Source organism: Arthrobacter terrae (assembly GCF_015708085.1).
GTDB classification, from domain to species: Bacteria; Actinomycetota; Actinomycetes; order Actinomycetales; family Micrococcaceae; genus Arthrobacter_M; species Arthrobacter_M terrae.
Genome location: NZ_JADNYM010000013.1, coordinates 1 through 114529 on the forward strand (window position 1 = coordinate 1; position 114529 = coordinate 114529).

Annotated in this window: 110 protein-coding genes, 1 tRNA gene and 4 pseudogenes (1 of these 115 cut by a window edge); 84 read left to right on the forward strand and 31 right to left on the reverse strand. The window is 62.2% G+C overall.

Features of this window, described 5'->3' with window-relative positions; genetic code table 11:
* From IV500_RS21475 to IV500_RS11150, 7 genes are all read left to right on the forward strand, one after another.
* Positions 1 to 240 (forward strand): hypothetical protein (locus IV500_RS21475; RefSeq protein ID WP_230854838.1); only part of this gene is annotated, 240 nt, incomplete at its 5' end.
* Between the two features lie 49 nt (positions 241 to 289).
* Positions 290 to 418 (forward strand): hypothetical protein, encoded by a 129-nt coding sequence (locus IV500_RS21935; protein ID WP_281064028.1) that lies wholly within the window; start codon positions 290 to 292, stop codon positions 416 to 418.
* Positions 419 to 580: 162 nt separating this feature from the next.
* Positions 581 to 2185, forward strand: a complete 1605-nt coding sequence (locus IV500_RS11130; protein ID WP_196396892.1) for a Na+/H+ antiporter — start codon at positions 581 to 583, stop codon at positions 2183 to 2185.
* 203 nt (positions 2186 to 2388) lie between these two features.
* Positions 2389 to 3825, forward strand: coding sequence for an MDR family MFS transporter (locus IV500_RS11135; protein WP_230854839.1), 1437 nt, complete (start codon positions 2389 to 2391; stop codon positions 3823 to 3825).
* Positions 3826 to 3858: 33 nt separating this feature from the next.
* Positions 3859 to 4731, forward strand: a complete 873-nt coding sequence (locus tag IV500_RS11140) for an HpcH/HpaI aldolase/citrate lyase family protein (protein ID WP_196396893.1) — start codon at positions 3859 to 3861, stop codon at positions 4729 to 4731.
* A 22-nt stretch (positions 4732 to 4753) separates the two neighbouring features.
* Positions 4754 to 5728: a DUF2797 domain-containing protein gene (locus tag IV500_RS11145; protein ID WP_196396894.1), complete on the forward strand. Its 975-nt coding sequence runs from the start codon at positions 4754 to 4756 to the stop codon at positions 5726 to 5728.
* 81 nt (positions 5729 to 5809) lie between these two features.
* Positions 5810 to 6037, forward strand: a complete 228-nt coding sequence (locus IV500_RS11150) for a DUF3188 domain-containing protein (RefSeq protein WP_196396895.1) — start codon at positions 5810 to 5812, stop codon at positions 6035 to 6037.
* Between the two features lie 94 nt (positions 6038 to 6131).
* Here the strand turns inward: IV500_RS11150 and IV500_RS11155 are convergent, their stop codons facing one another.
* Complete coding sequence (locus IV500_RS11155; protein WP_196396896.1) at positions 6132 to 7685, reverse strand: MFS transporter; 1554 nt, start codon at positions 7683 to 7685, stop codon at positions 6132 to 6134.
* A 113-nt stretch (positions 7686 to 7798) separates the two neighbouring features.
* On the opposite strand from IV500_RS11155, the gene IV500_RS11160 reads away from it, so the two are divergent.
* Positions 7799 to 8368 (forward strand): TetR/AcrR family transcriptional regulator, encoded by a 570-nt coding sequence (locus IV500_RS11160; RefSeq protein WP_196396897.1) that lies wholly within the window; start codon positions 7799 to 7801, stop codon positions 8366 to 8368.
* A gap of 72 nt (positions 8369 to 8440) precedes the next feature.
* Here IV500_RS11160 and IV500_RS11165 read toward each other — a convergent pair whose 3' ends face one another.
* Positions 8441 to 9196 (reverse strand): GAF and ANTAR domain-containing protein, encoded by a 756-nt coding sequence (locus tag IV500_RS11165; protein ID WP_312875906.1) that lies wholly within the window; start codon positions 9194 to 9196, stop codon positions 8441 to 8443.
* Positions 9197 to 9445: 249 nt separating this feature from the next.
* Between IV500_RS11165 and IV500_RS11170 the strand changes: the two genes are divergently transcribed.
* Both IV500_RS11170 and IV500_RS11175 read left to right on the forward strand, forming a co-directional pair.
* Positions 9446 to 10303, forward strand: a complete 858-nt coding sequence (locus IV500_RS11170; protein ID WP_196396899.1) for an alpha/beta fold hydrolase — start codon at positions 9446 to 9448, stop codon at positions 10301 to 10303.
* A 10-nt stretch (positions 10304 to 10313) separates the two neighbouring features.
* Positions 10314 to 11066: an esterase/lipase family protein gene (locus IV500_RS11175; protein ID WP_196396900.1), complete on the forward strand. Its 753-nt coding sequence runs from the start codon at positions 10314 to 10316 to the stop codon at positions 11064 to 11066.
* Here the strand turns inward: IV500_RS11175 and IV500_RS11180 are convergent.
* Genes IV500_RS11180 through ku form a run of 5 tightly spaced genes read right to left on the reverse strand, consistent with a single transcriptional unit; the run spans position 11025 to position 15964 of the window.
* The gene (locus tag IV500_RS11180) at positions 11025 to 11636 is read right to left on the reverse strand and encodes a DUF2510 domain-containing protein (RefSeq protein ID WP_196396901.1); all 612 of its coding nucleotides are present in this window, start codon (positions 11634 to 11636) and stop codon (positions 11025 to 11027) included. The two genes, IV500_RS11175 and IV500_RS11180, sit on opposite strands and share 42 nt — an antisense overlap.
* 10 nt (positions 11637 to 11646) lie before the next feature.
* Positions 11647 to 12393, reverse strand: a complete 747-nt coding sequence (locus IV500_RS11185) for a glycosyltransferase family 2 protein (protein WP_196396902.1) — start codon at positions 12391 to 12393, stop codon at positions 11647 to 11649.
* The gene (locus IV500_RS11190) at positions 12393 to 13802 is read right to left on the reverse strand and encodes a bifunctional PIG-L family deacetylase/class I SAM-dependent methyltransferase (protein WP_196396903.1); all 1410 of its coding nucleotides are present in this window, start codon (positions 13800 to 13802) and stop codon (positions 12393 to 12395) included. The genes IV500_RS11185 and IV500_RS11190 overlap by 1 nt, the downstream gene beginning before the upstream one ends.
* Positions 13796 to 14974: an acyl-CoA dehydrogenase family protein gene (locus IV500_RS11195; protein WP_196396904.1), complete on the reverse strand. Its 1179-nt coding sequence runs from the start codon at positions 14972 to 14974 to the stop codon at positions 13796 to 13798. Before IV500_RS11195 ends, IV500_RS11190 begins: the two co-directional genes overlap by 7 nt.
* 54 nt (positions 14975 to 15028) lie before the next feature.
* Positions 15029 to 15964: a non-homologous end joining protein Ku gene (ku, locus tag IV500_RS11200; protein ID WP_196396905.1), complete on the reverse strand. Its 936-nt coding sequence runs from the start codon at positions 15962 to 15964 to the stop codon at positions 15029 to 15031.
* Between the two features lie 70 nt (positions 15965 to 16034).
* On the opposite strand from ku, the gene IV500_RS11205 reads away from it, so the two are divergent.
* The 7 genes from IV500_RS11205 to IV500_RS11235 all read left to right on the forward strand — a co-directional run bounded on the left by IV500_RS11205 (position 16035) and on the right by IV500_RS11235 (position 24783).
* On the forward strand, positions 16035 to 18752 hold the full coding sequence (locus tag IV500_RS11205; protein ID WP_196396906.1) for an ATP-dependent DNA ligase: 2718 nt from the start codon (positions 16035 to 16037) through the stop codon (positions 18750 to 18752).
* Positions 18753 to 18856: 104 nt separating this feature from the next.
* A complete protein-coding gene (locus IV500_RS11210) occupies positions 18857 to 19306 on the forward strand; it encodes a MaoC family dehydratase N-terminal domain-containing protein (protein ID WP_196396907.1) in 450 nt (149 codons plus the stop codon).
* Positions 19306 to 19725: a MaoC family dehydratase gene (locus IV500_RS11215; protein ID WP_196396908.1), complete on the forward strand. Its 420-nt coding sequence runs from the start codon at positions 19306 to 19308 to the stop codon at positions 19723 to 19725. Before IV500_RS11210 ends, IV500_RS11215 begins: the two co-directional genes overlap by 1 nt.
* Complete coding sequence (locus IV500_RS11220; RefSeq protein ID WP_196396909.1) at positions 19722 to 21098, forward strand: MFS transporter; 1377 nt, start codon at positions 19722 to 19724, stop codon at positions 21096 to 21098. The genes IV500_RS11215 and IV500_RS11220 overlap by 4 nt, the downstream gene beginning before the upstream one ends.
* 9 nt (positions 21099 to 21107) lie before the next feature.
* Positions 21108 to 22187, forward strand: coding sequence for a UDP-N-acetylmuramate dehydrogenase (locus IV500_RS11225; protein ID WP_376770206.1), 1080 nt, complete (start codon positions 21108 to 21110; stop codon positions 22185 to 22187).
* A 132-nt stretch (positions 22188 to 22319) separates the two neighbouring features.
* Positions 22320 to 23423 (forward strand): fatty acid desaturase family protein, encoded by a 1104-nt coding sequence (locus IV500_RS11230; protein ID WP_196396910.1) that lies wholly within the window; start codon positions 22320 to 22322, stop codon positions 23421 to 23423.
* 127 nt (positions 23424 to 23550) lie between these two features.
* Positions 23551 to 24783, forward strand: coding sequence for a winged helix DNA-binding domain-containing protein (locus IV500_RS11235; protein ID WP_196396911.1), 1233 nt, complete (start codon positions 23551 to 23553; stop codon positions 24781 to 24783).
* 13 nt (positions 24784 to 24796) lie between these two features.
* On the opposite strand, the gene asd is transcribed toward IV500_RS11235, so the two are convergent.
* The 12 genes and pseudogenes from asd to IV500_RS11290 form a co-directional block, all read right to left on the reverse strand.
* The gene (asd, locus tag IV500_RS11240; protein WP_196396912.1) at positions 24797 to 25918 is read right to left on the reverse strand and encodes an aspartate-semialdehyde dehydrogenase; all 1122 of its coding nucleotides are present in this window, start codon (positions 25916 to 25918) and stop codon (positions 24797 to 24799) included.
* 46 nt (positions 25919 to 25964) lie between these two features.
* Positions 25965 to 27293 carry an MFS transporter gene (locus IV500_RS11245; RefSeq protein WP_196396913.1) on the reverse strand — a complete coding sequence of 443 codons (1329 nt, stop codon included), beginning with the start codon at positions 27291 to 27293 and terminating at the stop codon, positions 25965 to 25967.
* A 162-nt stretch (positions 27294 to 27455) separates the two neighbouring features.
* Complete coding sequence (locus tag IV500_RS11250; protein ID WP_230854853.1) at positions 27456 to 27989, reverse strand: dihydrofolate reductase; 534 nt, start codon at positions 27987 to 27989, stop codon at positions 27456 to 27458.
* A gap of 134 nt (positions 27990 to 28123) precedes the next feature.
* Positions 28124 to 28954: a thymidylate synthase gene (locus IV500_RS11255; RefSeq protein WP_196396914.1), complete on the reverse strand. Its 831-nt coding sequence runs from the start codon at positions 28952 to 28954 to the stop codon at positions 28124 to 28126.
* A gap of 10 nt (positions 28955 to 28964) precedes the next feature.
* A complete protein-coding gene (locus IV500_RS11260; protein ID WP_230854840.1) occupies positions 28965 to 29606 on the reverse strand; it encodes a DUF5808 domain-containing protein in 642 nt (213 codons plus the stop codon).
* Between the two features lie 13 nt (positions 29607 to 29619).
* A pseudogene (locus IV500_RS22275) lies at positions 29620 to 29748 on the reverse strand (hypothetical protein); the annotation flags it as partial.
* A gap of 47 nt (positions 29749 to 29795) precedes the next feature.
* Positions 29796 to 30848, reverse strand: coding sequence for an NUDIX hydrolase (locus IV500_RS11265; protein ID WP_196396916.1), 1053 nt, complete (start codon positions 30846 to 30848; stop codon positions 29796 to 29798).
* Positions 30849 to 30852: 4 nt separating this feature from the next.
* Positions 30853 to 33096: an RNA degradosome polyphosphate kinase gene (locus tag IV500_RS11270; RefSeq protein WP_196397003.1), complete on the reverse strand. Its 2244-nt coding sequence runs from the start codon at positions 33094 to 33096 to the stop codon at positions 30853 to 30855.
* Positions 33097 to 33141: 45 nt separating this feature from the next.
* Positions 33142 to 34134 (reverse strand): mycothiol synthase, encoded by a 993-nt coding sequence (gene mshD / locus IV500_RS11275; RefSeq protein WP_196396917.1) that lies wholly within the window; start codon positions 34132 to 34134, stop codon positions 33142 to 33144.
* Positions 34135 to 34407: 273 nt separating this feature from the next.
* A complete protein-coding gene (locus IV500_RS11280) occupies positions 34408 to 35463 on the reverse strand; it encodes a TAXI family TRAP transporter solute-binding subunit (protein WP_196396918.1) in 1056 nt (351 codons plus the stop codon).
* The gene (locus IV500_RS11285; RefSeq protein ID WP_196396919.1) at positions 35460 to 36893 is read right to left on the reverse strand and encodes a sensor histidine kinase; all 1434 of its coding nucleotides are present in this window, start codon (positions 36891 to 36893) and stop codon (positions 35460 to 35462) included. Before IV500_RS11285 ends, IV500_RS11280 begins: the two co-directional genes overlap by 4 nt.
* Positions 36890 to 37559 (reverse strand): annotated as a pseudogene (locus IV500_RS11290) (response regulator transcription factor). Before IV500_RS11290 ends, IV500_RS11285 begins: the two are co-directional and overlap by 4 nt.
* A gap of 255 nt (positions 37560 to 37814) precedes the next feature.
* Between IV500_RS11290 and IV500_RS11295 the strand changes: the two are divergent.
* Positions 37815 to 39212, forward strand: coding sequence for an MFS transporter (locus IV500_RS11295; RefSeq protein WP_196396920.1), 1398 nt, complete (start codon positions 37815 to 37817; stop codon positions 39210 to 39212).
* Between the two features lie 61 nt (positions 39213 to 39273).
* Here IV500_RS11295 and IV500_RS11300 read toward each other — a convergent pair whose 3' ends face one another.
* On the reverse strand, positions 39274 to 39972 hold the full coding sequence (locus IV500_RS11300) for a winged helix-turn-helix transcriptional regulator (protein WP_196396921.1): 699 nt from the start codon (positions 39970 to 39972) through the stop codon (positions 39274 to 39276).
* Between the two features lie 232 nt (positions 39973 to 40204).
* Between IV500_RS11300 and IV500_RS11305 the strand changes: the two genes are divergently transcribed.
* The 7 genes and pseudogenes from IV500_RS11305 (at position 40205) to IV500_RS11335 (ending at position 46047) form a co-directional block, all read left to right on the forward strand.
* Entirely contained in the window at positions 40205 to 40939 is a 735-nt protein-coding gene (locus IV500_RS11305) for a permease (RefSeq protein WP_196396922.1), read from the forward strand.
* A gap of 155 nt (positions 40940 to 41094) precedes the next feature.
* Complete coding sequence (locus IV500_RS11310) at positions 41095 to 41694, forward strand: nitrobindin family protein (protein WP_196396923.1); 600 nt, start codon at positions 41095 to 41097, stop codon at positions 41692 to 41694.
* 69 nt (positions 41695 to 41763) lie between these two features.
* Positions 41764 to 42873, forward strand: coding sequence for a CAF17-like 4Fe-4S cluster assembly/insertion protein YgfZ (gene ygfZ / locus IV500_RS11315; RefSeq protein WP_196396924.1), 1110 nt, complete (start codon positions 41764 to 41766; stop codon positions 42871 to 42873).
* Positions 42874 to 42989: 116 nt separating this feature from the next.
* Positions 42990 to 43553, forward strand: a complete 564-nt coding sequence (locus IV500_RS11320) for a PadR family transcriptional regulator (protein ID WP_196396925.1) — start codon at positions 42990 to 42992, stop codon at positions 43551 to 43553.
* Positions 43547 to 44011: pseudogene (locus IV500_RS11325) on the forward strand (MFS transporter); the annotation flags it as partial. The gene IV500_RS11320 and the pseudogene IV500_RS11325, both read left to right, overlap by 7 nt.
* Complete coding sequence (gene ligM / locus IV500_RS11330; protein WP_312875907.1) at positions 43999 to 45357, forward strand: vanillate/3-O-methylgallate O-demethylase; 1359 nt, start codon at positions 43999 to 44001, stop codon at positions 45355 to 45357. The pseudogene IV500_RS11325 and the gene ligM, both read left to right, overlap by 13 nt.
* A gap of 69 nt (positions 45358 to 45426) precedes the next feature.
* Positions 45427 to 46047: a PadR family transcriptional regulator gene (locus IV500_RS11335; RefSeq protein ID WP_196396926.1), complete on the forward strand. Its 621-nt coding sequence runs from the start codon at positions 45427 to 45429 to the stop codon at positions 46045 to 46047.
* A 174-nt stretch (positions 46048 to 46221) separates the two neighbouring features.
* On the opposite strand, the gene IV500_RS11340 is transcribed toward IV500_RS11335, so the two are convergent.
* From IV500_RS11340 to IV500_RS11350, 3 genes are all read right to left on the reverse strand, one after another.
* On the reverse strand, positions 46222 to 46953 hold the full coding sequence (locus IV500_RS11340) for a GNAT family N-acetyltransferase (RefSeq protein ID WP_196396927.1): 732 nt from the start codon (positions 46951 to 46953) through the stop codon (positions 46222 to 46224).
* Between the two features lie 47 nt (positions 46954 to 47000).
* Positions 47001 to 48026: a 6-phosphofructokinase gene (locus IV500_RS11345; RefSeq protein ID WP_196396928.1), complete on the reverse strand. Its 1026-nt coding sequence runs from the start codon at positions 48024 to 48026 to the stop codon at positions 47001 to 47003.
* Positions 48027 to 48307: 281 nt separating this feature from the next.
* Positions 48308 to 49543, reverse strand: a complete 1236-nt coding sequence (locus IV500_RS11350) for a pyridoxal phosphate-dependent aminotransferase (RefSeq protein ID WP_196396929.1) — start codon at positions 49541 to 49543, stop codon at positions 48308 to 48310.
* A gap of 351 nt (positions 49544 to 49894) precedes the next feature.
* Here IV500_RS11350 and IV500_RS11355 point away from each other — a divergent pair.
* From IV500_RS11355 to rplL, 8 genes are all read left to right on the forward strand, one after another.
* Positions 49895 to 49967: transfer RNA gene (locus IV500_RS11355), tRNA-Trp, on the forward strand.
* Between the two features lie 124 nt (positions 49968 to 50091).
* Entirely contained in the window at positions 50092 to 50370 is a 279-nt protein-coding gene (gene secE, locus IV500_RS11360) for a preprotein translocase subunit SecE (RefSeq protein ID WP_196396930.1), read from the forward strand.
* A gap of 96 nt (positions 50371 to 50466) precedes the next feature.
* The gene (gene nusG / locus IV500_RS11365) at positions 50467 to 51393 is read left to right on the forward strand and encodes a transcription termination/antitermination protein NusG (protein ID WP_196396931.1); all 927 of its coding nucleotides are present in this window, start codon (positions 50467 to 50469) and stop codon (positions 51391 to 51393) included.
* 154 nt (positions 51394 to 51547) lie between these two features.
* Positions 51548 to 51979 carry a 50S ribosomal protein L11 gene (gene rplK, locus IV500_RS11370; RefSeq protein WP_196396932.1) on the forward strand — a complete coding sequence of 144 codons (432 nt, stop codon included), beginning with the start codon at positions 51548 to 51550 and terminating at the stop codon, positions 51977 to 51979.
* A gap of 197 nt (positions 51980 to 52176) precedes the next feature.
* Positions 52177 to 52884, forward strand: coding sequence for a 50S ribosomal protein L1 (rplA, locus tag IV500_RS11375; RefSeq protein ID WP_196396933.1), 708 nt, complete (start codon positions 52177 to 52179; stop codon positions 52882 to 52884).
* Positions 52885 to 53174: 290 nt separating this feature from the next.
* Positions 53175 to 54293, forward strand: a complete 1119-nt coding sequence (locus IV500_RS11380; protein ID WP_230854842.1) for a GNAT family N-acetyltransferase — start codon at positions 53175 to 53177, stop codon at positions 54291 to 54293.
* Between the two features lie 328 nt (positions 54294 to 54621).
* Entirely contained in the window at positions 54622 to 55224 is a 603-nt protein-coding gene (gene rplJ / locus IV500_RS11385; RefSeq protein ID WP_196396934.1) for a 50S ribosomal protein L10, read from the forward strand.
* Positions 55225 to 55323: 99 nt separating this feature from the next.
* The gene (gene rplL, locus IV500_RS11390) at positions 55324 to 55698 is read left to right on the forward strand and encodes a 50S ribosomal protein L7/L12 (RefSeq protein WP_196396935.1); all 375 of its coding nucleotides are present in this window, start codon (positions 55324 to 55326) and stop codon (positions 55696 to 55698) included.
* Between the two features lie 162 nt (positions 55699 to 55860).
* Here rplL and IV500_RS11395 read toward each other — a convergent pair whose 3' ends face one another.
* Complete coding sequence (locus IV500_RS11395; protein WP_196396936.1) at positions 55861 to 57069, reverse strand: acetyl-CoA C-acetyltransferase; 1209 nt, start codon at positions 57067 to 57069, stop codon at positions 55861 to 55863.
* Between the two features lie 376 nt (positions 57070 to 57445).
* On the opposite strand from IV500_RS11395, the gene rpoB reads away from it, so the two are divergent.
* The 29 genes and pseudogenes from rpoB to map all read left to right on the forward strand — a co-directional run bounded on the left by rpoB (position 57446) and on the right by map (position 83541).
* A complete protein-coding gene (gene rpoB, locus IV500_RS11400; protein ID WP_196396937.1) occupies positions 57446 to 60979 on the forward strand; it encodes a DNA-directed RNA polymerase subunit beta in 3534 nt (1177 codons plus the stop codon).
* A 248-nt stretch (positions 60980 to 61227) separates the two neighbouring features.
* Positions 61228 to 65130, forward strand: coding sequence for a DNA-directed RNA polymerase subunit beta' (locus tag IV500_RS11405; protein ID WP_196396938.1), 3903 nt, complete (start codon positions 61228 to 61230; stop codon positions 65128 to 65130).
* Positions 65131 to 65447: 317 nt separating this feature from the next.
* Positions 65448 to 65822, forward strand: a complete 375-nt coding sequence (gene rpsL / locus IV500_RS11410) for a 30S ribosomal protein S12 (protein ID WP_196396939.1) — start codon at positions 65448 to 65450, stop codon at positions 65820 to 65822.
* 1 nt (position 65823) lies between these two features.
* On the forward strand, positions 65824 to 66294 hold the full coding sequence (rpsG, locus tag IV500_RS11415) for a 30S ribosomal protein S7 (protein WP_196396940.1): 471 nt from the start codon (positions 65824 to 65826) through the stop codon (positions 66292 to 66294).
* Positions 66295 to 66370: 76 nt separating this feature from the next.
* Positions 66371 to 68473 (forward strand): elongation factor G, encoded by a 2103-nt coding sequence (fusA, locus tag IV500_RS11420; RefSeq protein WP_196397006.1) that lies wholly within the window; start codon positions 66371 to 66373, stop codon positions 68471 to 68473.
* A 188-nt stretch (positions 68474 to 68661) separates the two neighbouring features.
* Complete coding sequence (gene tuf, locus IV500_RS11425) at positions 68662 to 69852, forward strand: elongation factor Tu (RefSeq protein ID WP_196396941.1); 1191 nt, start codon at positions 68662 to 68664, stop codon at positions 69850 to 69852.
* A 532-nt stretch (positions 69853 to 70384) separates the two neighbouring features.
* Positions 70385 to 70693, forward strand: a complete 309-nt coding sequence (gene rpsJ, locus IV500_RS11430) for a 30S ribosomal protein S10 (RefSeq protein ID WP_003803825.1) — start codon at positions 70385 to 70387, stop codon at positions 70691 to 70693.
* Between the two features lie 17 nt (positions 70694 to 70710).
* Positions 70711 to 71361: a 50S ribosomal protein L3 gene (gene rplC, locus IV500_RS11435; protein ID WP_196396942.1), complete on the forward strand. Its 651-nt coding sequence runs from the start codon at positions 70711 to 70713 to the stop codon at positions 71359 to 71361.
* Between the two features lie 5 nt (positions 71362 to 71366).
* Positions 71367 to 71963: pseudogene (gene rplD, locus IV500_RS11440) on the forward strand (50S ribosomal protein L4); the annotation flags it as partial.
* A 236-nt stretch (positions 71964 to 72199) separates the two neighbouring features.
* Positions 72200 to 72505, forward strand: a complete 306-nt coding sequence (rplW, locus tag IV500_RS11445) for a 50S ribosomal protein L23 (protein ID WP_196396943.1) — start codon at positions 72200 to 72202, stop codon at positions 72503 to 72505.
* 30 nt (positions 72506 to 72535) lie between these two features.
* Positions 72536 to 73375: a 50S ribosomal protein L2 gene (gene rplB / locus IV500_RS11450; RefSeq protein ID WP_196396944.1), complete on the forward strand. Its 840-nt coding sequence runs from the start codon at positions 72536 to 72538 to the stop codon at positions 73373 to 73375.
* A gap of 13 nt (positions 73376 to 73388) precedes the next feature.
* On the forward strand, positions 73389 to 73670 hold the full coding sequence (rpsS, locus tag IV500_RS11455; protein ID WP_196396945.1) for a 30S ribosomal protein S19: 282 nt from the start codon (positions 73389 to 73391) through the stop codon (positions 73668 to 73670).
* Between the two features lie 38 nt (positions 73671 to 73708).
* On the forward strand, positions 73709 to 74074 hold the full coding sequence (rplV, locus tag IV500_RS11460) for a 50S ribosomal protein L22 (protein ID WP_196396946.1): 366 nt from the start codon (positions 73709 to 73711) through the stop codon (positions 74072 to 74074).
* Positions 74075 to 74929: a 30S ribosomal protein S3 gene (gene rpsC, locus IV500_RS11465; protein ID WP_196396947.1), complete on the forward strand. Its 855-nt coding sequence runs from the start codon at positions 74075 to 74077 to the stop codon at positions 74927 to 74929.
* Positions 74930 to 75346 (forward strand): 50S ribosomal protein L16, encoded by a 417-nt coding sequence (rplP, locus tag IV500_RS11470; protein ID WP_196396948.1) that lies wholly within the window; start codon positions 74930 to 74932, stop codon positions 75344 to 75346.
* Between the two features lie 2 nt (positions 75347 to 75348).
* Positions 75349 to 75696, forward strand: a complete 348-nt coding sequence (rpmC, locus tag IV500_RS11475; protein ID WP_196396949.1) for a 50S ribosomal protein L29 — start codon at positions 75349 to 75351, stop codon at positions 75694 to 75696.
* Between the two features lie 23 nt (positions 75697 to 75719).
* A complete protein-coding gene (rpsQ, locus tag IV500_RS11480; RefSeq protein ID WP_312875908.1) occupies positions 75720 to 76013 on the forward strand; it encodes a 30S ribosomal protein S17 in 294 nt (97 codons plus the stop codon).
* A gap of 227 nt (positions 76014 to 76240) precedes the next feature.
* Positions 76241 to 76609: a 50S ribosomal protein L14 gene (gene rplN / locus IV500_RS11485; protein ID WP_196396951.1), complete on the forward strand. Its 369-nt coding sequence runs from the start codon at positions 76241 to 76243 to the stop codon at positions 76607 to 76609.
* Positions 76610 to 76612: 3 nt separating this feature from the next.
* The gene (gene rplX / locus IV500_RS11490) at positions 76613 to 76993 is read left to right on the forward strand and encodes a 50S ribosomal protein L24 (RefSeq protein ID WP_230854844.1); all 381 of its coding nucleotides are present in this window, start codon (positions 76613 to 76615) and stop codon (positions 76991 to 76993) included.
* Positions 76990 to 77589, forward strand: coding sequence for a 50S ribosomal protein L5 (gene rplE / locus IV500_RS11495; RefSeq protein WP_196396952.1), 600 nt, complete (start codon positions 76990 to 76992; stop codon positions 77587 to 77589). The genes rplX and rplE overlap by 4 nt, the downstream gene beginning before the upstream one ends.
* Before the next feature lie 108 nt (positions 77590 to 77697).
* Positions 77698 to 78096 (forward strand): 30S ribosomal protein S8, encoded by a 399-nt coding sequence (gene rpsH, locus IV500_RS11500; RefSeq protein ID WP_196396953.1) that lies wholly within the window; start codon positions 77698 to 77700, stop codon positions 78094 to 78096.
* A gap of 18 nt (positions 78097 to 78114) precedes the next feature.
* Positions 78115 to 78651 carry a 50S ribosomal protein L6 gene (gene rplF, locus IV500_RS11505; RefSeq protein WP_196396954.1) on the forward strand — a complete coding sequence of 179 codons (537 nt, stop codon included), beginning with the start codon at positions 78115 to 78117 and terminating at the stop codon, positions 78649 to 78651.
* Positions 78652 to 78653: 2 nt separating this feature from the next.
* On the forward strand, positions 78654 to 79025 hold the full coding sequence (gene rplR, locus IV500_RS11510) for a 50S ribosomal protein L18 (RefSeq protein WP_196396955.1): 372 nt from the start codon (positions 78654 to 78656) through the stop codon (positions 79023 to 79025).
* A gap of 26 nt (positions 79026 to 79051) precedes the next feature.
* Positions 79052 to 79771, forward strand: a complete 720-nt coding sequence (gene rpsE / locus IV500_RS11515) for a 30S ribosomal protein S5 (protein WP_196396956.1) — start codon at positions 79052 to 79054, stop codon at positions 79769 to 79771.
* Positions 79771 to 79983, forward strand: a complete 213-nt coding sequence (gene rpmD, locus IV500_RS11520; protein WP_196396957.1) for a 50S ribosomal protein L30 — start codon at positions 79771 to 79773, stop codon at positions 79981 to 79983. The genes rpsE and rpmD overlap by 1 nt, the downstream gene beginning before the upstream one ends.
* A 26-nt stretch (positions 79984 to 80009) precedes the next feature.
* Entirely contained in the window at positions 80010 to 80498 is a 489-nt protein-coding gene (gene rplO, locus IV500_RS11525) for a 50S ribosomal protein L15 (RefSeq protein WP_196397008.1), read from the forward strand.
* A 214-nt stretch (positions 80499 to 80712) separates the two neighbouring features.
* Positions 80713 to 82038 carry a preprotein translocase subunit SecY gene (gene secY / locus IV500_RS11530; protein WP_196396958.1) on the forward strand — a complete coding sequence of 442 codons (1326 nt, stop codon included), beginning with the start codon at positions 80713 to 80715 and terminating at the stop codon, positions 82036 to 82038.
* Positions 82035 to 82613 carry an adenylate kinase gene (locus IV500_RS11535; RefSeq protein ID WP_230854845.1) on the forward strand — a complete coding sequence of 193 codons (579 nt, stop codon included), beginning with the start codon at positions 82035 to 82037 and terminating at the stop codon, positions 82611 to 82613. Before secY ends, IV500_RS11535 begins: the two co-directional genes overlap by 4 nt.
* An 85-nt stretch (positions 82614 to 82698) precedes the next feature.
* Positions 82699 to 83541 (forward strand): type I methionyl aminopeptidase, encoded by an 843-nt coding sequence (gene map / locus IV500_RS11540; RefSeq protein WP_196396959.1) that lies wholly within the window; start codon positions 82699 to 82701, stop codon positions 83539 to 83541.
* Positions 83542 to 83711: 170 nt separating this feature from the next.
* Here the strand turns inward: map and IV500_RS11545 are convergent, their stop codons facing one another.
* The 3 genes from IV500_RS11545 to IV500_RS11555 all read right to left on the reverse strand — a co-directional run bounded on the left by IV500_RS11545 (position 83712) and on the right by IV500_RS11555 (position 86962).
* Complete coding sequence (locus IV500_RS11545) at positions 83712 to 85076, reverse strand: ABC transporter substrate-binding protein (protein WP_196396960.1); 1365 nt, start codon at positions 85074 to 85076, stop codon at positions 83712 to 83714.
* 63 nt (positions 85077 to 85139) lie between these two features.
* Complete coding sequence (locus tag IV500_RS11550) at positions 85140 to 86024, reverse strand: carbohydrate ABC transporter permease (protein ID WP_196396961.1); 885 nt, start codon at positions 86022 to 86024, stop codon at positions 85140 to 85142.
* The gene (locus tag IV500_RS11555) at positions 86021 to 86962 is read right to left on the reverse strand and encodes a carbohydrate ABC transporter permease (RefSeq protein ID WP_196397010.1); all 942 of its coding nucleotides are present in this window, start codon (positions 86960 to 86962) and stop codon (positions 86021 to 86023) included. Before IV500_RS11555 ends, IV500_RS11550 begins: the two co-directional genes overlap by 4 nt.
* 529 nt (positions 86963 to 87491) lie before the next feature.
* Between IV500_RS11555 and infA the strand changes: the two genes are divergently transcribed.
* The 10 genes from infA (at position 87492) to glmM (ending at position 94556) form a co-directional block, all read left to right on the forward strand.
* Entirely contained in the window at positions 87492 to 87713 is a 222-nt protein-coding gene (infA, locus tag IV500_RS11560) for a translation initiation factor IF-1 (RefSeq protein WP_009358723.1), read from the forward strand.
* Positions 87714 to 87743: 30 nt separating this feature from the next.
* Positions 87744 to 87857: a 50S ribosomal protein L36 gene (gene rpmJ, locus IV500_RS11565; protein WP_009358722.1), complete on the forward strand. Its 114-nt coding sequence runs from the start codon at positions 87744 to 87746 to the stop codon at positions 87855 to 87857.
* Positions 87858 to 88033: 176 nt separating this feature from the next.
* Positions 88034 to 88411, forward strand: a complete 378-nt coding sequence (gene rpsM / locus IV500_RS11570; RefSeq protein WP_196396962.1) for a 30S ribosomal protein S13 — start codon at positions 88034 to 88036, stop codon at positions 88409 to 88411.
* A 51-nt stretch (positions 88412 to 88462) separates the two neighbouring features.
* Positions 88463 to 88864 carry a 30S ribosomal protein S11 gene (gene rpsK / locus IV500_RS11575; protein ID WP_018773682.1) on the forward strand — a complete coding sequence of 134 codons (402 nt, stop codon included), beginning with the start codon at positions 88463 to 88465 and terminating at the stop codon, positions 88862 to 88864.
* Positions 88865 to 89016: 152 nt separating this feature from the next.
* Entirely contained in the window at positions 89017 to 90027 is a 1011-nt protein-coding gene (locus IV500_RS11580; RefSeq protein ID WP_196396963.1) for a DNA-directed RNA polymerase subunit alpha, read from the forward strand.
* Positions 90028 to 90109: 82 nt separating this feature from the next.
* Positions 90110 to 90706, forward strand: a complete 597-nt coding sequence (rplQ, locus tag IV500_RS11585) for a 50S ribosomal protein L17 (protein WP_196396964.1) — start codon at positions 90110 to 90112, stop codon at positions 90704 to 90706.
* Between the two features lie 50 nt (positions 90707 to 90756).
* Positions 90757 to 91647, forward strand: coding sequence for a tRNA pseudouridine synthase A (locus tag IV500_RS11590; protein ID WP_196396965.1), 891 nt, complete (start codon positions 90757 to 90759; stop codon positions 91645 to 91647).
* 316 nt (positions 91648 to 91963) lie between these two features.
* Complete coding sequence (gene rplM / locus IV500_RS11595; protein ID WP_196396966.1) at positions 91964 to 92407, forward strand: 50S ribosomal protein L13; 444 nt, start codon at positions 91964 to 91966, stop codon at positions 92405 to 92407.
* Between the two features lie 38 nt (positions 92408 to 92445).
* Entirely contained in the window at positions 92446 to 92961 is a 516-nt protein-coding gene (gene rpsI / locus IV500_RS11600; protein WP_196396967.1) for a 30S ribosomal protein S9, read from the forward strand.
* Between the two features lie 242 nt (positions 92962 to 93203).
* Positions 93204 to 94556, forward strand: coding sequence for a phosphoglucosamine mutase (gene glmM, locus IV500_RS11605; RefSeq protein WP_196396968.1), 1353 nt, complete (start codon positions 93204 to 93206; stop codon positions 94554 to 94556).
* Positions 94557 to 94627: 71 nt separating this feature from the next.
* Here the strand turns inward: glmM and mscL are convergent, their stop codons facing one another.
* The 3 genes from mscL to coaA are packed head-to-tail and all read right to left on the reverse strand — an operon-like array spanning position 94628 to position 96923.
* Complete coding sequence (gene mscL / locus IV500_RS11610) at positions 94628 to 95011, reverse strand: large conductance mechanosensitive channel protein MscL (protein ID WP_196396969.1); 384 nt, start codon at positions 95009 to 95011, stop codon at positions 94628 to 94630.
* Between the two features lie 25 nt (positions 95012 to 95036).
* Positions 95037 to 95951, reverse strand: coding sequence for a M15 family metallopeptidase (locus IV500_RS11615; protein ID WP_196396970.1), 915 nt, complete (start codon positions 95949 to 95951; stop codon positions 95037 to 95039).
* Between the two features lie 3 nt (positions 95952 to 95954).
* On the reverse strand, positions 95955 to 96923 hold the full coding sequence (gene coaA / locus IV500_RS11620) for a type I pantothenate kinase (protein ID WP_196396971.1): 969 nt from the start codon (positions 96921 to 96923) through the stop codon (positions 95955 to 95957).
* A 99-nt stretch (positions 96924 to 97022) separates the two neighbouring features.
* On the opposite strand from coaA, the gene glmS reads away from it, so the two are divergent.
* The 8 genes from glmS (at position 97023) to IV500_RS11660 (ending at position 110024) form a co-directional block, all read left to right on the forward strand.
* Entirely contained in the window at positions 97023 to 98927 is a 1905-nt protein-coding gene (gene glmS, locus IV500_RS11625) for a glutamine--fructose-6-phosphate transaminase (isomerizing) (protein ID WP_196396972.1), read from the forward strand.
* 81 nt (positions 98928 to 99008) lie between these two features.
* Positions 99009 to 99356 carry a holo-ACP synthase gene (locus tag IV500_RS11630; RefSeq protein ID WP_196396973.1) on the forward strand — a complete coding sequence of 116 codons (348 nt, stop codon included), beginning with the start codon at positions 99009 to 99011 and terminating at the stop codon, positions 99354 to 99356.
* Between the two features lies 1 nt (position 99357).
* Positions 99358 to 101034 carry an NAD(P)H-hydrate dehydratase gene (locus IV500_RS11635; RefSeq protein ID WP_196396974.1) on the forward strand — a complete coding sequence of 559 codons (1677 nt, stop codon included), beginning with the start codon at positions 99358 to 99360 and terminating at the stop codon, positions 101032 to 101034.
* Positions 101035 to 101110: 76 nt separating this feature from the next.
* Positions 101111 to 103303, forward strand: a complete 2193-nt coding sequence (gene glgX, locus IV500_RS11640; protein ID WP_196396975.1) for a glycogen debranching protein GlgX — start codon at positions 101111 to 101113, stop codon at positions 103301 to 103303.
* A 78-nt stretch (positions 103304 to 103381) separates the two neighbouring features.
* Positions 103382 to 105832 (forward strand): malto-oligosyltrehalose synthase, encoded by a 2451-nt coding sequence (gene treY / locus IV500_RS11645; protein ID WP_196396976.1) that lies wholly within the window; start codon positions 103382 to 103384, stop codon positions 105830 to 105832.
* 38 nt (positions 105833 to 105870) lie between these two features.
* Entirely contained in the window at positions 105871 to 107667 is a 1797-nt protein-coding gene (treZ, locus tag IV500_RS11650) for a malto-oligosyltrehalose trehalohydrolase (protein WP_196396977.1), read from the forward strand.
* Positions 107668 to 107674: 7 nt separating this feature from the next.
* Entirely contained in the window at positions 107675 to 108712 is a 1038-nt protein-coding gene (gene mgrA / locus IV500_RS11655; RefSeq protein WP_196396978.1) for an L-glyceraldehyde 3-phosphate reductase, read from the forward strand.
* Between the two features lie 226 nt (positions 108713 to 108938).
* Positions 108939 to 110024, forward strand: a complete 1086-nt coding sequence (locus IV500_RS11660; protein ID WP_196396979.1) for an inositol-3-phosphate synthase — start codon at positions 108939 to 108941, stop codon at positions 110022 to 110024.
* Between the two features lie 66 nt (positions 110025 to 110090).
* Here IV500_RS11660 and mshA read toward each other — a convergent pair whose 3' ends face one another.
* The gene (gene mshA, locus IV500_RS11665) at positions 110091 to 111341 is read right to left on the reverse strand and encodes a D-inositol-3-phosphate glycosyltransferase (protein ID WP_376770207.1); all 1251 of its coding nucleotides are present in this window, start codon (positions 111339 to 111341) and stop codon (positions 110091 to 110093) included.
* Positions 111342 to 111499: 158 nt separating this feature from the next.
* Between mshA and alr the strand changes: the two genes are divergently transcribed.
* The 4 genes from alr to rimI all read left to right on the forward strand — a co-directional run.
* Complete coding sequence (alr, locus tag IV500_RS11670; protein WP_196396981.1) at positions 111500 to 112669, forward strand: alanine racemase; 1170 nt, start codon at positions 111500 to 111502, stop codon at positions 112667 to 112669.
* A 142-nt stretch (positions 112670 to 112811) separates the two neighbouring features.
* Complete coding sequence (gene tsaE, locus IV500_RS11675; RefSeq protein WP_196396982.1) at positions 112812 to 113390, forward strand: tRNA (adenosine(37)-N6)-threonylcarbamoyltransferase complex ATPase subunit type 1 TsaE; 579 nt, start codon at positions 112812 to 112814, stop codon at positions 113388 to 113390.
* Positions 113391 to 113399: 9 nt separating this feature from the next.
* Complete coding sequence (gene tsaB, locus IV500_RS11680) at positions 113400 to 114155, forward strand: tRNA (adenosine(37)-N6)-threonylcarbamoyltransferase complex dimerization subunit type 1 TsaB (protein WP_196396983.1); 756 nt, start codon at positions 113400 to 113402, stop codon at positions 114153 to 114155.
* 20 nt (positions 114156 to 114175) lie between these two features.
* Positions 114176 to 114529 carry the 5' portion of a ribosomal protein S18-alanine N-acetyltransferase gene (gene rimI, locus IV500_RS11685; protein ID WP_196397011.1) on the forward strand. The gene runs 93 nt beyond the window's last position, so 354 of the gene's 447 nt are visible here — the first part of the coding sequence; the start codon lies at positions 114176 to 114178; the stop codon falls past the right edge of the window.

The window sequence follows — 114529 nt, forward strand, 5'->3', positions numbered from 1 at the left end:
CCGGCCCGGACCACGGCTGCGGGGCTGGACCCCGTCCATGACCGGTACCGGGCAAACAGCCTGGACCTCACCGGCCGGGACGTACTACCCGCCACCACCACCAGACCACCACCCACCACAGCTTCCAACACGCCTTCCAGTAATGCGGCCAGCAATGCGTCCAGCAGGGCTCACCGATCCGGGAGCCACCACAACGGCAAGGACAGGCACAGCAAAGACAGCCAAAGTAACGACAGGTAAAGCAAGGACAGGTAAAGCAAGGACAGCAGGCACGATCCCGGCAGGAGCGATGCCTACAGGAGCGATCCTGCGTCGAACAACCTCGCCACCGGATCCCTGCCAAGACGCCACCTACCGCGCCCTGTACCTGATCGACTCACAAATACCCCACGAACCCGAGCGCTCGGAGGACCTGTAGTCAGGTGATCCGGAACGCTACCGACCTGTTGCGCCAGCGGGTTCCTGCGGGAGGCTAGTACCACGGACGCGGTAAATTTGGAGAGGTCGTTGGACTTCGCCTGAGAAAGCGTCCAATCGATCTGACCCGTCCGGTCCAACTTATTCTTGGAAAGGTGGCCAGGTGGAACAGCTGGCACTCATTGTCGGTCTGCTCTTTGCGACAGTAGTTGCCGTCGGATTTGGTGATCGGATGCGATTGCCATATCCGGTGCTGGTGCTGATCCTTTCCGCAGCGCTTACCTTTATCCCCGGCTTTCCAGATCTGCAGATTGCGCCGGAACTGATCCTGCCGATCTTCCTCCCGCCGCTGCTTTTCGCGACGGCGCAGAAGAGCTCGTGGGTGGTCTTCCGGATCCGCTGGCGGACACTCCTGCTGATGGCCATTGGCCTGGTGGTGGTAACGACCGCTGTCACGGCCGGTGCAGGTTGGCTGTTGATCCCAGGGATCGGAATTCCGGGGGCCATCGCGCTCGGAGCCGTCGTGGCCCCGCCGGATCCGGTAGCTGTGGAATCAGTGTCCGCCCGGGTACGCATGCCACGCCGGCTCACGACCATTCTGCAGAGTGAGGGGCTGTTCAACGATGCCGCGGCCATTGTCATTTTCCAGGCCGCGACCGCTGCCACAGTCTCAGGTTCCGGGATCGGGCCGGAAATCGCCCTCAGTTTCATACTCGGAGCCGCCATCGCTGTGGCGGTGGGCATGGCCATGGGGTGGATCACGGTTCTGGCGTCCCGCCTGATTCAGTCAACGGTTGCGCGTAGCGCGGTTACGCTGGTGGTTCCCTTTGCCGCCTACATTCTCGCGGAGGAGTTGCACGCGTCCGGCGTGATCGCCGTCGTCGTCACGGCACTGGAAATGAAGCGGCACGCGCGGGCCGAAGATGCCGCGGAGCGGCTCACCGGCGCTGCATTCTGGGATGTGGTGGAGCTTCTGGCCACTGGCCTTGCTTTCGGACTGGTGGGTCTTGCCATCAAGCGCGTGATTGACGAGGAAGGCAGCGCGATTTTCGCAATGCTGCCGGCTGCCGTCGTGATCTGTTTGCTGGTTATTGTGGTCCGCGTGCTTTGGATCTGGCTGGTTGCCGGGATGATCAAAAAGCGCGGTACGGAGCTGTCCCGGCTCTCGTTCAAGGACGTGATTGTGTTGTCCTGGTGTGGTATGCGCGGCCTGGCTACGCTGGCCTTAGCCCTGGCCCTGCCGCTCACGCTGGACAGCGGCGCCGGCTTCCCCGCCCGGCACGAGATCATTGTGATTGCCTGTGCGGTGCTGCTGGCCACGCTAGTGCTGCCGGGACTGACCTTGCCGTGGCTGATGCGTGTTCTGAAGGCCTCCGAGGACCCGTCGGTGGAGCGTGATGCGGCCCGGGTCCTGGCCCGGCGGGCACAATCTGCCGCGCAGGCGGCACTGAAGAACAATCCGTTGATCAAGGAGCTGCCGCCGGAGAAGCTAAAGATACTCCGGTCCCGGATGACGCGGTTATACGCGGAGTTGACGGACAACACGGGGTTGCCGGGGACTACGGCCGGTGGCGGTAAGCTCGACGAGGCCGCGGCGGGGGAACTACGGGCGCGGGGCAGGGAGCTGGTGGTGGCAGTGCAGACCATCGCGCTGGACGCCGCCCGGCAGGAAATCATTGCGGCCCGCAATGAACCCGGCACCGACCCGGAGGCGGCAGATCATGTGCTGCAACAGCTGGATCTGCGGACCATGATCATGCCGGAGTAGGTTGGCGATGCCACTGCTTATGATTCGTCCTCTTTCTTCCCGCTTCTTCCCGGTGCAATCCGTAGCGCGCCCGGTGCGGAGCTTGTGCGAGGTGTTTGGGCGCGGAGCAAACCAGCGGTGGGGACCGTCGTCGAAAGATTCCCATTAGCAGCGCAACGCAGCTAAAATAACAGTTTCGGCAACCATCGTTCCCAGGAATACTCATGTCTTCTAAGACCAGCGCGGAAATCAGCGCGAGCGCTGCATCGACAAAGATGCCGAAGGAATCCGTCGCTGTGATCGCCACGCTTTTGGTGGCGACATTTGTGGTGATCCTCAATGAAACCATCATGAACGTGGCGCTGCCGCGGCTGATGTTGGATCTGCATGTCTCCGCATCCACGATCCAGTGGCTCTCCACCGGGTTTATGTTGACCATGGCCGTTGTCATCCCGACCACCGGCTTTGTTCTGCAGCGGCTGACTACGCGGACAGTGTTTCTGCTCGCCATGGGTGCGTTTTGCGCAGGCACGGCGCTGGCGGTGGTGGCGCCTGGTTTTGAAGTACTGCTGCTGGCACGGGTGATCCAGGCGGTGGGAACGGCCACCATGCTACCGCTGCTGATTACCACCATCCTCACCCTGGTGCCGCTGGAACGGCGCGGCTCGGTAATGGGAAATGTGACGATCGCGATTTCTGTGGCGCCGGCGCTTGGTCCGACGGTTTCGGGACTGATTTTGCAGGCGCTGTCCTGGCGGTTCATGTTCGTTTTTGTGCTGCCCATTGCCTTGCTGGCCTTGGCCATCGGCGCCAAGTACCTCACGAACATCGGCGAGAAGGACGTCTCCAAGCTTGATGTTCCCTCGGTGATTCTCACGGTCCCCGCGTTTGGCGGCGTGGTTTATGGCCTGAGCGGGATCGGCGGCCAGGGCGACGACGGCTCAACCGTTTTGGCGATAGCGGCCTTGGGTATCGGCGTGGTCAGCCTTGCGGCCTTTGTGCTCCGACAGGTTCGGCTGCAGACGGGAGGCGCCCCGCTGCTTGACCTGCGCGCGTTCAGATTCCGCATGTTCACTGTCTCGACCATGCTGCTGGTCGTGGCGATGATGGCGCTGTTTGGCAGCGTGATCCTGCTGCCGATTTACCTGCAGCAGGTCCACCACTTGGACAGCGTCACCACCGGGCTCGTGCTTCTGCCCGGCGGCCTGGCTATGGGACTGCTGGGCCCGGTGGTAGGCCGGCTCTATGACAGGATCGGCCCACTACCACTAACAGTCACCGGTTCCGTGCTGATGGTGTTGTGTCTTTGGCAATTCTCCCTTTTGACGGCTCTGACGCCGGTGTGGTGGATTGTTACTGTGTATATGGGCCTCAGCGCGGGGCTGGCACTGCTTTTTACCCCGGCCTTCACCTCGGGGCTGAACCCGCTCCCGCCGCATCTGTATTCGCATGGTTCGGCGATTATGAGCACGCTGCAGCAGGTTGCGGGGGCGGCGGGAACGGCCTTGTTGGTGTCTATCTTCGCCGTCGCGACAGCGATGTCGGGGGAGGAAGCGGGAATCCGTACGGCGTTTCTGGTAGCCGCGGTCATAGCTGTGGCCGCCGTCGGGCTGTCTGCCTTGATGCGCAAGGCGCAGGCGCCGCCGGTGCCGGCAGAATAGTCGCGACGGCACCGGCGGATATACGGTAGGTCTATGTCTTCCACGCCCGGCACAGCCGTCCCCGCTAAAACAGCCCGTATCCGTAACATTCCCGCGGACATCGCCCGGTCCTGGCTTCTGGTGCCGGCCACTAAGCCCGAGCTTTTCGACGACGCCGCGGCTTCCCGTGCGGACGCTATTGTGCTCGACATCGAGGATGCCGTTGACCCGGTGAATAAGTCCTCAGCCCGGAGCGCCGTGATCGATTGGCTACGCAATGGGGGGCAGGCCTGGGTGCGGATCAATGATGTCCACTCGGAATTCTGGGCCGACGATGTTGCGGCGCTGCGTAATGTTCCCGGTTTGCTGGGAGTCATGCTGGCTAAGACGGAAAGCGCCGAGCAGGTCAAGGAGACGTTCCACCGGCTCGACGGCAACAGCCGCGTGCTGGCCTTGGTGGAATCCGCTTATGGCATCGAGGAAGCGAACAATATTGCCCGTGCGGAGGGCGCGTACCGGCTGGCCTTCGGTTCCGGGGACTTCCGCCGCGATACGGGGATGAGCGCGGACCGCGAAGCCATGGCCTACCCTCGGGCCAAGCTCGTGGTGGCGAGCCGGGTGGGCAATCTGCCCGGCCCCATTGACGGTCCCACAGTGGGCACGAACCACCCGATTCTGCGCGAGCAGTCCGCTATTACGGTGTCCATGGGAATGACCGGAAAGCTCTGCCTTGCCACGGATCAGACAACGATCATCAACGAGGTCATCAGCCCCACTCCGACAGATGTTGCCTGGGCCTCGGACTTCATGGCGGATTTCGATGCCCGCGGCGGTGTGATCCGGGATGGCTCGGACCTTCCGCGGCTGGGACGCGCCGAGAAGATCATCAAGCTGGCCGTGGCGTTCGGCGTCCAGCCAGCCGCCTGACGGACGCGGCGCCGCTGTTTAGATGTTGATCCGCGGAGTCAGCTGGGATGAAACCGGTCCCTCCCTGTCCTTCAGCGCGGAGCCAGGAAATACGGGTGACGGCGGCACGCGTACGCCGTCGTCGTCCCTGCCGTCGTCGTCGTCCCTGCCGCCGTCGTCGTCCCTGCCGCTGTCCGCTGGCCGGTGGCTTAGGTTCACCGTGCATATGGGCCCACGATACTGCGTCGGTTCTTCCGCCGTCTTCGGGCCCACGGAATCGGTGCACAGCCCGTGCCCGCAGCTGTCCGCGGCCAAGCGGGGCTACCAGTGCGGGCCGTGTTTTGCCCGGGATGACTTCCGCTTCATGCACGATTTCCACCGCAGCGGCATTGCCCCGTCCGGTCTGCGTGCCTACCTCAACCAGCCGCATTGGCTCTATATTGCGACTTTCGCGGACGGGGCCACGAAAGTAGGCACAGCCTCGCAGCGCAGCAAGTGGAGCAGACTGGCGGAGCAGGGTGCGGTGGTGGCACAGTATGTGGCGCTTGCCGATGACGGGCGCATCATCCGCCGGCTCGAAGACCTGGTCACTGGCCATTTAGGGCTGACCCAGCAGATCAGGTCGGCTGCGAAATCCGCAGCGCTGCTAAATCCCCTCCCGGCGCCTGGCCTCGCCGCCGTAAATGCCGGTCACGCCCGAGCTGTCCGCGGACTCTTGCGGGATGTCGGGCTGGCGGGCTTCCGAAGCGTGAATGAAGTCTGGGAACGACCGGAGCATGCACACGGCCTGGTTGAACCGGCTGAGGGGGCGGCCGCCCAGCGGCATCCGTACCCGTCGGCCCTGGACGAGGGTGGGCACGGTCTGCTGATCAAGGCGGCCCTGGGCGGCTGTGTCTTGGCTGCAATCGATGAAACCCAGACGGACTTCGTGGTAAATCTGGGCCTGTTGAAAGGGAGGCGGGTTACTCTCGGCAATTACCGTTCCGTGCCTCCCGCCGTCCAGAATCCCCTTTTCTAACACCCGCGGCGCCCGCGTTGGGGCCATGGTGCCGAACCGGCCCCAACGCGGGCCCATCAGATACAAGGCTAAGCTGGGGGCGTGCTCAACGAATTCTGGGAAACCTCCGGTCGGCTCTACAAGATTCTGGTCTTCAGCGCCATGGGTGCAATTGCAGTGGGGCTGGTGCTGACCGTCGTTGGAGCCAATGCACATGACTCCACCAAAACTTATGTGGGACTGCCGTTCATCGGCCTGGGCCTGATTCTGCACATTGTCTCACTGGTGATCCGCGGGCAGCATGTCCGTAAAAACCTGCGCAGGAAATAGCGCCCGACGTCCGCCGGGATAAATATGCGCAGCCGGCCGGGCCGGGAAAGCGCAGGCGTTGATGGCCGACGGCGGCAGATGCGTGCCGTCGTCGTCAGCTTGTCTTGACGCTGCGCAGCGTCAAGATCGACATCGCAGCCGCAGCGATCATCAGAACCAGGCCCACTGCTGCGACCAGACCGGCACCGGAATCGAAGGCGTGCCGGGCCGAGGTGAGAAGTTCGCCGGCCGGTCCGGCAGGCAACGTGGCCGCGGCGTTTATGGCCCCGCCTAGAGTCTGGCCGGCCTCCTGCTGAGCTGACGCCGGCAGCAAACCCGGCACTATGACGTGGAGGCGGTAGGCCGCAGCCAGAATGCTGCCCAGCACGGCGGTCCCCAGCACCGCGCCCACCTCGTACGCCGTTTCGGAAATGGCCGACGCAGCCCCTGCCTTGTCGGCCGGGGCCGCGGCAAGAATCAGGTCATTGGAGATTGTTTCCGACATGCCGACCCCTGCGCCGAGCAGTCCGAACGCGAGTAACAGCCCACTTCCGGAACCCGAGCTGTTCAGCAACACGCTCAGATACCCCGCGGCGTTCAGGAGCAGACCGGCTGCCACCAGGTAGGCCGGCCGGACCCGACGAGCCAACCTGACCACGAGCAGGCCGGTGACGATGGAGATGATAAGTCCCGGCAGCAGGGTCAGCCCGGCACGGGTAGGGGACTGTCCGACCACCAGCTGCAGATGCTGAGAGACGAAGTACAGGAAGCCCACCAGCGAAAAAATGCTCAGTAGGTTTGCGGCAACGGCTCCGCTGAAAACGGGGTTGCGGAACAGCCGTACGTCCAGCATGGGGTCCCGTTGGCGCAATTGCCGGCGGACAAAGAGCAGACCCAGGGCCGAGCCGGCCAGCACGGGCACGATGGAGCCGAACCCCAGACCCTCCGCCGCCAGGGCCTTGATTCCGTAAATAAGCGGAACCATGGTCCCAAAGGACAGCACAATGCTCAGCGGATCGATCTTACCCGGCGAGGGATCCCGTGATTCCGGAACGCACAGCGGGGCAAGGATGAGCAGCGGAATGAGCATCGGGATACACAGCAGGAAGATCGATCCCCACCAGAAGTGGTCCAGCAGCACCCCGCCCAGGAGCGGCCCCATCGCGGCGCCGCCGGAGAATCCTGCCGCCCAGACAGCGATGGCGATTCGACGCTGCCCTGGATCGGTGAAAATGTTGCGGATTAGCGACAATGTGGAAGGCATCAGCATGGCACCGAAGAGACCCAGCAGCGCGCGGCAGCTGATTAGGCTTCCGGCGGTAGGGGCGAAGGCGGCGACGACCGAAACGGCGGCGAAGCCGAGGCTGCCGATCATCAGCATTCTACGGCGTCCGAACCGGTCCGCCAGGCTGCCCATCGGGACCAGTAGGCCGGCAAGGATCAGCGGGTAGATATCGATGATCCAGAGTAGGTCTGCTGCCGCCGGGTTCAAGGCCAGCGAAATTGCAGGGACCGCGAAGCTGAGCACCGTGTTGTCGACGGAGACCAGCAGCACGGGAAGCATGAGGACCGCCAGAGCGAGCCATCCGCGGCGACCGGCTTTTACCGGCAGACGGGCGAGGTCTGCTGCTGGAACCGCCACTGTGGGACGGTCGGTACTCAATGACATGGCGCGCAATTCCTTAGGGGTCGAAAGATCTTTCCAATTTTATACCGTCTGGACTGTTTAGTAAACCGTCCGGACGGTTTAGTCGAGGAGTGCATGCCGGTAGAATGTAGCGCATGTCTAATCAGCCCTCGGCCCGTGATCGAATACTGCTTGCCTTTGAGTCACTTTTGATCGACGAGGGCGGACGAGCGGCGACGCTGGACGCCGTAGCCGCTGCCGCCGGCGTGTCCAAGGGCGGCTTGCTGTACCACTTCAAGAGCCGCGACGCCCTGACCACCGGTCTGATTCAGAAGCTCAGCGAGTTGGCCGAGATTGACTTCACCAAGATGCGTGAAGCACCGGAGGGGCCGGCCGAATATTACATCCGGACCTCCGTATTCGCGGGAACTTCTTTTGACCGGACACTTGTGGCGGCAACCCGGCTGGCACAAGGCCAGGATCCTCAGGTCAGCGAGGCGTTCACCGCCATGCAGAGCAGATGGATGGAATTGATCGCCGAAGAAGTCCACGATGCCGGCATTGCACGGGCGATCCTGCTGATTGGCGATGGTCTGTACTACAACGCCGCGCTATTCGGCGCACCGCACGGGGAGCAGGGACACGGGGAAACTGCAGCCACCGGGAGTCTGCTGCACGTGGTCGGGCTGCTCAAAGGACAGTCGGCCGCCGTCGACAATCGATAAAACGTCCCGGGGAGACGAGCCGGGCTGCCACCGAAGAGAAGAGCGGTAGGGCGACGATGCTGCACGGCCGGGTCAATGCTGGGTCTGCGAAGGGATTTCACCGCTGGTGACTAAACGGATAGCCACATCCCGCAGCTTCAGATTGCTGTTCTGGCTGGCGTGGGTGAGGATGGCGAAGGCCTGCTGGTCGGTGATTTTGTGCCTTTCCATCAGGATTCCCTTGGCCTGGCCAATCAGATCCCGCGTGGTGAGTGCCTCCTGAAGCTGTTCCGTCTTTTGCGCTTCGGCGAAGGCAACGGCCGCGTGCGCTGCGACGAGAAGCCCCACATGCTCTGATTCATCGGTGAAGGCACCGGCCTCTTTTGCATACAGGTTTAATGCGCCAAGGTTGCCGCCTTCGACGTAAAGCTGGAAGGAGAGCATACTTCCCGCCCCGGCTGCATAGGCCCGTTCGGCAAAGCGGGGCCAGCGCTTTTCGGTGGACATATCCGCCACCCGAACCGTTTTTTGTTCGTAGACCGCATCCAGGCACGGTCCCTCGTTCACCTCCATCTGGATGGCATCGATGCGTTTCGGCAGGTCACTTGACGCGGCACGGGAACCAACTTCCTTCCGGCCGACCACCACACTTATAGAGCCTTCCTCCACGCCTGGAATCAGCTCGATAGCGGCCTGGACCATGCCAGCAAGAATTGCATCCGTATCGACTTCATTTTGTAAGGAGCGGGCCAAGTCGCCCAGGCGCACGGCGAGGGCGTCCTGGCCGGCGGCGGTACCGGTGTTCTGTTTGGATGGCTGGCCGCTAGCGGCTGCGCTGACGTTCTCCACCTTCAGTTCCCTTCTTCGAAACGTACGGTCCCGTAGATGAGGGTGTGAAGACATTCTGCCACGTCATTGGGCGACAACCATTGGCTCTACCCATGAGCTTCGTTGAAATTTATCAGGACAAAGACCTGTCGACCTGCCGGCATCTGCGCATTGAGGTCCAGGCTTTGCGTTGGCTCACGGGCGGGTCACTTGCTGGCGGCGGCAGCGTAGGGAAGAGTTGCTGGTATGCCGAAAAAGGGGCGCCCCCGGATGGACCATGCCAGACAGCACGCCAAAGCGGATGCCAGAGCGGATGCCGGACCGCTCGCCGGACAGCACGCCAAAGCGGATGCCAGAGCGGATGCCGGACCGCTCGCCAAAGCGGACAACAAACGGCAGTCCAGGACGTTCGACGTTGACGGCGTCACCGGGGTGACGCATAGCCGCGGATCAGGTCCGGATACTTACGTCCTGATCCACGGTATTGGCATGTCTTCGCGGTATTTTGAGCCGCTTGCCCGGGAACTGTCCAAGCTGGCCACTGTTCACTCGGTGGATCTCCCCGGCTTCGGTAAAGCTCCTAAGCCGTCGCGGCCGTTATCCATGGAGGACTTAGCGCGGTGGGTCTGGGGCTGCCTGGACCAGTTGAACGTTTCCCAGCCGATTCTGATTGGACATTCGATGGGCTGCCAAGTGACGGTGGAAATGCTGCGGCAGCGCGCGTCGGCCCCGGCGGCGGTGCTGATGGGACCGTGCGTTAACCGGCAGGAACGCACCGCCTGGCAGCAGGGTCTGCGGTTGCTTCAGGACACCTTCCGTGAACCGATGGCTGCGAATGCGGTGGTTTTTTCCGATTACGCGTTCCGTTGCCGGCCGCCCTGGTACCTGGTAACGCTGCCCTTTATGCTCAGCTATGCTCTCGAAGAAGCTATCGCTGAGGTGGATGTTCCGGTGCTGATTATGCGCGGCGCCCGGGACCCGATTGCGCCGCGCGCCTGGCTCGCTGAGCTGGCCGCCCGCTGCCCGGTAGCCGAAGCCATGGAGATAGCAGCCGAGGGCCATATTCTGATGTACCGCTCGCCATCGGTAGTTGCCGGCCACGTCCGATCACTCCGGGCCCGGGTATGAGGCTGGGACGATGAGGCTGGGGACGATGGCGATGACGATGACGAAAGCCTGGGCCTGGGTCCTGGACTATCTTTACGTGTCGTTCTGGCAGGTCCGCGGTTTGCTCATCCGGGATTCGGCACAGGAGCTGCTGCAGGATGTGCGTGCGGATGCCGTTCCGGTGCTGCTGATCCCCGGGATCTATGAAAATTGGCGTTTCCTGCGTCCAGTGGCGAATCGGCTGCACGCCGCGGGCCACCCGGTGCATGTGGTGGCACGCCTGGGCTACAACCGCGGCACCATCCCGGCGATGGCTGAGCTGGTGGAGAACTATCTGCTGGAGCAGAACCTGAGGAACGTCGTCGTCGTCGCGCACAGCAAGGGCGGACTCATTGGCAAATGCCTGATGACCGGCACATCGGCAGCAGACCGGGTGAGCGCGATGGTTGCCGTCAATACACCCTTTTCCGGCTCCGTATACGCCAAGTACGCACCGGCACGAACCATCCGTGCCTTTTCGCCCAACGATCCACTGCTGCTGCGGTTGGCGTCCAATCTGGAAGTAAACAGCAGGATCACGGCGATCTACAGCAGCTTTGATCCGCATATTCCTGGTGACGGCCAGCTGGCAGGCGGCACGAACATACGGCTTGCCGCGATGGGGCATTTTCGCGTCCTCGGTGATCCGGCCCTGCTGCAGGCGGTCGGGGAGGCTGTCGCCCGCAGGCCGGACGCAGCACCGTCAGCCCGCGATGCGGGCGCCGATGCTGGCGAAGATCATTGAGACTTTAATGCCGATGGCGATGAAGCTGAGCACGACGACGGCAATCAGCACCCAGATCGTGGCAAGTCCGCGCCCCGGAGCGACCTTGTGGACAATTACAGTCCGGCCAATTATGTACACCGTCGCGCTCAGAAAAGTCCACGCCCAATGGAATGGACGGACCACGCCGTCCCGGCTGAGGGTTCGCCAGTCAAAATAGGCTAATAGAACGGACACTGCGTAGATGATGAACCCTGTTGCCAGCAACAGGAAGTATCCGGGCGTATAGAGGGAGGCCGGATCGAGCGTCCTCAGCTGCCCACGGCCGATGTACTGGTAGCGGAAAACAGGGTTCCAGGCGAGCTGAAGCCCCACCGTCAACAGCGGCAGCAGCACGATCAGCCAGATGAAAGGGTTATACACCCGGGTCTGCGCGCTGATTTCCGGACGGTCCATGGGCGGATTGGGAATGGGCGAACCGCCGAAGTGCTCCGTCCACGCGGTTCCGTCCCACCATTGCAGCCATCCCGGATTTGACGGGCTCGGGTACCACCCGGGCTGGACCGTTGCTTCGTTCGCTGGGCTGGTCATAGTGCTCCTTCTAGGCCTGGGTGTCGGCTGTGACTTTGCCCGTTGCCTGGGAGTCCAGGGCCGGCGCTACAACCTCGCGTGCAAGATAGTCCGCGAAACCGCCGTGCACGCGGCTGTGCGTGCGGGCAGAAGTCCTGACCCGGCCGGCGTCGGTACTGCGGATCCGCAGGCCGGCCGCAGCGGCGGCGAGGACAAAGTTGCGGTCCTCGTGCAGCGTTACATCGTCAAAACCGCCCAGCCGCAGGTAAGCGTCCGCGCGGAATCCCAGATTTGCCCCGTGGATGTGCCCGTGGCCTTCCCTCAGATTATGGCTGCCAAACCATCGGACCGACTGCTCCTGCGTCAGCTCCGAAGTGTCCGGCTGAACGGTCCCGGCCAGCACGTCCCAGCCCCGTGCCGCCGCTTCGGCCTGGACCAGCAGCCAGTTCCGCGGAACCATGCTGTCCGCGTCGGTATTGGCAATCCATATCACCGCCGGCGCACCGCGGCGAAGCACATTCCGGATACCGGCATTGCGTGCAGCTCCGACTTTTCCGGCCTCGCTGTGCAGTGCAGAGGCCAGCGGGTAACGGCGGACGACGGCGGCAGATCCGTCGGTTGTGCGGTCCAGCACCACCGTGACACTGACGGCGATCGATGGGCGCTGGCTGTGCAAGTGGGCGGCGGCTTCCCCAAGAGCTGCAAGACAGTCCGGCAGCAGCCGCTCTTCGTTGCGCGCCGGAACGACGACGGCCAGCCGCTCAAGCGGGCGGCGCATTACGGACCGTCCTGCACAACGGTAAAGACCTCTAAAATAAAGTCCTCCTCGGTGTAGATACCACGTGTTTTTAGGCGTCCGTCGCTGCGCAGGAAATCGTGGACTGCGTCTCCGTCCAGCGGCCACCCGGTGATCTGGTGCCGCCAGTGGCATGCCACCAATGTCCCCGCGGGGGCGAGCGAGCCGAGCATCAGGTCCAGCGTTTTCAGCAGCGTGCCGCGGTCCAGGTAGTAGCCGACCTCGGAAAGGGCGATCAGGTCGAAGGAATCGGTTGGCCATTGTCCGGGAACCGCGAGCTGCATCGTCTTCACCCCGGGCAGGTCTGCGTTGCGCCGGGCGGCGGTTTTGACCGCCTCCTCGCTCAGATCCACAGCCAATATGCGCCGGCAGCGCTGCGCCAGATCCCGGGTCAGCACTCCGGTGGAGCAGCCGATCTCCAGTGCGGAAGCGTACTCCCGTGCGGGCAGGGCTGCGATGGTGAGCAGCCGTTTGCGTTCCTCATACCACGCTTCGGGGGCGGCCCAGGGTTCGGCCAGATCCTGATGAACCGCATCAAACTGTGCCTGTGCCCACTTAACCCGTTCGTCGCCGTCGGGCATCATAGAGCCGGCCGCGTCGATGAAAATCTCATATGGGCGGCGGAAGTGGCTGATCATTTCGGGTGAAAGCAGGGTTTCGTCCCCCGGCAGGTCCGACAGCGGCGAATTCTGGCTGAAGTGGCAGGTGATGGCCCGTTCCTTTCCGGCGATATCCGTTGCCGCCAGGGTCAACCGGCGCATCGACGACCATGGAACCCGGGAGGAATCCGGCGTGCCCCAATGCCAGAGCCATACGGGGTATTCCAGGAACGTGCTGCCGCTTTCCGCCGCCGCTGCGGCCGCAGCCTCGCCGGCGGCGTCATGATCGGTGTGGCCATCCGCGCGCCAGGGAGCCACGATCAGCGTCTGCCCCTGCTCCGCTTCAGCCGCCGCTGCGCCGGCCCCCGCCGGATCGGGGGCGTCCGCGCATTCGGCCAAAATAGCCTGCTTCAGCAGCTCTCTGGAGTCCGCAACCCTGCCGTCCGGGAGCCCTAACCGGCGGATTTTCGCCGCCGGCGCGAGCGTGCCCATCGCATGATCGAGCTCCGAGCCCCTGATGGCGGCCAATTGCGCGGGTGTGTGCGTGCTGGAATCCGGATGCGACGCCTCACCATCGGTGGCAACGAGCAACCGGACCTCCAAACCGTGCCGGGAGGCACGCTGCAGCAGCCCGGCAGCGGCCAGCGTTTCGTCGTCGGGATGGGCAGAGACGAGCACCAGCTTGGTAAAGCGCGGCAGCCTAAGATTGAGCTCCGGCGTGGCGCCGAGCCGTTCGGAGCCGCGCCAGACGCCTTCGGCCGTGCCGTCGTCGAGGTGGTTGAACGTCACCATGGCAGCCGCCCCGGTGCCAGCAGCTGCTGGCCGATCGACGCAATCGACCGTTCGGCGTGATCTTGGCGAAGATAGACGGTAAGGTCTGCGACCCGGGCTGCATGGTCGGCGTCGAAAGCCAGTGGTTCCGGGCCCATGGCGTGGCCGGCAAGTTCAAGAATTGATTCAGAAGCACGGACGACGGCGGCACGGGCGCGGGCCGCGGGCAGGGAAGCACCGGCAGTGTGACGGTCGCTGTCAGCCTGCCGCGCCGCCAGGGCGAGTGCATTGCGCGCTGCCGTCAGATGGCCGTCGACCAGCCCCAACTGCAGCAGTGCGATCTGATCCGGCTCGCGGCCGGCGCAGTGGGCGTAGACGCGACGGGCGACCGCAGTAGCGGCGCCGAACCACAGCGCCGCTACGCCCGCCCCACCCCAGGCAAAGCCGGGCCTGGCGAAATACCAGCCGGGGGCGCCGACCGGAACGGCGGGCACATGCTCAAAGGAGATCGGTCCACTGCTGACTTCGGGCAGACCCAGCGCCACCCACCCGGTCGCGATGACGCTCACGCCCGGATCCTTCAGATTCACCGCAAAGGCCCGCCGTCCGTCGTCCGTGCGGGCGGTGACAATCGCATGGCTGAGGCGTCCGGCGAGGGAGCACCACGGTTTGGTCCCGGTGAGCATCCAGCCGTTTCCCTGCCGGTGTGCCCGCAAGTGCTGGTCCTTGCCCTCAGCGGCGAAGACCCCCCAGCAACTGTTCCCGGCTGTGGCGAGCTGCTCAAGCTCCTCGGACCCGGATTGTTGCCGGGCCTGGTGAAGGATACTGACGGCATCCAAATGCGGCTCAATGCTTCTGCCGACAGAAAGATTGCAGGCGCCGACGGTGGCAAGTGATTCCCACAGCTGCAGGGTCCGGCCCTCCATAGGATAGGGAAGTTCCTGGCCCAGCCGGATCGCGAGAGCCAAGGCCGGCTCTATCCCGCCCGCACAATCGAGCGCCCGTGCGGCGATGGTGCGCAATTCCGGCAGCCATTGCGCAGAGGAATCGGATTCCGGTGCCAAGCGGACCGGCGGTAGTGATGGCTGTCCGGTGCTCGGCTGTCCGGTGCTCGGCTGTCCGGTGCTCGGCTGCCCGGGGCTTGGCTGCCCGGGGCTCTGGCGTACGGTGCTTTGGCGCTCGGAGCCGGTCATCGGACATCCCCTAATCCGGGGCAGCCGCCGCTATGGGCCCCCAGGGGGAGGGAACTAGGCACCCTTACGCTTCGCCGGCTTGTTTTGGGTTTCCTTTGCTGCAGGCTCTTTTCGGGCCGTTCCTTTTCCTGCAGGTCCTTTTCGGGCAGCGGGCTTCCCCGCAGCAGCGGAGTCTCCGGTCGACTTTCGGTCACCAGCTGGTTTGGGCTTGCGGTTGCGTTCCACACTGCGTTTCAAAGCCTCCATGAGATCAAGGACCTGGCCTGGTTCGGTCTCTTCACTTTCCCCGAAGGTGGCGTCGGTGTCCAGCGCATCACCCTTGGCCAGCTTGGCGTCGATCAGAGCGTGCAGCTGTTCCTGGTACTCGTCGGTGTATTCTTCCGGGGCAAAACTGCCGGAGAACGAATCAACCAGCGCCGCGGACATTTCCTTCTCTTTGGCTGAGATCCGGACGCTTTCCTTCAGCGCCGGGAAGTCGGCCTCCCTAACCTCGTCCTCCCACAACAGTGATTGCAGCAGCAGGACGTCCCCACGCACCCGAAGTGCGCCCAACCGGGTTTTCTGCCGCAGGGCGAACTTCACAATCGCAGTCTGTTCCGTGTCTTCGAGCGTCCGGCGCAACAGCACATACGCTTTGGCGGATTTGGAGTCGGGCTCCAGGTAATAGCTCCGATCAAACATGATCGGGTCCAGTGCGTCGCTGGGGACGAACTGGACCACCTCGATCTCGCGGCTACGCTCTTCGGGCAGGGACGCGAGGTCCTCGTCGGTGAGCACAACCGTGCGGTCGCCGTCGTCGTACGCCTTATCTATGTGGTCGTAATCCACCACTTTTCCGCAGACCTCGCAACGGCGCTGGTAGCGGATCCGGCCGCCGTCATTATCGTGGACCTGATGCAGGCTTATGTCGTGGTCCTGCGTCGCGCTGTAGACCTTCACCGGAACATTAACCAGGCCGAACGCAACCGCGCCTTTCCAGATAGACCTCATCTGACCAGTGAACACTACGCCTACTGAGCAAAGCTAGCTTTCCCCCTTTTTTCGCGTAAAACTTGAGGGCATGACACCTCCCCAGGACTCGGCGCGGGACAAGAATCCGAATAGGCAGGTGGTGAACGTCGCCGGCCGCAGGCTCACCCTGACGAACCTGGATAAGGTGTTGTATCCGCAGACCGGGACCACCAAGGGCGACGTGATCGCGTATTACTCCGCGGTGGCACCGTTGCTGATTGCGTCGGCGAAGGGCAGACCTGCCACGCGCAAACGCTGGGTCCACGGGGTGGGTACGGCAGAACATCCGGGCCAGGTGTTCTTCCAGAAGAATCTCGAGGAATCCGCCCCGGCTTGGATCCCGTGCGGCAGCATCGAGCACAAGGAGCACACGAACGGCTATCCATTGGTCAACGATGCCGCAACCCTGACCTGGCTGGCGCAGATCGCGGCACTGGAAATCCACGTGCCGCAGTGGCGTTTCGGGCCCGACGGCGAGGCGCAGAACCCGGATCGGCTGGTGCTGGATCTGGATCCGGGGGAGGGGACAGGGCTGGCCGAATGCGTGCAGGTGGCAAAGCTGGCCCGGGCGATCCTGACGGATATGGGATTGGTTCCGGTGCCAGTGACCAGCGGCAGCAAGGGTATTCACCTTTATGCCGGGCTGGACGGCACGCGGACGTCGGAGGAAATTTCTGCGTTTGCACACGAGCTGGCGCGGGCGCTTGAGGCCGATCATCCGGACGTGGTGGTCAGTGACATGAAGAAATCACTGCGCCGGGGCAAGGTGCTGGTGGATTGGAGCCAAAACAACGCGGCGAAGACCACCATTGCGCCATACTCCTTGCGCGGCAGGTTTGAGCCCATGGTCGCGTACCCGCGTACCTGGCGGGAGCTGGCGTCTGAATCACTGGCCCAGTTGGATTACAAGGAAGTGTTGCGGCGGATCAAAAAGCGCTCCGATCCGATGGCCGCGCTGGCGGAGGAGCCGGGATCCGTTGTTGACACGAAGCCGGAGCCGGAGCCGGAGCCGAAGCCGAAGCCGGAGCCGAAGCCGAAGCCGGAGCCGGAGCCGGAGTCGGAGCCGGACGACGACGGCAGGCAAGGAGGCGTGGACAGCGGACAGGGCGCGGCAGCGGACCGGCTGGCTAAATACCGCAGTATGCGTGATCCCGGCCGGACGCCTGAACCGGTCCCGGCAGAAAGGGCCGTTGCCGCCGAAGGGCGGAGCTTTGTTATTCAGGAGCACCATGCCAGCCGGTTGCATTGGGATTTCCGGCTGGAGCGTAATGGGGTGCTGGTCTCGTGGGCGCTGCCCAAGGGCGTGCCGGAATCGACCGGGAAGAACCATTTGGCCGTCCAGACCGAAGATCATCCGCTCGAATACGGCTCGTTCGCGGGGACTATTCCCAAGGGCCAATACGGCGGCGGTGAGGTGACCATTTGGGATGCGGGCAGTTATCAGGAGGAAAAATGGCGGGACGGCAAGGAGGTCATTGCCACTCTCACCGGTCGGCCGGACGGCGGGTTGGGCGGCGTGCGGAAATATGCCCTGATCCATACCGGCGGGAACGGCAGGGCGGAAAATAACTGGCTGATCCACTTGATGAAAGACCAACCAGCAGACTCCGCGCAAGAAGCACCCAAGCTCACTGCCTCAGCCGGTGGCGCTGCATCACCCGGTGGCGCTGCATCACCCGGTGGCGCTGCATCAGACCAGAAGGGCGCGGCTGCAGACCAGAAGGGCGCGGCTGCAGACCAGAAGGGCGCGGCAACCAGGAAACCCGCAACAAAGAGGACCGTCGTCCCGTCGATCGCACCGATGCTCGCCACGGCAGGGTCCCTGCAGACCCTGGACCCGGACGAGGACTGGCTGCTGGAGATGAAGTGGGACGGAGTTCGGGCAATAGCTTCGGTGCAGGCGGGAAAAGTCACGTTTACCAGCCGCAATGGCAAGGACATGAGCGCTGTTTATCCGGAGTTGGCTGAGCTCGGGGGCCTCGTGGACGCCGGCGATGCCGTGCTGGACGGGGAAATCGTGGCACTCAACGCATCCGGTCGGCCGGACTTTGGGCTGCTGCAGGGCAGGATGAAACTCACGCGACCGGCCGACATTGCCAGGGCACAACGTGAGATCCCGGTGCACCTGATGGTTTTTGACCTGCTTTTCGCTGACGGCGAGCGGCTGACGCGAAAGGATCTCTCGGAGCGCCGCCGCCGGCTGGAGAGTGTGCTGCCTGCGGGCAGCGAAGGCCGCATCCAGCTCCCGCCGCTGCTGGATCTCTCCCCAGCCCAGGCCCTGGTGAGCAGCTCGGAGCTGGGCCTTGAAGGGATCCTGGCCAAGAAGTCCGGCAGCAGGTATGAGCCAGGCACCCGCAGTCCCGGCTGGATCAAAATCAAGCACCAACGAACCCAGGAAGTGGTGGTCGGCGGCTGGCGGCCAGGGAAAGGGCGGCGTGAAGGCGCGGTGGGTTCGCTGCTGCTCGGGATCCCACACGGCCGGTCCCTGAAGTACGCCGGCAGGGTAGGCAGCGGCTTCAGCGATAGCGAGCTGGCGGAATTGACCGTAGAAATGTCGCGCCTGCACCGCAAAACTACCCCATTCGACGACGTCCCGCGGGCTGACGCCGCAGACGCAATCTGGGTGACTCCGAAGCTGGTCGGTGAGGTGGAATATACGGAATTCACCGGCACCGGCCGATTGCGTCATCCGGTGTGGCGTGGCTGGCGGCTGGATAAAGACCCAAAGGACGTGGAACGCCAGCCGACTGACGCAGCTCCCAACTAGGTAGCAGCACCTGCACTCAAAACGTGAAATGAGTGCCGCAAGTGCGACCCAGTTGCCAGCCTATCCCTCGCGAACTAACCGGGAATGCCCGCTAGTGTTGGACCATGAGTATTAATCCGGACCTTCAGGGCCGCAGCTACCCGGCGGGTCCGGTGTACGAGGTGGGACGCGAAAAAATCCGTGAGTTCGCACTCGCGGTCAAGGCGACTAATCCGGCACATTTTGACGTTGCGGCGGCCCAGGAACTCGGCCATGCCGATCTGCTGGCACCTCCCACCTTCGCCATCATTGTGGCGCAGCGTGCCGACGCACGGTTGATCGAGGATTCCACCTCGGGCATCGACTTTTCCCGCGTGGTGCATGCCGAACAGCGTTTCACCCATCACCGGCCGATCGTGGCCGGGGACAAACTGGTGGCGGCCCTGCACGTTGACGCCGTCCGCGCGATGGGCGGCGGAGCCATGATCAGCACTCGGGCGGAAATCACCAGCAGCGACGGAGATCCGGTGGCTACAACGAGATCGGCCATCCTGGTCCGGGGAGAGGGGCAGTAATGGATTTTTCCTCCCTGGCCATCGGTCAGGAAATTGGCTCCTGCACCATCAACGTCAGCAGAGCCGATCTGGTCCGCTACGCCGGCGCCTCCGGGGATTTCAACCCCATTCACTTTAATGAGCGCATTGCCCGGGATGTCGAGCTGCCCGGCGTGATCGCGCACGGCATGTTTACTATGGGCGCCGCCGTCCAGCTGGTGAGCGACTGGGCAGGGGACCCGGGCGCCGTGCTGGACTACCAGACCCGGTTCACCCGGCCCGTTCCGGTACCGGACACGGACGCCGGAGCCCAAATCGCCGTCGTCGGCGTTATCGGTGCCCTTGACGCGGAGCAGTCGACCGCCCGGGTTGACCTTACAGTGACCAGCGGCGGCCAGAAAGTCCTTGTTAAGGCACAGGCAGTGGTCAAGGTGGCGTGAGCGGCGTTTCACCGCACGATTCCCAACGCCACGTCCCGCCGCGGGAGGTTGTGCACTGGCGCAATGGCGTGGTGGTGGCCTACACCGCATCCGGTCTGGCCTTTGCGTCCTGGGTGGCGCGTATCCCTGCCATCAGGGACAGTCTCCACCTGACTCCTGGCAGCGTGGGACTGCTGCTGCTGTGCATGACGGTCGGATCCTTCGCATCGGTAACCGTTTCCGGGCTGGTGGTATTGCGGCTAGGGTCCCGGCGGACCATTAAGGCCGGCAGTGCAGTGCTCGGAGCCGGATTGCTGCTGGCCGGCTTTGGAGCCACGGTTCTCGGTAGCGTTGCTGCGGTAGGCGTGGGCCTGGCGGTGATCGGGTTGGGCACCGCGTCGTGGAATACGGCCTCCAATGTCGAAGGCGCGGCGGTGGAACGGGCGCTCAAACGGCATATTATGCCGAGGCTGCACGGATCGTTCAGCGCCGGGACAGTGGCTGGGGCCGGGCTCAGCGCGCTCGCCGCAGGCCTGCAGGTGCCGGTCCTATGGCACTTTCTGGCCACCGCCGTCGTCGTCGTGGCGTCCGTGTGGGCCGGCTCCCGGTTCTTTCGCGCAGACGCATGGAGTCCGCCTGTTAGCTACGCGGAACCGGCGTCCGTCCCTTCGGGCGGTATCCCGGGCAGCCAATCGGACATTAACATCGACCCGGCCACCGGGCCAATCAGACTCGTGCCGGCGGGAACCCCGACGGACAGCCCTGCGGCCGGCAACTCAAAGGTGCTGGACGGCCGACAGCGCGTCGCCGCAGCATGGCGCGAACGCCGAACCCTGCTGATCGGGCTGCTGGTCCTCGGACTGACCCTGGCCGAAGGGTCGGCAGGGGACTGGGTCGCACTGGCTCTTGCCGACGGCTACGGGGCAACGAACGCGACCGGCGCGTTGGGCTACGGCATATTTGTCACCGCCATGATGCTGGGCCGGTTCGCCGGGACAATTGTGCTGGACCGGTGGGGCCGGGTCGCCGTATTGCGCGTCTGCGCCGCGCTCGCCTTTGCCGGTCTTGCCCTTTTCGTGTTTGCACCTTCGCAGCAGCTGGCCATGCTTGCGCTGGTGGCTTGGGGGCTCGGCGCCTCGCTGGGCTTTCCGGTGGGAATGTCCGCGGCCGCCGATGACCCCGAGAAGGCTGCCGCCCGGGTATCTGTTGTTTCCACCATCGGCTATGGTGCGTTCCTTTGCGGTCCACCGCTGCTGGGGCTGTTGGCCGAGCATGTGGGCGTCCTTCATTCGCTGCTGGCCGTGCTGGTGCTGCTGGCCGTAAGTTTCTTCCTCACTCCCGTCGTGCGCAGGCCCGAACAGGCTCCGGCATCCTCAGCCGTCCGGGGCGGATAGGCTGAACGCGTGACTTCTTTGACTGAGCACAAACTTCTGAGCTCGCTGACAACACTTGGTACCGGTGGTGCCGCCGGGGCGCTGACCGAGGCCTTTTCGGAACAGGAAATTATCGACGCGGTCCGCAAAGCCGACGACGCCGGCGAGGCGCTGCTGATCATCGGCGGCGGGTCCAATCTGGTAATCGCTGATGACGGTTTCCCCGGGACAGTGCTGCGCATTGCCAGCAGCGGGTACACGGTGGAGTCCGAGGACAGCTGCGGCGGCGTTTCCGTCGTTGTCCAGGCAGGGCACAATTTCGACGAGCTGGTCCACACCGCCGTTCTGCACGCGTGGAGCGGGATCGAGGCTCTTTCCGGGATTCCGGGACTCACCGGTGCCACCCCGGTGCAGAACGTGGGTGCGTATGGGACAGACGTGTCAGCGACCATCGCATCCGTTCGGGTCTGGGACCGGCTGCGGAACGCGGTCCAGACGTTCGCGCACGCGGACCTGAAGTTCGGCTACCGGGATTCGATTCTTAAACAGAGTACGACGGCGGGATCCCCGCGTTACGTCGTTTTGACCGTGGAGTTTCAGCTGGCCTTGGGCCGGATGAGTGCTCCCATCAGGTATACCGAACTGGCCCGGGTACTCGGTGTCGAGGTCGGCAAACGGGCGTACTCACTGGACGTCCGGCGTGAAGTGCTGGCACTGCGGACAGGCAAAGGAATGGTCCTGGATGCCGGTGACCGCGATACCTGGTCCACGGGCTCGTTTTTCACCAATCCCCTGGTCACAGCGGACGTCGCCCGGCTGCTGCCGGCTGATGCACCGAAATATCCTGCACCGGATTCCGGTTTGATCAAGCTCAGTGCCGCCTGGCTGATTGACCGGGCCGGGTTTGCCAAAGGTTTCGGTCTGGAACCCGGCAGTGTTTCCAGCGGGCGTGCTGCCCTGTCCACCAAACACACCTTGGCCATCACCAACCGCGGGACTGCCCGCACGCAGGATGTGTTGGCCGTAGCCCGGGCTGTCCGGGCGGGCGTGGCGGCGAAGTTCGGCATAACGCTGGAACCGGAGCCGTTGTTGATTGGCTGCTCGCTCTAAAAACCCGGCTGCTGCAGCCCGACCCGTACCCCCGTAGGGGCCCAAGACGGTTCTGACGGGTGATGTGCGCCCCGGTACCGGCTCCGTAGTGTGAAGGAAGATCAGGAACTACATCTTCGAAGGGTCATTCACATGTCATCTGCCACCATTGAGAGTCCGGCACGGTCCCCGCGGGCCGCGCGGCCGTCACGGGACCGCCATGTCACTGACTTTATTGCCTTGGCCGAGGAGGTCCGGGCCGCTGGCCTGATGAAGCGTGACATCTCCTGGTACACCTGGCGCATGATCCGTCTTGGCCTGGGTTTTACCGCGACTGGCGTGATGTTTGTGCTGCTGGGCCATAGCTGGTGGCAGCTGCTGACCGCCGTCATCTTCTCCTTCCTGCTGGGCCAAGCGGGCTTTCTGGCACACGATGCCGCCCACCGGCAGATTTTCGCTTCCGCCAAAAAGAACGAATGGACCGGAAGGATCGTCGGGAATCTTTTTGTCGGCCTCAGCTATGGCTGGTGGATGAACAAGCACGGCAAGCACCACGCCAACCCGAACAAGATCGGCAAGGATGATGACATCGCCACCGGGGCCGTCATCTTCAATCCGGAAGATGCGGGCCAGCGCAAGGGCTTCGGTAAATGGTTTGCGGCCCATCAGGGCTCGTTCTTCTTCCCGCTGCTGACGCTGGTGGCCCTGGACCTGCACATGTCGGCCATCCGCCGGGTCTTGAATAAAAACGAAATAGTGCCCGCCCGCAAGGCTGAAATCGGGCTGCTGGCTGTCCGGCTGATTGGCGTGCCGGTCGCCGCGTTCTTCGTGATGGGACCGTGGATCGCCCTGGCCTTCATGGTGGTGCACTTGGCCACTTTCGGTGTCTATTTCGGCGGCTCCTTTGCGCCGAACCACAAGGGAATGCCGCTGGTTCCCAAGGACGTCAAGATCGACTTCATGCGCCGCCAGACGCTGATGAGCCGTAATATTTCCGGCGGCTGGTGGGTGGACAAGGGCATGGGCGGCCTGAACTATCAGATTGAGCACCACCTTTTCCCCACCATGTCCTCCAAGAACCTGAAGCTGGTGCAGCCGATGGTCCGGCAGTACTGCGCCGAGCGCAACATCAAATACACAGAAACCACGCTGGGGCAGTCCTACATGATCGTGATGAAGTACCTGAACCGGGTCGGCCTGGGCCAGCGCGATCCGTTCGAGTGCCCGATCACCGCCAATATGCGCTCCGCACGCTAGCAAAGCACCGCCCAAAGCGCTCCTCTTTTTACCTCTGAGCTGCCCGCGATGGGGCCGTTTCCCCCAAACGGTCCCATCGCCGGCAGCTCAGCTTGGTGTTTAAGCGGCCCGGACTATGATGCAACAGATGATGCAAGGTCCAACGGGTCGCGTTCCGCCGGCCATGCTCGGCAGGCTCAGGCTCTCCAGCCAGCGCCTGCTGGGCAGTTCCTTTGATACACCGCTTGAGGCGGTGCGGTGGATGACGGCCATGCAGGGGCAGGATCTCCCCGGAGCCCTGTGGTCCGTGGGGCTGCGGGTCCCCGGTTCGACCGTGACGGATGTCCGGAACGCGCTGGACTCTGGTGATATTGTCCGATCCTGGCCGTTGCGTGGGACACTGCATCTGTGTGCTGCGGAGGACCTCGGCTGGTTTTTGTCCTTGACGTCAGAGCGGTTGATTGCCGGGATGGCCGGGCGGCACCGTCAATTGGAAATTACGACGACGGATGTCGAGACCGCACGCAACGCCGCGGTTGCGCTCTTCGCGGCCAACCAAGCATCGCCAGGCTTCGTGTCGGCGGTCACCGGTACACCTCCCGCCTCCGCTTCCCGCAACGAAATCCTCGCAGCGTTCCGGCGCGCAGGCCAACCGACGGATAACCAGCGCGGCATCCACCTTCTGTGGCTGCTGAGCCTGACCGGCACATTAGTGCAAGGTTCAAGTTTCGGTAACGGGCAGAAATTCGTGCTGCTGGAAAGCTGGATACGTCATCCGCGTGTGCTGGAGCGGGACGAAGGGTTGGCCGAATTGGTATTGCGGTATTTTAACAGCCACGGTCCCGCCACCATTCAGGACTTCTGCTGGTGGACGAAGCTACCGCTCAAAGATGCCAGAGCCGGCCTTGACCTGGTGAAGAATCAGCTCCGGTCCATGGACGTCGCTGGTTCTCCCTACTGGATGTCACGGGAAGCGGCGGAGCTGATCACCGGAAGGGACCTGCAGCCGGGCCGCAGCCTTCCAGGAACTGGTTCATTGCTCCTCTTGCCGGGGTTCGACGAGTTCCTGCTCGGATATAGGGACCGCAGCGCGGCTCTGGGTGCGGAGCATGCCCCTTTGATCGTGCCGGGCAATAACGGGATGTTCAAGCCCACCGTTGTCGCCGGCGGCATAGTGGCGGGAACCTGGCGCGGGGTCCGGCGCCCGGGCGGGCGCTTAGGCTCGCCCTGTGTCGTAGAGACTTCCCTGTTCCATGCCCTCTCGACGGGTCAGCAGCGGGCCTATACCAAAGCCACCGCCGGCTACGCCCGATTTCTCGCCCCCGCGGGCAGGACGGCTGCGGCGGAAGACCCCGCCAGCGCAACGCTGGGCGGCGGCTAAAGCTTTCCGGCGGCTAAAGCCTTCCGGTGGCGATGTTCAGCATGCGGCGCAGCGGTTCGGCAGCACCCCAGAGCAGCTGGTCACCTACGGTGAACGCACTGATGTACTTCGGGCCCATCTCCAACTTGCGGATGCGCCCCACCCGAATGTCCAGTGTCCCGGAAGCAGCCACCGGTGTGAGGCCGTGCATGGATGCTTCCTTGGTGTTGGGAATGACCTTGACCCACTGATTGTCGGCGCCGATGAGGGACTCAATCTCGGACACCGGGAGGTCCTCGCGCAGCTTCAGCGTCAGGGCCTGGGAATGTGAGCGCATGGCGCCAATTCTGATGCACAGTCCGTCCATCAGGATCCGGTCCGCGCCGGTAGTACCCAGGATTTTGTTCGTTTCGGCGCCGTTCTTCCATTCCTCTTTGGACTGTCCATTGCCCATGTCCGCATCAATCCAAGGGATCAGCGACCCCGCCAGCGGGACCCCGAACTGGGAAGAATCGAGCTGCGGGTTTTGCTGCTCGGCCAGCACCGCCCGGTCAATGTCCAATATCGCCGACGAGGAGTTCTGCAGCTCGGATGACACAGCCCCCTGCAGCGCACCGAACTGGTTCAGCAGTTCGCGCATATGGCGGGCCCCCCCACCGGAAGCGGCCTGATAGGTCATCGAGGTGCCCCACTGAACTAAACCGTTCCGGAAAAGGCCGCCGAGGCCCATCAGCATGCAGGAAACGGTGCAGTTCCCGCCGATGAAGTCGCGGACGCCGCCGGCCAGCCCGGTATCGATGGCTTCCCGGTTCACCGGGTCAAGCACAACGATCGAATCGTCCTCCATCCGCAGCGTCGAGGCTGCGTCGATCCACAGCCCATCCCAGCCGGCCGCGCGCAGCCGGGAGTGGACGTCTGAGGTATAGCCGCCGCCCTGCGCCGTGACAATGATCGGTAATTTGGCCAGTGTCCGGGTATCGTACGCGTCCGCCAGCGGCCCGGCGCCGTCGGCGAACGCCGGAGCGGGGCCTCCCGCATTGGAAGTGGAGAAGAACACGGGATCAAGGCCGGCGAAATCGCCCTCGTCCTGCATGCGCTGCATCAGCACGGACCCAACCATGCCGCGCCAGCCCACGAAACCTACACTTTGCGTCATAACCTAAGTTTAGACGAGCCATCAGCGGGCCGACGTCTTCATTACGTCACGCCGCAGCGCTGCCGGTTGCCGTCGTCGTAAATGCCCTGCCGCGCGTCTCCTTGGTGAAGGACATCAACACCACGATGATAATTGCCACCGCGCCCGCCACCACGGCCATGGCCAGGCCGTAATTGCCTCCCGTGGCGGACGCGATCAGCGCTTGGATGGTCGCGTTGCCGGCGGCAATGACATTGCCCAATTGGTAGACGAACCCCGGCAGCACGGCCCGCGTTCCCTCCGGGACCAGCTCATTAAGATAAGCCGGGATGACGCCCCACGCACCCTGGACCATGAACTGGATGAGGAACGCGCCCACGCCGAGCCAAATCGAACCGGAGGCAAAGGCCCACAGCGGGATGCACGGCAGGGACAGGGCCGCAAAAATGATGATAATCCGTTTGCGGCCATACCGCTCGGAGAGCGTTCCCGCCAGCAGGCCGCCAAAGATGGCGGCAATGTTGTAGCAAATGGCAATGATGCTTACCGTGCCGGAGTCAAAGCCGTGTTGGATCTTCAGGAAAGTCGGGTAAAGATCCTGCGTCCCGTGGCTGAAGAAGTTGAAGGCCGCCATCAGCACCACGGCGAACAGCAGAATCTTCCAGTTCCCCCGCACAGCGCCCCAGAAGCTGAATTCGGATTTAGCCCTTGTATTCCCGCGGGTTGCCAGCCAGACCGGGGATTCATCGACCTTAAAGAAGATGTACACCGCCAGCAGCAGCGGCGCCGCGCCGAGGGCAAACATCCCGCGCCAACCAATCACATTGATGAAAAGGCCGTAAATGACGGCAGCGATCAGGTATCCCAGCGGATAACCGGCCTGAAAAAGACCGGAAATGAAACCGCGGGCGTGCCGTGGGATGCTCTCCATGGTCAGGGCCGAGGCGACGCCCCATATGCCGCCCATGGCGAGCCCGTAGACAATCCGGAGCACAAAGAAGGTGCCGAAGTCCGGAGCCAGTGCACTGGCTATTTCGATCAGCGAAAAGATGACGATGTTGATCATCAGTACCGGTTTCCGGCCGAACTTCTCCGCCAGCGGACCGAAAATCAGTGCGCCAATCGGCCGGACGACCAGGGTGACGGTGATCGCCAGGGTGGCCGCGACGATGGTGATGCCAAACTCTTTGGCCATGTTCGTGAGCACAAAAACCAGGACAAAGTAGTCGAAGGCGTCCAGCGTCCAACTGCCCACCCCGGCGAAAACGGTGTTTCGCTGGGTGGAGGTCCAGGCTTCCTTCGGAGTCCTGGCCGTCGACGTACCCTTGGACGCATTCGGCGCAGATTCATTAGGTACGGGGTCATGAGGTACGGGGTCATGCGGTTCCGGAGACATCTGCCATCATCTTCCCAGCGACGTGCCGACCTGCTCACAAATACGTGATCCAGCAGCCGGCATCGGCTGGGGTGCGCCAATCGCGGCAGCTGGGGTATCTGTTGGCCCCACCTGGAACTTTTCCAGCCGAGGCCGGGGGTGTCAAGACCTACCGGAGAGCACTTAGACGTCCTCGGAGGTGAATTCCGAGCTGCCCCTTGCCCACAATGTGTAGCGGTACCGTGTCCCGTTTTTCCCGGTATGCCAGCCCTCCACCGGCGCACCGCCGCGAAAGGTCCATTCCGGTCCCAGCTGGGGTGCGCCGGTATCACCTGCAGTATCGGAATCGATCACGGTAATCGCCGCGACATTGGCATGCACGAGCGCCTGCGCGTAAACCTGGCCGCCGCCGATGATCCAGATCTCATTCCCACCGGGGCTGAACTGTGCCTCCACCAGAGCGTCTTCAAGGGTATGGACGACGACGGCGCCCGCGGCTTCCGGCGTGTCTGCCCAGTCCTGCTGCCCGGTGATCACAATATTCGTCCGCTCCGGCAGCGGGCGGAACTTTGCCGGAAAGGATTCCCAGGTGCGCCGCCCCATGACTACGGGGTGACCGGTGGTGACGCGTTTAAAGTGGGCCATGTCTTCCGGCACGCGCCATGGCATGCCGCCGTCCTTGCCGATGACACCCTGTTGGGTCTGGGCCCAGATCATGCCGATAATCGGCTCGGTGAAGCGATAGAGCCCGAGAGCCTCAGCCTCGAAGCCGATACTGCCGGTGTTGCCTGCCCCGGCGTCTGCGGTTTTTTCGTCCGGGATGGGTCCACCGGTGCGGAAACGGCCCGGATTCATACCGCTATCGGAGCCTTGATAGCGGCATGGTGCCGGTAATTGATCAGCTCAAAATCCTCAAGGTCGTAATCGAAAATTGTCTTCGGATGGCGTGTGATCCGCAGCTGCGGATAAGGGTACGGCTCGCGGCCCGACTGCTCGGCGACCTGATCGACGTGGTCATTATAAATATGCACATCGCCGCCGGTCCAGATGAACTCGCCAGGTTCCAGGCCCGTCTGCTGGGCAACCATTAGGGTCAGCAGTGCATAGGAGGCAATGTTGAACGGAACCCCTAAAAAGGTGTCGGCGCTGCGCTGATACAGCTGGCAGCTGAGCTTTCCCGGTCCGGCCTCGAGGCCCTCCGGGTGCGGCTGGACATAAAACTGAAAGAAGGCGTGGCAGGGGGGAAGTGCCATATTCTTCAGCTCGGCGACATTCCAGGCGCTGACGATGTGCCGGCGGGAATCAGGATTGCTTTTCAAGCCCTCGATCAGCTCGGCGATCTGGTCGATGTGGCCGCCGTCCGGGGTTGGCCAGGAGCGCCACTGAACGCCGTACACCGGCCCCAGCTCGCCGTCGTCGTCCGCCCATTCATTCCAGATCTTAACGCCGCGCTCCTGCAGCCACTTGACGTTGGAATCGCCGCGCAGGAACCACAGCAGCTCCAAAACAACTGACTTGAAGTGCACGCGCTTAGTGGTGATCAGCGGGAAGCCTTCACTTAGATCGAAGCGCAGTTGGCGGCCGAAAACGCTGCGCGTGCCGGTTCCGGTGCGGTCCGGTTTGGCCGCGCCGTTGGCCATCACATCACGCAACAGGTCTTCATACGGGGAAGGAATTCTCACCTGCGTTAGTCTAGCCGGATGTGCTGCCGACGACGACGGCGGTGACCACCCCGGTAAGGACGAGCAGGAGCATCGCCAGCGTAATGGCCTTGCCGGCGGGACGGCCCCAATTGATGGTCCAGCCGATGCCAGCACGTTTGGGCACCAGCAGCCAGGGATCCTCGGGGTTGTTGTAGATCAGCCCGGCGATCCACTGGGAATCATCGTCCGGATGCTGCGGGCGGGTTGATCTGGCGCCGGTGTGCTGGTCTGCTTGCCCGCTCGCGGTCCGCGCGAACGCGGCATCTTCGCTCCGGTAGCTGCGCCAGCAATACCATCCGCCCAGAAGCAGCGGGACGAAAAACACGATCAGCGGCAGGTAGCCTGGAATGTAGAACGGGGAGCCGACGCCGGAGGACCACGTCATTACGGCCGTCACCGCGAAGGTTGCGCTCAAGCTGCAGGCGATGATGCCCAGCAGAAGCTGGCTGGCGTTTTGCTGGGCCACGCCCTGCCGGCGGGCCTGCTCGGGGGTAACGCCGTAGCGGCTTTTGACCGGCGTCCTGGAAATACCCCAGCCCGTAGCCAGCAGAACGGCCAGCATGCCCACGCCGAAGAAGACGGCGAAAAACCGAGCCGACGGATTTGTCCATGTAACCGTTCGGCGTGCCATCCCCGCCCCAATGGGTGGCGAAACGGACCGGGATATCGGGATAGCTGACTATGCCGTAGATCAGCACGGCCAGCAGAATTCCGAGGCCGGCAAAATACCAGCGTAACGCCGGCCCGCGCCTGGCGATTTCGCTTTGCTGCACAACTTCCCCTTGCTACCCATCACGACCGGCCCAGCGGAGGCAAACGCCTAGTCTTCGAAGGGCTTGTACCGCTCCACGGAAACAATTTGTGGCTGTTCTCTGCCGCTGACCTGACAGATGATGACCTCCGCGGGGGACAAAAACGGGTCCGAAGCCGGCAGGGCAGCGGCCAGACCGGGGGGCATGCGGGCGGCCAGCTGTGCGAGGACGGTGGGCAGGGCCGGTCGGTGGGTGCAGAGCGCCACCGGACGCGCCTTGTCAAAGAGACGGTCGACGACGGCGGCCGTCTTCTCCGGTTGGCGCGCATGTTTGGCTTCGGTCAGGGACGCAAAGACCTTGACCTTGGCGTTGGTCGCCTTGACGTAGGGGGACATCGTAGCCACGCACCGCAGCCACGGGCTGGTCGCCACGCGGGTCGGCCGCCAAGCCACGAGCAGTCGGCTCAAGGCCAGCGCCTGCCGTACTCCCGTCGCGGTCAATGGACGGTCCCCTTCGGCGAGTGTCCAGGCTGAGCGGGGTCTGGCCTTGGCATGGCGCACCACCAGCAACGGCCAGGTTTCCAGCTCGGCCCGGTTATGTGCGCTGACCAAGGCTTCGAGAGGGGCTACGTCAGTGGGGTTGGTCAGCAGTTCCCTGGCGCGCTGCGGCGAACACCAGAGGAAGCTGTCCACTTCGTTGCCGTCCGGAACGGGGTCCGCGTCCGGAACGTGACTGGCCCAGTACCGCACTTCCTTGAGACCGGAATTGACCTGGTAAACGGCGGTCGGCAGTGGTATACCCAGCCGGATCCGCAGGCCGACCTCCTCGCAGACTTCGCGCACAGCACATTCGGGTATAGTTTCGCCGTCGTCGAGCTTTCCCTTCGGCCACGACCAGTCGTCGTAGCGGGGCCGGTGAATCAGCAGCACTTCGAGGTCACGCTTTTGCAGTCGCCAGCAGATGGCGCCTGCCGCCCGGACCGCAAACTCCTGGTTGCCGCCCGTTGCAGCGCCGCCGCCCGCGGTAGTGCCGCCTGCTCCGCCTGCGGTGCTGCCGCCTGCGGTGCTGCCGCCTGCTCCGCCTGCGGTGCTGCCGCCTGCGTTCGAATTTTGTTTCTTCATCGCGTCAGCGCCGGTTGGCGGATCGCTGGCGCGATCTGCTGGACAACAGCCAGGACTGCACGTCGGAGAGCGGCTGGCCGGTATCGTCCAGATGGAAACGGGTCCAGAGTCCCTCGTTGTCCAGGTGCCAACTGGACGTTTCGGGATCCACGTAGCGCTCCAGCAGCGTGAGCACGTAATTAATGTCTTCGGGGTTGCGCAGCTGGACAAGTGCCTCCACCCGGCGGTCCAGATTGCGGTGCATCATGTCTGCCGAGCCGATGTAGACCACGGGGTCCCCGGCGTTGGCGAAGGTGAACACCCGGGAATGCTCCAGGAACCGGCCCAGGATGGAGCGAACGGTGATGTTCTCACTCAGGCCCGGAACCCCTGGGCGCAGCGAACAAATGCCGCGGACAATCACGTCCACCTGGACACCGGCCTGTGAGGCCCGGTACAGCGAATCGATGATGGCCTCGTCCACCATTGAGTTCACTTTGATCTGCACCTTGGCGGGCAGCCCGGCCTTTTTGTTGGCAATTTCCCGTTCTATCCTGTCGATCAGGCCCGACCGCACGGAACGTGGTGCCACCAGCAGACGCTTGAACGTGGATTTCGGCGCATAGCCGGAGAGCTGGTTGAAGAGCTTTGTCAGATCTTCGCCCACTTGGTTGTCAGCCGTCAGCAGACCCAGGTCCTCATAGTAGCGGGCGGTGCGCGGGTGGTAGTTGCCGGTGCCAATATGGCAGTACCGCCGCAGTCCGTCGAGCTCCTGGCGCACCACCAGAGACAGCTTGCAGTGGGTTTTCAGGCCCACGATTCCATACACCACATGGACGCCGGCCTGTTCGAGTTTGCGCGCCCAGGAAATGTTGGCCTGCTCGTCAAAGCGCGCCTTAATCTCCACCAGTGCCAGGACCTGCTTTCCGGCCTCCGCTGCGTCCACCAGGGCATCGACAATGGGGGAGTCCCCGGAGGTGCGGTACAGGGTCTGCTTGATGGCCTGGACCTTGGGATCTGCGGCGGCCTGCTCCAAAAATGCCTGCACGGAGGTAGAGAAGGAATCGTAGGGATGATGCAGCAGAATGTCACGCCGGCGCATGGCAGCGAAGACGTTCGCCGCCTTGGCCGTTTCGGATTCATTAAGGTAGCGGGAAGTGTGCGCCACGTTTTTGGGGTAGCGAAGATCAGAGCGGTCAATACCGCCGATCACGGAGAGTCCACGCAGATCCAGCGGAGCCGGAAGTGCATAGACCTCCGATTCCTCAACGTCGAGCTCGCGCACCAGCAGCGCCTGGACATTGGGATTAATATCCGTGGCGACTTCCAGTCGGACCGGCGGTCCGAAGCGGCGGCGCAGCAGTTCCTTCTCCAGCGCCTGCAGCAGGTTTTCCGCGTCGTCCTCTTCAACCTCAAGGTCTTCGTTGCGGGTGACCCGGAAGGTGTGGTGCTCGAGCACCTCCATGCCCGGGAAGAGTTGGTCAAGATGTTCGGAAATGACCTCTTCGAGCGGAATGAACCGCGCCACTCGCCCCGGGACCGTCCCGGCCCGTGGTCCATCCACGGAAATGAGCCGCGGGAGCTGGTCAGGCACCTTGAGCCGTGCAAAAAGCTCCTTGTCACTGACCGGATTACGTACCACCAAAGCCAGATTCAACGACAGGCCCGAGATATAGGGGAACGGATGTGCCGGATCCACTGCCAGCGGCGTCAGGATGGGGAAGACCTTTTCCGCGAACATGGTGCTCAAACGGGCCTTGGCGCCGTCGTCAAGCTCGGTCCAATGCACCAAATGGATGCTTTCGGCAGCCAGGGCGGGCCGGATCTGATCGGCAAAGACATGCGCATGACGGACGTGGAGCTCATGCGCGGCGTCGCTGATCTGTTCCAGAACTTCGATCGGGCTCAGGCCCGCCGGCGAGGGGACGGCCAGTCCGGCCGCAATCCGCCGCTTAAGCCCGGCGACCCGCACCATGAAGAATTCGTCCAAATTGGAAGCAAAGATGGACAGGAAATTGACGCGCTCCAGCAGCTGCAGGTCCGGATCCTCCGCAAGCTCCAGGACGCGGGCGTTGAAGGCCAGCCAGCTTAACTCGCGGTCCAGGAACCGTTCCGGAGTGACGTCGCCGTCGGGGATCAGACTCGGGGCGAATTCGGGGATGTCAATCCGGTCCTCCGTTGCCCGGGCCGTCTGCACCTCGGAAGAACCAAAGCGCTCGGGGAGCAGAATGGCCGCCGTATTCGGCGCTCCAGCCGTATCCGGTTTCATCATTTCTCCCCTAAAGCTTGATTCTTTCTCCTGCACCACTATAAGTTAATCGCTGTTTTCGACGGCGTCGGGTTGGGGACCGTACATGACATCGGCGTCCCACCGCGTGAATCCCAGGCTTTGATAAAGCCCCACGGCGGCCTGGTTATCCGCATCCACGTAAAGCATGATCGCGTTGAGTCCGCGGCTCCGCAGGTGCAGGATACCGGCCAGCGTCAGCGCCCGGCCCAAGCCGGAACCTTGGGCTTCCGGGGTGACGCCGACGACGTAGACCTCACCGATGGCCGGGCGCTGGCCGGACTGCGGATGCACTTTGGTCCAATGGAAGCCAACGATGTCTCCTGCCGCGTTGGTGGCCAGCAGGAAGCCAGCCGGGTCAAACCATTGTTCGGCCATCCGCGCGCGCAGATCGGCGAGCGTCATGTCCCCCTGCTCGGGATGGTGGGCAAACGCTGCCGCATTCGCCTTCAGCCAGGGAACCTCGTCCTGGTTGGGGATGAAAGACCGCAGTGAGATGCCCGCAGGCAGGGCGGGTTGTGGGATCGACTGCTGCTCGGCCGGCGCGCCGGTCAGGCGCATCCGCCACAGTTCCCGCATCGCGGCCCACCCGTACCGGGCAGCCAGACCCGCGGCTGCCTCATGATCCCCGTGCGACCAGGCCTTGAGCCCGGACAGCCCTCGACCGGCTTTAAGCGTGTCCACCAAGAGGGCACCGACGCCTTGATTGCGGTAGCTCGGATGAACCACAATCTCCAGGACTCCGGTGGGGCCGTCCAGCACCACCACGGCCACGCCGGCCAGATCGTTGCCGGTGGCAGGATCCGACTTTCCCTCCGGCGCGTAGGTCAACAGCAGCAGCAGGGAATCGACGTCCGCATCCGGCGATGTAAGGTCCACCAGGGTTTGCTCGGACAGGGGAGGGTTGGCATCGGAATCGAAGGCCGCGGCCACCAAAGTCCTGATATCCCGCAGTGCTTCTGGCTCCGGGCGGCCACTGATGGTCCGGACCGGCCAGCTATCCCTCGTTCTCTCGCTCATGGACAAAGCCTAATGCCCGCATTACCGACGGGCTGCCTGGTATCGATGAAGTCGGCGTTTGTGAATTGCGGCGGAACTGATTTAGAGTAAAAACCTCAGCTTGTGCGTGCCGATTCATCGGACGCACCGAGCCGAGGGGGATGCACCACCGGGGTGCCCGCGATACGTTCAACCCGTATGTCCTCCACTGTTGTGAAGAGCAGCGTTGTGAAGAGCAGCGTTGTGAAGAGCAGGGCTGCCTGAACCTTGGGGCCCGATCCTATGCCGTATGCCTCAGCCGTGCAGGGCTTTGTAGGCTGCTTGCGCGGCGGGGTGCAGCGGCAGTCCCGCCGTATTGACGAGCGATTCAGGACTGAGGAACTGGACCCCCAGGCTGGATCGCGGGATGAGTTCCTGGGCGTGTTCCACCAGCAGGTCTACAGTCCTCTTCACAGTGCGGTCATCCAGGCTGCTTCTGCACAGGAGCAGGTTTGCCACGCCCACCGTCCACACCGGCGGAGTGCCTTTGTAGCTACTGCCAGGGATCAGCACCCGATCGTAGAAGGCGCCGTAACGCGTCCGCATTGCCGGAATCATTGCCGAGAGGTCAAGAAATCCGAGCTCGATTTCCTCATTGGCGGCCGCGATGGCGGCCGTGGGCACGCCGCCGGACCAGAACAACGCGTCCACTGACCCGCGCTGCAGTGCGGCAAGTCCGTCGTTAAGCCCGAGGTTCAGCACGCCTATCGTCTTCTGTGTATCTGCCGTGTCCGTATCTGAAGTGTCCGTATTCGTCGTGGCGGTGACGCTGCCGGGAGAGGAGGCGCTGAGCCCGGCAGCTTCGATGAGGCGCGCGGTGGTCAATGACGTGCCCGAACCGGGCTCGCCGATAGCCACCTTCCTGCCCGCAAGTTCGGTGAAGTCCCGTATGCCGCTGTTTTTCCGAACGACGCAGTGGACGTAGTTTTCGTACACCTTTCCCAGGGCAGCTATTTCAACACCGAAGGCGTTGGTTACTGCGAGTCGTTGAGCGGCTGCGTCTGCCAACGCGACGGCAAAGGTGGCCCTGCCCGCTAAAAGATACTCCAGATTGTCCAGGCTGCCACCGGTTTTCAGCGCCGAGGCCTTGCCGGCCACGCCATGACGCTGTAAAGACTGGGCAAGCAGCGTCGAAAACTCAAGGTAGAAGCCTCCCGGCTCGCCGCCTGCCACGGTGACCGCGCCGGGCCGGTCAGCCGCAGTGCAGGCAGTGAGGACCGGCAGAAGGACGCCGCCCAGCCCCGCGGCCAACGCGGCTTTGAGTGCGGTCCTTCGCGGGAGAAGGGCCCGGGCTGCAGCCACATCAGTCATGCGTCGGACTCCTGATGCGCAGGGATTGCGGGACGGGGAAACTCGATCCGGGCGCGCAGACCGTGCGGTGACACGCCGGTCAGCAGGAGGCGGGCGCCGTTGGCCCCGGCAAGCTTATCTACGATGGTCATGCCCAGGCCGTTGCCTCGAATCTGTCGGTGTTGTGGGGAACGCCAGAACCTGGTTGTGGCGGCGGCCCTTTCGAGCGATGAAAGTCCGGGACCGTCGTCCTCGATCGTCAGGTTCACTGCACCAGCGGCGCAGTGAATGCCCACCGCGATGTGGGCGCGGGGGGCATATTTGATGGCGTTGGTGACAAGCTCGCCGACCATTTGGGCAAGTTCACTGCTGCTGCACGCCAGTTGCAGTGGTGGATCAGGCTTCCTTCCCAGCACGATCGAAGCTCCGGCCCGCAAGGCGGCAGGTCGGGCCCGCTCGATTTCCTCCTGCAGTACAGGAAAAGGGTCGATCAGGACCTCACTCGCACGGGAATCGGCGGCAGGTTCGCCCCGGGCCGAATCCTCGAAGGCCCGGTGCTCGGCTGCCGCCAGCTTTAGCACGCCGTCCAGGATCTCTTCCACACGTTCAAGTTCGGTCAGTACCTGCGCAGCGGCGGCTTGTTCCCCGGTGGTTTGCAGGGACAGCTGAAGTAAATCGATCCTCAACCGCAGCGCGCCCACCGGATTGCGTAACTGGTGGGACGTATCTGCGATCAGCTGGCGTTGGGAATCAATGCTTTTGCTGACCGTCTGCGCCATGGCGCTGAAGGAACGGCTCAACTCCCGCAGCTCCGGTGGCCCGTCGGCCGGCAGCTGACCGGTCCTGCCCTTCGTCTCGAATTCGGTCACCGCCGAATTGAGGCGCTGAACGGGGCGCAGCACCCATCTGGTGACGCGTTCGGCGCTCAGCAGCAGCACAGCGCCGAGTACGAGCGCTGCAAGACCGACAACAAACCATCGTTCCCGCAGTTTCTGCCGGGCTGCGTCTAAGTTGACTTCCAGGACGGCCTCGCCTAGGACTTGGTTGGCGCTTCCGAAGGACCGGGAGACAACCACCGTGCCGGCTCCAAACGGTCTAAGCGGTGCCAGCGTGGTGTCACTGAGATTTAGGTTCGCTCTGTTTACTGCGTCCCGGACGTCGGCCCGTTCCTCGTTCAGGCCGCCCGAACGAAAGGTAGCGTGCTGGAGGCGGATCAGAACTCCTTCCGCGTAGAGCGCGGAATACCGATCCATTTCGCGCTGAAGCTGGCCGGAATCGCCGTCCAGGGCAGTGTCGTAGGCCAGCTGAGCGAACCGGTTGAGGGCTGCAACGCGGTTGATTTGGAGCTCCTGAGTGAGCTCCCGGCTGACGGACGTCAGGATCGCGTTGGAGACCATGACGACCGTTAGGACGCACAGCAGACTCAGGACGCCCAGGACGCGCAGTTTCACGAAGGGTCCGTCTCCAGCCGGTAGCCGACGCCTCGAACATTGACGATGAAGCCGGGTAACTGAAGCTTTGCCCGGAGCCCCGTCAAGTGCACGTCCAGGGACCGGGACGACGCGACGAAGGCATCACCCCACAACGCGTCCAGGATTCGTTCCCGGGTTACTACTGAACCGGCCTGCCCGGCCAGGAGCGCCAGCAGATCGAACTCCGTGGCGGTAAGGGCCAAAGTCCGGGAACCGAGGGCCGCTACGCGTCGGTCCAGATCGACCTCGAGATCCCCCAGCAGCATGCGTCGTGGCCTATTGTCATGGGGACGGCCTGCGCGCCGGGTGACAGCTTCGATACGGGCAAGTAATTCGATCAGTTTTACCGGCTTGACGAGGTAGTCATCGGCCCCCGGACCGCAGCCCAAGGACCACACTGCGCTCATCGTCACGGGCCGTGAGGATGAGAATGGGGCACTGTGTGACTTGGCGGAGTTTGCGCAGTACGTCAAGACCATCGAGATCCGGTAGGCCCAGGTCCAGCAAAATTACCTCGAACTTCCGGTGGGCCAGCAGCGCGTCAGCTCCCCGGGACACCCTGGTTGCCCTATGTCCGGCAGAGATGACAGCGGCGCAAAGCGCGGACGCCATGGCGTCGTCGTCCTCGACGATGAGCACTTCCATTCTCAGGTCCCTTTTCGTTGACTGGGCGCCTGCATCCGCGCCCGCATTGGAGATTACCCCGTTGCCTGCCCTTTCGCCGCACGCCGAGGACCAGAGCGAGCCGATGGCTGGAATGGTAGCGATGTGAAACCTAAGGAAGTGTTAGGAAATCCTCTGCGGCGTTGGTTGTACCTTGGATCACGAATAGCTTGGGTGATGTCCCCGGCTTTTCCAGGAACGGTTATATGTGGCAGCGCCACCAAGAAAGGCTCACTGATGAGCAGCCAGCACGCCACGCCGCTTAGCGAGGCAGCCCAGACCCGCAAGGCCGTGGGCAACATCCTCAAGGGCTCAGCCGGCAACCTCGTGGAGTGGTACGACCTCTATACCTACACGGTGTTCGCAGCGTATTTCCAATCCCACTTCTTCAACTCCACGGACGATCTCCAGGCGGGCCTTGAAGCGATGGCCGTTTTTTCGACGTCGTTTCTGATGCGTCCGATCGGAGCCTGGTTCTTCGGCCGTTATGCTGACCGAAAGGGCCGTAAAGCCGCCCTCACGCTCAGCGTCACGCTGATGTCCGCCGGCTCCTTCGCCACCGCTGTCCTGCCGACGCAGGATGTGATCGGCATCTGGGCATTGATCCTGCTGGTCGCCATCCGAGTGCTGCAGGGCTTCTCCGTCGGCGGCGAATACGGCACCAGCGCCACCTATATGTCCGAGGCTGCGACCTCCAAACGCCGCGGCTTCTTCTCCAGTTTCCAGTACGTGACGCTCATTGGCGGACAGATGTTGGCCCTGCTGGTCCTGGTTATCCTGCAGAACGCTATCCCCAAGGGGGACCTGACTGAGTGGGGTTGGCGCATCCCGTTCGCGATCGGCGGCGTCGCCGCGCTGGTGGTCCTGTGGCTGCGGCGCTCGATGGAAGAAACGGTATCCGTGGAGCAGGTCCAGGCTGCCAAGGCACCCGTAGTGGCCGGAGCGGCCCGACCGGGCACCATGAAGCTGCTGCTCACCGGGCACTGGAAGCCGTTGTTGATCTGCATCGGTGTCACGCTCGGTGGAACGGTGGCGTTTTACACCTACACGAACTTCATCCTGAAGTTCATGAACGATACGTCAGGCATCGCCAAGACCGACACCTCGGTCATCAACTTCTGGGCGCTGTTTATCTTTATGCTGCTCCAGCCGGTCTACGGAATGATCTCCGACAAGGTGGGGCGCAAGCCGCTGCTGTTGTGGTTCGGTATCACCGGTGTCCTCTTCACCTGGCCGCTGCTCTCGGCACTGGCCGGTACGAAGGATCCTTTGATGGCATTTCTGCTCATGATGGGTGGCCTGTTGATCGTCGGCGGATATACCTCCATTAACGCCCTCGTCAAGGCCGAATTGTTCCCCGCCTCCATCCGCGCCCTCGGTGTCGGGCTCGGTTACGCGATCGCCAACTCGCTCTTTGGCGGCACGGTTCCGCTGATTGGTGCAGCGCTGCAGAAAGTAGGCCAGGTGGACCTGTTCTTTACCTACGTGACCGTGGCCATCGGGATCTCGTTGCTGGTCTATATCTTCGCCCTGCGCAACAAAAAGGTTACGCACCTGGACCGCGAACAGGGCGACGCCTGGTCGCAGGAGCGCAAGGCCGATGATGAGAAGGACAAGGACCTCCTCAATGCCTAGCGGTCCGCCCAGGTGCGGGCAATAAGAAGTACGACGGCGGGCGGCCGGCTCGGCGGCGACCTCAGGCTCCGGCGAGTTCGTCCTCCCGCGTTCGATTCACAGTGAGCCGATAGCCGACATTGCGCACCGTGCCGATCAGGCTCTCATGGTCAGAGCCAAGTTTCGCCCGCAGCCGGCGGACATGCACATCGACGGTCCGCGTGCCGCCGTAATAGTCATATCCCCACACCTCATTGAGCAGCTGCGAGCGGGTGAAAACGCGGCCCGGATGTTGAGCCAGGTACTTGAGCAGCTCAAACTCCTTGTAGGTGAGATTTAGTACTTCGCCATTGACCCGGGCGGTGTAACTGCTTTCATCGATGACCACGCCGGCGGCACGGATTTCGGCGGGGACGCCTTGATCTGCCGCTGTAGTCCCTGCCATGGCCAGCCGAAGCCGCGCCTCGACTTCGGCTGGGCCCGCGGAATCGAGTACAATATCGTCCGCGGCCCAGGCCGCGGAAATTGCGGCCATTCCGCCTTCGGTGAGAATAAGGATCAGCGGCGCCCCGAGACCAGTAGCCTGCAGCAGGGCAGTCAGGGACCGTGAGCCGGACAGGTCCATACGCGCGTCGAGCATGATCACGTCGCAGGGTTCGGCAGCCAGCAGAGCTGTGGGGAGGGCAGGCAGGATATGCACCCGATGGCTGAGCATTTCAAGGGCGGGGAGAATGTCCACCGACGAGCCGTTGCTGTTGGTCAGTAACAGAATCTGCGACATGCTTCCTCCACTGGCATTGTGCGCGTCATCGGGCATTTTCCGCACCGGACAGGCGAGGAGTGCGGCACAAGCTGATTTACATTGTAGGGCCAGCCCATGCGCGGGGAGCCAGCTGCGCAGAAAATGACCCGGATCGCACGAAGGACTCCCGCATAGGGCAGGATTGGATTGTGAATAGGAACGGCGTGACGGGCAATGGCACGAATGGGAAAAGCATCAACGGGACAAGCCGGTGAGGTCCTGGACTGCGGGCATCGCCGGCATAGTGGCCCTTGCCGTCATTATCGCCGCTTCGTACGCAACGCTGAGCATCTCTCTTTCGGCCGGAATCGTCCTCTCCGCCGTTCTGGGCATGGGCTGGCCGCATTATCTGGGAGTCCCTGCCAAGAAGACGCTCGGAAGCGTGATCGCACTCACCGGTGCCTGCGCATCCGTGACCGCTGCGTTGACCCCGGGCCCCGGTTACCTCAGCTGGCTTCCGGTCTTTCTGGCGGTCGGTGTGGGAGCCGTGTTTGTGGTCCAGCTGGTCCGCGGCACCGGACAGAGCCACCGGTTGGAGTCAACCCTTGGGGCCAGCGCCGGGGTGCTGCTGGCAGGTCTCGGCTCAGGCTGGATCGCGTCCCATCGGTTCACGGGCGAAACGGCCATGACCCTCATTGCCGGGGTGAGCGCGCTCGTTGCGTTGCTGATCGGGATGATCCGCTGGCCCGATCGGGTGATCGCACCGCTGGCCATAATACTGGCAGCGCTTGCCGGCCCGCTGGCAGCGCTGCTGTTTTCAGAGGTTCATATTATTCAGGCCGCGATCATAGGTGCGGTGATCGCCGCAGTGCTGATGAGCTTCCGCCGGCTGGGTACTGCCGCCGGCCGGCCGCGCAACGTTCAGGGGGCCATTGCAATGGGAATTGCGCCGCTGGGCGCCCTGGGCGCCTTGGTGTATTTCATTGACAAGTTGCTGATAACGTAGCGCGCAAAACTTCGCGATAGGATGGCGTCATGTCAATACTGGGATTGGAAATCTTCTATATCTGTCTGCTGGTGGTTGCCGGTGTGTCCATGGCGTGGTTCGCGTTCCTGGTGATCTGGCGGCTCTTTAAGGGCCAGCAGTAGGGTAAACGCATAATGCCGATCGAAATTCCTACCGACCTTACCCCGGAGCTGGTGCCGCTTTCCTGGCTCTTGGGGCAATGGCGGGGCAGCGGACGGCTCGGTACCGGGGAGGCAGACTCGGCGCACTTTTCCCAAGTGGTGACGTTTGAAACCAACGGCCTGCCCTATCTGCAGTACACCGCCCGCAGCTGGCTCACTGACGAAGACGGCATGGAGCTGCGGCCGCTGTCGGTCGAGACAGGTTTTTGGTCCCTGGACCGCAAGCTCAATGACGCCGACGGCGGTCCGGGCCTGATTCCAGCGGATATCGTCCCCGCACTGACGACGGCGGACGACGTCGAGAAGCTGCGCAACGCTGACGATGGCTTTGACATCGTGGTGAACATGATTCATCCCGGCGGCATCGCCGAACTCTACTACGGCCAAATCAAAGGACCGCAGATTCATTTGGCCACTGATGCCGTTCTGCGCGGTGCCGGTTCCAAGGACTACACGGCGGCCAGCAGAATGTTCGGACTGGTCAACGGAGAACTGTTCTGGCGCTGGGACGTGGCGGCGCAGGGCAAAGCCATGGCGGCGCACGCGTCGGCAATTCTGCAGCGGGTGGCTTAACCCCACGCTGCAGCAGTCACACGGCGGCACCGGCAGGAATACCAACCTGCGAAAAGGCGTTGCGCCAGCATGACGTATAACAGCACACTCTTGCGGCGCCCAGGTGCCGTTGCGGCCGGTGGCTTGGATGCCGGGGTCGCCGCCCACTACGGTGACCCCTTCCGGGAACAACGCCTACTGGCCGGCACCAGTGGCGCCGTGCAGGGACAGGGCCTGGCCGCCGTCGTCGACCTGTCGCACCGCGGGGTCGTCACGGTTTCCGGCGCCGACCGGCTGAGTTGGCTGACCACGTTATCCTCGCAACAGCTGACGGGTCTGGTGCCTGGGACCAGTACAGAGCTGTTGCTGCTGAGCATCCACGGCAGAATCGAGTATGACGCGCGGGTGCTCGATGACGGAGAGAGCACCTGGCTCATCGTGGAAGCGGCCGAAGCGGCACCGCTGGCTGCCTGGCTGACAGGTATGAAATTCATGCTGCGCGTGGAAGTGGCGGATGTATCGGAGAATTGGGCCGTGCTGGGGTCCGTCCACCCGGTGCCGGAATTGCGCGGCCGGCTCTGCTGGCAGGATCCCTGGCCGCAGATCGCTCCGGGGGGCTTCGCCTACACCGCGGTGCCGGAGGAGTCCCATCCAGGCCTTGACCGCAGCTGGTTTGAATATCTTATTCCGCTGGCAGAACTCGATACTGCCGTGGGCGAGCGGCCGCTGGCAGGGGCTTGGGCCGCCGAAGCTCTGCGGATCGCCGCCTGGCGTCCCCGGCTCGGTGCCGAGACGGACGAGAAGACCATCCCGCACGAATTGGATTTGCTGCGTACGGCCGTCCATCTGGCCAAGGGTTGTTACAAGGGCCAGGAAACTGTGGCCCGCGTCCACAACCTTGGGCATCCGCCACGCCGATTGGTTTTTTTGCAGCTGGACGGTTCCCAACACACCCTCCCCGCGGCGGGCAGCCCCGTGCTGTCGGGTGACCGGCAGGTTGGCACGGTGACGTCGGTGGGCCAACACTATGAAATGGGGCCGATTGCCCTTGCTGTGATCAAGCGCAACGTCGACCCTGCTGCGGAACTGACGGTCTGTGACGCGGACGAAAAATATGTGGCGCTGCAGGAGATCATTGTGGCACCGGACGCCGGGCAGGTTATCGGCCGACAGAGCGGATTCCTTCGGGCGCCCCGCTAATCCGGGCGCGGCTTTGGGCTGGGCCATTCCCGCAGAAGAGAAAGCGCCTCCGTTGCAGGTCACGATCAGTAGATATATTTCTAAGTGGAATATTCCGGTAAGAGAATCTTTAAGCCATGCCCCGTTCGTCCGCGCTTAGCCCGCTCAGCGTCGCAGCATTGGCGCTGTTGGCAGAGCATCCGATGCATCCCTACGAGATGTATCAATCGTTGACCGCGCGTAGCCAGGACCGCCTGCTCAAGGTTCGCCCCGGAACGCTTTACCACGGCGTGGGACGGCTCGCGGAGCAGGGGCTGGTGAACGTTGTGGGAACGGACCGGGAGGGCAATAGGCCTGAGCGCACCACCTATGAAATTTCAGCGAATGGACGGCGCGCGCTATCTGAACGGCTGCGGGAGCTGCTGGCGGTACCGGTGGATGAATATCCAACCTTTGCGCTGGCCGTAGCGGAGGCGCACAACCTCCCGGGTGCCGACGTCGTCGTGCTGCTCAATGAACGCCTCGTGGTATTGCTGGACCAACTCGAAGAGCTGGAAGCGGGCGAGCGGACGATGACGCAAAAGGACATAGCGAAGAAGTACTGGATTGAACTGTCCTACCAAAAAACCATGCTGCGGGCGGAAATTGACTGGATCCGTGGCCTACAAGAAGACATTACGACCGGCAGCCTGGGCTGGTAGGTCCCTTCTCAAGGAGCACAGCAGAAAACGTTAAACGGCCGTGGCCAGCCCTATGGTCGCTGGTTATTCGTTACTTCGTGATTCTGATCGACACAACCATCGTTTCGGTGGCCAATCCGGCCATCATGGAAGGCCTGCACGCAGACATTAATTCGGTCATTTGGGTGACGAGTGCGTACCTCTTGGCGTACGCCGTGCCGTTGCTGATTACTGGCCGGCTGGGGGACCGGTTCGGTCCCAAGAACCTTTACCTGTCCGGGCTGGTGATCTTCACCCTTGCTTCGTTGTGGTGCGGGCTTTCCGGGGATATCACCATGTTGATCACGGCTCGGGCTGTCCAAGGGCTCGGTGCCGCTCTGATGACTCCGCAGACCATGGCCGTGATCACACGGATTTTCCCGCCGGACAGGCGTGGTCAGGCGATGGGGCTTTGGGGCGCCACCGCGTGCTCCGCAACTCGCAGATCGGCTCATACATCTACCCCGTCGTCCCGGCAGACTTCCAGAACTGGATCAAGGAGCAGAAGGCCTGGCGCGAGACGGCCGTGCTGTACGACCAGTCACACCACATGGACAACCTGTTCTTGAAGGGCTCTGACGCGATTAAGCTGATCTCCGCGACGGCGATTAACTCCACGGCGGTGTTCCCCGTGGACCGCGCAAAGCAGTACGTGCCAACGACGGAATCCGGGCACGTGATCGGCGACGGCATCCTCTTCCGCGAGGCCGAGGACGAGTACGTCTACGTTGGACGCGCCCCCGCCGCGAACTGGCTGCTCTACCACGGCGAGACCGGCGGCTATGGAAACCTCGACATCACGGTGGACCGGCGCTCGCCCTCACGGCCCTACGGCCACGCGGTATCGCGCCAGTACTACCGCTTCCAGATCCAGGGCCCCAACGCGTGGCAGGTGATAGAGAAGCTCAATGGCGGTTCGCTCGAGCAGCTCAAGTTCTTCAACATGTCGACCATGACGATCGACGGCACCGTAGTGCGCACCCTGCGCCATGGCATGGCCGGCGCGCCAGGCCTGGAGGTCTGGGGCCCGTACGCAGACCACGATCGCATTGGCAATGCGATCGTCGAGGCGGGCGCCGAGTTCGGCCTGGTGCCTGTTGGCTCACGCGCCTACCCGTCGAACACCCTCGAGTCCGGCTGGATCCCCTCGCCGTTGCCGGCCATTTACACCGGCGAGGCCGAACGCGGCTACCGCGAATGGCTGCCCGCCGACGGGTACGAGGCGACCGGGACCCTCGCGGGCTCGTTCGTATCCAAGGACATCGAGGACTACTACCTCACTCCGTGGGAGCTCGGCTACGGCTCGTTCGTGAAGTTGGACCACGACTTCATCGGACGCGACGCCCTGGAGAAGATGGACCCTGCCAGCCAGCGCAAGAAGGTCACCCTCGCCTGGAACGGCGAGGACGTCACGTCCATCTTCGCTTCGCTGTTCGACGTCGACGGACCCAGCTACAAATACTTCGACCTACCACTCGCGAACTACGGTTCGGCGAACTATGACTCCGTCGTCGACGCTGACGGCACCGTCGTCGGGCTTTCGATGTTCACGGGGTACAGCGCCAACGAGCGGCGGGCCCTGTCACTCGCAACGGTTGACGCCAACGTGCCGGAGGGCACCGAGCTCAAGGTCGTGTGGGGAGAGCCGAACGGCGGGAGCACGAAGGCCGCCGTCGAACGCCATGTCCAGAAGGAAGTACGCGCCGTCGTCAGTCCCGCGCCCTACTCCGCCGTCGTGCGGTCCGCCTACCACGGTGGGTGGCGCACCAACTATCAGCCAGCCTAAGGTTGGGAGAGTCGGTTCGAGGGGGCCACGGCCTCCTCGAACCGAATCTGATGCCTGAAGGAGTCCCATATGAGCCTGCGTTATGCGCTGCTCGCGCTGCTGCGCGTCGGGCCGCTCTCGGGCTACGACCTGCAAAAGCAGTTCTCCCTGTCGGTCGGCCACGTCTGGCACGCGCCCGACTCGCAGATCTACCCCGAGTTGCGCAAAATGGAGACCGAGGGCCTCATCGAGGGCGAAGAGCAGCCGAGGGGCCAGCGCGCGACGAGACGGGTTTACCACGTGACCGAGACGGGGGACCTGGCTTTCCTCGAATGGTTGCAGACACCGCTGGCATACGCCCGCGTCCGCGACCCGGCCCACCTGAGAGCCGCGTACCTGGAGGCGGCGACTCCCAAGGTGGCGCGCGCGTTCCTCCAGGCGCACATCGGGCAGTGGGAGGGCGAACTCGCGCAGTGGGAGGGTGAACTGGTGCGCATCGCAGTGGTCGATAATCCGATGCTTGTGCGACGCCTCGCCGGTACCCGTCCCGGGGACCGCGACCGCACGATCGCCTTCAAACGGTTCACCTACGAGGGCCTGGTTGACCGTGCCCGTGGCGAGATCGCTTGGGCGCGGCGCGGGCTTGAGCTCGTCGACGGACTCGAAGGCTCGGGCGGCGCGTGGGCCGCCCTACCGGCTGCCCGAGCCTAACGGACGGCCGCTCGCGATTGACCAGGGTAGCAACACCGAAGTCATGGTGTCGTCGCCGACGGTCCGGCTGCAGGCGAGCGCTCCGAGCGGCCGGGTGATCCGATGCGGCATGAGGGGCAGATGCGCTCTGGTTCGTCAGTCCACTGGCGGTGCGCCCAGCCCGCGAGGAGCTCGTCAGTTCAGCCGGACGGATGTCTGGGTCCCAGCCCAGTCCAGACCCAGCGAGCGGGCCAGGGCATTGGACGCGAAGTTACTCACGTCGGCTCGCCATTGCAGGATCAGTCCAGAGGCCAGAGCCTCATGCGCGGCGACCGACGCGGCCAATAGACCCCAGCCCTGGCGCCGTTGGCCCGGAGCGACCAGAACTCCGAGTCGGGCCAGCAGGCCTTGCCATTCGGTGTAGGCGGCGCAGGCGACCGGAGCGTCGTCGTGCATCAAAGTGAACTTATGTTCCAGAGTGCTTAGCCCTACTTCATTCGCGTCATCGGGAGGGCACTGTGATTCGAGGCGGACGGCCTCCGGGGTGCCCGCCGAGACAGTCAGTTCGGAGGCTGGCTGGAGCAAGGGGAGGTCGTCGGCGAAATACAACGATGCCGTCCCCAGGCCATGTCCGCCGTGCGTGCGCGTTAGTCCGAGCAGGGTCGCGTGATCGCTGAGTTCCATGTCGGTGCAACCGGTAGCAGCATCGACGGCCCAGCCGGGGCCGACGAGAACGGACCTGCCCCAGAGCCGGATAAAGCTTAGGGTAACGGCGTCGTCGTCTCGTTTGACCAGCCTGTCCGTGCCGGTGCCCGGCTCAGCAGTTGGTTCCGTTTCAACGGCACGGCCAATGGCGCCGTCGGCCAATCCAAGCCGGCGTTCCCACGCCAGCTGCACAATGGGAATGCTGCCCTCGTCAAAGCTCATGTCCACAACGCTACCGCCATCGGCCATCCGTTTGACCTCGGCCGGAATCAGCCGAAGAGGATTGCCGCTTCGTCGTAACGATGCTGCGGAACCGTCTTCAAGTTGCCCAGCGCCTTGTCAAACGGGACGTGGTCAATTTCGGTGCCGGTGAGGGACACCATGGTCCCCCACATGCCTTCCACCACCGAATCAATCGCCGCCATGCCCAATCGGGTGGCCAGGACACGGTCAAAGGCCGACGGTACCCCGCCGCGTTGAATGTGCCCGAGGATGGTGGCCCTGGTTTCAATTCCGGTCCGTTCCTCGATCGCGGGGACCAGTTGATCGGCGATTCCACCCAGCCGGGGCCGGCCGAAGGTATCCATGCCCCGTTCCGAATGTGGTGCCTCCATGTCCGCGGTGACGAAGCCTTCCGCCACGACAACCAATGGTGCCCTGCCGCGTTCGTGGGCTTCACCGACCCAGTCGGTGATCTGTTCAATGCTGATGGGCTGTTCCGGGATGAGTATTGCGTGGGCGCCGGAAGCCATGCCGGCGTGCAGCGCAATCCAGCCCACGTGGCGGCCCATCACCTCGGCAATCATGCAGCGATGATGGGACTCTCCCGTGGTGCGTAGCCTATCGATTGCCTCCGTCGCGATTTGGACAGCGGTGTCGAAACCGAAGGTGTAGTCCGTGGCGTCCAGGTCATTGTCAACCGTTTTGGGTACACCGACGATCTTTAGCCCGGCGTCGGTGAGCCGCTTGGCTGCGGCCAGCGTGCCCTCGCCGCCGATCGCGATAATGGCGTCGATGCCCAGCCTCTCCAAATGTGCCTTGATGACATCGGGGCCACCGTTGCCCTCGAATGGATTGGTCCGCGAGGTGCCCAGAATGGTGCCGCCCTGTTTGGAAATACCACGCACGCTTTGCCGCGGCAGATCCATAATGTCGCCCTCGACGACGCCTCGCCAGCCGTCGCGGAATCCCACGAACTCCTGCCCATGGATCTTGATGCCCTTGAGCACCGCCCCCCGGATGACCGCGTTCAGGCCGGGGCAGTCGCCGCCGCTGGTGAGAATTCCGATTTTCATGTGTGGCTGGAGTCCTTTGGGAGGAGTGGTCCGGGGTGCGGAGCACTCCGTTGAGCTCTTGCCACGAGTCTAGACGGTCCCCTGACGCGGGCAACTTGCACGCCCAGGAGATTCTTCCGTCAGGCCTTCGCGGCGCTACGCTGCGTCAGCGCCGCCGTCGTCCATCATCTGGGGGCCTGAAAACAACCAGAGGTTCGACGGCGTCGAACCAGGTCGATCCCTTCGAATCCAGTGTTCCCGACAAAAACCGGTGCCGTCGAGTGTAAATTGCCGCCCAAGGGCTAAGATGCGGCGCCGAGGAAATCCTGCAGCCGGCGGACGCCTTCGGCCAGATCATCGTCGCCAAGCGCGTAGGAGAACCGGAGGAAACCACTGGGGCCGAACGCCTCCCCGGGCACAACAGCCACCTCCACTTTGTCCAGAATGAGAGCGGCCAGCTCCGCCGAGGTGGCACACCGCACGCCGCCCAGATTGCGGCCGAGCAACCCGCGGACGTCCGCATAAACGTAGAAGGCGCCGTGCGGCGTGGGGCAAACGACGCCGTCGATCGCGTTCAGCCCAGCAACGATGGCCTTGCGGCGGCGATCGAAGGCCACCTTCATCTCCTCCACCGCAGTCAACGGACCCGAGACGGCGGCCAGGGCTGCCAGCTGAGTGATATTGGCGACGTTGGAGGTCGCGTGCGACTGCAGATTCGTGGCTCCCTGCACGACATCCTTGGGGCCGATCAGCCAACCAACCCGCCAGCCGGTCATGGCGTACGTCTTGGCGACGCCGTTGACAATGACCACCCGATCGCCCAGCTCCGGCGCCGCAGTGGCGATCGAAGTGAAGGGGACATCGTCGTAGGTCAGGTGCTCGTAGATTTCGTCGGTGACTACCCACAGGCCCTTCGCCGCAGCCCATTGGCCAATCTCCCGTGTCTGCTCCGGCGAATACACTGCGCCGGTGGGGTTCGACGGGGAAACGAACAGCAGTATCTTTGTCCGCGGTGTCAGTGCCGCCTCCAGCTGGTCAACCGTGACCAGGTAGCCCTGCTCCGGCCCGGCGAACACCTCCACGGGAACACCACCGGCAAGCCTGATGGCTTCCGGGTATGTTGTCCAGAACGGCGCAGGCAGCAATACTTCGTCGCCTGGATCAAGCAAGGTGGCAAAGCTTTCGTAGACGGCCTGCTTGCCGCCGTTGGTCACCACCACCTGGGAAGGATCTACCGCATAGCCCGAATCCCGCAGTGTTTTGGCAGCGATAGCCGATTTTAGCTCGGGCAGCCCGGCGGCGGGGGAGTACCGGTGATTCTTCGGTTGGCGGGCAGCGTCAATGGCCGCCTCAACGATGTAGGCGGGAGTGGCGAAATCCGGCTCACCGGCGCCAAAGCCAATGACCGGACGTCCCGCAGCCTTGAGCGCCTTTGCCTTGGCATCCACCGCCAACGTCGCCGATTCGGCAATCGCAGCGATTCGCGCAGATACCCGCGGGAAGCTGGCGGCAGGAACAGTGCTCGGTGCGGCAGACATGAGGACTCTTTCTCTAGTGAGGTTCGATCATGGCGGGCAGGGCCCGAGTCTAGTTTAGGCGCCCGGGCTGAGGTTGGTGGCCCCGCCGGGCAGGCTTTCCGTCAGGGGGTCCGGCGGCCGGCGGACAGAGGATGCATCACCCGGTTCGACGTGGCGCCGCTGATTGCGTAGACTAGTTTCCCGGTGTTGAAATCGCCATGCTAAACCGTGCCTTCCGGCCGCATCCCTGCAAAGGGGGTACAAACGGAAAGCCGCGAGGCAGCGATGGATCCACGGAACCTGTGAAGGTTTGACGGTACGTAGTTACAGCGGAGAATTTTATTCGGATGCCTTCCACAAAGTTTTCCTCAAAGGGTAGTGGCGCAATTGGTAGCGCAGCGGTCTCCAAAACCGCAGGTTGCAGGTTCGAGTCCTGTCTGCCCTGCACATCGGTGAATTAACACTGAAGCACCAGCATTACTGAAGCACCAGCATTACTGAAGGATCAGCAAGAGAGAACCGTTCAGCGTGAACTGGGGAACCGACTGACAAGGACGAGTGAGGCATTGGTGACCGAAACAGCTGCCGGCAGCTCCCGTGGCCGCCCCGCCAAGAAGGGGACGAAGCCAGGTAAGCCGGGTTTCTTCGCCCGCATCGCGCTCTTTTTCCGCCAAGTCGTGGGAGAGCTGCGGAAGGTGGTGGCCCCTACCCGGCAGGAACTGGTGAACTATACACTGGTTGTTTTGGTATTTGTGGCCATCATGATGGCGATCGTCACGGGGTTCGATCTTGCCTTCGGCAAGGCCGTGTTATGGATTTTCGGCGGAAGCGGAACCGTAGAGCAGTAGGAATGCTGGCCTGCGGCGGCCCATTTTGGGTTTGTGCAGGTCATAATACGGGGCGTTTTGTGCCACTTAAGTTCGGAAAAGGAAAGCGGGAAATACGTGTCTGAGCAGGAACTCGAAGCAACGCAGAGTGTGCTGGACGAGGGTGCGGCTGCGAATACCGCAGACGGTAATTCGGATTCCGCTGTACCCGAAACCGGAAATGAATCTTCCACCCAGGTGGCTGGCGGGACAGACGACGAGACGCTTGACGAAGCCGCAGCCGACGACGGCGATGTAACTGACGGCGAAAGCGCAGTAACTGACGGCGAAAGCGCAGTCAGCGCCGACGAAACTGACGACGACGCCGACGTGACTGACGGGGAAAGCGCTGCCGGTGCCGATGACAGCGAAGATGCGTTGGCGTTGGCCGCTGCGGAGGCCGCAGTTGACCCGGCTGACGAGTTCAAGGCCAAACTGCGCCGCCAGGAGGGCGACTGGTTTGTCATCCACTCCTACGCCGGCTACGAAAACCGCGTCAAGGCGAACCTCGAAACCCGCATCACGTCCCTGAACATGGAAGATTACATCTTCGAAATTCAGGTGCCGATGGAAGAGGTTGTGGAGATCAAGAACGCGCAGCGCAAGATTGTGAACCGCGTCCGCATCCCCGGTTACGTCCTGGTCCGGATGGAGCTCACCGATGCATCGTGGGGCGCCGTACGGCACACTCCCGGAGTCACCGGCTTCGTGGGGAACGCGCACAATCCGGTTCCGCTGCGGCTCGACGAGGTATTCTCGATGCTGGCACCGATCTTTGAGGAGGAGCAGGCGGAGGCCGGCCAGCCGGTCAGGCATAATCCTGCTGATGCGATTGTTGACTTTGAGGTCGGCGAGTCCGTTATCGTCAAGGACGGCCCGTTCGAGACCCTGCCGGCAACGATTTCCGAAATCAAGCCGGAGTCGCAGACTTTGGTTGTTTTGGTTTCCATTTTCGAACGCGAAACTCCGGTGACGCTTTCGTTCAATCAGGTTTCGAAGATGTAGCCAGCGGCACAGTAGAAGCCGCACAAGAAATTAGTCTTCGCCCCGGACCGGCCTGCTTAGCCGGAACGGAGCGGTGACCATCACGCCATGATGGTCAAAGAACCTGGGGCGCGCACCGTCTCCCCAGGAATGTCATTGAAAGAAGGACCCGAAATTGGCCCCCAAGAAAAAGGTCACCGGCCTCATCAAGCTGCAGATCCAGGCAGGCGCCGCTAACCCGGCACCTCCCATCGGACCAGCCCTTGGTCAGCATGGTGTCAACATCATGGAGTTCTGCAAGGCGTACAACGCTGCCACCGAATCCCAGCGCGGAAACGTTATCCCGGTGGAAATCACCGTCTACGAAGACCGTTCATTCACCTTCATCACCAAGACGCCGCCGGCCGCAGAGCTGATCAAAAAGGCCGCCGGTGTTGCCAAGGGTTCAGGAACGCCGCATACCGTCAAGGTTGCCAACCTGACCAAGGCTCAGGTGACCGAGATTGCGACGCAGAAAATGGTGGATCTGAACGCGACGGACATCGAAGGCGCCATGAAGATCATCGCCGGCACCGCCCGTTCCATGGGTATCACCGTCGAAGCCTGAGAATGAACGTTGAGGCGTAGTCCTCACTCACGCAGTCCCGGTGATCGACCAAGGGCTTCCACACCTGCAGGGAGATTGCCGAATACCAAGACAAAAACAGAAGACGACGGCGGATAGCGCACCTAGGTGCGAACCGACGCCGGTGGCAGGGCCCAGCGCGGTCCGCAGACCACAACTGCACAAGGAGAAACAGCAGCATGGCAAAGCGCAGCAAAGCATATGAGGCAGCGGCCGCCAAGATCGACGCGGAGAATCTTTACGCGCCGCTTGAGGCCCTTAACCTCGCCAAGGACACAAACCCGTCCACGTTCGATGCGACCGTGGAGGTTGCCTTCCGGTTGGGCGTAGATCCTCGTAAGGCGGACCAGATGGTGCGCGGCACCGTCATCTTGCCGCACGGAACAGGCAAGACGGCCCGCGTTCTGGTTTTTGCGACGGGTGACCGTGCAGAGGCCGCCATCGCAGCTGGAGCCGATTTCGTTGGTTCCGACGACCTGATCGAAAAGATCCAGGGTGGCTGGACAGATTTCGATTCCGCCGTGGCAACCCCGGATCTGATGGGTAAGGTCGGTCGCCTGGGCAAGATTCTGGGCCCGCGTAACCTGATGCCGAACCCCAAGACCGGTACCGTCACCAACGATGTTGCCAAGGCCGTTCAGGACATCAAGGGCGGAAAGATCGACTTCCGTGTCGACAAGCACTCCAACCTTCACTTCATCGTCGGCAAGGTTTCTTTCGATGCCATCTCGCTGGCGCAGAATTATGCGGCAGCGCTGGAAGAGGTACTTCGCCTGAAGCCGTCCGCTTCGAAGGGCCGTTACCTGCAGAAGGCAACCGTCAGCACCACGTTCGGCCCCGGCATCGCCGTGGATCCCAACGTCACCAAGGTTCTGACCGAGGCTTAAGAACAGCATTGTGAAAAGGGCTGGTGCAGCAATTGCTGCACCAGCCCTTTTGCGTACTCCGCAGGGGGAGAGCGCAGCGCCGAGGAAGGCACTGCGCTGGAGAGTACCGCTGCATGATGGACGGCAGCGCTTCAGGCTTATGATGTGATCAACTATGGAGAAAGTGTCTTAACAATGACGTTGAGCAGCACCACCGATGCGACGCATTGGTCCCCTAACCCTGCCGAAACCCCAGACACATCATGCGTCGTCCTGGGTTTGCCCGGCCCTCCATGTGTGGAACGGATCTCATGACGACGGTCCGGATCGAGCAGCTGCGGCCTCCGGAATCCCTAACCGGCCCCGAGGCAGCAGACCTACTGGCCTCGGTGGAGGTGTCACGGCAAGTTCGGATCCATACCTGGGGAAATGATGACCTTGCCTACACGGCGGCAGAAATGCTGCAGACATTGTCGGACCCGTATGAGTGGTATGTGATCCTGCTGGCCCGGGTCGACGACGTCATTGTAGGGCGTGCGGGGATCGCGTTGCCGCTAACAGAGAACACGGAGTTGGCGCATATCACCTTGGATGTGCTGCCCTCTGCCCAGAACAACGGCGTGGGACGGGAGCTCCTGGCGGCTGCCGAGCAGTTCGTCCGGGGTGAAAACCGCCGCAACGTAATGATCGAGACTAACCATCCGGCTGCGACGCTTGGCCGAAACGGCGACGAAAGCCTGGGGGCGGCCAACGGCATGGGTTATCTGCCGTTGAGCAGTCGCGAGGTTTCGTTCGCGCGAAACGCGGGATACGTGCTGGAGCAGGTGGAGCAGTTCAGTGCCTGCCGCGTACCGCTGGATCCGGTGCTGGCTGCCGGTCTCGAGGCCGGCGTGAGCGCTCTACACGGCGGCGACTATGCTCTGCACCAGTGGGTGGACCAATGTCCGCAGCGCTGGGCGAAGTGCATTGTGGTGCTGGAATCTGCCATGGCAGGTGATGCGGCAGACGCTACTGCTCATGGCGCTGGAGCCGCCGTCAACCTTGACGAGGAACAGTGGACCGTGGAGCGGCTGCGGGAAACCGAAGCATTGGCACAGCTGCGCGGCCGCCACACGCTGGTTACCGCGGTGGAGGAACAGGCTAGCGGGAAGCTGGTCGGCTTTAGCTCCATCTCGGTTCTTGGGCATCGGGACGACGTTGTTTTCCAGGACGAAACCGTGGTGCTGCCCGAACACCGGGGAAAGGATTTGGGCATGCTGATCAAGCTGAAGAACTTGGAGCTGTTGGCCGGGCGCTTCCCCTTGGCCCGCTCCGTCTACACCTGGAATGTGGCGGAAAGGAGCTACATGATCGAGGTTAACCGTAAACTAGGCTTTACACCCGCTGGAGTCACCGGGCAGTGGCAAAAGAACATCGGCGGCGGCGTCTAGGACCTTAGCTGGGTGCCGGAGATTTGGTGTGCCGGGGTTCGATCCAGTACGCTGGAGAAACCAAAGACCGTCGGTCGACGGAAATTTGCCCCCCTTTAACAATGACATTCTGTCAGCGTGCGCGGGAATCCGGGTAAAGGTCCATCCGAAAGTCCCTTTCCGAGGGCGGCCGGCGCAGGTGAACGAAGTGAGCCTCCGCAATCATCCGGGCTCCGGATGAGGTGCTGAGGCAAAGCCCCGGGCATCTGCGCGGGGCGTTTTTAGTTTGTGCCGGTTATCCGGCACCGGGACCCGAACTGACCGGCTTTAATTTCCCGGAAGGAGGGTTATGGCAACGCCGAATAAGGTGGCAGCCGTGGAGGAAATCACTAACGATTTCAATGCCTCCAACGCTGCAGTCCTAACCGAATACCGTGGGCTCACCGTTGCACAGCTCAAGGAGCTGCGTGTTTCTCTCGGCCGCGAGAACAAGTTCTCGGTCGTCAAGAACACCCTGACCGCCATTGCGGCAAAGGAAGCTGGTGTTGGCGCTTTTGAAGGCCACCTGGCTGGCCCCACCGCCATCGCGTTCATCAAGGGTGACGCTGTTGCGGCAGCAAAGAGCCTGACGGATTTTGCAAAAGCCAACAAAGCACTGGTCATCAAGACCGGTTACTTCGAAGGCAGGGCGCTCGATGCTGCTGAAGTAGCTGCCCTTGCTGCTCTGGAGTCGCGCGAAGTCCAGTTGGCCCGTGTCGCTGCCGTTCTGCTTGCCCCGATGGCTGCAGCCGCCCGCACGCTTGACGCCCTGCGCATCAAGCTTGACGAAGGCACCGAGTCACCCGCTGCTGACGAAGCACCGGCCGCTGACGAAGCACCCGCAGAAGCGCCTGCCGCTGAGGCGGATGCTGCTGTTGAAGCACCTGCAGAAGCGCAGACCACCGAGGCTTAGTCCTCACGGGATTCCCTCCCGGTTCCATCCCGAACTCCACGAGGACTTCGGGTTATAGATTCCGGCCGTCCAGGCCAAGAACAAGAAGGAGCGCCACTCATGGCTAAGCTCACCAACGACGAGCTCATTGCAGCTTTCAAGGAACTGACCATCATCGAGCTCTCCGAGTTCGTCAAGGTCTTCGAGGAGACCTTCGAGGTCACCGCCGCGGCCGTTGCCGTTGCTGGCCCTGCAGGTGGCGCCGCTGAAGAAGAGGTCGAAAAGGATTCCTTCGACGTCATCCTCGAAGCTGCCGGTGACAAGAAGATTGCCGTCATCAAGGAGGTGCGCGCCCTGACCTCCCTCGGGCTGAAGGAAGCCAAGGACGTCGTCGACTCCGCACCGAAGGCCGTTCTCGAAGGCGCGACCAAGGAAGCTGCCGAGAAGGCAAAGGAATCCCTGGAAGCAGCCGGCGCAACCGTTACCCTCAAGTAACAGTCAGATCCGATGCAAAGAAGCCCCGCACCGGTTGGTGCGGGGCTTCTTTGCATCGGATCTGCGTCGGGGTGGACCATTCTGCGCAGCGTTAGGGGCGGGCGCGGCGCAGGAGTAAAACCTGCGCAGGGCTGAACCCCAGCGCTGCGCAGGCTTGTCCGCTCAATCCCGGTACAGCAGCAGGGCCTCACCTTGGCCGCCGCCGCCGCAGAGCGAGACTGCGGCCTTACCGGAACCCCGCCGGCGTAATTCCTGGGCAGCATGCAGGGCGAGCCGGGCACCGGACGCTCCGATCGGATGCCCCATGGAGATCGCTCCTCCGTGGATATTGCACTTCTCCAACGGGTAATCAAGATCCTTCAAGGACTGCACGGCCACTGCGCCGAACGCCTCATTGATTTCAATGAAATCCAAATCCGCCACGCTCCAGCCGGCCAGCTTGAGGGCCTTGTTTATCGCGTTGGACGGTTGGGACTGCAGCGAAGTATCCGGGCCCGCCACTTGACCGGGTTTGCCGACGACGGCGAGCCAGGACAGTCCGTTGTCCTCGGCATAGCCGCGGGTACTGAGCACGACGGCGGCAGCACCGTCGGAGAGCGGGGAGGAGTTCCCAGCCGTGATGGTGCCGTCTTTGGCAAAGGCCGGACGGAGCCCGGCCAGAGTCTGGACGGTTGTCTGCGGCCGTAGCCCTTCGTCCTTGGCGACGGTCAGGTCCGGGCCCTTGCGCTGCGGAACCGCCACAGTGACAATTTCGTCGTCGAAAATTCCCGATTCCGTGGCGGCAGCGGCGCGCTGATGCGAGGCGGCGGCAACCTCGTCCTGGGCAAGGCGGTCAATACCGAGGGAGGTATTGTGCCGCTCGGTGGAGCTGCCCATCGACTCGTGATCAAATGCGTCCGTCAGCCCGTCGTGGGCTACCGAGTCGACGGCGGTAATGTCACCGTACGTCCAGCCCTGCCGGGAGCCGGGAAGCAGGTGCGGGCCGTTGCTCATGGATTCCTGGCCACCGGCAACCACTACCGTTGCCTCACCCGAGCGGATCAAGCGTGCTGCATCCGTAATGGCGGCCAACCCGGAGAGGCATACCTTATTGATGGTGACGGTCGGGACGTTCCAGCCGATTCCGGCTGCAATGGCACTTTGTCGGGCCGGATTCTGGCCGGCCCCGGCCTGGATCACCTGACCCATGATGACGGCGTCCACCTGGTCGGCGGATACTGCGGCGCGCTCCAGGGCACCGGTGATTGCCTTCGCCCCCAGCTCCACTGAACTGAAGCTGCCGAGCTGGCCGTTCAGCCGGCCAAACGGCGTCCGGGCGCCACCTAGGATAACGATGTCGGAAGCATTGGCATCAGAAGAATTTGCGGTCATGGAAGGGCACTTCACTTTCCTCGTCAAAGATCGGCAGCGTCATCGTCGTTGAGGTGCCGCTTACCTAGAATCTAACAGTCTGCCGCGGCTGGCTATTTCCGCAGGATCCCACGCCGTCGTCAATTTGGACACCTTGCCTGCGTCCAAAGCGGGGGAGGGGGCGTATGATGAAGGGTCCACTGGACATGGGCGGCGTTTTGCCGTATCGTGGAACTTTGCGTCTCCCCTCTTAACCTTCAGCCTTCATATAGCGGTGGGCTTTGCCATGAAATCAGTTGTATTCGCCGAATGCAGCGGGTCAGTTTGGCGTCGAATCAGTTCGAAGAACGGTAAGGGTTTCGCAGAACACGCCTGAAGGTCTGTGGAAGGATCCCTCTTGGTCGCCTCGAGCACCTCTAATGTAAACAGCACTAATGCAAACAGTGCTACAACCGCTATTGATACCAACAGCACCGATGGTGCCACGCGTCGTATCTCATTCGCAAAGATTCACGAGCCGTTGGACGTCCCGAATCTGCTTGCCCTGCAGACCGAGAGCTTTGACTGGCTCGTCGGCAATGAGCGCTGGCAGTCGCGGATGGACACAGCCGTGAAGTCCGGGGACCAGAGCGTCGCCACCACCTCGGGTTTGGCGGATATCTTCGAAGAGATTTCCCCGATCGAGGACTTCCAGGGCACGATGTCCCTGTCGTTCTCGGAACCGGAGTTCTCCGACCCCAAGTACACTATGGCCGAATGCAAGGACCGCGACGCAACGTTTGCGGCTCCGCTGTATGTCAAGGCCGAGTTCATGAACAATAACACCGGCGAGATCAAGCAGCAGACGGTGTTCATGGGGGACTTCCCGCTGATGACGGAGAAGGGTACTTTCGTCATCAACGGTACCGAGCGCGTCGTCGTCTCCCAGCTGGTCCGTTCCCCGGGTGCCTACTTTGAGCGCACCGCGGACAAGACCAGCGACAAGGACATCTTTACCGCCAAGATCATTCCGTCCCGCGGTGCCTGGTTTGAACTCGAGATCGACAAGCGCGACCAGGTCGGCGTCCGCCTTGACCGTAAGCGCAAGCAGTCGGTCACCGTCCTGTTGAAGGCACTGGGCTGGAGCGAAGGTCAGATCCTGGAGGAATTCGGTCAGTACGACTCCATTCGCGCCACGATGGAAAAAGACACCACAGTGACCCGTGAAGATGCGTTGCTGGACATCTACCGGAAGCTTCGCCCGGGCGAGCCGCCCACAGTCGAGGCCGCAGACGCACTGCTGCACAATCTGTACTTCAATCCCAAGCGCTACGATCTGGCCAAGGTTGGCCGTTACAAGATCAACCGCAAGCTGGGCATTGATAAGCCGCTGAACTCCGACGATGCATCTGTCCTGGACATTGATGACATTGTTGCCATGATCAAGTTCCTGGTGGCTCTGCACAATGGTGACAAGACGCTGGCCGGCAAGCGCGACGGCAAGGAGCACGAGCTCCGTGTTGAGACGGACGACATCGACCACTTCGGTAACCGCCGCATCCGCGCTGTTGGCGAACTGATCGAAAATCAGGTCCGTACGGGTCTTTCCCGGATGGAGCGTGTGGTCCGCGAGCGGATGACGACCCAGGACGTCGAGGCGATTACGCCACAGACCCTGATTAACATCCGTCCCGTCGTTGCAGCTATCAAGGAGTTCTTCGGAACCTCCCAGCTCTCGCAGTTCATGGACCAGAACAACCCGCTGGCCGGTCTGACGCACAAACGCCGTCTTTCCGCGCTGGGCCCGGGTGGTCTGTCCCGTGACCGTGCTGGCATGGAAGTCCGCGACGTTCACCCGTCGCACTACGGACGCATGTGCCCGATTGAGACCCCTGAAGGCCCGAACATTGGTCTGATTGGTTCGTTGGCCTCCTACGGCCGGATCAACCCGTTCGGCTTCATTGAGACGCCGTACCGCAAGGTCTTCAACGGTCACGTGAGCGACGATGTTGATTACCTCACCGCCGATGACGAAGTTGAGGTCGTTATTGCCCAGGCCAACGCGCCGTTGACGGCAAGCAGCGACTTCGCCGAGGAAACCGTCCTGGTCCGCCAGCGCGGCGGTGGCGGCGAGCCGGTGCTGATTCCGGCCGCTGAGGTTGAATACATGGACGTCTCCCCGCGTCAGATGGTGTCGGTGGCTACCGCGCTGATCCCGTTCCTGGAGCACGACGACGCCAACCGCGCCCTGATGGGCGCGAACATGCAGCGTCAGGCCGTGCCGCTGGTCCGTTCCGAGGCTCCGTTCGTGGGCACCGGCATGGAGCGTGCGACCGCGGTCGATGCCGGCGACGTCGTCATCGCCAAGAAGGCCGGTGTGATCTCCGAGGTCTCGGCCGATCTCGTCGTCATGCTTAACGACGACGGCACCGAGACGAACTACCCGATCGCAAAGTACAACCGCTCCAACCAGGGCACCGCGTACAACCAGCGCGTCCTGGTCTCGGAGGGTCTGCGGCTGGAAGTCGGCGGCATCATCGCCGACGGTCCCGCCACGGATCAGGGTGAGCTGGCTCTGGGTAAGAACCTGCTCGTCGCCTTTATGTCCTGGGAAGGACATAACTACGAGGACGCGATCATTCTCAGCCAGCGCATCGTTGCCGAGGACGTTCTCTCCTCCATTCACATCGAAGAGCATGAGATCGATGCCCGCGACACCAAGCTTGGTGCCGAGGAAATCACCCGTGACATCCCGAACGTCTCCGAGGAAATCCTCGCCGGACTGGACGAGCGGGGCATCATTCACATCGGTGCCGAGGTTGAAGCGGGCGACATCCTGGTCGGAAAGGTCACACCCAAGGGCGAGACCGAGCTGACCCCGGAAGAACGCCTGTTGCGTGCCATCTTCGGCGAGAAGAGCCGGGAAGTCCGGGACACCTCGTTGAAGGTTCCGCACGGTGAGTCCGGCACGGTCATCGGTGTCCGCATCTTCGATCGTGATTCCGACGACGAGCTTCCCCCGGGCGTGAATCAGCTGGTGCGTATCTACGTGGCCAACAAGCGCAAGATCACCGATGGCGACAAGCTGGCCGGCCGCCACGGTAACAAGGGCGTCATTTCCAAGATCCTGCCGATCGAGGACATGCCGTTCTTGGCCGATGGCACGCCGGTTGACATCGTACTGAACCCGCTCGGTGTTCCGGGCCGGATGAACGTCGGCCAGGTGCTGGAAACACACCTCGGCTGGGTCGCGAAGACCGGGTGGAACATCGAGGGAGATCCGGAATGGGTTAAGAACCTGCCGAATCTGCCCCGGGTCTCCGGCCAGACGACCGTTGCCACCCCGGTGTTCGACGGCGCCCGTGAGGAAGAAATCACCGGTCTGCTCGATTCGACCACGCTCACCCGCGATGGTGTGCGGCTGATCGATTCCTCCGGTAAGACCGTGCTCTTCGACGGCCGCTCCGGTGAGCAGTTCCCGGATCCTATTTCCGTGGGTTACATGTACATCCTGAAGCTCCACCACCTGGTGGACGACAAGATCCACGCCCGCTCCACCGGTCCGTACTCCATGATCACCCAGCAGCCCCTGGGCGGTAAGGCGCAGTTCGGCGGACAGCGCTTTGGTGAGATGGAAGTGTGGGCCCTGGAGGCCTACGGTGCGGCGTACACGCTGCAGGAACTGCTGACGATCAAGTCTGATGACATTCACGGTCGCGTGAAGGTCTATGAGGCGATCGTGAAGGGTGAGAACATTCCGGAGCCGGGCATCCCCGAATCCTTCAAGGTTCTGATCAAGGAAATGCAGTCGCTGTGCCTGAACGTGGAAGTGCTTTCCACTGACGGCACCACGATTGAGATGCGTGACTCGGATGAAGAAGTCTTCCGGGCAGCGGAGGAACTGGGCATCGACCTCTCACGGGCCGAGCCGAATTCCGTCGAAGAAGTTTAGTCGCGGTTGACCTGAACCTTGGAACGGCGGACCGAAGGCTCCTTCGGCCACGGGCGGCCTTGGGCGCTTGGCGTCCGCCTTCCTCCAAGATTCAAGCCAACCAGGGGCGCGCGGGCTGTAGGGCCCGCCGTTCCGGGCGGTCAACCGGCGAAAACCGGGTACGCCGCCGTCGAACTTCCCTCCGTCGAACTTCCCTCCGCACCCGCATAGACATTCAGAATTAGAGAACAAGAGAGAACAGGGACCATATGTCCAGCGAATCCTCCTTCGGCCTCATGCAGATCGGCCTGGCCACTGCGGATGACATCCGCGACTGGTCGCACGGCGAAGTCAAGAAGCCGGAAACCATCAACTACCGCACGCTCAAGCCCGAGAAAGACGGCCTCTTCTGCGAGAAGATCTTCGGCCCGTCACGGGACTGGGAGTGCTACTGCGGCAAGTACAAGCGCGTCCGTTTCAAGGGCATCATCTGTGAGCGCTGCGGCGTCGAGGTAACCCGGGCCAAAGTCCGCCGCGAGCGGATGGGCCACATTGAGCTCGCCGCACCGGTTACGCACATCTGGTACTTCAAGGGTGTCCCGTCCCGTCTGGGCTACCTCCTCGACCTGGCACCGAAGGACCTCGAAAAGGTCATCTACTTCGCCGCCTACATGATCACCAGCGTTGACGAGGAAGCCCGTCACGCCGAGTTGCCGAACCTGCAGGTTGAGCATGACCTGGAGACCAAGCAGCTCGTGGATACCCGCGACTCGGATATCGCCACGGTGGCCCGGGACCTGGAGAACGAACTTTCCCGTCTGGAGGGCGAGGGAGCCAAGGCTGCCGAGAAGAAGAAGGCCCGCGACTCCGCGGACCGCCAGATGGCCAACATCCGCAAGCGTGCGGACGCGGAGATCGAACGGCTCACGCAGGTATGGGACCGCTTCAAGGGACTCAAGGTTGCCGATCTCGAAGGCGACGAGGGCCTGTACCGCGAACTGCGGGACCGTTACGGCATGTTCTTCGAAGGCTCCATGGGCGCCGAGGCAATCAAGAAGCGCCTGGAAAACTTCGACATGAATGCCGAAGGCGAGCTGCTGCGCGACATCATTGCCAATGGCAAGGGCCAGCGTAAGACCCGTGCCCTGAAGCGGCTGAAGGTGGTCAATGCTTTCCTGACCACCAACAACTCGCCGCTCGGTATGGTGCTGGATGCTGTTCCGGTGATCCCGCCGGAACTGCGCCCGATGGTCCAGCTCGACGGCGGCCGTTTCGCCACCTCGGACCTGAACGACCTGTACCGTCGCGTGATCAACCGCAACAACCGCCTCAAGCGCCTGCTTGATCTGGGCGCACCGGAGATCATCGTCAATAACGAGAAGCGGATGCTTCAGGAAGCCGTTGACAGCCTCTTCGACAACGGCCGCCGTGGCCGTCCGGTCACCGGACCGGGTAACCGTCCGCTGAAGTCGCTCTCCGATATGCTCAAGGGTAAGCAGGGACGATTCCGCCAGAACCTTCTGGGTAAGCGCGTGGATTACTCCGGCCGTTCCGTGATTGTTGTTGGGCCGCAGCTGAAACTGCACCAGTGTGGTCTGCCGAAGCAGATGGCTCTGGAACTGTTCAAGCCGTTCGTGATGAAGCGCCTGGTGGATCTGAACCATGCGCAGAACATCAAGAGCGCCAAGCGGATGGTGGAGCGTTTCCGCCCGCAGGTTTGGGATGTGCTCGAAGAGATCATCACCGAGCACCCGGTACTGCTGAACCGTGCACCTACCCTGCACCGCTTGGGTATCCAGGCGTTCGAGCCTCAGCTGGTGGAAGGTAAGGCCATTCAGCTGCACCCCCTGGTCTGCGGCGCGTTCAACGCCGACTTCGACGGCGACCAGATGGCTGTGCACCTGCCGTTGAGCCCAGAGGCCCAGGCCGAGGCACGCATTCTGATGCTGTCCTCGAACAACATCCTCAAGCCCTCGGACGGCCGTCCGGTGACCCTTCCGTCACAGGATATGATCATCGGTCTGTACCACCTGACCACCAAGCGCTCCGGCTCGGCCGGGGAAGGCAGGTCCTTCACCACTGCAGCGGAGGCCATCATGGCCCACGATGCGGGCGTGCTGCACCTGAACTCCCAGGTCAAGATCCGGTTGGACGACTTTGTTCCGTACGCGGGCTGGGAAGCTCCGGAGGGCTGGGAGGCCGGTCAGCCGGCCATCGTCACAACATCGCTGGGACAGGTCATCTTCAATGAGACCCTGCCCGAGGACTACCCCTGGGTGGAGAACGTTGCGGACAAGGGCGAATTGTCCACGATCGTCAATGACCTCGCCGAGCGGTACCCGAAGGTTGTTGTTGCGGCAACGCTGGATAACCTCAAGGATGCCGGTTTCTACTGGGCCACCCGCTCCGGTGTGACAGTGGCCATCTCCGACATTGAGGTGCCGAAGGAAAAGCCCGCCATTCTGGAGGGCTATGAAGCCAAGGCAGCCAAGGTCCAGTCCCAGTTCGAGAAGGGCCTGATCGCCGATGACGAGCGTCGCCAGGAACTGATTGACATCTGGAACCAGGCCACGAACGAGATTGCCGATGTGATGCGGAAGAACCTGTCCGCATCCAACACGATCAACCGGATGGTTTCCTCTGGTGCCCGTGGTAACTGGATGCAGGTCCGTCAGATTGCCGGTATTCGTGGCCTGGTGGCCAACCCCAAGGGTGAAATTATTCCGCGCCCGATCAAGTCCTCCTACCGTGAGGGCCTGTCGGTGCTGGAATACTTCATTGCCACGCACGGTGCCCGTAAGGGACTTGCCGATACTGCTCTGCGTACCGCCAACTCGGGTTACCTGACCCGTCGACTGGTGGATGTTTCGCAGGATGTCATAGTCCGCGAAGACGACTGCGGTACCGAACGGGGCCTGACCCTGCCGATCGCCGTAGCGGATGCGAACGGTGAATTGACGTTGCATGAGGAGGTCGAGAACAGCGTTTACGCCCGTACTCTGGCCACCGAGGTCGTCGATTCCAACGGCAAGGTGCTGGCTGAAGCCGGCGCCGACGTCGGCGATGTGCTGATCGGCGAACTGTTTGCTGCCGGCATTACCGACGTCAAGGTCCGCTCCGTGCTGACCTGCGAGTCCAGCGTTGGTACCTGTGCACTGTGCTACGGACGCTCGCTGGCGACCGGTAAGACGGTGGACATTGGTGAGGCCGTCGGCATTATTGCCGCACAGTCCATTGGTGAGCCCGGCACGCAGCTGACCATGCGTACGTTCCACACCGGTGGTGCCGTATCCGCAAACCGCGGTGAGGACATCACGCAGGGTCTGCCGCGTATTCAGGAGCTCTTCGAGGCACGGACTCCGAAGGGTGTTGCCCCGATCGCCGAGGCGGCCGGACGCATCACCATCGAGGAGACCGAGCGCCAGATGCGTCTGGTACTGACTCCGGACGACGGCACCGAGGAGATTGCCTACCCGGTGCTGCGTCGGGCGCGTCTTCAGGTTGCCGACGGCGACCACGTAGAGGTTGGCGAGAAGCTGGTAGTGGGTGCGGTTGACCCGAAGCAGGTGCTGCGTATTCTTGGGCCGCGTGCGGCTCAGAAGCACCTGGTGGAGGAAGTCCAGCGCGTCTACCGCAGCCAGGGCGTGGGTATCCACGACAAGCACGTCGAAGTTATTGTCCGGCAGATGCTGCGGCGCGTCACGGTCATCGAGTCCGGCGAATCCAACCTGCTGCCCGGTGAACTGGCAGAGCGCGGACGGTTCGAATCCGAGAACCGTCGTGTGGTCTCCGAAGGCAAGCAGCCGGCGTCGGGCCGTAATGAGCTGATGGGGATCACCAAGGCTTCATTGGCCACCGAGTCCTGGCTTTCGGCAGCTTCCTTCCAGGAAACCACCCGCGTCCTGACACAGGCCGCCATGGAAGGCAAGAGCGATCCGCTGTTGGGTCTGAAGGAGAACGTGATCATCGGTAAGCTGATCCCTGCCGGGACCGGTCTGCCGCGCTACACCAACGTCAAGGTGGAGCCGACCGAGGAAGCAAAGGCCAATCTGTTCACCGGCCCGAGTGCCTTCAGCGACTTCGACTACACCGGGGTTGGCTCGGATATTTCTCCAGAGTTCCACTCCATCCCGTTGGATGACTACGATCTGGGTACCGGCTTCAGCAACTAGCGCAACGCTAAGGTACTAAGGCAGCGAACGGGGTATGGCCCTGCACCAATGGTGTGGGGCCATACCCCGTCGCAGCCGATCCCGTCGCCGTCGGCATCCTGAACGACGGCGTGTTAGACTGGTTAACAATTGTTAGTGTGGCAGTGGATGAGTGTGTTCCAGGGCGGTCGCCTCGGGATGCAGTTCCGGGTTGCAGGGTTCTTGTGCAACGAATGCCACATTTTTGCATGCCTAGGCGCGGTCAAGCGGCGCAGGATGCGAGAACAAATTGACAGCAACACGAGAACCATCTCGAGGAAAAAACGGAGAACTGATAAGTGCCTACGATTCAGCAGTTGGTCCGCAAGGGCCGCTCCCCTAAAATCTCAAAGACCAAGGCTCCCGCCCTTAAGGGAAGCCCAATGCGCCGTGGCGTATGCACCCGCGTCTACACCACTACCCCGAAGAAGCCGAACTCGGCTCTGCGGAAGGTCGCCCGTGTGCGGCTCAACGGTGGCGTCGAAGTTACCGCGTACATCCCCGGTGTTGGTCACAACCTTCAGGAGCACTCCATTGTGCTCGTCCGCGGTGGTCGCGTTAAAGACCTTCCCGGTGTTCGTTACAAGATTGTCCGCGGTGCACTTGATACCCAGGGCGTAAAGAACCGCAAGCAGGCCCGCAGCCGCTACGGTGCGAAGATGGAGAAGAAGTAATATGCCTCGCAAGGGTCCGGCCCCTAAGCGGCCGCTAGTCATTGATCCCGTTTACGGTTCCCCGTTGGTCACGCAGCTGATCAACAAGGTCCTCGTGGACGGCAAGAAATCCACCGCGGAGCGCATCGTTTACGGTGCACTTGCCGGTGCGCAGGAGAAGTCCGGGGGAGACCCCGTGGCCGCTCTGAAGAAGGCCATGGAAAACATCAAGCCCAGCCTTGAGGTCAAGTCCCGTCGTGTTGGTGGAGCCACCTACCAGGTTCCCGTTGAAGTCAAGCCGGGCCGTGCCACCGCGCTGGCGCTGCGTTGGCTGGTTGGCTACTCCAAGGGCCGACGCGAAAAGACCATGACCGAGCGCCTGCGCAACGAAATTCTGGATGCCTCCAACGGTCTTGGTGCCGCCGTGAAGCGTCGCGAAGACACGCATAAGATGGCCGAGTCCAACAAGGCCTTCGCCCACTACCGCTGGTAGAACCTTCCGGTCGACGACGGCGGCACTTGACTGACGCCGTCGGCCGGAAAAAGGCATTTTGACAAAGGGAGACACCGTGGCACTGGACGTGCTTACAGACCTTAGTAAGGTCCGCAATATCGGCATTATGGCTCACATTGATGCCGGCAAGACCACCACTACCGAGCGCATCCTGTTCTACACGGGTGTGAACCACAAAATTGGCGAAACGCACGACGGTGCCTCGACCATGGACTGGATGGCACAGGAGCAGGAACGTGGCATTACGATCACTTCCGCCGCTACCACCTGCTTCTGGGACAACAACCAGATCAATATCATCGACACCCCCGGCCACGTTGACTTCACCGTAGAGGTTGAGCGCTCCCTGCGCGTCCTCGACGGCGCCGTCGCAGTGTTCGACGGCAAGGAAGGCGTGGAGCCGCAGTCCGAGACTGTGTGGCGCCAAGCCGACAAGTACGACGTTCCGCGGATTTGTTTCGTCAACAAGATGGACAAGCTCGGCGCGGACTTCTACTTCACGGTGGACACCATTATCAAGCGCCTGGGTGCCAAGCCGCTGGTTCTCCAGCTGCCGATCGGTGCCGAGAGTGACTTTGAGGGCGTCGTTGACCTGATCGAGATGCGTGCGCTGACATGGCGCGGCGAGACCGAGATGGGCGCGAAGTACGAGATCGAGCCCATTCCGGCGGATCTTCAGGCCAAGGCCGAAGAGTACCGCGCGGCCATGCTGGAGACCGTTGCCGAGTCCGACGACGAGCTGATGGAGAAATACCTCAGCGGTGAAGAACTCACCGTCGCCGAAATCAAGGCCGGCATCCGTACGCTGACCGTCAGCAGCCAGGTTTACCCGGTGCTGTGTGGTTCGGCGTTCAAGAACAAGGGTGTGCAGCCGATGCTGGACGCTGTTGTTTCCTACCTCCCTTCGCCGTTGGATGTTCCCGATATCCAGGGCCATGACGTCCGGGATGAAGAGAAGATCGTTACCCGTGAAGCCAATTCACAGGCGCCTTTCTCGGCGCTGGCGTTCAAGGTGGTGACGCACCCGTTCTTCGGGCGTCTGACCTACATCCGGGTGTATTCCGGGCATGCTTCATCGGGAACGCAGGTGCTGAACTCCACGAAGAACAAGAAGGAGCGCATCGGCAAGCTGTTCCAGATGCACGCCAATAAGGAAAACCCGGTTGACGGGGTAACCACGGGGCACATCTACGCGGCCATTGGCCTCAAGGACACCACCACCGGTGACACCCTGTGCGATCTGGCCAACCCGATTGTGCTGGAGTCCATGAGCTTCCCGGAGCCCGTGATTTCGGTAGCCATCGAGCCGAAGACCAAGGGCGACCAGGAGAAGCTTTCCACCGCCATCCAGAAGCTCTCTGAAGAGGACCCGACCTTCCAGGTCTCCCTCAATGAGGACACCGGCCAGACGATCATCGCCGGTATGGGTGAGCTTCACCTGGACATCCTGGTCGATCGGATGCGCCGCGAATTCCACGTTGAAGCTAACGTGGGCAAGCCGCAGGTGGCCTACCGCGAAACCATCAAGCGCGCCGTCGTCAAGCACGACTACACCCACAAGAAGCAGACCGGTGGATCCGGTCAGTTTGCCAAGGTGCAGATCGCGATTGAGCCGATGGAGGTTGTCGAGGGCGTCCTGTACGCGTTCGAAAACAAGGTCAGCGGTGGCCGTATCCCGCGGGAATACATCCCCAGCGTGGATGCCGGAATCCAGGACGCGCTCAACGATGGCGTGCTGGCCGGTTACCCGGTCGTCGGCATCAGGGCAAAGCTGCTTGACGGCGCCTACCACGATGTTGACTCCTCCGAAATGGCGTTCAAGATCGCCGGCCGGATGGCTTTCAAGGAAGCCGCCCGGATGGCGAACCCGGTTCTGCTCGAACCGCTGATGGAAGTTGAAGTCCGCACCCCTGAGGAATACATGGGTGAAGTAATCGGTGACCTCAACTCCCGTCGTGGCCAGATGCAGTCGATGGAGGATGCAAGCGGCGTGAAGGTTATTGTCGCCCATGTGCCGCTGTCCGGAATGTTCGGTTACATCGGTGACCTTCGGTCCAAGACCCAGGGCCGTGCAGTGTACTCGATGAAGTTCGATAGCTACTCCGAGGTCCCGAAGGCAGTAGCCGACGAGATCATTCAGAAGAACCGCGGCGAGTAGCAGCAAGCAGTCAACAACAAGCAGTTAGCAACAAGCAGGCAGCAATAAAGCCGAGGGCATTGCAGTGGATGCCCGAAGATACCTGCAATTTCACCAAAACCAAAGCCCCCAAGTAGACTTGCTGAAGTTTCAGTAGCGAAAAGCGCCGCTGACGAGTAAGTCTTCTCAAAACGTTCTAGGAGGAACCTGTGGCAAAGGCAAAGTTCGAGCGGACTAAGCCGCACGTTAACATCGGCACCATCGGTCACGTTGACCATGGAAAGACGACGCTGACGGCTGCCATCTCCAAGGTACTGTACGACAAGTACCCGTCGATCAACGAGCAGCGCGACTTCGCGTCGATTGACTCTGCTCCTGAGGAGAAGCAACGCGGCATTACCATCAACATTTCCCATGTTGAGTACCAGACCGAGAAGCGTCACTATGCACACGTTGACGCTCCCGGCCACGCTGACTACATCAAAAACATGATCACTGGTGCAGCTCAGATGGACGGCGCGATCCTCGTGGTTGCTGCCACCGATGGCCCGATGGCCCAGACCCGCGAGCACGTTCTGCTCGCCCGCCAGGTCGGTGTTCCCTACCTGCTGGTTGCGCTGAACAAGTCGGACATGGTCGACGACGAAGAGCTGTTGGACCTCGTTGAAATGGAAGTCCGTGAGCTGCTCACCGCTCAGAACTTCGATGGCGACAACGTCCCTGTGGTCCGTGTTTCGGGCCTGAAGGCTCTCGAAGGCGATCCAGTATGGGTCAAGTCCGTTGAGGACCTGATGGATGCCGTCGACAATAACGTCCCGGATCCGATCCGCGACAAGGACAAGCCGTTCCTGATGCCGGTTGAAGATGTCTTCACCATCACCGGCCGTGGAACCGTTGTAACGGGTCGCGCCGAGCGCGGTACCCTCAAGATCAACTCTGAGGTTGAAATTGTCGGTATCCGCCCGGTTCAGAAGACCACGGTTACCGGTATCGAGATGTTCCACAAGCAGCTCGACGAGGCATGGGCCGGCGAGAACTGTGGTCTGCTGCTTCGCGGCATCAAGCGCGAAGATGTAGAGCGTGGCCAGGTTATCGTGAAGCCGGGTTCCATTACCCCGCACACCGATTTCGAGGCTAACGTCTACATCCTGGCGAAGGACGAAGGCGGGCGTCACAACCCGTTCTACTCCAACTACCGCCCGCAGTTCTACTTCCGCACCACGGATGTTACCGGCGTCATCACCCTGCCCGAGGGCACGGAAATGGTTATGCCCGGCGACAACACCGAAATGACTGTCGCGCTGATCCAGCCGATCGCCATGGAAGAAGGACTCGGCTTTGCCATCCGCGAGGGTGGCCGCACCGTTGGCTCAGGCCGCGTCACCAAGATCATCAAGTAGTTTTTGACCGCCTGACTGATCTGTGCCAGGGCGCCTCTCCACTTCGGTGGCGGGGCGCCTTTGGCGTTTCCTGCAATAATCCCGCACTAGCCGGCGGACAAGAACCGGTGCAGGAACCGGTGGCAAGCCCGGCCATACCCCGGTCCGACCGCTGGCCCCGACGGGCGGGATTCGCATTTCGGCGATGAATCCGGCATACTGGATAAGTTGTTCAAGCGCTTCTTCGTGTCCCGATCGAGATAATGCTCGGTGTCAGGGTCCAAGCTGAAGACCAAACATAACCCACCTCCATAAGTTCTATGGTGTGTTCGCGTCAGATCTGCGACACGCCCGAGCGCGGGGGTCGGAGCTTCGGCCGATTGAGGAACCCGGACATGTCCGGATTCAGTCCGTTGGAAGCATCGCGGTCACGCACCGCACCGCAGTAACCCCGGTTGCCCGGGATCTGCGGCAGAACGAGTAAGTAAACAGCGTTTAGTCAACAGTGCTGCTAATGCAGGGCACTATGTCGCAGAAAGAGAGTCACGACGCCATGGCGGGACAAAAAATCCGCATCCGGCTGAAGTCATATGACCATGAGGTCATAGACGTATCAGCACGGAAGATCGTTGAGACGGTCACGCGCGCAGGCGCAACGGTAGTCGGCCCGGTGCCGCTGCCGACGGAGAAGAACGTGTACTGCGTTATCCGTTCGCCTCACAAGTACAAGGACAGCCGCGAGCACTTTGAAATGCGCACGCACAAGCGTCTGATCGACATCATCGACCCCACGCCGAAGGCTGTTGACTCGCTTATGCGTCTTGACCTGCCGGCCGACGTGAACATCGAAATCAAGCTGTAGGGAGGGGCTGAGAAACTATGACCGCTACCCGCAACGTTAAGGGCATCCTGGGCACGAAGCTCGGCATGACCCAGGTTTGGGACGCTGACAACCGCCTCGTGCCGGTTACCGTCGTCCAGGCCGACTCAAACGTCATCACCCAGCTGCGCAATGCAGAAGTTGATGGCTACACCGCCGTCCAGATCGGCTACGGCCAGATCGACCCGCGCAAGGTGACCAAGCCGCTGGCAGGTCACTTTGACAAGGCCGGCGTTACACCCCGCCGCCATGTCGTCGAGCTGCGCACCGCAGACGCCGCAGACTATTCCCTCGGCCAGGAGCTCTCCGTGGAGATCTTCGAAGCCGGACAGAAGGTCGACGTTGTCGGCACTTCCAAGGGTAAGGGCTTTGCCGGCGTTATGAAGCGCCACGGCTTCCACGGTGTCGGTGCCTCCCACGGTGCCCACAAGAACCACCGTAAGCCCGGCTCCATCGGTGGCGCGTCCACCCCCAGCCGCGTTTTCAAGGGCGTGCGCATGGCCGGTCGCATGGGCGCCGTCCGTCACACCACGCTGAACCTCACGGTTCACGGCGTTGACGCCGAGAAGTCGCTGCTGCTCATCAAGGGTGCCGTTCCCGGCGCCCGCGGTCAGGTCGTCCTCGTACGCACCGCCGTGAAGGGAGCATAACCAAAATGGCTAAGACTATTTCCGTAGACCTGCCTGCAGAGATCTTCGACGTTCAGACCAACGTGCCGCTGCTGCACCAGGTTGTCGTGGCCCAGCTTGCTGCTGCCCGTCAGGGTACGCACAAGACGAAGACCCGCGCCGAAGTATCCGGTGCCGGCCGCAAGCCGTTCAAGCAGAAGGGTACCGGCCGTGCCCGTCAGGGTTCCATCCGTGCTCCTCACATGACCGGTGGTGGCGTGGTCCATGGGCCGACTCCCCGTGACTACTCCCAGCGCACCCCCAAGAAGATGAAGGCCGCCGCACTGCGCGGCGCTTTGTCGGACCGGGCCCGCAACGGCCGTATCCACGTGATTGCCGACCTGGTGACCGGATCCAAGCCGTCCGCCAAGGAGGCGCTGACCGCGCTGCGCGCACTGAGCGACCGGAAGAACCTGCTGGTTGCGATCGAGCGTTCCAACGATGTTGTCGCGCTCTCGGTGCGGAACCTGCCGGATCTGCACGTGTTGTACGTGGATCAGCTGAACACCTACGACGTACTGGTTTCCGACGACGTCATCTTCACTAAGCCTGCCTACGACGCATTCGTCTCCGGCAACGCGGCTGCTGAGGCATTTGCCTCCAGCGCACTGCTGGACTTCGACACGGTCGACATCACAGCCGAATTTGCAGCTGATGCCGCCGGCGCTGAAGAAGTAGTTGTCGCGGAAGCAGCCGCACCGAAGGCTGCACCCAAGGCCAAGGCTGCTCCGAAGGCCAAGGCTGCTCCGAAGGCGAAAGCTGCTCCGAAGGCTTCGGCCGAGGCTGCTGCCCAGGCCCCAGTAACCGAGGAGGACGCCAAGTGAGCGCCGCCACCATCAAGGATCCGCGCGACGTTGTCATTGCACCCGTCGTATCGGAAAAGAGCTATGGCTTGATCGACGAAGGTAAGTACACCTTCCTGGTTGACCCTCGCTCGAACAAGACCGAGATCAAATTGGCCGTGGAGAAAATTTTCTCCGTCAAGGTCGAATCGATCAACACTCTCAATCGTGCCGGTAAGCGCAAGCGGACCAAGTTCGGATGGGGTCAGCGCAAGGGCACCAAGCGTGCCATCGTGACCCTCAAAGAAGGCACAATCGACATCTTCGGCGGTCCGCTTTCATAAGCGGAGACCACTTTAACGAGGAAATAAAAAATGGGAATCCGTAAATACAAGCCGACAACCCCGGGCCGTCGCGGCTCGAGCGTTGCCGACTTCACCGAAATCACGCGGTCGACGCCGGAGAAGTCTCTGGTCCGTCCGCTCCCGAAAAAGGGTGGCCGCAATAACACCGGTCGTATCACGACCCGTCACAAGGGCGGTGGCCACAAGCGCCAGTACCGCCTGATTGACTTCCGTCGTCATGACAAAGACGGTGTTAATGCCCGTGTTGCTGAGATTGAATATGATCCCAACCGCACCGCGCGCATTGCGCTGCTGCACTACCTTGATGGCACCAAGCGGTACATCATTGCTCCGAACAAGCTCAAGCAGGGTGACTTTGTTGAGGCCGGCGCCAGTGCCGACATCAAGCCGGGTAACAACCTGCCGCTGCGCAACATCCCGGTGGGTACCGTTATCCACGCTGTGGAGTTGCGTCCCGGAGGCGGCGCCAAGATGGCCCGTTCCGCCGGAGCATCTGTCCAGCTCGTCGCCAAGGAAGGCCGCTTCGCTCAGCTGCGTCTGCCGTCCGGCGAAATCCGCAACGTCGATGTCCGCTGCCGCGCGACGATCGGCGAGGTCGGTAACGCTGAACAGTCCAACATCAACTGGGGCAAGGCCGGCCGTATGCGCTGGAAGGGCGTCCGCCCGACCGTGCGCGGTGTAGCCATGAACCCGGTTGATCACCCCCATGGTGGTGGTGAGGGTAAGACTTCCGGTGGACGTCACCCTGTTAACCCGAACGGTAAGCCCGAGGGCCGTACCCGCCGTCCGAACAAAGAGAGCGACAAACTCATTGTGCGTCGCCGTCGTACTGGCAAGAACAAGCGATAGGAGCGACGGACATATGCCACGCAGCCTGAAAAAAGGTCCCTTCGTTGACCAGCACCTCTTTGTCAAGGTCGCTAAGGAAAACGAAAAGGGAACAAAGAACGTAATCAAGACCTGGTCCCGCCGCTCGATGATCATCCCGGACATGCTGGGACACACGATTGCCGTGCATGACGGGCGCAAGCACATCCCCGTGTTTGTTACCGAGTCGATGGTCGGGCACAAGCTCGGCGAATTCGCTCTGACGCGGACATTCCGCGGCCATGTGAAGGACGACCGTAAGGGCAAGCGCCGCTAGGCGCCTGCAATTACGGCTAAGACGAGAGAAGGATAGCAATGGAAGCCAAGGCAATTGCGCGTCATATTCGCGTAACGCCTATGAAGGCCCGGCGCGTCGTCAACCTGATTCGTGGCAAGCAGGCGAATGAGGCAATGGCGATACTGAAGTTTGCCCCCCAGGCAGCTTCAGAACCGGTCTTCAAGGTACTCCAGTCCGCAATGGCTAACGCCCGCGTACTGGCTGACCGCGACAGCGTCGCGTTTGATGAAGGCGATTTATACATCAGCGAAGCATTCGTTGATGAAGGCGCAACGATGAAGCGGTTCCGGCCGCGGGCCCAGGGCCGTGCGTTCCAGATCAAGAAGCGCACCAGTCACATCACCCTGGTCGTTGCAACTCCCGAGAAAGAGGAGGCTCGCTAAGTGGGACAGAAAGTAAACCCGCACGGGTTCCGACTCGGCATCACCACCGACCATGTTTCGCACTGGTTTGCAGACAGCAACAAAGCCGGGCAGCGGTACAAGGATTTTGTCCGCGAGGACATCAAAATCCGTGCGCTTATGTCTACCGGCATGGAGCGCGCCGGCATCTCCAAGGTTGAGATCGAGCGTACCCGGGACCGCGTTCGTGTGGATATCCACACGGCCCGCCCCGGTATCGTGATCGGCCGCCGGGGAGCCGAAGCTGACCGCATCCGCGGGGAGCTGGAAAAGCTCACCAAGAAGCAGGTGCAGCTGAATATCCTGGAAGTAAAGAACCCGGAAGCAGATGCGCAGCTCGTTGCCCAGGGCATTGCCGAGCAGTTGACTTCACGTGTGGCCTTCCGCCGCGCGATGAAGAAGGCCATGCAGTCGGCCCAGCGCACCGGCAGTGTCAAGGGCATCCGTGTCGCTTGCGCAGGCCGTTTGGGCGGGGCGGAAATGTCCCGCACGGAGTTCTACCGCGAAGGTCGTGTGCCTCTGCACACCCTGCGCGCCAACATTGATTACGGCTTCTTTGAGGCCAAGACGGTGTTCGGCCGCATCGGCGTCAAGGTCTGGATCTACAAGGGAGACGTCACGAGCAAGGAACTGGCTGCCCAGCAGGCTGCCGCTCCGTCGCGTGGCCGTGCACCCCGCAGGGAAGACGACCGCGGACCTCGTGGCGGCGCTGGCGCCCCTCGTGGCGGCGACCGTCGTCGTAATGACCGTCCGCAGGCCGATGCAGCAGAGACTGCAGGTGCCGCAGCGGCAGCGCCCGCAGCCGCCGCACCGGCAGCAGAAGGAGGACAGGCTTAAATGCTTATCCCACGTCGAGTTAGGTTCCGCAAGCAGCACCACCCCGGCCGTTCCGGCCAGGCAACAGGCGGTACCACGGTCACTTTCGGTGACTGGGGAATCCAGGCGCTGACTCCGGCTTATGTAACCAACCGTCAGATCGAGTCCGCTCGTATCGCCATGACGCGTCATATCAAGCGAGGCGGAAAGGTCTGGATCAATATCTATCCTGACCGTCCGCTGACCAAGAAGCCGGCCGAAACCCGTATGGGTTCCGGTAAGGGTTCACCCGAGTGGTGGATCGCCAACGTCAAACCGGGCCGCGTTCTCTTCGAACTGTCCGGTGTCAATGAAGAGGTAGCTCGTGAGGCACTGCGCCTGGCAATCCACAAGCTGCCATTGAAAGCACGCATTGTGCGTCGCGAAGGTGGTGAATAGAAATGGCAGTTGGGTCAAAGGAACTTGCACCTGAGCAGCTTGACGGGTTTGACAACGAACGTCTCGTTGAAGAACTCCGTAAGGCTAAGGAGGAGCTGTTCAACCTCCGTTTCCAGTCCGCCACCGGTCAGCTCGAAAACCACGGACGGCTGCGCGTTGTAAAGCGTGACATTGCCCGGGTATACACCGTACTGCGGGAGCGGGAGTTGGGCATTCGCCAGGCTGTCGCAGCCGCACCGGTTGCAGATGCCAAATCTGATAAGAGCACCGGTAAGGCCGACAAGAAGGCCGGTAAGGAAGCCAAAAAGGTTTCCGAGAAGGCTGACAAGTCTGAGGAGGACGCCAAGTGAGCACTGAGCACAAGGATGCAGCCGTGGCTGAAACTTCCACCAATACGGACTCGGTCAAAGCCGGGGCCCGGGGCGACCGGAAGAGGCTGCGCGGCTACGTAGTCTCCGATAAAATGGAGAAGACGATCGTCGTTGAGGTTGAAGATCGTGTAAAGCACGCTTTGTACGGTAAAGTTATCCGTCGCACCTCAAAGGTTAAAGTTCACGACGAGCAGAACACCGCCGGCATCGGCGATATGGTTCTGATCAGTGAAACCCGACCGCTGTCCGCTACCAAGCGGTGGCGTTTGGTCGAGATTCTCGAAAAGGCCAAGTAACCGGGCATTGCCCTCCCTGAACCACGCCGCTGGGCGGCGTGGTTCAGGGGCGCTCGGGCAATACCCTTATTGTGGGTTGTCACGTTGTAGTTTTACGCGACCACTTAAGGCCACAGCCTGGCTTGTGCAGGGTTGTGGGGATGGTTCTGGACACCAGGCCGTCCATGAGACAAATATCCGTTCCGCAAGGCTCGTTACGAGAACCGGCGCGACGACAGGAGTATTAAGTGATTCAGCAGGAGTCGCGACTTAAGATCGCCGACAACACGGGGGCCAAGGAAATCCTGACCATCCGTGTTCTCGGGGGATCCGGCCGTCGCTACGCAGGCATCGGTGACGTCATTGTCGCCACCGTCAAGGACGCAATTCCGGGCGGAAACGTAAAGAAGGGTGACGTCGTCAAGGCCGTCATCGTTCGCACCAAGAAGGAACGCCGTCGCTCTGACGGTTCCTACATCAAGTTTGACGAGAACGCTGCGGTGATCCTGAAGAATGACGGCGACCCCCGCGGTACCCGCATCTTCGGCCCGGTGGGCCGTGAACTCCGCGACAAGAAGTTCATGAAGATCATCTCGCTTGCTCCGGAGGTGCTCTAATCCATGGGACTGAATAAAGTGAAGATCAAGATCAAAAAGGGTGATCTCGTTCAGGTCATCAGCGGCGCCAAGCAGGAGCGCGGCGGAGACCGCGGCAAGCAGGGCAAGGTTCTGCGGATCTTTCCGGAGACCAACCGCGTGCTGGTAGAAGGCATCAACCGCGTCACGAAGCACACCAAGGCGGGGCAGTCGCAGGGCGGCACCAAGACCGGTGGCATCGAGACGGTGGAAGCCGCTATCCATATCTCCAACGTTGCTGTCGTGGATCCGTCCACGAAGAAGCCCACCCGTATTGGCTACCGTACCGAAAGCGTCGAGCGTGACGGGCGTACGCGCAATGTACGCATCCGCGTTGCCAAGAGCTCCGGGAAGGACCTGTCATGAGTGCAGCCGTAACTGAAGCCGCATCCGAGAACGCTGCCGCGAAGGCCGCTCCTCGTCTGAAGGTTCGCTACGCAGCCGAGATCAAAAAGACGCTGATTGACGAGTTCAAGTACGAGAACGTCAACCAGGTGCCCCGCTTGGTCAAGGTTGTTGTGAACATGGGTGTTGGAGATGCCGCCAAGGACTCCAAGCTGATCGACGGTGCCGTCCGCGATCTCACCCTGATCACTGGCCAGAAGCCCGTGGTTACCAAAGCCCGCAAGTCCATCGCGCAGTTCAAGCTGCGTGAAGGCATGCCAATCGGAACGCACGCAACCTTGCGCGGGGACCGTATGTGGGAGTTCGTGGATCGTTTGGTGTCGCTGGCTTTGCCGCGTATCCGTGACTTCCGCGGCCTCAATGGCAAGCAGTTTGACGGTAACGGAAACTATACCTTCGGTCTGACCGAGCAGGTTATGTTCCATGAGATCGACCAGGATTCCATTGACCGCGTGCGCGGTATGGACATCACGGTTGTCACGACCGCCAAGACCGATGACGAGGGGCGTGCGCTGCTGAAGGCGCTCGGCTTCCCGTTCAAGACCGACGATAAATAATCTACGTAACAGGTCCGGTATTCCGGTAGCCAGATGTGTCAGGACTGCGGTCCTGACACATCCGGCTACCGGGCAAGGAAACCGTTTCGAGGGAGGGCAAGAGCCCACATGACAATGACAGATCCTGTCGCAGACATGCTCACGCGTCTGCGCAATGCAAATTCGGCATACCACGACTCCGTGACCATGCCATACAGCAAACTCAAGGGACACGTTGCTGACATTCTCAAGGCTGAGGGTTACATCGCAGCCTGGAAGGTCGAAGACGCTGAGGTCGGCAAGAAGCTGACCATTGACCTGAAATTCGGTCCGGAGCGCCAGCGGTCAATCGCCGGTATTCGTCGCATTTCCAAGCCCGGACTCCGCGTTTACGCAAAGTCCACTACCCTGCCGCGCGTGCTTGGCGGCCTGGGTATCGCCATTTTGTCGACGTCGTCTGGTCTGCTGACCGACCGCCAGGCCGCCAAGAAAGGCGTAGGTGGGGAAGTCCTCGCCTACGTCTGGTAACAGGGAAGGGAAAGAATAATGTCACGTATTGGACGTCTCCCCATCTCCGTGCCTGCCGGTGTAGAGGTAAAAATCAATGGCAGCGTAGTTTCGGTTAAGGGCCCGAAGGGCGAGCTGGACCACACTGTGGCCAGCCCCATCGAGGTTGCTCTCGAAGATGGAATCGTAACTGTCAGCCGCCCCAACGATGAGCGCGCCTCGCGTTCATTGCACGGCCTCACCCGTACCCTGATCAGCAATCTTATTGTTGGCGTTACCCAGGGCTACGAGAAGAAGCTGGAAATCGTTGGCACCGGTTACCGTGTCCAGGCAAAAGGCTCGGATCTCGAGTTCGCCCTGGGCTACAGCCACCCGGTCTCCGTCAAGGCTCCGGTTGGCATCACCCTGACGGTAGAGGGTCCCACCAAGATCTCTGTCTCGGGAAATAACAAGCAGCAGGTGGGCGAGGTTGCTGCCAACATCCGCAAGCTCCGGAAACCGGACCCCTATAAGGGCAAAGGCATCCGTTACGCCGGCGAGATCATCCGCCGCAAGGTCGGAAAGGCTGGTAAGTAATCATGGGTATGTCCGTTAAAGGCAAGTCCAAGGCCGCAGCACGCGGCCGGCGCCACCTGCGCGTTCGCAAGCGCGTCACCGGAACTGCGGTCCGCCCGCGCCTGGTGGTTAACCGCTCAGCGCGCCATGTATTCGTTCAGATCGTCGATGACAGCCAGGGTGTAACCGTGGCGTCGGCATCGACGCTGGAAGCCGATCTGCGTGCGTTTGACGGTGACAAGACCGCCAAAGCCAAGCGCGTTGGCGAGCTCGTTGCCGAGCGCGCCAAGAAGGCCGGCATCGAATCCGTCGTTTTCGACCGCGGAGGCAACCGCTACCATGGCCGTGTCGCAGCAATTGCTGACGGCGCACGTGAAGGTGGGCTGGCACTGTGAGCGAAAACATCAACAAGGAGAACACTGTGTCTGAGACAAGTGCCGAAGGCACAACAGCCGCAGCAGCCACCGGAGCCGCAGGCACTGCCTCGGCGACGACGGCGTCGACCGATGCAGGTCGTGGCGCAAGCCGCGGCGGCGAGCGTGGCGGCCGTGAAGGTGGCCGTGGCGGCCGTGAAGGTGGCCGTGGCGGCCGTGACGGCGGTCGGGGCCGCGAGGCCGAGAAGAACCAGTTTGTCGAGCGCGTTGTAAATATCAACCGTGTTGCCAAGGTGGTCAAGGGTGGTCGTCGCTTCAGCTTCACCGCTCTGGTGGTTGTCGGAGACGGCAACGGCATGGTTGGTGTCGGCTACGGCAAGGCCAAGGAAGTTCCCGCAGCCATTGCCAAGGGAGTGGAGGAAGCCAAGAAGACTTTCTTCCGCGTTCCGCGCATTGGTGGGACCATTCCCCACCAGGTCCAGGGCGAGGCTGCTGCAGGCGTTGTCCTGCTGCGTCCGGCTTCTCCGGGTACCGGTGTTATTGCCGGTGGACCGGTTCGTGCCATCCTGGAGTGCGTGGGTATCCACGATGTCCTCTCCAAGTCGCTGGGGTCAACAAATGCGATCAACATTGTTCACGCAACTGTTGCTGCGCTGAAGGCCCTCGAAGAACCGGCTGCTGTTGCGGCTCGCCGTGGCCTGCCGCTGGATGAAGTTGTCCCGCCGGCTTTGCTGCGCGCCATGCAGAATCAGAAGGTGGGTGCGTGATGACGACACCGAAGAGGATCCAGGTTTCCGACGCGAAGCTGGAAATCACTCAGACCAAGTCCACCATTGGTGGCAAGCAGAACCAGAAGGATACGCTGCGTTCACTGGGCCTTAAGCACATCGGCGACTCTGTTGTCCGAACCGCTGACGCCGTGACAGTTGGCATGATCAATACGGTTCCGCACCTGGTGAAGGTTGAGGAGGCGAAGTAATTATGGCTACAGAGAAGAATCCTGAAATGGGTGCCGGAAACGGGACTGACCAGAACGGGACAGCCCGGAACGGGACAGCCCTGAAGGTCCATCACCTGCGTCCCGCCCCCGGTGCCAAAACCGCCAAGACCCGAGTTGGTCGTGGTGAAGGTTCTAAGGGTAAGACTGCCGGCCGTGGTACCAAGGGTACAAAGGCCCGCTACCAGATCAAGGCCGGATTTGCCGGCGGCCAGTTGCCGCTGCATATGCGTCTGCCGAAGCTTCGTGGCTTCAAAAATCCGTTCCGGGTCGAGTACCAGGTTGTCAATCTGGATCGGATCTCGGAGCTTTTCCCCGACGGCGGCACCATCACCGTGTCGGATCTGGTGGAGAAGGGTGCGGTTCGTAAGAATCAGCCTGTTAAGGTGCTCGGCACCGGTGACATCACCGTCAAGGTAGATATCACCGTCGATGCATACTCGGCCAGCGCGAAAGAAAAGATCGCTGCCACCGGCGGAAGCACGACGGAACTCTAAAGTACCGCAGTGCTACGCAGCGCAGACTAGACTCTTGGTGGGCGGGACGTGTTCCTGCCCGCCAAGAGTTTTCAGTATCACAAGAGTTTTTGAGTATCATCGATAGTTTTACGCCGCCCGTCGGTTCACTGACGGCATGGGCACCCATTAGAATCGGTTGTTGGGCCTGAAATAGCCGGACCCCGTCTCAACCTACTAGTCTTCAGGAGGACGCTTGCTTACCGCATTTGGCCGCGCCTTTCGCACGCCTGATCTGCGACGCAAGTTGTTGTTCACGCTGGGAATGATCGCTATCTTCCGCCTGGGTGCATTCGTCCCCTCGCCCGGCGTGAACTACCGCAATGTCCAGGCCTGCCTGAACAGCGCCGACACTAATCAAGGCATCTACCAGCTGGTGAATCTCTTCAGCGGTGGTGCCTTGCTTCAGGTATCCATCTTTGCCTTGGGTATCATGCCCTACATCACCGCCAGCATCATCGTCCAGCTGCTTCGGGTGGTGATACCTCGCTTCCAGGAACTCCACCTTGAGGGAGCCCAGGGACAGGGCACGCTAACGCAGTACACGCGGTACCTCACAATAGCTTTGGGCCTGTTGAATGCCACCACATTGGTGACCTTGGCGCGTTCCGGGCAGCTGCTGGGTAATTGCGGCGCAGCAGGTACTCCGAACGCAATCATCCCCGATGACTCTCTGATAACCACCCTCCTGCTCGTCATCACGCTCACCGCCGGTACGGGTCTGATCATGTGGATGGGCGAGCTCATCACGGAAAAGGGGGTGGGCAACGGAATGTCGCTGCTCATCTTCATCGCCATCGCGGCCCGCTTCCCCACCTCGCTGGGCGCCATCATCAAAACAAAGGGCTGGGGCGTCTTCCTGATGGTCCTGGTGATCGGTCTGGTAGTCGTCGCTCTGGTTGTTTTCGTTGAACAGTCGCAGCGGCGCGTGCCGGTGCAGTACGCCAAGCGAATGATCGGCCGGCGCACAATGGGCGGCACCAGCACCTACATCCCGATCAAAGTCAATATGGCCGGTGTTATTCCGGTGATCTTTGCCTCCTCGATGCTGTACCTACCGTCGCTGATTGCACAGTTCGCCACGCCCAAGGACGGCAGCCAACCAGCCGGCTGGGTCACCTGGGTCACGACCAACCTGACCAAGGGGGATCATCCCCTGTATATGGCGATTTATTTCTTCCTGATTGTCTTCTTTACCTACTTCTATGTCGCGATCACCTTCAACCCCGAAGAAGTGTCCGACAACATGAAGAAGTACGGCGGGTTCATTCCCGGCATCCGGGCAGGAAAGCCGACTCAGGATTATCTGCAGTACGTCATTTCCCGCATCACCATGCCCGGAGCCATCTATCTGGGCTTCGTGGCCTTGATTCCGCTCATTGCCCTGGTCCTGATTCAGGCGAACCAGGACTTCCCGTTCGGCGGCACCTCGTTGTTGATCATTGTCGGTGTGGGGCTGGAAACGGTCAAGCAAATCGATGCGCAGCTTCAACAACGCCACTACGAAGGGTTATTGCGATGACGAGAATGTTGATTATCGGGCCGCCCGGATCCGGCAAAGGCACCCAGGCAGAACGCATTTCCGCCCGGCTTGGCGTGGTGGCCATCTCCACCGGTGACATCTTCCGTGCCAATGTCAAGGGCGAGACACCGTTGGGTCTGGAAGCGAAGCAATATATGGACAACGGGGACTTCGTGCCGGACAGCGTCACGAACAAGATGGTGCGCGACCGGCTGCTGCAGGACGATGCGGCAGAAGGCTTCCTGTTGGACGGCTATCCACGAACGACAGCCCAGGTCGATGAGCTGCACGACATTTTGGCCGAGACCGAGTCCAAGCTTGACGTCGTGCTGCAGTTGACGGCCGACGATGACGAATTAGTTAAGCGCTTACGGGGCCGTGCGCTGGAAGCCGGTCGCAGCGATGACAACACCGCCGTGATCCGGCACCGTCTGGACCTTTATCACGAGCAGACGGAAGCCGTCGTCGCCCGCTACGCTGAGCGGGGCATCCTGACCAAGGTTGACGGCATTGGAGCCATCGACGAGGTCACTAACCGCGTCATGGATGCTATTGAGGTAGCCAGGACAACGTAGGTTTTGCGCCGCAATGAACGGTCAAAGGCTCCTCCCATCCGGGGGAGCCTTTGGCCGTTCGAATCATTCTGGAAGGAACATCGTCATGGCATTTGGCCAGCAGCGAATCGAATATAAGACCAATGCGCAGATGCGCAGTATGGCCGAGGCCGGAGCCGTTCTGAACCGTGCCCTGGGTAAGGTGCTGGCCAGCGCCGCCGCCGGGGTGACGACGAAGGAGCTGGACGAGGTATTCGCCGGGGTGCTCAAAGAGAACGGGGCCACGTCCAATTTCCTTGGCTATCACGGGTTTCCGGCGACCGTCTGCACGTCCGTCAATGAAGAGGTGGTCCATGGGATCCCCTCCGGACGCTCCCTCCGCGACGGTGATGTCCTTTCAATAGACGGTGGGGCGATCGTCGGCGGCTGGCATTCGGATTCGGCGCGGACCATGATAGTCGGCGGGGCGGCCGCAGCCGATCCCGCGGATCAGCGCCTGTCGGACGTCACCGAAGAGTCGATGTGGCGGGGGATCGCCGCCGTGGCGACTGGAAAGTTCGTTGGCGATATCGGCGCGGCCATTGACGACTATGTCAGTAATGTCCCCGGTGCTCAGTTGGGGATCTTGGAGGACTATGTCGGCCACGGGATCGGCAGCCAGATGCACATGGCACCCGACGTGCTGAACTACCGGACCAGCCAGCGCGGACCCCGGCTGCGGCCGGGACTATGCCTGGCTATTGAGCCAATGCTGGTGCGTGGTTCTCTGCAGACAGACGTTCTCCCGGACGACTGGACCGTCGTTACCACAGACGGTGCCCGGGCCGCGCATTGGGAGCACTCCGTGGCGATCCACGACGGTGGCATCTGGGTGCTCAGCGCGGACGACGGCGGCGCGTCACGGCTTGAGCCGTTGGGTGTCATCCCCGTGCCCGTCCCCGCCGCATAAAACGCTGTGCTGCATAGAACACGGTGCTGCATAGAACACTGAGCTGCATAGGACACCGTGCTGCATATGGCCGGTGCTGCACAGCGGGCGCACTGCTGGCTTAATCCGAGGTGCCCGCGATGGGAACGATTCAAGTAGAACCGTCGCATCGCGGGCACCTCGGATGTGCGTCAGGACTTGAGCTTGGGCTTGACGTCCTTGTTGTAGATACCCTCCAGCGTTGCCGACAAAGCGGTCATGGTCGCCTTGACATCGGCCTTTTCGTTCATGAATTTAGCGGCTGCTTTCGCCATTTCCTGATCCGCCCCGGGGAGGAAGACCCGGGCATAGTCCTGGCTCTTCGTAACCTTGAGCTGGTCCAGAGCTACCTGGATTTCCGGAGTTTTGCTGATCACCGAGCTCATATCGGCGGTCGTTCGTACCGGCATGTAGCCTGTCGCTGCGGAGAACTGTGCGGTGTTGGCGGCATTCGTCATGAACGAAACAAACATGGCCGAGGCGAGCTGGCGCTCGGGCGATGTCTTTTTGGCAATCACCAAACCGGCGCCACCGGTAGGGCATACCGGCGAAGTGGAAACCGGGCCACCCGGGAGGAAACCAACACCGATGTTCATGTTCTTGGCCTTGGCGGCCTTGATCGTCCCGACCAGATCTCCGGTGGAGCTGACCGTGGAGCTGACCGCTCCGGCCGTCATATCGGAGACGGCGTCCTTGGAGGACACGCCCGCCCAGCCGTCCTTGACGATGGTGTCCTGGACCCACTGCAGGGCCTTCACCGTGGCGTCCGAGTCAGCGGTGATGTCCCACTCCTTGGACCAGCCGCCGCCGTAGCCCCAGAGGACGTTCTGCAGCGTCCATCCTGCATAGCCGGCCAGAGCCGGATACTGATACGCGTTGGCGTACCCCGGCTGTCCGGCGTTCGCGGCCTTAATCTTCGGGGCCCACTGGGCAAACTCCTCCCAGCTTTTGGGGGCCCGGTCCGGGACGCCGGCAGCCTTGAAGTGGTCCTTGTTGTAGTAGAACAGTGGCGTGGACCGGGCATATGGAACGGCCCAGTGCGCATTGTCGTATTTATAATCGTCGTAAAGCGTGGTGTTGTAATCGCTGGTCTTATCATTGACGGCTTTGAGGATCTCATCCACCGGCACGATCGTCGAGGACAGGCTGTACCGGAACCACCACACATCTGAAGCAACGACGACGTCGGGGACGTTATTGCCGGCCTGCGCGGTCTGGAACTTCTGCGCGACCTCTTCGTAGTTACTTCCGCCGGTGATCAGGTCCACCTTGATATCCGGGTTCGCACTCTGGAACGCATCGATCAGCGTCTGTTCGATCGGCTGGGAAGTGCCGGGGTGGCTGGACATGAAGGAGATTTTGGCTGCCGGCTTGACCTTGGACCAGTCGGTTGCCGCCGCGGCAGTTGCTCCCGAGCCGCCGCTGGTGCTCGGACCGCTGCAGGCCGCCAGGGCGGTTGCGCCGAGACCTAGTCCGGAAAGAGCCATGAAACGCCGTCGATCAAATTGTGCTGACATACCGTGTTGCCTTTCGATTGATGCGAGAGGATAAAAACAGATGCAAGGTGCGGGAACTGCCGGTCAGCCGGTCACGGAGCCTTGGGTGAGCCCGGCGACAATGTAGCGCTGCAGGGCCGCGAAAATAATCAGAATGGGTACTATTACGATTACTGCGCCTGCCATCAGGATGCCCCACGCTTGGCTGCCGCTGTCACTATTGGACAGCAGGGTCAGCCCAACGGGCAGCGTCATCATGTTCGGATTGTCAACGATGATCAGCGGCCAAATGTAGTCATTCCATTCGGTCACTATGGTCACCAAGGCGACGGTTGCGATGGTCGGCACCGAAATGGGGAACACGATCCGCCACAGACGGCGCCAGTGATTGGCGCCGTCGATCTCTGCCGACTCCAAAATTGAGACCGGCAACGTCATAAAATGCTGGCGGAGTAAGAAGGTGCCGAAAGCGGTGCCGAGTCCGGGGAGAATAATGCCCCAGTAAGTGTTCAGGCCCCCCATGCCGGCGATCAGTACGTAGTTGGGCAGTACCGACACCTGCGGTGGAACCATCAATGCCACGAGGATCAGCAGGAAGATGGCCCTTCTGAACGGGAAACGGACAAAGACCAGTGCATAGGCCGTCACGATGGCCAGGAAACACTTGATGATGGAGGCAATGGTGGTGACAATGACGCTGTTGAGAAAGAACCGGGCAAAGGGGACCGAGGTGGCGGCGTCCACGTAGTTTTGCATCGTCGGATGCTGGGGCAGGATCGTCAGCTGGGTTGTGACGATCTCACCCGGGGATTTCAGCGACGAGATGATCATCCACGCCAGCGGCAGGAACACCACGAGAGTGGCAGCGACCAGCGGGACATAACCGCCCAGAATGGTCTGCGTTATGTTCTTCCAGGACAGCGGACGCTGACGTTGCGCCGGGATCATCGCGGCGGTTGAGGTGCTCATGAATAGTGGACCTTTCGCTCAACGAACCGCAGTTGGGCCCCGGTCAGCAGCAGCAGCAGGACGAACAAGACAACGGAAATAGCAGCGGAGTATCCAGCCCGGTTGTATGTGCTGAAGGCCTGCAGATACGACTCGAAGATCAGCGTATTGGTTCCGTTACCGGTACGTGTCATGATCCGAATGATATCGAAAGCCTGGAGCGAACTGAGCAGGCTGGTGATGAGAATGAAAAACGTCGTGGGGGAGAGCAACGGCAGCGTTATGGACATAAAGCGGCGGAAACTTCCGGCGCCGTCCAACGAAGCCGCTTCCATCAGGTCCTTGGGCATGGACTGCAGCCCGGCGAGGTAAATGACGGCACAGTAACCAAGGTTCTTCCAGACATAAACGATGATGACCATCACCAAAGCCAGCTTGGGATCGTTGATCCATTGCGGGCTCGACGCTCCGAAGCCGCGCAGTATCCAGGACAGGACGCCGTAGACCGGATCGAAAATAAACAGCCAGACAAGTCCGACGCCGACCCCGGAGAGAACGTAGGGGGCAAAGACGGCAGACCGGGCAAAGCCTTGGCCCTTGACTTTGGCGTTGAGGGCGATGGCGACCAATAAGCCAAGGAACATGGCGCCGCCGACGGTTGCGATGGTGAATATAGCCGTAATGCCCAGCACCGTGGACGCATCCGATGACGTGAAGAATTCCACGTAATTGCCCCACCCAACAGCTGTGGCCACCGACGACCCAAGTGTCCAGTCCAGAGTGGAGTAATACATGTTGGCAAACAAGGGCCGGTAGGTGAAGAAGGCAATCAGGACAATGTTCGGCAAGGCGAGTGCCAGAAAAACCCAAGCTTCCCGCTTGGCCCGGGGCGTCCAGTACTTGCCTGCGGTTCTTCTCCGGCTGCCGTTTCGGGCCGCGCCGGACTTGGGCGGTTTCATCCGGCCCCGTCTCCCTGCGCCCGGGCCGGGCCGCGCGCCCTGATCCGGGCCGCCGTCGTCGCCCTCGTCCATCGCCTCAGTCGCCGCATGCGCACTGCTTGCATCCAGCCAGCTCATTGAACCTCTCCTCTGACCGGTCGTCCCCGGTGCGTTGTAGTCTCGGCCAACTTCAGCACACAAATAAGCACACAAATAACCAATACCGGCCGCTGTTGGCGGCTTAACCTGAAAGTGGGTCATCGACACGTGCTGATAAGCGGACGGTAACTGACGGTAACCGCCATTGGCAGGTTCCACAAGTGATGGCCCCGGCGCGGCCAGGCGGAGCCGGATTTAACTTTAAGCCCTGCTATGACGTACAGTGGCTTGTTGGTTGTCTTAGCCCTTGCGCGCCTTCTCCCGTAACAGGGAGGGTGTATCCAGCGGCTGTCGGTACGGCCAAAAACACCAAATCAGTAGTAAACCTAGCCCCCTGCCGGGATTTTTACCAGATCTGCCGGCAAGGGGGCCAAACCAGTTAGCGGAGGATATGGCCAAGAAAGACGGGGTCATTGAGATCGAGGGCGTTGTGACCGAGGCTCTGCCTAACGCGATGTTTCGCGTTGAGTTGACCAACAAGCACATCGTTCTTGCCCATATCTCAGGAAAAATGCGCCAGCACTACATCCGTATCCTTCCTGAGGACCGAGTAGTGGTGGAGCTGAGCCCTTACGACCTCACCCGGGGTCGTATTGTCTACCGCTACAAATAACCACGACTGCACAACACGCAAAGGAATGCCATGAAGGTCAAGCCGAGCGTCAAGCAGATCTGCGAAAAGTGCAAGGTGATTCGCCGTAACGGTCGAGTCATGGTGATCTGCGAGAACCCGCGCCACAAGCAGCGTCAGGGCTGATTCTTCCCTACCGGAAGATCCTGACTCCGCTCACGTAAGTAAATAAAAGGCAGCACAAGCCGATCCATTCCGGAGCGATCCGGAAGAGTCGGCGGACCCCCGGTCGGAGGCCGGGGCCACACGCAATGTGTGGGTGTACTGCTTAGGACCTCCGGTTTACACAAGGAGCAGCCGATATGGCACGTCTCGCTGGCGTAGACCTTCCCCGCGAAAAGCGGTTGGAAGTAGCGCTTACATACATCTACGGCGTGGGCAAGACCCGTGCACACAAGACCCTGGCTGACACCGGGATCTCTCCCGATGTCCGCGTCAAGGACCTGTCCGACGCTGAAATGGTTCAGCTTCGCGACTACATCGAGGGTAACTACAAGGTTGAAGGTGACCTTCGCCGCGAGGTGGCCGCAGATATCCGCCGCAAGGTGGAAATCGGCAGCTACCAGGGGATCCGCCATCGTCGCGGTATGCCCGTCCACGGTCAGCGTACGAAAACCAACGCTCGTACCCGCAAGGGACCAAAGCGCACCGTGGCCGGCAAGAAGAAGGCCGCACGTTAACAACCTTGCGTTGACAACGTGCTTCACAAATAACTTTCTGTAGGAGAAAAAATGCCCCCGAAGACTCGCGGTGCGGTTCGCAAGCCGCGCAAGAAGGACAAAAAGAATATCGCGCTTGGTCAGGCGCACATCAAGAGCACGTTCAACAACACCATCGTCTCCATCACGGATCCCAATGGGGCCGTCATTTCCTGGGCTTCCTCCGGCGAGGTTGGATTCAAGGGTTCACGCAAGTCCACGCCGTTCGCGGCGCAGATGGCTGCCGAAGCTGCAGCCAAGCGCGCCCAGGAGCACGGCATGCGCAAGGTTGACGTTTTCGTAAAGGGTCCGGGATCCGGACGCGAGACTGCAATCCGTTCACTGCAGGCCGCTGGCCTTGAGGTTGGCTCCATCCAGGATGTCACCCCCAGCGCCCATAACGGCTGCCGTCCGCCCAAGCGCCGCCGCGTCTAAGCCGTGACGCCCGAGTTGGCCCGCCCCAGCTGCCCGATTGCGTATCGGTGCGGACCGGGACGGGCCAACTCACCGGGCGTTAAGACGTAGACCGCCTTTTCCACCACCTGTGTTGCGTCATATAGCGGATGCTCGCTGAAAGGAAACCCCCAGTGCTCATTGCACAGCGCCCCACCCTGTCTGAAGAAGTAGTCTCCGAGAACCGGTCCCGTTTCGTTATTGAACCGTTGGAGCCCGGCTTCGGATACACCCTTGGAAATTCCCTCCGCCGTACCCTGTTGTCCTCCATCCCGGGAGCCGCTGTCACCAGCATCCGGATCGATGGCGTACTCCACGAATTCACCACGGTCCCCGGGGTCAAGGAAGATGTCACCGAGATCATCTTGAACATCAAGAATCTTTCGGTTTCCTCTGAGCACGACGAGCCCGTCGTGGCTTACCTGCGCAAGCAGGGACCCGGCGTCGTCACAGCTGCGGACATTGCTCCGCCGGCAGGCGTCGAATTCCACAATCCCGATCTGCATATCGCGACCCTAAACTCGAAGGGTAAGTTCGAGCTTGAGCTGACCATCGAGCGTGGCCGCGGCTATGTCTCGGCAGCCCAGAACAAGTCCGGTGACTCGGAAATTGGCCGGATTCCGGTCGATTCCATCTACTCGCCGGTCCTGAAGGTGACATTCCGCGTGGAAGCCACCCGCGTGGAGCAGCGCACCGACTTCGACCGCCTTGTCGTTGATGTGGAAACAAAGCAGGCGATCGCCCCCCGCGATGCCATTGCCTCCGCCGGCACAACGCTCGTTGAGCTGTTCGGCTTGGCCCGCGAACTCAATACCGCAGCAGAAGGTATCGAGATCGGACCGTCCCCGACGGATGCGGCGCTGGCTGCAGATATGGCGTTGCCGATCGAGGATCTTGACCTGACGGTCCGTTCCTATAATTGCCTCAAGCGTGAGGGCATCCACGCCGTGGGTGAACTCGTTGCCCGCTCCGAGGCGGACCTGATGGACATTCGGAACTTCGGTGCCAAGTCCATTGACGAGGTCAAGGCAAAGCTTGTTGAGCTCGGTCTGTCCCTGAAGGATTCCCCTCCAGGGTTCGATCTTGCAGCACGTGCCGCAGCCCTCGATGAGAATGACGACGCGTTCGGCGACGACGAACTCTAAAGACGAACTTACTTCGGCTGCCCGGTCCCCCCGCAGAGTTCTGCTACCCGACCGGTACGCCAACACTTGAGGAGAAAACACCATGCCTACCCCCACTAAGGGTCCGCGCCTCGGAGGCAGCGCTGCACACCAGCGGCTGATGCTGGCGAATCTGGCCGCAGCCCTGTTTGAGCACAAGCGCATTACCACCACGGAGACCAAGGCCAAGCGCCTGAAGCCCTACGCTGAGCGTCTGGTCACTTTCGCCAAGCGTGGAGACCTGTCTTCGCGCCGCCGCGTCATGGGCCTGATCAGCGACAAGGGCATTGTCCATGAGCTGTTCACGGACATTGCCAAGGCAGTCGAGAACCGCGACGGCGGCTACACCCGCATCACCAAGATCGGTCCGCGCAAGGGCGACAATGCTCCGATGGCCGTTATTGAACTGGTGCTGGAGCCGGTCAGCGCCAAGCAGGCCGTTGTAGCCGAAGCTCAGCGGTCGACCCAGACCGCAGCCCCGGCTGTTGAGGCTGACACTGCTGTTGAGGCTGACACTGCTGTTGAGGCTGACACTGCTGTTGAGGCTGACACTGCTGTTGAGGCTGACACTGCTGTTGAGGCTGACACTGCTGTTGAGACGGAAACCGTCGAGGCTTCCGCCAAGGACGAATCCGCTGCTAAGGCCGCAGACGAGAAGTAGACGTTTCTTGCGATTTCGGTCCTGCCGTATCTGCCAAGCAGCGTAAAACCATGACTGATCAAGAGCCCGCTGCCCCCGTTCGAGGGGGTGGCGGGCTCTTGCGCGTCCGGCTGGAGGTAAGTTACGACGGCGGCCCGTTCAGCGGGTGGGGTGTCCAGCCTGGTCTGCGGACCGTCCAAGGCACCGTGGAGGAGGCGCTTGGGATGTTAATTAGGCGCCCGATCAGGATCGCCGTCGCCGGGCGTACCGATGCCGGCGTACATGCCCGCGGACAAGTAGCGCACTGCGATCTGACACCGGTGGAATGGGCCGGTGTACTGCGCGGTCAGGACCGGGACCCCGCAGCTGCGCTGCTGCGGCGGCTGCGCGGTGCCCTGAGCAAGGTACTTGCAGGCCTTGCCGGGGCGGTTGAAATTCATGCCGTCGCTCTGGCCCCGGCGGGCTTTGACGCACGTTTTTCAGCCCTTTGGCGCCGGTATAGCTATCGAATAGCGGACACCGAACGGCAGTGGGACCCGCTGCTGCGCCACAGCACGCTGTGGTATCAGAAGGCGCTGGACGTGGATCGGATGAATACGGCGGCACGGCCGCTCTTGGGGATCCAGGATTTCAGGTCCTACTGCAAGCCACGGGATGGAGCGACGACCCGACGGGAGCTGCAGCGCTTTGAGTTCCGCCGCGGTGCGGACGGCCTCATCACCGTAACCGTTCAGGCGGATGCATTCTGCCATAATATGGTGCGGTCGCTGGTCGGAGCGGCTGTGCAGGTGGGTGAGGGTCTTGAGGAACCGGGCTGGCTCCATGAACGGCTTCTGGTGAAGGCCCGGGACGCCAAGTCCAGACTGGCACCGCCGCACCCCTTAATTCTCGAAGAAGTCCGCTATCCCGAAGCCGCCGATGTGCAGGCCCGACAGGAACTTACCCGCGCAAGGCGTGCCTGAGCACGCCGGGAGCGTGGCGCCGACGGGGCGGCCGGCAAAATGGGTCCGGTACGTAGTCTTGATGGTGTCCAGTTCGTGCTGGCTTTGACCTGAGCGGGCAAGTCGCGGTATCGTTGATAGTCGTTGTGCGTGTCCTTTCTCGATACCGCACGCCTGTCTGAAGACCCTGTTGCATGGGTCGCTATTGGGCAGGCGGGAATCGGGACGCAAGGATTACTGGTTTCATAGAGCCCTCACCTCTGTTCCGGTCGCGCATAGATAGCAGGCGTAACCGACTTTTATCGCCACCCAAGAACAAGAAACGAAGGCAAAAACCGTGCGTACGTACACCCCGAAGCCCGGCGACATCAAGCGCCAGTGGCTTGTCATTGACGCCACCGACATTGTCCTAGGACGTCTTGCCAGCCAGACCGCCATTTTGCTGCGCGGCAAGCACAAGGCGACCTTTGCGTCCCACATGGACATGGGCGATTTCGTCATCATCATCAACGCCGAGAAGGTCGCCCTCACCGGCGCGAAGCTCGAGCAGAAGCGCGCTTACCGCCACTCGGGTTACCCGGGCGGCCTGTCCAGCGTTAACTACGCGGAGCTGCTGGAGAAGAACCCGGTCCGCGCTGTTGAAAAAGCCATTCGCGGCATGCTTCCGAAGAATTCCCTGGCAGCTCAGCAATTGGGCAAGCTCAAGGTCTACAAGGGCGCCGAGCACCCGCACGCTGCACAGCAGCCCACAACCTACGAAATCACTCAGGTCGCCCAGTAGTTCTGGCCCTCACCCAACATATTTAGTCAAGGAGAATTGTGGCTCAGAATACTGAAGAGCTAAATACCGAGGCCGCTCCGGCTGAGGAAGCAGTACCAACCAGCTATACGTCCGAAAGTGCGCCGGCGTCCGACGCTGCTCCGAAGACGGAGCGCCCGGCCCTGACGGTTCCCGGCGCTGCCGTCGGTCGCCGCAAGCAGGCAATTGCCCGCGTGCGCGTGGTCCCCGGGACCGGCAAGTGGATCGTCAACGGCCGTGAACTCGATGACTATTTCCCGAACAAGCTGCACCAGCAGGAAGTCAACGAGCCGTTCCGCATCTTGGACCTGGACGGCGCATACGACGTCATGGCCCGCATCCACGGCGGTGGCCCCTCCGGCCAGGCCGGCGCTCTGCGTCTTGGGGTCGCTCGTTCATTGAACGGGATCGACGAAGAAAACAACCGCGCCATCTTGAAGAAGGCAGGCTTCCTGACTCGTGACGCACGCGTCATCGAGCGCAAGAAGGCCGGTCTGAAGAAGGCCCGCAAGGCCGGACAGTACTCCAAGCGCTAAATACTGTATTTACCGTTTGGCTCCACAAGCGTTGGATACCGTGGTCCTTGAAAGGCCAGTCGCAGGGCGACTGGCCTTTCGGGTCCCGTACGCGGTATTTACCGCATGGCTCCACAAGCGTTGAATACCGTGTTCCTTGAAAGGCCAGTCGCAGGGCGACTGGCCTTTTGCATGCTCATTAGGGGGTTTCGGGAGGCGCTTCTGACCCTCCGCGGCCCAGCTATCGATTAGACTAGGCTGCGATGTCTAGATTATTTGGAACCGACGGTGTCCGGGGGCTGGCCAACGGCCTGCTCACAGCGGAACTGGCGCTATCGCTGGCGCAGGCCGCTGCGGTGGTCCTGGGCCATGAGCGAATGGCAGAGGGGCAGCGGCCCCGCGCAGTAATTGCCCGGGATCCGCGGGCCAGCGGAGAGTTCATTGGTGCTGCCGTCGAGGCCGGGCTGGCCAGCGCCGGCATAGACGTCTTCGACGCCGGGGTGTTGCCGACGCCGGCACTGGCGTTCCTGATTGCCGACCTCAGGGCAGACTTCGGTGTGATGATCTCCGCATCGCATAACCCGGCGCCGGATAACGGGATAAAATTCTTTGCCCGCGGCGGCCAAAAGCTCGATGACGAGCTTGAGGACGCTATCGAGTCCCAGTTGACCCGGGAAATTTTCCGCCCCGTCGGTGTGGGTGTGGGGCGAATCCAGCGATTCGCTGACGCGGAAGACCGATATGTGGTTCACCTGCTATCGACATTGCCCAACCGTCTCGATGGACTGCGGGTGGTGCTGGACTGCGCCAACGGTGCGGCCAGTGGCTGCTCTCCGGAGGTGTTCAAGAGCGCCGGGGCCGAGGTGTTCGTCATTGGGGCGGAACCGGACGGCCTGAACATCAACGACGGTGTCGGCTCCACTCACCTTGAGCAGTTGCAGGCGGCCGTTCTGAAGTATGGTGCGGACCTGGGCATAGCGCACGACGGCGACGCCGACAGGTGTCTTGCCGTTGACCACGAGGGTTCCATCGTGGATGGTGACCAGATAATGGCGGTCCTGGCTGTCGCTTTGAAGAGCGCCGGTCAGCTCAAGGATAATGTCCTGGTGGCCACCGTGATGAGCAACCTTGGACTGAAGATAGCCCTCAACGAGGCCGGGATCACCATCCGGGAAACGGCCGTGGGGGACCGTTACGTTTTGGAGGGCATGCGGGAGGGCGGCTTCACTCTTGGTGGTGAACAATCCGGGCATGTGATTTTTGCCGACTATGCGACCACGGGGGACGGCGTCCTAACGGGGCTCCAGCTTGCGGCTCAGGTGGCCCGGACCGGGCGCAGTCTGAAGGACCTGGCGACCGTTATGACGAAGCTGCCGCAGTTGATGATCAACGTTAAGGGCGTGGATAAACAGCGGGCGCGCACCGATGAGGGCGTCACGGAAGCAGTGGCGCAGGCCCAGCTGGAGCTCGGCCGCTCGGGACGTGTCCTGCTGCGTCCGTCGGGGACCGAGGCTTTGGTCCGGGTAATGGTGGAAGCCGGCGACATGGTGACGGCAACGCGGATCTGCACCGACCTTGCCGCCGTCGTCGAATCCCGTCTCGCATTGCAGCTCTGAGCGGGCGGAACAGACGCAAAAGGGCAGAATCCCCAATGGGTTTTTTGCCCTTTCGGCGAAAACGCCGGCCCCTATTGCGTGCGGGACCGCAGCGAGTCGCGGATTTCCGTCAGCAGCTCAATCTGCGGATCGACCGCCGGCTGTTCTTCCTTGGTGTAAAGCCTGGCATTGCGGCGGGCGATGATGTGATTCATCGGTACGACGACAACGAAGTAGATCGCGGCTGCCACCAGAATAAAGTTGACGACGGCTGTAAGCAGGACGCCGAACCGTACGTCTCCCCACGCGAGGAAGTTGTCGAAGTTCATCACCCCGAAGATCTTTGCGATAAGCGGCATCAGGACGCTGTTGACGAGCGCGTTGACTACCGTGCCAAAGGAGGCCCCGATTACTACGGCGACGGCAAGGTCTACGACATTGCCCTTCATAATGAAATCCTTGAAGCCCATTAACATGTTCTGAAGTTACCGCAGAATGGCATTACAGATAGTCCGCCGCGGCTTCTACACCGAGAAATTCTTCATAACTGCTGAACCCCTGCGCCACAATGGCGGTGGCCAATTCCACGCCCAAGTACCGCAGATGCCAGGGCTCGGCATAAAAGCCGGTGACGCCGTCGTGCCCCAACTGGTATCGAACGATGAAGCCGAATAGGTGGCAGTTAGCCGCAGCCCATACTGCTGCCGGGGTAGCGGCAAAGCATGAATTGAGGCTGCAGAATCCGCTGGCGTCACCGATGTCCAGGGCGAGGCCTGTTTGATGCTCCGAATATCCGGCCCTGGCGGATTTGGTATCCGCGTCAGCACGGCCGGTCTGCGCAGCGTATCCGCCGTACAACCCCACTTGCGTGTCATAGGAGCGGTAACTGCTCAGCAGCGTCATGGCAGCTCCTGCCGCCCCGGCGGCCTCGAACATGCGTGCTGCGGCCGCTGCGGCCTCGGTCCTGAGCAGAGCCGACTCTCCGCCGCCGCCGGGAGGCAGAGCTGGACGTACAAGGTCCGGTGGCTCGTATGACAGGGGATGCAGCGGGAGGTGTTTATTGACCAATACCCAAGGGCTGTTCGGATCGGATAACGAATACTTTGTCTTCAGGGCATGGACGGGGGAACCCGGAGACGGAACGGGGCCAGGGCCGGGAGGAGCCCACGGTTCGGCCGGAGAAACAGGTGCGACGGCGGCACCAACGTCGGAAGTGGCGTCGAGTGGAGCACTGTCGGCGGCCGGACCTGCCGCCGTCGTCCCTTGCACCCCCGCCACCGGGCGCGGCGACGATCCGGATCCGGCCGTGTTGGACGGTGTGGGCTTAGCGGGGGCAGTGCAGGCCGCGAAGATGGCCACAGCGGCACCGCCGACGAGGTACTTTGCCACCGTGCGGCGGCCGGGCAGCGAGGGCATGGCCTAGGTCTTCCGCAGCAGCATTCGGCGGATCGAATGATCAGCATCTTTGGTGAGTACTAATTGCGCGCGGCCGCGGGTCGGCAGGACGTTCTGCGTGAGATTGGGCTCATTAATCCGCTTCCAGATATCCACCGCAGTCGTTACGGCCTCGGCATCGGAGAGATCGGCATAACGGCGGAAATAAGACGCGGGGTCCGCAAAGGCGGAGGACCGGAGGGACCTGAAGCGATCCACATACCATTGCTCGATGTACGGGGTTTTGGCGTCCACGAAAATGGAAAAGTCGAAGAAGTCGCTGACCGCAAGGCCCGACCGGCCGTCCAACCGCGGACGCGCCGGCGCCAGGACATTCAACCCTTCGACGATCAGCACATCGGGGCGGCGCACCACGACCTCCTTGCCCGGCACGATGTCGTAGGTCAGATGGGAGTACCAAGGGGCGCGCACTTCCTCGGCGCCGCTCTTGACCTCGCTGACGAAGCGCAGCAGAGCCCGCTGGTCGTAGGACTCCGGAAAGCCCTTGCGCTGCATGAGTCCACGACGTTCCAGCTCGGCGTTCGGATGAAGGAACCCGTCGGTGGTGACCAACTCCACGTCAGGAGTGTCCGGCCAGCGGCGGAGCATCTCGCGCAGCACGCGGGCCGTGGTGGATTTGCCGACGGCAACAGAACCGGCGACGCCTATGACGAAAGGGGTGCGACGGACTTTTTCGCCCAGGAAAGTAGTTGTCGCGGCGTGCAGTTGTCCCGCAGCGGCCACATATAAGTTGAGCAGGCGGGAGAGCGGGAGGTAGACCTCGCGGATCTCTTTCATATTCAACTGATCACCGAGCCCGCGCAGCCGCTGAACGTCCGCCTCATTGAGCGGCTGTTCAATCTCGTTGGAGAGCCGCGACCATGTTTGGCGGTCGAGTTCGACGAAGGGGGAGACGCCATCGTTGCCGCTGGACTCGTTCCGTTGCAAAGTCACCTAAGAGATTCTGCCTTGTGTGAGCGTCAATGCGGAAATAGGACCCGGACGCATAACATCCTACGTCCCTTCTCCGAAGGTGCAGTTAGGCTTGAGGACATGTGTGGAATTGTAGGATATGCAGGCCGATCAGGTTTTATCGATGGGGCAAGTGCGACGCGCAACGATGCTCTGAAAGTGATTCTGGAGGGACTGCGCCGGCTGGAATACCGCGGTTATGATTCGGCCGGTATCGCCGTGGTTGCTGAGGGGCGGATCGCATCGCGGAAGAAGTCCGGGAAATTGGCGAATCTATTAGCCGTTCTGGAGGATAGCCCGCTCCCGGCTGCCGTTACCGGTATCGGCCACACGCGCTGGGCCACGCATGGTGGCCCTACGGACCAGAACGCCCACCCACACCTCGCCGACGGCGGCAGGCTTGCGTTGATCCATAACGGCATTATCGAGAACTTTGCCGAGCTAAAGGCCGATTTGCTGCATAAGGGCCATCTCTTCATCTCGGAGACGGACACCGAAGTAGCAGCCGTTCTCCTCGCCGACACTTATCGGGACGTTCTCGCCGCCGGAGGCGCCGCCTCGGACGCGCTGTCTGTGGCCATGCAGCGCACCTGCCAGCGGCTGGAAGGGGCCTTCACCCTCTTGGCTGTACACGCAGATCAGCCGGACTCCGTCGTCGCCGCACGGCGTAACTCTCCCCTCGTCGTCGGACTCGGGGACGGCGAGAACTTCCTCGGATCCGACGTGTCCGGGTTCATTGATTACACTCGTCGTGCCGTTGAGCTGGGGCAGGACCAAATCGTCACCATCACGTCTGAAACAGTTGATATCACCGATTTCTACGGCGCGCCGGCTGTGGGCAAGGAATACCATGTTGACTGGGATGCGGCGGCCGCCGAAAAGGATGGCTACCCGTCCTTTATGGAAAAAGAGATCCACGACCAGCCTGACGCCGTGGGGCAGACGCTGCTCGGGCGCTCGGACGAGCACGGACGGTTGACGCTGGATGAAATCCGGATTGATCCGACACTGCTCAAGACGGTCAATAAGATTATTGTGCTGGCGTGCGGGACATCTGCTTACGCCGGCCAAGTGGCGAAATATGCGATCGAGCACTGGTGCCGCATTCCGACCGAGGTGGAGCTCAGCCACGAATTCCGTTACCGTGACCCGATCGTGGATGACAAGACGCTGATCGTGTCGATCTCGCAGTCCGGCGAAACCATGGATACGTTGATGGCGGTCCGCTATGCCCGCGAGCAAGGGGCAATGACCGTCGCCATCTGCAACACAAACGGCTCCACCATCCCGCGGGAGTCTGACGCAGTGCTATACACCCATGCCGGGCCGGAGATCGCGGTGGCGTCCACCAAGGCATTCCTGGCCCAGATAACCGCGGCCTATTTGCTGGGGCTTTATTTGGCACAGCTGCGCGGTAACAAGTTCCAAGGTGAGATCAAGGACATCCTTGCTGATCTGGCCAAGACTCCGGCCAAGATCCAGGAGATTCTCGACAATGCAGGACAGATAAAAGAACTGGCCCGTTCCATGGCCGATACTAAGACGGTGCTGTTTCTGGGCCGGCATGTGGGTTTCCCGGTAGCAATGGAGGGCGCACTCAAGCTCAAGGAACTGGCCTATATCCACGCCGAGGGATTCGCTGCCGGAGAACTCAAGCACGGACCGATTGCCCTGATCGAAGAAGGACTGCCCGTGGTGGTAGTGGTTCCGTCTCCGCGCGGGCGGGATTCGCTGCACGCCAAAGTTGTATCCAATATCCAGGAGATCCGGGCCCGTGGAGCCAAGACGATTGTTATTGCGGAGGCCGGGGATGAAGCGGTCAGGGCTTACGCCGAGCACGTCTTCTACATTCCGGAGATTCCTCCGCTGCTGGCGCCGCTGCTGACCACAGTTCCATTGCAGCTGTTTGCCTGCGAGCTGGCCACGGCGAAGGGCTTTGATGTGGACCAGCCGCGCAACTTGGCCAAGTCCGTCACCGTCGAGTAGGCCCCTGGGCCGTTAGCGCCCAACGTCCTCCCCGGACTCGCTGCGCTCGTTCGGGGCCCCTCGGCCGTTAGGCTGGGGGGCATGATCATTGGGATAGGCGTGGACGTTGTGGATGTGAAGCGGTTCGGCCGCCAATTGGAGCGCACACCGGGGCTGCGCGAGCGGTTGTTTGTGCCGGCGGAGCGGACGCTTAACACCCGCTCGCTGGCCGCTCGATTTGCTGCCAAGGAAGCGGTGGCCAAGGTCCTGGGGGCTCCGGCCGGGATGAATTGGCAGGACTGCTGGATCGGGCTCGATGAGCAGGGCCCCACCATTCAGATCAAGGACACGGTGGCGGCAGTCGCTGCGGCGAAGGGCGTCAAACGCTGGCACCTATCGATGAGCCATGACGCCGGTATTTCCACCGCCATGGTTATCGCCGAGGGTTAGCATGCAGCGCGCCTTCAGCGGAACCGGCATCCGTGCATCTGAAGAACCGTTGCTGCGCGCCGGGCAGGGTCCTGTTTTGATGCAACGGGCCGCGCACGGTTTGGCCACCGAAGTGGCACGGTTGCTGGCGGAGCAACGGGGCCGGGTGTACGGGGCGCGCATTGTGCTGCTGGCCGGACCCGGCAACAACGGCGGTGATGCCCTCTACGCCGCAGCCTCCTTGGTGCGCCGCGGAGTACGGGCGACGGCGGTCCTGAGTCCGGCGGGAACCCATGAGCAGGCGCTGGAGGCGTTCCGGCGGGCAGGCGGGCGAACGTGTACTTTGGCGCCGGAGGCGGACGCGGTGCCGAAAGCTGACGCGGATACCGGAAGTGGCCTGACTGATGGCGACGGGAACCGGACTTATGCGGCTATCCCCGAACAGGATTGGCTCGCGGAGGCGGCCGCGGCGGACGTGCTCATTGACGCGATCCTTGGTACCGGTGCGCACGGCGGTCTCCGGGCCCCCTGGGCCGCTGCCGTGCGTGCGCTGCAGCAGAACGCGGCAGCTGGGAAACCGGACGCGTTGGTAAAATCCCGCGCACCGCTTATTGTGGCCTGTGATCTGCCCAGCGGGGTAGACGCCAACACCGGTGAGCTGCATGAACCGGTATTACGCGCTGCGCTCACTGTTACCTTCGGTGCGGCCAAGACGGGCCTGCTCGTGCCGCCGGGGGAGGGTGCCGCCGGCCGACTGCAAGTGATCGACATTGGGCTCAGTGACGGCCTTGAGGACCCGGTGTTGCGCCGGCTAGACGCGACAGATTTGGCGTTGCTGCTGCCGTCGCCCGGCAGGGATGACCAGAAGTACACGCGTGGTGTGCTTGGTGTAGTGGCGGGCTCCGGACAATATCCCGGGGCGGCGCAACTCAGTTGCGCTGGTGCTCTTGCCTGCGGTGTGGGAATGATCCGCTACCTGGGGCCGGAGTCCGTGGGCGCATTGATTCACACATCGAGTCCGGAGGTAGTCTGCAGCCAGGGATCCGTGGACGAGAACCATGTGCAGGCCTGGCTTGTCGGTCCGGGCATCGGCAATGCAGACGGGAGCGAGGCGAAGCAACAACTGCAACGCTGCAGGGATGCCTACGATTCGGGACTGCCCATGGTGGCGGATGCGGGCGCTCTGACGGTATTTCCCGCACGAAGCTCCGCACGAATGATCCCGCATGTCATTCTGACTCCACACGCTGGAGAACTGGCACAGCTGTTCCAGCGTTTGGACCGGGACGTGAGCCGAACGCAGATCGAAGCGAACGGGATGCGCTACGCGGTGGAAGCCGCGAAGCTCACCGGTGCGACCGTCCTGCTCAAGGGGGCCACCACGCTGGTGGCATCGCCGCACGGCACCGTTTTCAGCCAGAGTGAAGGAACACCGTGGTTGGCCACGGCCGGCAGCGGCGACACTTTGGCGGGAATCATCGGGGCCTTACTGGCAGCACTGGCTGCGCAGACGGCCCGCTTTAGCTCCGTCGGTATCGCGGCTGAGGACCGGTGGGCTGCCATCGCCGCTGCCGGCGCCAGCCTGCACGGTCGCGCCGGTGTCCTGGCAGCAGCAGGTGGTCCGCTGCACGCCACGGCGCTGGCAACGGCGGTGCCCGAGGTATGGCGCAACCTGCAGGCACCGGGACCGGTAATCTAAGGGGTGGAATACGCTAAGTTTGCTTAGCCTATGAAAGAGTCAAGAACACAAGTTTGACCGACGTTTGGGAGTACAGATGGAAGTTTGGCCGGGAAACGCCTACCCGCTGGGAGCCACCTTTGATGGCAACGGCACCAATTTCGCGTTGTTCAGCGATATTGCCGACTCCATTCAACTGTGTCTATTTGACGACGACGGCACGCAGACCTGCGTCGATGTCACCGAGGTGGACGGCTACGTCTGGCACTGCTATCTGCCGCAGATCCAACCGGGGCAGAAATACGGCTACCGGGTTACGGGCCCGTACAACCCTGAGCAGGGCCAGCGCTGCAACCCGAACAAATTGCTGCTGGATCCCTACGCCAAGGCCGTGTCGGGGCAAATCGACTGGGAGCCGGCGCTCTTTTCCTATAATTTAGGGGACCCGGATTCGCGCAATGACGAGGATTCCGCCCCGCACATGATGCTCGGCGTCGTGATAAATCCCTTCTTCGACTGGGATGGCGACCGCTCGCCGCGCACGCCCTACCACCGTTCGGTTATTTATGAAGCACACGTCAAGGGACTGACGCAGCTGCATCCGGAGATTCCCGAGGAGCAGCGCGGCACCTATGCCGGGATCGCCCATCCCGTGGTGATTGAACACCTGCAGAAGCTTGGCATCACGGCCATCGAGCTGATGCCCGTTCACCAGTTCGTGCAGGACAGCACGCTGCTGGACCAGGGGCTGAAGAACTACTGGGGCTACAACACCATTGGCTTCTTTGCCCCGCACAATGAATACGGCTCCACCGGTGATCTGGGCCAGCAGGTGCAGGATTTCAAGGCCATGGTGCGGGCGCTGCACCTGGCCGGCATCGAGGTGATCCTTGACGTGGTCTACAACCACACCGCTGAGGGCAACCACCTGGGCCCCACGCTGTCCTTCCGCGGCATCGACAACGCCGCGTACTACCGTCTGATGGATAACGACGAAAAGCATTACATGGACTACACCGGCACGGGCAATTCGCTCAATGTGCGCAACCCGCACGCCCTGCAGCTGCTGATGGATTCGCTGCGGTACTGGGTCACCGAAATGCATGTCGATGGCTTCCGGTTCGATCTGGCATCAACGCTGGCCCGTGAATTCTACGACGTGGATAAGCTGTCCACGTTCTTCGAGCTCATCCAGCAGGATCCGGTGGTCTCGCAGGTTAAACTCATTGCCGAGCCGTGGGACATTGGTCCCGGCGGCTACCAGGTGGGCAATTTCCCGCCGCAGTGGACGGAGTGGAACGGCAAGTACCGGGACACCGTCCGCGACTTCTGGCGCGGGGAACCTGCCACGCTGGGGGAGTTTGCCTCCAGGCTGACCGGCTCCGCCGATCTGTACGAAAACGACGGACGCCGCCCGGTGGCATCGATCAACTTTGTAACCGCCCACGACGGCTTCACCATCGCCGACCTTGTCTCCTATAACGAAAAGCACAACGAGGCCAACGGCGAGGACAATAACGACGGCGAATCCCACAACCGCTCATGGAACTGCGGAGTGGAGGGTCCCACCGAGGATCCGGAGGTGCTGGCACTGCGCGCCCGCCAGCAGCGGAACTTCATTGCCACCCTGCTGCTCTCACAGGGCGTCCCGATGCTGCTGCACGGAGATGAGATGGGCCGCAGCAAGCAGGGCAATAACAACACCTACTGCCAGGACTCCGAGCTCAGCTGGATCCACTGGGATTCCATGGATTCTCCGCTGGTGGAGTTCACCGCGGCCGTCAACCGGCTCCGTGCTGACCATCCCACCTTCCGGCGCAGCCGCTTCTTCGATGGCCGGCCGGTCCTTCGGGGCGAAGGCGAGGCCCTCCCGGACATCGTTTGGCTGAACGCGGACGGCAGGGAGATGAAGCCGGAAGACTGGGACACCGGGCTGGACCGTACAGTGGGCGTTTTCTACAACGGGAACGCCATCAGCGGCATTGACACCCGTGGGCGGCAGATTACGGATGTGAATTTCCTGCTGTACTTCAACGCCAATGTTGACCCGGTGGACCTGACCCTGCCGGTTGGCGACTACGCGGAGAAGTGGGAGGTGGTCATTGACACGGCAGGAGAGCATGCCGAAGACGCCGTGACGCTCGACGGCGGCGCGAAGCTGACGATCTCGGCCAAGACGATGATGGTGCTGCGGGCATACTCGGCTCCGGAGGAGGGACCTGACCACTCGGTGGCCGCTTCGCTGGCAGACCGGGTCAGCACCGCCGCCGAAGTGGCGGCCGAAGGCTGACCTGCTCATCCGGCTCAGAAAACACCCGGCGCGGGTCCTATCCGGCGCAGCTCATACCCAGAATGGAGGGAACCGCAGATGTACACACCGGCTTCCACTTACAGGCTCCAGATCAGTTCGGGATTTACGCTCTGGGACGCGGCGGACCAGGTGGACTACCTGGCACGTCTTGGCGTGGGCTGGCTCTATCTTTCCCCGCTGCTTAAGGCGGAGGAAGGATCGGACCACGGGTACGACGTTGTCGATCCTTCGCTACTGGACCCGGCACGGGGAGGGGAAACGGCGTTGGCCGCCCTGGCGGACAAGGCACATGCGGCCGGCATGGGCATTCTGCTCGATATTGTGCCGAACCATATGGGCGTCGCCAGCCCGGAAGCGAACCCGTGGTGGTGGTCACTGCTTAAAGAGGGACGCGAATCCCGCTATGCCCAGGCCTTTGATGTCGATTGGGCAGCAGGCGGAGATCGGATCCTGCTGCCCGTGCTGGGCTCGGCATCGGACGTGGACGCCATCGAGGTGCATGGCGACGAGCTGCACTACTACGAGCACCGCTTTCCGCTCGCAGCCGGCAGCCGCGCGGCAGACTGGAAGCCGGAGAACGACGGCGGCAGAGAGTCCGGCGACTCCGGCGACGACGGCAACACGGGCGACGACGACAACAGTGTGCTGACCGGGGCGCAGGCGCTGGCCGTGTACGGGAGGCAGCACTATGAGCTGGTGGACTGGCGGCGCGCGGATCACGATTTGAACTACCGCCGGTTCTTCGCCGTGAACACACTGGCGGGTATTCGCGTCGAGGTTCCGTGGGTTTTCGACGAATCCCACGCACAGATCCTGCACTGCATCCAGCAGGGCTGGGTGGATGGTCTGCGGGTGGACCATCCCGACGGGCTGGCTGACCCGGGCGGTTACCTTCTGCGGCTCAAAGAGGCGACCGGCGGGGTGTATCTGCTGATCGAGAAGATTCTGGAACCCGGCGAGGCCCTGCCGGAGTCGCTGCCATGTGAGGGAACCACCGGATACGACGCCTTGGCGCAGCTGGACAGACTGTTTGTAGACCCGGACGGAGAGGGTCCGCTCACCGCGCTGGATGCCCGTCTGCGGGGGAGTGACTGCGACTATGCGGAGTTGATCCACGGAACCAAGCGCGCCGTGACGGACGGCATCCTGAATGCGGAGATCCGCCGGCTGGCCCGGCTGGTCCGGGCAGATGCTGCGGTTTCCGCGGATGCTGCGCACCCTGCGGGTACTGCCAAAACCGCGTCCCCCGCGGAAATTGCGGATGCGCTCGCAGAATTAATCAGCAACTTCGATGTCTACCGGACCTACCTGCCGGAGGGGGAGGAACACCTTCAGGCAGCGGCCATCCGGAGCCGGCAGCGCCGACCGGCCCTTGCCCATGCCCTGGATATTGTGCTGCCGCAGCTTCGCGGGACGGGAGAGTTGGCCGTTCGCTTCCAGCAGACATCCGGAATGGTGATGGCCAAGGGGGTTGAGGACTGCGCGTTCTATCGCTACACCCGGCTGACCTCGCTGACCGAGGTTGGAGCCGATCCGTCCGTGTGGTCCGTTAGCCCGGATGAGTTCCACAGCTTCATGGCAGCGCGGCAGGAGAGTGAACCGGCCACTATGAACACGCTCAGCACCCATGATACGAAACGCGGGGAAGACGCGCGGGCACGCATTTCGGTTCTCTCCGAGATCCCATCTGCCTGGGAAGAGCTCCTGGCGCGGTTGCGCGGGCTGGCCCCGCTGCCGGACGGTCCGCTGGAGAACCTGCTTTGGCAGGCGGTGATCGGTGCATGGCCGATCAGCCGGGACCGGCTGCAGGCTTATGCGCAGAAGGCCGCCAGGGAAGCGGGAAACTCAACGACCTGGACGGACCCTGACGAGGGGTTCGAGCGATCGCTGGCTGCACTGGTCGATGCGGTTTATGACAACGAGGAGATCTCCAAGCTGGTCGGTGATTTCGTCGCTCGGATCCGGCCGTACTTCCATGCGAACGCCGTCGGTGCAAAACTGCTCCAGCTGATGATCCCGGGTGTCCCGGATGTCTACCAGGGCAGTGAACTCGAGGAGCTCTCGCTGACCGATCCGGATAACCGCCGCCCGGTCGATTTTGCCCAACGACGGAGGCGGCTCGCTGCGCTGGATCAGTCGGCTGCCATCGATGTGCACACTGCCGGGACGGATACCGCGACCGCGAAGCTGCTGGTGACCTCGAGGGTGCTGCGGCTGCGTCGGGACCGGCCGGAGCTGTTCACCGGCTACACTCCGGTGCCCGCGCATGGGCCGGCAGCCGAGCACCTGCTGGCCTTTGATACCGGTGGTGCGATTGCCGTCGCCACCCGATTGTCGCGCAGACTCGATGACGACGGCGGCTGGCGGGGAACCGTCGTCGGCCTGCCATATCCGTGCACCGACCTGCTGACCGGACGCAGCTATCCGGCCACGGCAGTTCCGGTGCCGAACCTGCTGCGGGACTTTCCCGTCGCCCTGTTGGTTCGCACCACTGATTCGCACCAGTGATTCGGACCGCCACCCAAAAACAAGTAAGGACAGCCACTATGACTCACCGGGACCTTGCCGAGACGCGTTTTGATTTATGGGCCCCTGATGCCGACTCTGTGACATTGCTGGCGGACGGAAGAAAGCTGCCGATGAGCCGCGGCACAGGTGGCTGGTGGACCGCCGGGGATGCGCCTCGTGGAGCTGACGTGGACTACGGCTATCTACTCAATGGCGAGGCTACCGCGTTGCCGGATCCGCGTTCGCGGCGCCAGCCGCACGGCGTGCACGGGCAGTCCCGGACCTTCGATGCCAGTAGTTATCAATGGGGTGACGGCGCCTGGACCGGCCGCCAGCTGGCCGGCGGGGTGATCTATGAGCTGCACATCGGCACCTTCACCCCGGAGGGAACGCTGGAGGCTGCGATCGGCAAGCTGGATTACCTGGTGGAGCTGGGGGTGGACTTCGTGGAGCTGCTGCCGGTAAATGCTTTCAATGGCACGCACAACTGGGGCTATGACGGCGTCCTCTGGTATGCGGTCCAGGAGGAATACGGCGGCCCGGAGGCTTACCAGCGCTTCGTCGATGCCTGCCACCGGCGCGGCCTGGGCGTGGTCCAGGATGTGGTGTACAACCATTTGGGCCCAAGCGGAAACTATCTGCCGCGGTTCGGGCCCTATCTTACGCAGGGGTCGGCGAATACCTGGGGTGACGCCGTGAATCTGGACGGCACGGGCTCCGATGAGGTGCGTCGGTACATCACGGACAATATGATGATGTGGTTCCGGGATTATCATGTGGACGGTCTGCGCCTGGACGCGGTGCACGCGCTGCGGGACACCCGCGCGGTGCACATCCTGGAGGAAATGACGGTGCGGACCGAGGCAGCCGCCGTAGCCCTGGGCCGGCCGCTGACGCTGATCGCTGAATCGGACCTCAATGACCCGCGCCTGATTTATCCGCGTGCGGCCCACGGCTACGGACTGACCGGGCAGTGGAGCGATGATTTCCATCATGCGGTCCATGTCAATGTCACCGGGGAAACGGCCGGCTACTACGAGGATTTTGCCTCGGTTGCCGCGCTGGCCAAGGTCCTCACTCATGGCTTCTTCCACGACGGCAGCTACTCAAGTTTCCGCGGGCGCCGGCACGGCCGGCCGCTGGACCCGCATGGCACGGCGCTTTGGCAGCTGGTCGTGTGCATCCAGAACCACGACCAGATCGGCAATCGTGCCACCGGGGACCGGCTTGGCGCCGTCGTCGGCTTTGATCTGCTGGCTGTCGCGGCAGTGCTGAACCTTTGCTCTCCGTTCACCCCGATGCTGTTCATGGGCGAGGAATACGGCGCCGGCACGCCCTGGCAGTTCTTCACCTCGCACCCCGAGCCGGAATTGGGTAAGGCGACGGCGGAGGGCCGGATCCGGGAGTTTGAGCGGATGGGCTGGGACCCCGCCTTAGTGCCCGATCCACAGGACCCGCAGACGTTTATCCGCTCCAAGCTCGACTGGTCCGAGACTAGCGGGCATGGACCGGACGGCGCCGCCCACGCCCGCTTATTGGAGCAGTACCGCACACTGATCTCGCTGCGCCGGAGCCTGCCGGCTTTGACCGAGCCGGATTTTGGCTCCGTGCGGGTGGAGTTCAGCGAGCCGGAACGCTGGCTCGTCATGCACCGCGGCACCGGCAGGGATGCCGTCAGCGTTGCGGTAAACCTCGGGGATGAGCCCCGGGCCGTCCCCATCGCGGCCGGTGCCACCGTATTGTTCAGCACCGGCGAAGGTGTGGTGCCCGACGGCGCCGCCAAAGTATCGCTGCCGGTCCGCAGTGCGGTGGTACTTGGCGCGTTGGTGGCATGATGAAGAGATGACCTATTCTGCTGCCGAAGACCGTTATGAATCGATGCCATACCGCCGGGTGGGCAAGAGCGGGCTGCAGTTGCCCGCGGTATCGCTCGGATTGTGGCACAACTTCGGGGATGACAAACCGTTTGAAGTACAGCGCGCCATCCTGCGCCGTGCCTTTGATCTGGGCGTGACGCACTTCGATCTGGCGAACAACTACGGACCGCCGGCCGGTTCCGCCGAAACGAACTTTGGCCGGCACCTGAGAGAAGGGTTCCGCGCCTACCGTGACGAGCTGGTCATCTCGACCAAGGCCGGCTACAACATGTGGCCCGGTCCGTATGGGGAGTGGGGGTCCCGGAAGTACCTGCTCTCCAGCCTGGACGCCTCGTTGAATCGGATGGGGCTGGATTATGTGGACATCTTCTACAGCCACCGGCCGGATCCGCAGACGCCGCTGGAGGAGACCATGGGCGCGCTGGACACCGCCGTGCGCTCCGGGCGGGCCCTGTACGCGGGCATCTCCTCCTACACTGCCGAGCAGACCGTACAGGCAGCCGCCATCCTGAAGGATCTTGGCACGCCGCTGCTGATCCACCAGCCCTCCTATTCGATGCTGAACCGCTGGACCGAAGACGGATCGCCGAATTTGTACCAGGCGCTTGACCAGGTGGGTGCCGGCTCCATTGCCTTCTCTCCGTTGGCCCAGGGCATGCTTACCGACCGGTACCTCAACGGGGTACCGGCCGACTCCCGCGCAGCCCGGGATGGTTCGCTGTCGGAAAAGTCACTGACCGAGGACAAGATGGCACGCGTGCGCGGGCTGAACGAGCTGGCTGCCGGACGCGGCCAGTCACTGGCGCAACTGGCGATCGCCTGGGTGCTGCGGGATCAGCCCAAGGGCTCGCCGGTGACATCGGCACTCATCGGTGCCTCGAGCGTCCAGCAGCTGGAAAACAATCTGGCAGCGGTGCAGAACCTTCAATTCAGCACGGATGAGTTAACTGCGATTGATGAGTTCGCCGTCGAGTCCCACATCAATTTGTGGGCGCAGAGCTAAGTACCCCTAGAGGGCCAACGGGAGCCCGTAACCGGGTTCCTGCAACCGGGTTCCTGACCCGGACCGGGAACAACCGTGGCCGGTTCTAGGTTGGAATAAAATGGTCGGCGTCTTCTGGCGCCGCCCCGATGGTGCCGCAAACAACTGCGGGACCAGCAGGATCAGGTCTGTCGCAGAAATAGATGCGATTTGTGAAAAATGAATTACCAAATTTATAAGGAGTTCCGTGTCTTCTCATCCAATTCGGGTAGCCATTGTCGGAGTGGGAAACTGCGCCTCATCCCTGGTGCAGGGCGTGCAGTATTATCGGCACGCGGACCCCGCCGCAGCGGTGCCCGGTCTAATGCATGTGGAGTTCGGCAAGTACCACGTCAATGACGTGCACTTTGTGGCCGCCTTCGATGTCGATTCCAAGAAGGTGGGGCTGGACCTTTCCGACGCCATCGGAGCGAGCGAAAACAACACCATAAAGCTCTCCGATGTGCCCAACCTGGACGTGCCGGTTCGGCGCGGACCCACCCTGGACGGGCTTGGGAAGTACTACCGCGAGACGATCGTTGAATCGGATGAGGAAGCCGTTGACGTCGTCGCGGTTCTGCGTGAAGTGCAGGCCGATGTGCTGGTCTGCTACCTGCCCGTTGGTTCCGATGCCGCGGCCAAACACTACGCGCAGTGTGCCATTGACGCCGGCGTCGCGTTTGTCAATGCCCTGCCGGTCTTCATTGCCGGAACGAAGGAATGGGCGGATAAGTTCACTGCTGCCGGCGTGCCCATCATCGGCGACGACATCAAGAGCCAGATCGGTGCCACCATCACCCACCGTGTGATGGCGAAACTGTTCGAGGACCGCGGCGTGGTGCTGGACCGGACCTACCAGCTCAATGTGGGCGGCAATATGGACTTCAAGAACATGCTGGAGCGCGAGCGGCTGGAATCGAAGAAGATTTCCAAAACGCAGGCCGTGACGTCCAACACCTCTGCCGTACTGGCAGCCGATGACGTCCACATTGGTCCGAGCGACTACGTTGCCTGGCTCGATGACCGCAAATGGGCATTCGTCCGGCTGGAAGGCCGGAACTTCGGTGACGCGCCCGTGTCGCTGGAATACAAGCTGGAGGTCTGGGATTCGCCCAACTCCGCCGGAGTGATCATCGACGCCATCCGCGCCGCGAAGATTGCCCTGGACCGTGGCATCGGCGGACCGATCCTTTCCGCGTCGAGCTACTTCATGAAGTCCCCGCCGGAGCAGTTCGCGGACGACATTGCACACGAAAAGGTGGAAGCCTTCATCCGCGGGGATCTGGACCGCTAGCGAGCAGGGCCGCTAAAGAGCAGAACCGCAGAATCTGAAGTGCGCTCAATGGGCCGAACCGGTGATTCACCACCTGTTGGGCGCACTTCCGTTTTCTATCCGTAAGGCCGCGGCGAGCGCGCGGTCGTAGCTGGCAATCGTCAGCTCGGCGGTGTGCTGCCAGCCGAAGGATTCCGCAAACACGGAGGCAGCCCGGCCCAGGTCCTCCCGGGTGAGCGGAAAATCGTAGAGGGATTCCAGCGCGGCGGCCCAGTGACCGGGATCCCGGCCCGGTACCAGCAGCCCGGTTCGGCCGTCACTGACAGCGCGCGGCAGGCCGCCGACGTCGGTGGCGACGACCGGTGTCCCGCAGGCCTGGGCCTCTAGGGCCACCAGGCCGAACGACTCGCTGGAGGACGGCATGGCCACCACGTCCGCAGAACGGTACCACTGGGCCAGTTCCTCCGCCGCGACGGCCGGATGGAGCGTGATGATGCCGTCCAGCCCCTGGGAACTGACCAGCCGGCCAAGATCGTAGCGGTCCGATCCACTGTGGGAGCCAATCACAGTGACCTGCAGGCGAATGTCCGGGCGGGCCCGGTGCAGCACCCCTGCGGCCTTGATCAGCACGTGTGGCCCCTTGAGCCGCTGCAGTCTGCCGGCAAAAAGTACATGGAAGACGTCCCGACCAATCCCGCATTGTTGCCGCGAGCGGTCCCGGAACGCCGGTTTGAAGACCTTGAGGTCCACACCCGGGGCCACCACATCGATACGGCTTTGGCAGCCGTTGTAGTGCCGTTCGAGCTCGGCTGCCTCTGCAGTGGTATTGGCGATCAGCCGGTCAGCCCGGCGGACAATCTGCTGCTCGCCCTCCGCCCGTCGGCTCGGTTCCGCACTTTGCCCGTCCGGAAGGTGCTGGTTTTTCACCCGGGCCATCGTGTGCATGGTGTGGACCAGCGGTAGCTTCCATTCCCGTGCCAGCGCCAATCCCGTCATGCCGGAAACCCAGTAATGCGAGTGGAGCACGTCGAAGTACCCGGTGCGAAAACCGTTCCCGGTTGCATCGACGGCTGTAATGGCCGCAGTCAGATCCGCAATGAGCCGGGGCAGTTCCTCTTTGGCGACCGGACCTGCGGGGCCCGCCTGCACATGCCGCACCAGGACGCCATCAGCCATCCGGGTCTGTTCGGGCTCCGTGCTGGCGGTGCGGCGGGTGAAGATTTCAACTTCGACGCCGGCCGCAGCCAGCTCCAGCGCGAGCTGGCGTACATAGACGTTCATCCCGCCCGCATCGCCGCTGCCGGGTTGTTCCAGCGGTGAAGTGTGCAGCGAGAGCATCGCGACGCGTCGGGTGTTATGCAACTGCTCTCCTTCGTTCCACGGCACAGTCAAAACGGCCGTGCTTTACGAATTCTCCCATTACGAAGCTGCAATGTTCCACGCGGAGTTCTGCCTGCGTAAAAGTTCTACCGGATCATAAGGCCTAAAATGGTCAGGTGACTTTATCCGAGCAGCATGTGTTTCCAGAACGCCGGGCCGAGATTGATCTCGACGCCATCCGGCACAATGTCCGCCGGCTGTCCGCAGTTATCTTGCCCGCGAAATTGATGGCGGTGGTGAAGGCCGATGCCTACGGCCATGGCATGATTCCGGTGGCGAAGGCAGCTTTGAAAGCGGGCGCGCATTGGTTGGGCGTGGCGCACATTTCCGAGGCCCTCACGTTGCGGCAGGCCGGAATCGGCGCCCCGGTCCTGGCTTGGCTGCATACGCCGGCCAGCGATTTTCGCGCCGCTTTGGAGGCGGGAATCGACATCGGATGCTCGGGCTGGGAACTGGAATATATTGTCGCTGCCGCACGTGAGTGCCAGCGGCCGGCCCGGGTCCATTTGAAGATCGACACCGGCCTGGGCCGGAATGGGAGCACCGCGGCGCTTTGGGATGCATTGGTCTCAGAGGCGATGCAATACCAGGATCAGGGCCTATTGCGGGTCGTCGGCGTCTTCAGTCATTTTGCTGTTGCCGATGAACCCGAGCGTGCAGAAAATGATGAGCAGCTGCGGCGGTTCCGCGAGGCCGTAGCCGTCGCCGAGGACGCCGGAGCCGACCTCGAGGTCAGGCACGTGGCAAATACCCCCGCCATGCTTTCCCGTCCGGATGCGCACTTCGATCTGGTCCGGGCCGGACTGGGAATATACGGGCTCTCCCCGTTTGAAAACCAGACATCAGCCCAGCTCGGTCTACGGCCGGCGATGACGCTCAAGGCGCTCGTGGCGTCCCGCAAGGATGTGCCGGCCGGTCAGGGCGTCTCCTATGGACTCAACTACGTCACCGCGCGTCCCAGCACGCTGGCCCTGATTCCGCTGGGCTACGCCGATGGTGTTCCCCGGATAGCCACCGGAGGCCCGGTGCGGATCAATGGCACCACTTATCCGGTGGTCGGCCGGATCGCGATGGACCAGATGGTGGTCGATCTCGGTGCCGACACGTCGGTTGCGGCTGGACCGCCGGTGGTGGGCGCGGAGGCGGAGCTGTTCGGAACGGGCGACGACGGCGGCCCCACCGCGGAGCAGTGGGCTGCCGCCGCGGGCACGATTAATTACGAAATCGTGACGCGGATAGGTCCGCGCGTGCCGCGGGTCTACGTCAACGAAGGGCCAGCGGAATGAATCTGAGGGTGCGCATCAACGTGCGCAGAGTTGGAGCCTTCCGGCGCGCAGGAGGTACGCCTGCGGCCCCGGAGCTCCCAACTGTGCGCCCGTTGGTCCAGCGGACTCGAGTCTTCGTCAGCATTGCGGACGTGCACGCGCCGTGAGCAGCAGCTGGGAGTTCCAGACCGCCACTGCGGAGGAAACGCAGGCCATCGCGGAGCGGCTGGGCAGCATATTGCAGGCCGGGGATCTGCTCATCCTTAGCGGTGAGCTTGGCGCCGGTAAGACAACCTTTACGCAGGGCCTGGGCCGGGGATTAGGCGTCCGCAGCGGGATTATCTCGCCGACGTTCGTGCTGGTGCGGATCCACCCGAACCTGCCCGATGGTCCCCGGCCCGGCGGGCCCGATCTGGTCCACGTCGACGCTTACCGGCTGGGATCCGGCGGTGAAGTGGACGACATAGATCTGGAGAATACCTTCGATTCCGCAGTCACGGTGGTGGAGTGGGGTGCCGGTTTGGTGGAGCATCTGGCCCAAAGCCGCCTGGAGCTGGAGCTGGTACGTGCGGTCGGAGCGGCCGCCTCTGGGTTGGACAGCGCCGGGTTGGGCGCCGACGACGGGGATGAAGCCAGGCTGCTGCGCGTTACCGCAGTTGGCCCACGCTGGGACGGCGTGGATCTGTCCGGGCTTCCGGGCACGGCAAATACAGCCGGCCTGCAGACGGAGCCAATGGACTAGGTTGGATTAGTGCTGATTCTCTCCATCGATACCTCCGCCATCGCCAGCGCAGCGCTGCTTAGAACGGTGCCAGCCAGCGACGGCGTTAAGGCAAGTGCCGCCGTCGTCGGCAGTTTTGCGACCGTTGACACCCGCAGTCACGCTGAGGTGCTGGTGCCGGGCATCCAATCCTTGTTCGGCGACGCGGCGGTCGAGGGACCCGCCCTCGACGCTATTGTGGTCGGTGTGGGGCCCGGTCCTTTCACCGGGCTGCGCTCCGGCATCGCGGCGGCCCGGATGCTCAGTTTCGTGTGGAATGTGCCGTTGCACGGCGTGATGAGCCTTGATGCGCTCGCGTGGGACGTGAGCCATAACGGTTACCGGGCCCAGGACCAGGACCAGGATCCGACGACCGGGCCGCCCCCTCCGGACCGTAATCCCGCGGGCGGCGATTTTCTTGTGGCCACCGATGCCCGGCGCAAGGAAGTATATTGGGCGAGGTATTCCCAGGACGGCACGCTGCTGGCCGTTCCGCACGTTGGGCCCGCCGCTGAACTCCCTGCTCTGCCTGCGTTCGGCGCCGGCGCAGGCCTGTACCGCGAGGATCTGCTGGCCCGCGGCTGCACCGTGCCGGATGCCTTTGCTGACGCCCAACCGACGGCGGCGTCGCTGGGACTGAGTGCCGCCGTCGGCCTGGTCGACGGCGGCCGTCTGCTGGCCAGCTCGCCGCTGTATCTGCGCGAATCCGATGCCAAGGTCCCTGGCCCGCGGAAGCGTGCGCTGTGACCGGCGCCCGGCTGCGGCAGATGACCCCGGCGGACATCGACACCGTCGCAGCGCTGGAGACCGTACTTTTCCCGGCGGACTACTGGCCGCGGCAAATGTTTGTGCAGGAGCTCTCCCAGCCCCAAACACGCAGCTATCTCGTAGCCGAGCAGGACGACCGGATTGTCGGCTACGCGGGGCTGATGTGCGTGCAGCCGATCGCGGATGTGCAGACGATTGCCGTGCTGCCCGATTGTGAGGGGCAGGGGATCGGCACGGCGCTGCTGCAGGCCCTGCTGGCGGAGGCTGCCGACCGTGACGCCGACGACGTCCTGCTGGAGGTGCGCGCAGACAATCCGCGGGCCCAGCAGCTGTACCTGCGCTTTGGCTTCGAA

What these genes read in the sequence shown, in the direction of transcription:
- IV500_RS11185 (WP_196396902.1), bottom strand. Translation starts at nt 12,393, where the DNA reads ATGCGCCGCCCGCTTGAGCGGCTGGCCGTCGTCGTTCCGGCGCGCAAC.
- IV500_RS11295 (WP_196396920.1), top strand. Translation starts at nt 37,815, where the DNA reads ATGAGCAGCCAGCACGCCACGCCGCTTAGCGAGGCAGCCCAGACCCGC.
- treZ (WP_196396977.1), top strand. Translation starts at nt 105,871, where the DNA reads ATGACTCACCGGGACCTTGCCGAGACGCGTTTTGATTTATGGGCCCCT.
- rplJ (WP_196396934.1), top strand. Translation starts at nt 54,622, where the DNA reads ATGGCAACGCCGAATAAGGTGGCAGCCGTGGAGGAAATCACTAACGAT.
- ku (WP_196396905.1), bottom strand. Translation starts at nt 15,964, where the DNA reads ATGAGGTCTATCTGGAAAGGCGCGGTTGCGTTCGGCCTGGTTAATGTT.
- rpsJ (WP_003803825.1), top strand. Translation starts at nt 70,385, where the DNA reads ATGGCGGGACAAAAAATCCGCATCCGGCTGAAGTCATATGACCATGAG.
- IV500_RS11320 (WP_196396925.1), top strand. Translation starts at nt 42,990, where the DNA reads ATGCCCCGTTCGTCCGCGCTTAGCCCGCTCAGCGTCGCAGCATTGGCG.
- IV500_RS11140 (WP_196396893.1), top strand. Translation starts at nt 3,859, where the DNA reads ATGTCTTCCACGCCCGGCACAGCCGTCCCCGCTAAAACAGCCCGTATC.
- IV500_RS11230 (WP_196396910.1), top strand. Translation starts at nt 22,320, where the DNA reads ATGTCATCTGCCACCATTGAGAGTCCGGCACGGTCCCCGCGGGCCGCG.
- IV500_RS11590 (WP_196396965.1), top strand. Translation starts at nt 90,757, where the DNA reads ATGACTGATCAAGAGCCCGCTGCCCCCGTTCGAGGGGGTGGCGGGCTC.
- IV500_RS11635 (WP_196396974.1), top strand. Translation starts at nt 99,358, where the DNA reads ATGCAGCGCGCCTTCAGCGGAACCGGCATCCGTGCATCTGAAGAACCG.
- glgX (WP_196396975.1), top strand. Translation starts at nt 101,111, where the DNA reads ATGGAAGTTTGGCCGGGAAACGCCTACCCGCTGGGAGCCACCTTTGAT.
- rplR (WP_196396955.1), top strand. Translation starts at nt 78,654, where the DNA reads ATGGGTATGTCCGTTAAAGGCAAGTCCAAGGCCGCAGCACGCGGCCGG.
- IV500_RS11170 (WP_196396899.1), top strand. Translation starts at nt 9,446, where the DNA reads ATGGACCATGCCAGACAGCACGCCAAAGCGGATGCCAGAGCGGATGCC.
- IV500_RS11300 (WP_196396921.1), bottom strand. Translation starts at nt 39,972, where the DNA reads ATGTCGCAGATTCTGTTACTGACCAACAGCAACGGCTCGTCGGTGGAC.
- IV500_RS11155 (WP_196396896.1), bottom strand. Translation starts at nt 7,685, where the DNA reads ATGTCATTGAGTACCGACCGTCCCACAGTGGCGGTTCCAGCAGCAGAC.
- rplL (WP_196396935.1), top strand. Translation starts at nt 55,324, where the DNA reads ATGGCTAAGCTCACCAACGACGAGCTCATTGCAGCTTTCAAGGAACTG.
- IV500_RS21935 (WP_281064028.1), top strand. Translation starts at nt 290, where the DNA reads ATGCCTACAGGAGCGATCCTGCGTCGAACAACCTCGCCACCGGATCCC.
- IV500_RS11380 (WP_230854842.1), top strand. Translation starts at nt 53,175, where the DNA reads ATGACGACGGTCCGGATCGAGCAGCTGCGGCCTCCGGAATCCCTAACC.
- IV500_RS11310 (WP_196396923.1), top strand. Translation starts at nt 41,095, where the DNA reads ATGCCGATCGAAATTCCTACCGACCTTACCCCGGAGCTGGTGCCGCTT.
- mscL (WP_196396969.1), bottom strand. Translation starts at nt 95,011, where the DNA reads ATGTTAATGGGCTTCAAGGATTTCATTATGAAGGGCAATGTCGTAGAC.
- rpmD (WP_196396957.1), top strand. Translation starts at nt 79,771, where the DNA reads ATGACGACACCGAAGAGGATCCAGGTTTCCGACGCGAAGCTGGAAATC.
- asd (WP_196396912.1), bottom strand. Translation starts at nt 25,918, where the DNA reads ATGACGCAAAGTGTAGGTTTCGTGGGCTGGCGCGGCATGGTTGGGTCC.
- IV500_RS11205 (WP_196396906.1), top strand. Translation starts at nt 16,035, where the DNA reads ATGACACCTCCCCAGGACTCGGCGCGGGACAAGAATCCGAATAGGCAG.
- rpmJ (WP_009358722.1), top strand. Translation starts at nt 87,744, where the DNA reads ATGAAGGTCAAGCCGAGCGTCAAGCAGATCTGCGAAAAGTGCAAGGTG.
- IV500_RS11550 (WP_196396961.1), bottom strand. Translation starts at nt 86,024, where the DNA reads ATGAGCACCTCAACCGCCGCGATGATCCCGGCGCAACGTCAGCGTCCG.
- rplA (WP_196396933.1), top strand. Translation starts at nt 52,177, where the DNA reads ATGGCAAAGCGCAGCAAAGCATATGAGGCAGCGGCCGCCAAGATCGAC.
- IV500_RS11345 (WP_196396928.1), bottom strand. Translation starts at nt 48,026, where the DNA reads ATGAAAATCGGAATTCTCACCAGCGGCGGCGACTGCCCCGGCCTGAAC.
- rplO (WP_196397008.1), top strand. Translation starts at nt 80,010, where the DNA reads ATGGGTGCCGGAAACGGGACTGACCAGAACGGGACAGCCCGGAACGGG.
- IV500_RS11535 (WP_230854845.1), top strand. Translation starts at nt 82,035, where the DNA reads ATGACGAGAATGTTGATTATCGGGCCGCCCGGATCCGGCAAAGGCACC.
- IV500_RS11555 (WP_196397010.1), bottom strand. Translation starts at nt 86,962, where the DNA reads ATGAAACCGCCCAAGTCCGGCGCGGCCCGAAACGGCAGCCGGAGAAGA.
- IV500_RS11180 (WP_196396901.1), bottom strand. Translation starts at nt 11,636, where the DNA reads ATGACCAGCCCAGCGAACGAAGCAACGGTCCAGCCCGGGTGGTACCCG.
- IV500_RS11630 (WP_196396973.1), top strand. Translation starts at nt 99,009, where the DNA reads ATGATCATTGGGATAGGCGTGGACGTTGTGGATGTGAAGCGGTTCGGC.
- glmS (WP_196396972.1), top strand. Translation starts at nt 97,023, where the DNA reads ATGTGTGGAATTGTAGGATATGCAGGCCGATCAGGTTTTATCGATGGG.
- map (WP_196396959.1), top strand. Translation starts at nt 82,699, where the DNA reads ATGGCATTTGGCCAGCAGCGAATCGAATATAAGACCAATGCGCAGATG.
- IV500_RS11160 (WP_196396897.1), top strand. Translation starts at nt 7,799, where the DNA reads ATGTCTAATCAGCCCTCGGCCCGTGATCGAATACTGCTTGCCTTTGAG.
- IV500_RS11280 (WP_196396918.1), bottom strand. Translation starts at nt 35,463, where the DNA reads ATGACTGATGTGGCTGCAGCCCGGGCCCTTCTCCCGCGAAGGACCGCA.
- mshA (WP_376770207.1), bottom strand. Translation starts at nt 111,341, where the DNA reads ATGCTCTCGCTGCACACTTCACCGCTGGAACAACCCGGCAGCGGCGAT.
- rplF (WP_196396954.1), top strand. Translation starts at nt 78,115, where the DNA reads ATGTCACGTATTGGACGTCTCCCCATCTCCGTGCCTGCCGGTGTAGAG.
- IV500_RS11270 (WP_196397003.1), bottom strand. Translation starts at nt 33,096, where the DNA reads ATGAAACCGGATACGGCTGGAGCGCCGAATACGGCGGCCATTCTGCTC.
- IV500_RS11215 (WP_196396908.1), top strand. Translation starts at nt 19,306, where the DNA reads ATGGATTTTTCCTCCCTGGCCATCGGTCAGGAAATTGGCTCCTGCACC.
- IV500_RS11210 (WP_196396907.1), top strand. Translation starts at nt 18,857, where the DNA reads ATGAGTATTAATCCGGACCTTCAGGGCCGCAGCTACCCGGCGGGTCCG.
- mshD (WP_196396917.1), bottom strand. Translation starts at nt 34,134, where the DNA reads ATGAGCGAGAGAACGAGGGATAGCTGGCCGGTCCGGACCATCAGTGGC.
- IV500_RS11135 (WP_230854839.1), top strand. Translation starts at nt 2,389, where the DNA reads ATGTCTTCTAAGACCAGCGCGGAAATCAGCGCGAGCGCTGCATCGACA.
- treY (WP_196396976.1), top strand. Translation starts at nt 103,382, where the DNA reads ATGTACACACCGGCTTCCACTTACAGGCTCCAGATCAGTTCGGGATTT.
- rplB (WP_196396944.1), top strand. Translation starts at nt 72,536, where the DNA reads ATGGGAATCCGTAAATACAAGCCGACAACCCCGGGCCGTCGCGGCTCG.
- rplV (WP_196396946.1), top strand. Translation starts at nt 73,709, where the DNA reads ATGGAAGCCAAGGCAATTGCGCGTCATATTCGCGTAACGCCTATGAAG.
- IV500_RS11260 (WP_230854840.1), bottom strand. Translation starts at nt 29,606, where the DNA reads ATGGCACGCCGAACGGTTACATGGACAAATCCGTCGGCTCGGTTTTTC.
- IV500_RS11335 (WP_196396926.1), top strand. Translation starts at nt 45,427, where the DNA reads ATGAGCCTGCGTTATGCGCTGCTCGCGCTGCTGCGCGTCGGGCCGCTC.
- infA (WP_009358723.1), top strand. Translation starts at nt 87,492, where the DNA reads ATGGCCAAGAAAGACGGGGTCATTGAGATCGAGGGCGTTGTGACCGAG.
- rpsS (WP_196396945.1), top strand. Translation starts at nt 73,389, where the DNA reads ATGCCACGCAGCCTGAAAAAAGGTCCCTTCGTTGACCAGCACCTCTTT.
- rplX (WP_230854844.1), top strand. Translation starts at nt 76,613, where the DNA reads ATGGGACTGAATAAAGTGAAGATCAAGATCAAAAAGGGTGATCTCGTT.
- IV500_RS11195 (WP_196396904.1), bottom strand. Translation starts at nt 14,974, where the DNA reads ATGACCGGCTCCGAGCGCCAAAGCACCGTACGCCAGAGCCCCGGGCAG.
- ygfZ (WP_196396924.1), top strand. Translation starts at nt 41,764, where the DNA reads ATGACGTATAACAGCACACTCTTGCGGCGCCCAGGTGCCGTTGCGGCC.
- IV500_RS11545 (WP_196396960.1), bottom strand. Translation starts at nt 85,076, where the DNA reads ATGTCAGCACAATTTGATCGACGGCGTTTCATGGCTCTTTCCGGACTA.
- glmM (WP_196396968.1), top strand. Translation starts at nt 93,204, where the DNA reads ATGTCTAGATTATTTGGAACCGACGGTGTCCGGGGGCTGGCCAACGGC.
- rpsG (WP_196396940.1), top strand. Translation starts at nt 65,824, where the DNA reads ATGCCTCGCAAGGGTCCGGCCCCTAAGCGGCCGCTAGTCATTGATCCC.
- rplP (WP_196396948.1), top strand. Translation starts at nt 74,930, where the DNA reads ATGCTTATCCCACGTCGAGTTAGGTTCCGCAAGCAGCACCACCCCGGC.
- mgrA (WP_196396978.1), top strand. Translation starts at nt 107,675, where the DNA reads ATGACCTATTCTGCTGCCGAAGACCGTTATGAATCGATGCCATACCGC.
- IV500_RS11615 (WP_196396970.1), bottom strand. Translation starts at nt 95,951, where the DNA reads ATGCCCTCGCTGCCCGGCCGCCGCACGGTGGCAAAGTACCTCGTCGGC.
- rpsH (WP_196396953.1), top strand. Translation starts at nt 77,698, where the DNA reads ATGACAATGACAGATCCTGTCGCAGACATGCTCACGCGTCTGCGCAAT.
- IV500_RS11245 (WP_196396913.1), bottom strand. Translation starts at nt 27,293, where the DNA reads ATGTCTCCGGAACCGCATGACCCCGTACCTCATGACCCCGTACCTAAT.
- rplQ (WP_196396964.1), top strand. Translation starts at nt 90,110, where the DNA reads ATGCCTACCCCCACTAAGGGTCCGCGCCTCGGAGGCAGCGCTGCACAC.
- rpmC (WP_196396949.1), top strand. Translation starts at nt 75,349, where the DNA reads ATGGCAGTTGGGTCAAAGGAACTTGCACCTGAGCAGCTTGACGGGTTT.
- IV500_RS11235 (WP_196396911.1), top strand. Translation starts at nt 23,551, where the DNA reads ATGATGCAAGGTCCAACGGGTCGCGTTCCGCCGGCCATGCTCGGCAGG.
- IV500_RS11405 (WP_196396938.1), top strand. Translation starts at nt 61,228, where the DNA reads ATGTCCAGCGAATCCTCCTTCGGCCTCATGCAGATCGGCCTGGCCACT.
- IV500_RS11350 (WP_196396929.1), bottom strand. Translation starts at nt 49,543, where the DNA reads ATGTCTGCCGCACCGAGCACTGTTCCTGCCGCCAGCTTCCCGCGGGTA.
- rplC (WP_196396942.1), top strand. Translation starts at nt 70,711, where the DNA reads ATGACCGCTACCCGCAACGTTAAGGGCATCCTGGGCACGAAGCTCGGC.
- IV500_RS11175 (WP_196396900.1), top strand. Translation starts at nt 10,314, where the DNA reads ATGAGGCTGGGGACGATGGCGATGACGATGACGAAAGCCTGGGCCTGG.
- IV500_RS11340 (WP_196396927.1), bottom strand. Translation starts at nt 46,953, where the DNA reads ATGAGCTTTGACGAGGGCAGCATTCCCATTGTGCAGCTGGCGTGGGAA.
- rplE (WP_196396952.1), top strand. Translation starts at nt 76,990, where the DNA reads ATGAGTGCAGCCGTAACTGAAGCCGCATCCGAGAACGCTGCCGCGAAG.
- IV500_RS11395 (WP_196396936.1), bottom strand. Translation starts at nt 57,069, where the DNA reads ATGACCGCAAATTCTTCTGATGCCAATGCTTCCGACATCGTTATCCTA.
- IV500_RS11145 (WP_196396894.1), top strand. Translation starts at nt 4,754, where the DNA reads ATGTTGATCCGCGGAGTCAGCTGGGATGAAACCGGTCCCTCCCTGTCC.
- rpsM (WP_196396962.1), top strand. Translation starts at nt 88,034, where the DNA reads ATGGCACGTCTCGCTGGCGTAGACCTTCCCCGCGAAAAGCGGTTGGAA.
- IV500_RS11250 (WP_230854853.1), bottom strand. Translation starts at nt 27,989, where the DNA reads ATGATCTGGGCCCAGACCCAACAGGGTGTCATCGGCAAGGACGGCGGC.
- rpsK (WP_018773682.1), top strand. Translation starts at nt 88,463, where the DNA reads ATGCCCCCGAAGACTCGCGGTGCGGTTCGCAAGCCGCGCAAGAAGGAC.
- IV500_RS11190 (WP_196396903.1), bottom strand. Translation starts at nt 13,802, where the DNA reads ATGGTGACGTTCAACCACCTCGACGACGGCACGGCCGAAGGCGTCTGG.
- IV500_RS11265 (WP_196396916.1), bottom strand. Translation starts at nt 30,848, where the DNA reads ATGAAGAAACAAAATTCGAACGCAGGCGGCAGCACCGCAGGCGGAGCA.